The organism is Paenibacillus sp. TY11, from assembly GCF_059772165.1.
Map to the genome: position 1 here is coordinate 57,672 of NZ_JCBAIQ010000008.1, position 115,343 is coordinate 173,014.

General features: G+C 45.8%; 114 protein-coding genes, 1 tRNA gene and 1 pseudogene (1 of these 116 only partly in view). 89 read left to right on the forward strand and 27 right to left on the reverse strand.

The window, feature by feature from the left end; translation table 11 throughout:
• The 5 genes from AC6EJC_RS10680 to AC6EJC_RS10700 all read left to right on the forward strand — a co-directional run.
• On the forward strand, positions 1-517 hold the final stretch of the coding sequence (locus AC6EJC_RS10680; RefSeq protein WP_444953943.1) for a PTS transporter subunit EIIC. Its footprint begins 710 nt before the window's first position; the window shows 517 of its 1,227 coding nt (coding positions 711-1,227); its start codon lies off the left edge, out of view; the stop codon is at positions 515-517.
• Between the two features lie 215 nt (positions 518-732).
• A complete protein-coding gene (gene licT, locus AC6EJC_RS10685) occupies positions 733-1,566 on the forward strand; it encodes a BglG family transcription antiterminator LicT (protein ID WP_444953944.1) in 834 nt (277 codons plus the stop codon).
• A gap of 165 nt (positions 1,567-1,731) precedes the next feature.
• Positions 1,732-3,636 carry a beta-glucoside-specific PTS transporter subunit IIABC gene (locus tag AC6EJC_RS10690; protein ID WP_444953945.1) on the forward strand — a complete coding sequence of 635 codons (1,905 nt, stop codon included), beginning with the start codon at positions 1,732-1,734 and terminating at the stop codon, positions 3,634-3,636.
• 245 nt (positions 3,637-3,881) lie between these two features.
• Positions 3,882-5,279: an L-cystine transporter gene (locus AC6EJC_RS10695; protein ID WP_444953946.1), complete on the forward strand. Its 1,398-nt coding sequence runs from the start codon at positions 3,882-3,884 to the stop codon at positions 5,277-5,279.
• 249 nt (positions 5,280-5,528) lie between these two features.
• Entirely contained in the window at positions 5,529-6,227 is a 699-nt protein-coding gene (locus AC6EJC_RS10700) for a queuosine precursor transporter (RefSeq protein WP_444953947.1), read from the forward strand.
• A gap of 68 nt (positions 6,228-6,295) precedes the next feature.
• Here the strand turns inward: AC6EJC_RS10700 and AC6EJC_RS10705 are convergent, their stop codons facing one another.
• Positions 6,296-7,384, reverse strand: coding sequence for a M24 family metallopeptidase (locus tag AC6EJC_RS10705; protein WP_444953948.1), 1,089 nt, complete (start codon positions 7,382-7,384; stop codon positions 6,296-6,298).
• Between the two features lie 72 nt (positions 7,385-7,456).
• The gene (locus AC6EJC_RS10710; RefSeq protein ID WP_444953949.1) at positions 7,457-8,185 is read right to left on the reverse strand and encodes an MBL fold metallo-hydrolase; all 729 of its coding nucleotides are present in this window, start codon (positions 8,183-8,185) and stop codon (positions 7,457-7,459) included.
• 201 nt (positions 8,186-8,386) lie between these two features.
• On the opposite strand from AC6EJC_RS10710, the gene AC6EJC_RS10715 reads away from it, so the two are divergent.
• The gene (locus AC6EJC_RS10715) at positions 8,387-8,899 is read left to right on the forward strand and encodes a GNAT family N-acetyltransferase (RefSeq protein WP_444953950.1); all 513 of its coding nucleotides are present in this window, start codon (positions 8,387-8,389) and stop codon (positions 8,897-8,899) included.
• A 127-nt stretch (positions 8,900-9,026) separates the two neighbouring features.
• Here AC6EJC_RS10715 and AC6EJC_RS10720 read toward each other — a convergent pair whose 3' ends face one another.
• The 3 genes from AC6EJC_RS10720 to AC6EJC_RS10730 form a co-directional block, all read right to left on the reverse strand.
• Entirely contained in the window at positions 9,027-9,461 is a 435-nt protein-coding gene (locus tag AC6EJC_RS10720; RefSeq protein ID WP_444953951.1) for a threonine/serine exporter family protein, read from the reverse strand.
• A gap of 20 nt (positions 9,462-9,481) precedes the next feature.
• Positions 9,482-10,237, reverse strand: a complete 756-nt coding sequence (locus tag AC6EJC_RS10725) for a threonine/serine exporter family protein (protein ID WP_444953952.1) — start codon at positions 10,235-10,237, stop codon at positions 9,482-9,484.
• Between the two features lie 112 nt (positions 10,238-10,349).
• Positions 10,350-11,204 (reverse strand): hypothetical protein, encoded by an 855-nt coding sequence (locus AC6EJC_RS10730; RefSeq protein ID WP_444953953.1) that lies wholly within the window; start codon positions 11,202-11,204, stop codon positions 10,350-10,352.
• A gap of 357 nt (positions 11,205-11,561) precedes the next feature.
• On the opposite strand from AC6EJC_RS10730, the gene AC6EJC_RS10735 reads away from it, so the two are divergent.
• Both AC6EJC_RS10735 and AC6EJC_RS10740 read left to right on the forward strand, forming a co-directional pair.
• Positions 11,562-12,293, forward strand: a complete 732-nt coding sequence (locus AC6EJC_RS10735; RefSeq protein WP_444953954.1) for an HAD family hydrolase — start codon at positions 11,562-11,564, stop codon at positions 12,291-12,293.
• A 136-nt stretch (positions 12,294-12,429) separates the two neighbouring features.
• The gene (locus tag AC6EJC_RS10740) at positions 12,430-13,110 is read left to right on the forward strand and encodes a protein kinase family protein (RefSeq protein WP_444953955.1); all 681 of its coding nucleotides are present in this window, start codon (positions 12,430-12,432) and stop codon (positions 13,108-13,110) included.
• An 84-nt stretch (positions 13,111-13,194) separates the two neighbouring features.
• Here the strand turns inward: AC6EJC_RS10740 and AC6EJC_RS10745 are convergent, their stop codons facing one another.
• Both AC6EJC_RS10745 and speD read right to left on the reverse strand, forming a co-directional pair.
• Positions 13,195-14,613: an NAD-dependent malic enzyme gene (locus AC6EJC_RS10745; protein ID WP_444953956.1), complete on the reverse strand. Its 1,419-nt coding sequence runs from the start codon at positions 14,611-14,613 to the stop codon at positions 13,195-13,197.
• Between the two features lie 269 nt (positions 14,614-14,882).
• Positions 14,883-15,689 carry an adenosylmethionine decarboxylase gene (gene speD / locus AC6EJC_RS10750; RefSeq protein ID WP_444953957.1) on the reverse strand — a complete coding sequence of 269 codons (807 nt, stop codon included), beginning with the start codon at positions 15,687-15,689 and terminating at the stop codon, positions 14,883-14,885.
• A gap of 713 nt (positions 15,690-16,402) precedes the next feature.
• Between speD and AC6EJC_RS10755 the strand changes: the two genes are divergently transcribed.
• Positions 16,403-17,251: a hypothetical protein gene (locus AC6EJC_RS10755; protein WP_444953958.1), complete on the forward strand. Its 849-nt coding sequence runs from the start codon at positions 16,403-16,405 to the stop codon at positions 17,249-17,251.
• 84 nt (positions 17,252-17,335) lie between these two features.
• Here AC6EJC_RS10755 and AC6EJC_RS10760 read toward each other — a convergent pair whose 3' ends face one another.
• Positions 17,336-18,352 carry an RluA family pseudouridine synthase gene (locus AC6EJC_RS10760; RefSeq protein WP_444953959.1) on the reverse strand — a complete coding sequence of 339 codons (1,017 nt, stop codon included), beginning with the start codon at positions 18,350-18,352 and terminating at the stop codon, positions 17,336-17,338.
• Between the two features lie 219 nt (positions 18,353-18,571).
• Between AC6EJC_RS10760 and recQ the strand changes: the two genes are divergently transcribed.
• From recQ to AC6EJC_RS10775, 3 genes are all read left to right on the forward strand, one after another.
• Positions 18,572-20,470: a DNA helicase RecQ gene (recQ, locus tag AC6EJC_RS10765; RefSeq protein ID WP_444953960.1), complete on the forward strand. Its 1,899-nt coding sequence runs from the start codon at positions 18,572-18,574 to the stop codon at positions 20,468-20,470.
• A 47-nt stretch (positions 20,471-20,517) separates the two neighbouring features.
• Positions 20,518-22,386 (forward strand): B12-binding domain-containing radical SAM protein, encoded by a 1,869-nt coding sequence (locus AC6EJC_RS10770; RefSeq protein WP_444953961.1) that lies wholly within the window; start codon positions 20,518-20,520, stop codon positions 22,384-22,386.
• 181 nt (positions 22,387-22,567) lie between these two features.
• Positions 22,568-23,881 carry an alkaline phosphatase gene (locus AC6EJC_RS10775; RefSeq protein ID WP_444953962.1) on the forward strand — a complete coding sequence of 438 codons (1,314 nt, stop codon included), beginning with the start codon at positions 22,568-22,570 and terminating at the stop codon, positions 23,879-23,881.
• Between the two features lie 203 nt (positions 23,882-24,084).
• On the opposite strand, the gene AC6EJC_RS10780 is transcribed toward AC6EJC_RS10775, so the two are convergent.
• From AC6EJC_RS10780 to AC6EJC_RS10795, 4 genes are all read right to left on the reverse strand, one after another.
• The gene (locus AC6EJC_RS10780) at positions 24,085-24,174 is read right to left on the reverse strand and encodes a putative holin-like toxin (protein WP_444953963.1); all 90 of its coding nucleotides are present in this window, start codon (positions 24,172-24,174) and stop codon (positions 24,085-24,087) included.
• 174 nt (positions 24,175-24,348) lie between these two features.
• On the reverse strand, positions 24,349-24,639 hold the full coding sequence (locus tag AC6EJC_RS10785; protein WP_444953964.1) for a hypothetical protein: 291 nt from the start codon (positions 24,637-24,639) through the stop codon (positions 24,349-24,351).
• Positions 24,640-25,635: 996 nt separating this feature from the next.
• Complete coding sequence (locus tag AC6EJC_RS10790; protein ID WP_444953965.1) at positions 25,636-26,241, reverse strand: DedA family protein; 606 nt, start codon at positions 26,239-26,241, stop codon at positions 25,636-25,638.
• A gap of 15 nt (positions 26,242-26,256) precedes the next feature.
• Positions 26,257-26,832: a class I SAM-dependent methyltransferase gene (locus AC6EJC_RS10795; protein ID WP_444953966.1), complete on the reverse strand. Its 576-nt coding sequence runs from the start codon at positions 26,830-26,832 to the stop codon at positions 26,257-26,259.
• Positions 26,833-27,118: 286 nt separating this feature from the next.
• On the opposite strand from AC6EJC_RS10795, the gene AC6EJC_RS10800 reads away from it, so the two are divergent.
• The 29 genes from AC6EJC_RS10800 (at position 27,119) to AC6EJC_RS10940 (ending at position 59,897) form a co-directional block, all read left to right on the forward strand.
• Positions 27,119-27,934 carry a hypothetical protein gene (locus tag AC6EJC_RS10800; protein WP_444953967.1) on the forward strand — a complete coding sequence of 272 codons (816 nt, stop codon included), beginning with the start codon at positions 27,119-27,121 and terminating at the stop codon, positions 27,932-27,934.
• Positions 27,935-28,014: 80 nt separating this feature from the next.
• Positions 28,015-28,368 (forward strand): FlxA-like family protein, encoded by a 354-nt coding sequence (locus AC6EJC_RS10805; RefSeq protein WP_444953968.1) that lies wholly within the window; start codon positions 28,015-28,017, stop codon positions 28,366-28,368.
• Positions 28,369-28,668: 300 nt separating this feature from the next.
• On the forward strand, positions 28,669-29,505 hold the full coding sequence (licT, locus tag AC6EJC_RS10810; RefSeq protein WP_444953969.1) for a BglG family transcription antiterminator LicT: 837 nt from the start codon (positions 28,669-28,671) through the stop codon (positions 29,503-29,505).
• Between the two features lie 147 nt (positions 29,506-29,652).
• Positions 29,653-31,548 (forward strand): beta-glucoside-specific PTS transporter subunit IIABC, encoded by a 1,896-nt coding sequence (locus tag AC6EJC_RS10815; RefSeq protein WP_444953970.1) that lies wholly within the window; start codon positions 29,653-29,655, stop codon positions 31,546-31,548.
• Positions 31,549-32,037: 489 nt separating this feature from the next.
• Positions 32,038-32,466 (forward strand): GNAT family N-acetyltransferase, encoded by a 429-nt coding sequence (locus AC6EJC_RS10820; RefSeq protein ID WP_444953971.1) that lies wholly within the window; start codon positions 32,038-32,040, stop codon positions 32,464-32,466.
• Positions 32,467-32,477: 11 nt separating this feature from the next.
• On the forward strand, positions 32,478-32,939 hold the full coding sequence (locus AC6EJC_RS10825; RefSeq protein WP_444953972.1) for a hypothetical protein: 462 nt from the start codon (positions 32,478-32,480) through the stop codon (positions 32,937-32,939).
• 36 nt (positions 32,940-32,975) lie between these two features.
• Positions 32,976-33,647: an MmyB family transcriptional regulator gene (locus AC6EJC_RS10830; RefSeq protein ID WP_444953973.1), complete on the forward strand. Its 672-nt coding sequence runs from the start codon at positions 32,976-32,978 to the stop codon at positions 33,645-33,647.
• A 149-nt stretch (positions 33,648-33,796) separates the two neighbouring features.
• The gene (locus AC6EJC_RS10835) at positions 33,797-34,753 is read left to right on the forward strand and encodes an aldo/keto reductase (RefSeq protein WP_444953974.1); all 957 of its coding nucleotides are present in this window, start codon (positions 33,797-33,799) and stop codon (positions 34,751-34,753) included.
• A 268-nt stretch (positions 34,754-35,021) separates the two neighbouring features.
• Positions 35,022-35,513, forward strand: a complete 492-nt coding sequence (locus tag AC6EJC_RS10840; protein ID WP_444953975.1) for an 8-oxo-dGTP diphosphatase — start codon at positions 35,022-35,024, stop codon at positions 35,511-35,513.
• A 2-nt stretch (positions 35,514-35,515) separates the two neighbouring features.
• Positions 35,516-36,523, forward strand: coding sequence for a phosphotransferase family protein (locus tag AC6EJC_RS10845; RefSeq protein ID WP_444953976.1), 1,008 nt, complete (start codon positions 35,516-35,518; stop codon positions 36,521-36,523).
• A gap of 39 nt (positions 36,524-36,562) precedes the next feature.
• Entirely contained in the window at positions 36,563-37,084 is a 522-nt protein-coding gene (locus AC6EJC_RS10850; RefSeq protein ID WP_444953977.1) for a GNAT family N-acetyltransferase, read from the forward strand.
• A gap of 28 nt (positions 37,085-37,112) precedes the next feature.
• Complete coding sequence (locus AC6EJC_RS10855; RefSeq protein WP_444953978.1) at positions 37,113-37,562, forward strand: hypothetical protein; 450 nt, start codon at positions 37,113-37,115, stop codon at positions 37,560-37,562.
• A 16-nt stretch (positions 37,563-37,578) separates the two neighbouring features.
• Positions 37,579-38,082 carry a DinB family protein gene (locus tag AC6EJC_RS10860; RefSeq protein ID WP_444953979.1) on the forward strand — a complete coding sequence of 168 codons (504 nt, stop codon included), beginning with the start codon at positions 37,579-37,581 and terminating at the stop codon, positions 38,080-38,082.
• 153 nt (positions 38,083-38,235) lie between these two features.
• Complete coding sequence (locus tag AC6EJC_RS10865; protein WP_444953980.1) at positions 38,236-39,270, forward strand: NAD(P)/FAD-dependent oxidoreductase; 1,035 nt, start codon at positions 38,236-38,238, stop codon at positions 39,268-39,270.
• 149 nt (positions 39,271-39,419) lie between these two features.
• Positions 39,420-39,599, forward strand: a complete 180-nt coding sequence (locus AC6EJC_RS10870) for a LacI family transcriptional regulator (RefSeq protein WP_444953981.1) — start codon at positions 39,420-39,422, stop codon at positions 39,597-39,599.
• Positions 39,600-39,650: 51 nt separating this feature from the next.
• Positions 39,651-40,340 carry an HD domain-containing protein gene (locus tag AC6EJC_RS10875; protein ID WP_444953982.1) on the forward strand — a complete coding sequence of 230 codons (690 nt, stop codon included), beginning with the start codon at positions 39,651-39,653 and terminating at the stop codon, positions 40,338-40,340.
• 119 nt (positions 40,341-40,459) lie between these two features.
• The gene (locus tag AC6EJC_RS10880; RefSeq protein WP_444953983.1) at positions 40,460-41,440 is read left to right on the forward strand and encodes an ABC transporter substrate-binding protein; all 981 of its coding nucleotides are present in this window, start codon (positions 40,460-40,462) and stop codon (positions 41,438-41,440) included.
• Between the two features lie 10 nt (positions 41,441-41,450).
• Positions 41,451-42,458 (forward strand): FecCD family ABC transporter permease, encoded by a 1,008-nt coding sequence (locus AC6EJC_RS10885; protein ID WP_444953984.1) that lies wholly within the window; start codon positions 41,451-41,453, stop codon positions 42,456-42,458.
• On the forward strand, positions 42,451-43,473 hold the full coding sequence (locus tag AC6EJC_RS10890; RefSeq protein ID WP_444953985.1) for a FecCD family ABC transporter permease: 1,023 nt from the start codon (positions 42,451-42,453) through the stop codon (positions 43,471-43,473). Before AC6EJC_RS10885 ends, AC6EJC_RS10890 begins: the two co-directional genes overlap by 8 nt.
• 118 nt (positions 43,474-43,591) lie before the next feature.
• Positions 43,592-44,362 carry an alpha/beta hydrolase gene (locus tag AC6EJC_RS10895; protein ID WP_444954096.1) on the forward strand — a complete coding sequence of 257 codons (771 nt, stop codon included), beginning with the start codon at positions 43,592-43,594 and terminating at the stop codon, positions 44,360-44,362.
• Between the two features lie 317 nt (positions 44,363-44,679).
• Positions 44,680-45,465 carry a 2,3-dihydro-2,3-dihydroxybenzoate dehydrogenase gene (locus tag AC6EJC_RS10900; RefSeq protein WP_444953986.1) on the forward strand — a complete coding sequence of 262 codons (786 nt, stop codon included), beginning with the start codon at positions 44,680-44,682 and terminating at the stop codon, positions 45,463-45,465.
• Between the two features lie 84 nt (positions 45,466-45,549).
• Entirely contained in the window at positions 45,550-46,836 is a 1,287-nt protein-coding gene (gene dhbC, locus AC6EJC_RS10905) for an isochorismate synthase DhbC (RefSeq protein ID WP_444953987.1), read from the forward strand.
• A 33-nt stretch (positions 46,837-46,869) separates the two neighbouring features.
• Positions 46,870-48,495, forward strand: coding sequence for a (2,3-dihydroxybenzoyl)adenylate synthase (locus AC6EJC_RS10910; protein ID WP_444954097.1), 1,626 nt, complete (start codon positions 46,870-46,872; stop codon positions 48,493-48,495).
• 76 nt (positions 48,496-48,571) lie between these two features.
• Positions 48,572-49,621, forward strand: a complete 1,050-nt coding sequence (locus AC6EJC_RS10915; protein WP_444954098.1) for an isochorismatase family protein — start codon at positions 48,572-48,574, stop codon at positions 49,619-49,621.
• A gap of 14 nt (positions 49,622-49,635) precedes the next feature.
• On the forward strand, positions 49,636-57,066 hold the full coding sequence (locus AC6EJC_RS10920) for a non-ribosomal peptide synthetase (protein ID WP_444953988.1): 7,431 nt from the start codon (positions 49,636-49,638) through the stop codon (positions 57,064-57,066).
• A gap of 38 nt (positions 57,067-57,104) precedes the next feature.
• The gene (locus AC6EJC_RS10925) at positions 57,105-57,323 is read left to right on the forward strand and encodes an MbtH family protein (protein ID WP_444953989.1); all 219 of its coding nucleotides are present in this window, start codon (positions 57,105-57,107) and stop codon (positions 57,321-57,323) included.
• Between the two features lie 255 nt (positions 57,324-57,578).
• Positions 57,579-58,604 (forward strand): SPFH domain-containing protein, encoded by a 1,026-nt coding sequence (locus AC6EJC_RS10930; RefSeq protein WP_444953990.1) that lies wholly within the window; start codon positions 57,579-57,581, stop codon positions 58,602-58,604.
• 35 nt (positions 58,605-58,639) lie between these two features.
• The gene (locus AC6EJC_RS10935) at positions 58,640-59,641 is read left to right on the forward strand and encodes an NAD(+)/NADH kinase (RefSeq protein ID WP_444953991.1); all 1,002 of its coding nucleotides are present in this window, start codon (positions 58,640-58,642) and stop codon (positions 59,639-59,641) included.
• A gap of 76 nt (positions 59,642-59,717) precedes the next feature.
• On the forward strand, positions 59,718-59,897 hold the full coding sequence (locus AC6EJC_RS10940; RefSeq protein ID WP_061829096.1) for a hypothetical protein: 180 nt from the start codon (positions 59,718-59,720) through the stop codon (positions 59,895-59,897).
• 76 nt (positions 59,898-59,973) lie between these two features.
• Here AC6EJC_RS10940 and AC6EJC_RS10945 read toward each other — a convergent pair whose 3' ends face one another.
• Positions 59,974-61,065 carry a response regulator transcription factor gene (locus tag AC6EJC_RS10945; protein ID WP_444954099.1) on the reverse strand — a complete coding sequence of 364 codons (1,092 nt, stop codon included), beginning with the start codon at positions 61,063-61,065 and terminating at the stop codon, positions 59,974-59,976.
• Positions 61,066-61,239: 174 nt separating this feature from the next.
• Between AC6EJC_RS10945 and AC6EJC_RS10950 the strand changes: the two genes are divergently transcribed.
• The 11 genes from AC6EJC_RS10950 to AC6EJC_RS11000 all read left to right on the forward strand — a co-directional run bounded on the left by AC6EJC_RS10950 (position 61,240) and on the right by AC6EJC_RS11000 (position 69,936).
• Complete coding sequence (locus AC6EJC_RS10950; protein ID WP_444953992.1) at positions 61,240-62,007, forward strand: class I SAM-dependent methyltransferase; 768 nt, start codon at positions 61,240-61,242, stop codon at positions 62,005-62,007.
• Positions 61,994-63,079, forward strand: a complete 1,086-nt coding sequence (locus tag AC6EJC_RS10955; protein ID WP_444953993.1) for a saccharopine dehydrogenase family protein — start codon at positions 61,994-61,996, stop codon at positions 63,077-63,079. The genes AC6EJC_RS10950 and AC6EJC_RS10955 overlap by 14 nt, the downstream gene beginning before the upstream one ends.
• A gap of 156 nt (positions 63,080-63,235) precedes the next feature.
• Entirely contained in the window at positions 63,236-63,787 is a 552-nt protein-coding gene (locus AC6EJC_RS10960; RefSeq protein ID WP_444953994.1) for an SMI1/KNR4 family protein, read from the forward strand.
• A 52-nt stretch (positions 63,788-63,839) separates the two neighbouring features.
• Positions 63,840-64,010, forward strand: coding sequence for a hypothetical protein (locus tag AC6EJC_RS10965; RefSeq protein WP_444953995.1), 171 nt, complete (start codon positions 63,840-63,842; stop codon positions 64,008-64,010).
• 33 nt (positions 64,011-64,043) lie between these two features.
• Positions 64,044-64,757: an HAD family hydrolase gene (locus tag AC6EJC_RS10970; RefSeq protein ID WP_444953996.1), complete on the forward strand. Its 714-nt coding sequence runs from the start codon at positions 64,044-64,046 to the stop codon at positions 64,755-64,757.
• Positions 64,754-65,341, forward strand: coding sequence for a GNAT family N-acetyltransferase (locus AC6EJC_RS10975; RefSeq protein WP_444953997.1), 588 nt, complete (start codon positions 64,754-64,756; stop codon positions 65,339-65,341). Before AC6EJC_RS10970 ends, AC6EJC_RS10975 begins: the two co-directional genes overlap by 4 nt.
• Positions 65,342-65,657: 316 nt before the next feature.
• A complete protein-coding gene (locus AC6EJC_RS10980; RefSeq protein ID WP_444953998.1) occupies positions 65,658-66,149 on the forward strand; it encodes a ribosomal maturation YjgA family protein in 492 nt (163 codons plus the stop codon).
• Positions 66,150-66,209: 60 nt separating this feature from the next.
• Positions 66,210-67,421 (forward strand): rhamnogalacturonan acetylesterase, encoded by a 1,212-nt coding sequence (locus AC6EJC_RS10985; protein ID WP_444954100.1) that lies wholly within the window; start codon positions 66,210-66,212, stop codon positions 67,419-67,421.
• Positions 67,422-67,535: 114 nt separating this feature from the next.
• Entirely contained in the window at positions 67,536-68,480 is a 945-nt protein-coding gene (locus AC6EJC_RS10990; protein ID WP_444953999.1) for a class I SAM-dependent methyltransferase, read from the forward strand.
• 308 nt (positions 68,481-68,788) lie between these two features.
• Entirely contained in the window at positions 68,789-69,346 is a 558-nt protein-coding gene (locus tag AC6EJC_RS10995) for a hypothetical protein (RefSeq protein ID WP_444954000.1), read from the forward strand.
• A 29-nt stretch (positions 69,347-69,375) separates the two neighbouring features.
• Positions 69,376-69,936, forward strand: coding sequence for a GNAT family N-acetyltransferase (locus tag AC6EJC_RS11000; RefSeq protein WP_444954101.1), 561 nt, complete (start codon positions 69,376-69,378; stop codon positions 69,934-69,936).
• A gap of 2 nt (positions 69,937-69,938) precedes the next feature.
• On the opposite strand, the gene AC6EJC_RS11005 is transcribed toward AC6EJC_RS11000, so the two are convergent.
• Together AC6EJC_RS11005 and AC6EJC_RS11010 are read right to left on the reverse strand one after the other, a co-directional pair.
• Complete coding sequence (locus tag AC6EJC_RS11005; protein WP_444954001.1) at positions 69,939-70,280, reverse strand: GIY-YIG nuclease family protein; 342 nt, start codon at positions 70,278-70,280, stop codon at positions 69,939-69,941.
• Positions 70,281-70,313: 33 nt separating this feature from the next.
• On the reverse strand, positions 70,314-71,072 hold the full coding sequence (locus AC6EJC_RS11010) for a DUF2087 domain-containing protein (RefSeq protein WP_444954002.1): 759 nt from the start codon (positions 71,070-71,072) through the stop codon (positions 70,314-70,316).
• Positions 71,073-71,430: 358 nt separating this feature from the next.
• On the opposite strand from AC6EJC_RS11010, the gene AC6EJC_RS11015 reads away from it, so the two are divergent.
• The 6 genes from AC6EJC_RS11015 to AC6EJC_RS11040 all read left to right on the forward strand — a co-directional run bounded on the left by AC6EJC_RS11015 (position 71,431) and on the right by AC6EJC_RS11040 (position 82,678).
• Entirely contained in the window at positions 71,431-73,446 is a 2,016-nt protein-coding gene (locus tag AC6EJC_RS11015) for a fibronectin type III domain-containing protein (RefSeq protein ID WP_444954003.1), read from the forward strand.
• 84 nt (positions 73,447-73,530) lie between these two features.
• Complete coding sequence (locus tag AC6EJC_RS11020) at positions 73,531-79,329, forward strand: RHS repeat-associated core domain-containing protein (RefSeq protein ID WP_444954102.1); 5,799 nt, start codon at positions 73,531-73,533, stop codon at positions 79,327-79,329.
• 77 nt (positions 79,330-79,406) lie between these two features.
• The gene (locus AC6EJC_RS11025; protein WP_444954004.1) at positions 79,407-80,060 is read left to right on the forward strand and encodes a hypothetical protein; all 654 of its coding nucleotides are present in this window, start codon (positions 79,407-79,409) and stop codon (positions 80,058-80,060) included.
• 704 nt (positions 80,061-80,764) lie between these two features.
• A complete protein-coding gene (locus tag AC6EJC_RS11030) occupies positions 80,765-80,911 on the forward strand; it encodes a hypothetical protein (protein ID WP_444954005.1) in 147 nt (48 codons plus the stop codon).
• 226 nt (positions 80,912-81,137) lie between these two features.
• Complete coding sequence (locus tag AC6EJC_RS11035; protein WP_444954006.1) at positions 81,138-81,860, forward strand: hypothetical protein; 723 nt, start codon at positions 81,138-81,140, stop codon at positions 81,858-81,860.
• 116 nt (positions 81,861-81,976) lie between these two features.
• Entirely contained in the window at positions 81,977-82,678 is a 702-nt protein-coding gene (locus AC6EJC_RS11040) for a hypothetical protein (RefSeq protein ID WP_444954007.1), read from the forward strand.
• Positions 82,679-82,719: 41 nt separating this feature from the next.
• Here AC6EJC_RS11040 and AC6EJC_RS11045 read toward each other — a convergent pair whose 3' ends face one another.
• Both AC6EJC_RS11045 and AC6EJC_RS11050 read right to left on the reverse strand, forming a co-directional pair.
• A complete protein-coding gene (locus AC6EJC_RS11045) occupies positions 82,720-82,941 on the reverse strand; it encodes a helix-turn-helix domain-containing protein (protein ID WP_010349271.1) in 222 nt (73 codons plus the stop codon).
• 206 nt (positions 82,942-83,147) lie between these two features.
• On the reverse strand, positions 83,148-83,360 hold the full coding sequence (locus tag AC6EJC_RS11050; RefSeq protein WP_442435494.1) for a helix-turn-helix domain-containing protein: 213 nt from the start codon (positions 83,358-83,360) through the stop codon (positions 83,148-83,150).
• 270 nt (positions 83,361-83,630) lie between these two features.
• On the opposite strand from AC6EJC_RS11050, the pseudogene AC6EJC_RS11055 reads away from it, so the two are divergent.
• Positions 83,631-84,034: pseudogene (locus tag AC6EJC_RS11055) on the forward strand (hypothetical protein).
• Positions 84,035-84,075: 41 nt separating this feature from the next.
• On the opposite strand, the gene AC6EJC_RS11060 reads toward AC6EJC_RS11055, so the two are convergent.
• On the reverse strand, positions 84,076-84,381 hold the full coding sequence (locus AC6EJC_RS11060) for a hypothetical protein (RefSeq protein ID WP_444954008.1): 306 nt from the start codon (positions 84,379-84,381) through the stop codon (positions 84,076-84,078).
• Between the two features lie 358 nt (positions 84,382-84,739).
• Here AC6EJC_RS11060 and AC6EJC_RS11065 point away from each other — a divergent pair, with 358 nt between their 5' ends.
• From AC6EJC_RS11065 to AC6EJC_RS11075, 3 genes are all read left to right on the forward strand, one after another.
• Positions 84,740-85,771, forward strand: coding sequence for a tyrosine-type recombinase/integrase (locus tag AC6EJC_RS11065; RefSeq protein ID WP_444954009.1), 1,032 nt, complete (start codon positions 84,740-84,742; stop codon positions 85,769-85,771).
• Positions 85,772-86,253: 482 nt separating this feature from the next.
• A complete protein-coding gene (locus tag AC6EJC_RS11070) occupies positions 86,254-86,520 on the forward strand; it encodes a hypothetical protein (RefSeq protein WP_444954010.1) in 267 nt (88 codons plus the stop codon).
• A gap of 4 nt (positions 86,521-86,524) precedes the next feature.
• Positions 86,525-86,728 (forward strand): hypothetical protein, encoded by a 204-nt coding sequence (locus AC6EJC_RS11075; RefSeq protein ID WP_340858381.1) that lies wholly within the window; start codon positions 86,525-86,527, stop codon positions 86,726-86,728.
• Positions 86,729-86,872: 144 nt separating this feature from the next.
• Here the strand turns inward: AC6EJC_RS11075 and AC6EJC_RS11080 are convergent, their stop codons facing one another.
• Together AC6EJC_RS11080 and AC6EJC_RS11085 are read right to left on the reverse strand one after the other, a co-directional pair.
• On the reverse strand, positions 86,873-87,649 hold the full coding sequence (locus AC6EJC_RS11080) for a hypothetical protein (protein ID WP_444954011.1): 777 nt from the start codon (positions 87,647-87,649) through the stop codon (positions 86,873-86,875).
• A gap of 324 nt (positions 87,650-87,973) precedes the next feature.
• On the reverse strand, positions 87,974-88,210 hold the full coding sequence (locus AC6EJC_RS11085; RefSeq protein WP_340858384.1) for a helix-turn-helix domain-containing protein: 237 nt from the start codon (positions 88,208-88,210) through the stop codon (positions 87,974-87,976).
• A gap of 192 nt (positions 88,211-88,402) precedes the next feature.
• Between AC6EJC_RS11085 and AC6EJC_RS11090 the strand changes: the two genes are divergently transcribed.
• The 22 genes from AC6EJC_RS11090 to AC6EJC_RS11195 all read left to right on the forward strand — a co-directional run bounded on the left by AC6EJC_RS11090 (position 88,403) and on the right by AC6EJC_RS11195 (position 101,025).
• Positions 88,403-88,891 carry a hypothetical protein gene (locus tag AC6EJC_RS11090; protein ID WP_444954012.1) on the forward strand — a complete coding sequence of 163 codons (489 nt, stop codon included), beginning with the start codon at positions 88,403-88,405 and terminating at the stop codon, positions 88,889-88,891.
• Positions 88,857-88,985 (forward strand): hypothetical protein, encoded by a 129-nt coding sequence (locus AC6EJC_RS11095; protein WP_444954013.1) that lies wholly within the window; start codon positions 88,857-88,859, stop codon positions 88,983-88,985. Before AC6EJC_RS11090 ends, AC6EJC_RS11095 begins: the two co-directional genes overlap by 35 nt.
• On the forward strand, positions 88,985-89,188 hold the full coding sequence (locus AC6EJC_RS11100) for a hypothetical protein (RefSeq protein ID WP_444954014.1): 204 nt from the start codon (positions 88,985-88,987) through the stop codon (positions 89,186-89,188). Before AC6EJC_RS11095 ends, AC6EJC_RS11100 begins: the two co-directional genes overlap by 1 nt.
• A gap of 50 nt (positions 89,189-89,238) precedes the next feature.
• On the forward strand, positions 89,239-89,406 hold the full coding sequence (locus AC6EJC_RS11105) for a hypothetical protein (protein WP_444954015.1): 168 nt from the start codon (positions 89,239-89,241) through the stop codon (positions 89,404-89,406).
• A complete protein-coding gene (locus AC6EJC_RS11110) occupies positions 89,396-89,764 on the forward strand; it encodes a hypothetical protein (RefSeq protein ID WP_444954016.1) in 369 nt (122 codons plus the stop codon). Before AC6EJC_RS11105 ends, AC6EJC_RS11110 begins: the two co-directional genes overlap by 11 nt.
• Positions 89,765-90,246: 482 nt before the next feature.
• The gene (locus AC6EJC_RS11115) at positions 90,247-90,756 is read left to right on the forward strand and encodes a CGNR zinc finger domain-containing protein (RefSeq protein WP_340858387.1); all 510 of its coding nucleotides are present in this window, start codon (positions 90,247-90,249) and stop codon (positions 90,754-90,756) included.
• A gap of 596 nt (positions 90,757-91,352) precedes the next feature.
• On the forward strand, positions 91,353-91,589 hold the full coding sequence (locus tag AC6EJC_RS11120; protein WP_444954017.1) for a helix-turn-helix domain-containing protein: 237 nt from the start codon (positions 91,353-91,355) through the stop codon (positions 91,587-91,589).
• Positions 91,590-92,001: 412 nt separating this feature from the next.
• Positions 92,002-92,937, forward strand: coding sequence for a hypothetical protein (locus AC6EJC_RS11125; protein WP_444954018.1), 936 nt, complete (start codon positions 92,002-92,004; stop codon positions 92,935-92,937).
• Positions 92,938-93,005: 68 nt separating this feature from the next.
• Positions 93,006-93,218 (forward strand): hypothetical protein, encoded by a 213-nt coding sequence (locus AC6EJC_RS11130; protein ID WP_444954019.1) that lies wholly within the window; start codon positions 93,006-93,008, stop codon positions 93,216-93,218.
• Positions 93,219-93,370: 152 nt separating this feature from the next.
• A complete protein-coding gene (locus AC6EJC_RS11135; protein ID WP_444954020.1) occupies positions 93,371-93,535 on the forward strand; it encodes a hypothetical protein in 165 nt (54 codons plus the stop codon).
• A 5-nt stretch (positions 93,536-93,540) separates the two neighbouring features.
• On the forward strand, positions 93,541-93,690 hold the full coding sequence (locus AC6EJC_RS11140; RefSeq protein ID WP_444954021.1) for a hypothetical protein: 150 nt from the start codon (positions 93,541-93,543) through the stop codon (positions 93,688-93,690).
• A complete protein-coding gene (locus AC6EJC_RS11145; protein ID WP_444954022.1) occupies positions 93,687-93,965 on the forward strand; it encodes a hypothetical protein in 279 nt (92 codons plus the stop codon). Before AC6EJC_RS11140 ends, AC6EJC_RS11145 begins: the two co-directional genes overlap by 4 nt.
• A complete protein-coding gene (locus tag AC6EJC_RS11150; RefSeq protein ID WP_444954023.1) occupies positions 93,962-94,282 on the forward strand; it encodes a cold-shock protein in 321 nt (106 codons plus the stop codon). The genes AC6EJC_RS11145 and AC6EJC_RS11150 overlap by 4 nt, the downstream gene beginning before the upstream one ends.
• A gap of 19 nt (positions 94,283-94,301) precedes the next feature.
• Positions 94,302-95,183, forward strand: coding sequence for a hypothetical protein (locus AC6EJC_RS11155; protein ID WP_444954024.1), 882 nt, complete (start codon positions 94,302-94,304; stop codon positions 95,181-95,183).
• 59 nt (positions 95,184-95,242) lie between these two features.
• A complete protein-coding gene (locus tag AC6EJC_RS11160) occupies positions 95,243-95,443 on the forward strand; it encodes a phage scaffolding protein (RefSeq protein WP_264453569.1) in 201 nt (66 codons plus the stop codon).
• Between the two features lie 205 nt (positions 95,444-95,648).
• On the forward strand, positions 95,649-96,023 hold the full coding sequence (locus AC6EJC_RS11165; RefSeq protein ID WP_444954025.1) for a phage tail assembly chaperone: 375 nt from the start codon (positions 95,649-95,651) through the stop codon (positions 96,021-96,023).
• Between the two features lie 174 nt (positions 96,024-96,197).
• A complete protein-coding gene (locus AC6EJC_RS11170; protein WP_444954026.1) occupies positions 96,198-96,542 on the forward strand; it encodes a hypothetical protein in 345 nt (114 codons plus the stop codon).
• A 75-nt stretch (positions 96,543-96,617) separates the two neighbouring features.
• Complete coding sequence (locus tag AC6EJC_RS11175; RefSeq protein ID WP_444954027.1) at positions 96,618-98,621, forward strand: phage tail tape measure protein; 2,004 nt, start codon at positions 96,618-96,620, stop codon at positions 98,619-98,621.
• 18 nt (positions 98,622-98,639) lie between these two features.
• Positions 98,640-99,095 carry a DUF2577 domain-containing protein gene (locus AC6EJC_RS11180; protein WP_444954028.1) on the forward strand — a complete coding sequence of 152 codons (456 nt, stop codon included), beginning with the start codon at positions 98,640-98,642 and terminating at the stop codon, positions 99,093-99,095.
• Between the two features lie 52 nt (positions 99,096-99,147).
• Positions 99,148-99,651 carry a hypothetical protein gene (locus tag AC6EJC_RS11185; protein WP_444954029.1) on the forward strand — a complete coding sequence of 168 codons (504 nt, stop codon included), beginning with the start codon at positions 99,148-99,150 and terminating at the stop codon, positions 99,649-99,651.
• Positions 99,648-100,100, forward strand: a complete 453-nt coding sequence (locus AC6EJC_RS11190; RefSeq protein ID WP_444954030.1) for a phBC6A51 family helix-turn-helix protein — start codon at positions 99,648-99,650, stop codon at positions 100,098-100,100. Before AC6EJC_RS11185 ends, AC6EJC_RS11190 begins: the two co-directional genes overlap by 4 nt.
• Positions 100,101-100,951: 851 nt before the next feature.
• A tRNA-Pro gene (locus AC6EJC_RS11195) sits at positions 100,952-101,025 on the forward strand.
• A gap of 247 nt (positions 101,026-101,272) precedes the next feature.
• On the opposite strand, the gene AC6EJC_RS11200 is transcribed toward AC6EJC_RS11195, so the two are convergent.
• A complete protein-coding gene (locus AC6EJC_RS11200) occupies positions 101,273-102,544 on the reverse strand; it encodes an MFS transporter (RefSeq protein ID WP_444954031.1) in 1,272 nt (423 codons plus the stop codon).
• 713 nt (positions 102,545-103,257) lie between these two features.
• On the opposite strand from AC6EJC_RS11200, the gene AC6EJC_RS11205 reads away from it, so the two are divergent.
• From AC6EJC_RS11205 to AC6EJC_RS11215, 3 genes are all read left to right on the forward strand, one after another.
• On the forward strand, positions 103,258-106,149 hold the full coding sequence (locus AC6EJC_RS11205) for a 2-oxoglutarate dehydrogenase E1 component (RefSeq protein ID WP_444954032.1): 2,892 nt from the start codon (positions 103,258-103,260) through the stop codon (positions 106,147-106,149).
• Positions 106,150-106,154: 5 nt separating this feature from the next.
• Complete coding sequence (gene odhB, locus AC6EJC_RS11210; protein WP_444954033.1) at positions 106,155-107,453, forward strand: 2-oxoglutarate dehydrogenase complex dihydrolipoyllysine-residue succinyltransferase; 1,299 nt, start codon at positions 106,155-106,157, stop codon at positions 107,451-107,453.
• A 136-nt stretch (positions 107,454-107,589) separates the two neighbouring features.
• On the forward strand, positions 107,590-108,126 hold the full coding sequence (locus AC6EJC_RS11215) for a YfiT family bacillithiol transferase (RefSeq protein ID WP_444954034.1): 537 nt from the start codon (positions 107,590-107,592) through the stop codon (positions 108,124-108,126).
• Positions 108,127-108,223: 97 nt separating this feature from the next.
• Here AC6EJC_RS11215 and AC6EJC_RS11220 read toward each other — a convergent pair whose 3' ends face one another.
• The 4 genes from AC6EJC_RS11220 to mnmL form a co-directional block, all read right to left on the reverse strand.
• Positions 108,224-109,231, reverse strand: a complete 1,008-nt coding sequence (locus AC6EJC_RS11220; protein WP_444954035.1) for an alpha/beta fold hydrolase — start codon at positions 109,229-109,231, stop codon at positions 108,224-108,226.
• A gap of 25 nt (positions 109,232-109,256) precedes the next feature.
• Entirely contained in the window at positions 109,257-110,231 is a 975-nt protein-coding gene (locus AC6EJC_RS11225) for a type I phosphomannose isomerase catalytic subunit (RefSeq protein ID WP_444954036.1), read from the reverse strand.
• A 177-nt stretch (positions 110,232-110,408) separates the two neighbouring features.
• On the reverse strand, positions 110,409-110,990 hold the full coding sequence (gene mnmM, locus AC6EJC_RS11230; protein WP_444954037.1) for a tRNA 5-(aminomethyl)-2-thiouridylate-methyltransferase MnmM: 582 nt from the start codon (positions 110,988-110,990) through the stop codon (positions 110,409-110,411).
• Positions 110,991-111,944, reverse strand: coding sequence for a tRNA modification radical SAM protein MnmL/YtqA (mnmL, locus tag AC6EJC_RS11235; RefSeq protein WP_444954038.1), 954 nt, complete (start codon positions 111,942-111,944; stop codon positions 110,991-110,993).
• A gap of 307 nt (positions 111,945-112,251) precedes the next feature.
• Between mnmL and AC6EJC_RS11240 the strand changes: the two genes are divergently transcribed.
• Together AC6EJC_RS11240 and trmB are read left to right on the forward strand one after the other, a co-directional pair.
• Positions 112,252-112,449, forward strand: a complete 198-nt coding sequence (locus AC6EJC_RS11240) for a hypothetical protein (RefSeq protein WP_444954039.1) — start codon at positions 112,252-112,254, stop codon at positions 112,447-112,449.
• Between the two features lie 104 nt (positions 112,450-112,553).
• Positions 112,554-113,267, forward strand: a complete 714-nt coding sequence (trmB, locus tag AC6EJC_RS11245) for a tRNA (guanosine(46)-N7)-methyltransferase TrmB (protein WP_444954040.1) — start codon at positions 112,554-112,556, stop codon at positions 113,265-113,267.
• A gap of 49 nt (positions 113,268-113,316) precedes the next feature.
• Here trmB and AC6EJC_RS11250 read toward each other — a convergent pair whose 3' ends face one another.
• Together AC6EJC_RS11250 and AC6EJC_RS11255 are read right to left on the reverse strand one after the other, a co-directional pair.
• A complete protein-coding gene (locus AC6EJC_RS11250) occupies positions 113,317-114,450 on the reverse strand; it encodes an MGDG synthase family glycosyltransferase (RefSeq protein WP_444954041.1) in 1,134 nt (377 codons plus the stop codon).
• Between the two features lie 51 nt (positions 114,451-114,501).
• Positions 114,502-115,029: a phosphatase PAP2 family protein gene (locus tag AC6EJC_RS11255; protein WP_444954042.1), complete on the reverse strand. Its 528-nt coding sequence runs from the start codon at positions 115,027-115,029 to the stop codon at positions 114,502-114,504.
• Positions 115,030-115,343: the final 314 nt, after the last annotated feature.

The following is a 115,343-nucleotide window of genomic DNA, read 5'->3' on the forward strand; positions in this document are numbered from 1 at the left end:
AGGTATGCAATATATAATGCTACCGATTATGATCAGCTCGCTTACAACATTGGGTTACGATCATATTTTTCCAGTGGCAGTTGCAGCGGCTTTCGCTCAGGCTGGCGCAACATTTGGCGTATGTGTTAAATCCAAAAATGCCAAAGTCAAAACACTGGCTGCGTCCACAGGTTTGTTGGCCATGCTGGGAATCATTGAACCGGCCATGTATGGTGTCAATATCCGTTTCAAAAAACCGTTAATAGCAGTTATGATCGGTGGAGCCGTTGGTGGGGCTTGTATGTGTCTGTTTGAAACGGAGCTTACTGCTATTGGTGCCTCAGCTGGGTTGCTCAGCTTACCTTTATTTTCTGATACCACGCTTGTATACGCTATTGTGGGCATACTGATTTCGTTTGTTACGGCTGGCGTAATTACGTATTTTATGGGCTTTGTGGATGAAAAAGATGGGCATTCGCAAGTAGCATACGCATCCGGCATGAGTGTTTCCTCGGATTCAGTTGTGGAAAAGAACTAAGACAGCTAAGGTGTGCCAACGCCCAAAAGCCTCATGAAAGTGTTTACAAAAAAATCTTGTCAGCTCATTTCTTATATGATATTATGGTGGCAGTTATTCAAAACTGCACAATCGTGGATTGTTACTGAGCGTATCGGGCAAAACCATAAGCAGACACTGAGTGTCAGTTTTGGTTTTGCCTTTTTTTACTACTCCAAGCGGCTTAAGGTGATGGAATGAAGATAGCAAAGGTGCTGAATAATAACGTCGTAACGGTCATTGATGAACAGCAGAAAGAATTAGTCATTATGGGAAGAGGAATTGCTTTTAAGAAAAGTACAGGCGATGAGATTGAAGAGGGGAAAATCGAGAAAATTTTCAAGCTTGAAAGTACCGAGGTTTCCCGCAAACTGATGACCCTGATGTCTGATATCCCTATTGAATATGTTGAAATTTCTGATGAAATCATCCAATATGCCAAAACGATACTTGGTGTAGAGTTGCATGACAGCATCTATATTTCGCTGACGGATCATATCCATTTTGCCATAGAGCGTTATCGTTTGGGTATGGATATCAAAAATGCACTTTACTGGGAAATCAAACGAATGTACCGCAAGGAATTCGCGATTGGGACCAAAGCATTGCACATGATTCAGGACAAGCTGGGAGTTACACTTCCGGATGATGAAGGAGCGTTTATCGCCTTACATTTGGTGAATGCACAGCTTAACAGCGAAATGCGCGAAACGATAACCCTGACTAACATTGTCAAGGATATCATAAATATTGTAAGTCGCTTTTTTGTAATGGATCTGGATGAAGAGTCGTTAAGCTATTACCGCTTTATAACACATCTCAAATTTTTTGCTCAACGGGTAATGAACGGGACTCCTGTACAAAATACAGATAATTCCCTTCATGATATGGTTAAGGTTCAGTATAAGAATGCTTACGCCTGTGCGGAAAAAATAAGAGATTATACGACTAAAATCTATGGTCGAAGCTTGTCCCAGGATGAGATGTTGTATCTCACCATTCATATCGAGCGTATCATTAAAAATCAATGATTTCATGTAGGATCAGGGTTTTAGGATTGCTACTTCTAAACCAGAAGGCAAAACCTGAATGCTGAAAGAAGATTGGCTTTTTATAAAGCTGTCTGCTTTCTGTATTCAGGTTTTTTTATTGCCAATTTACGCGTTTTATACCTTTAAAGAAAAGAGGAATACCTCATGGATCGAAATCAATTATCCAAAGAAATACTTACATTGGTCGGTGGTGAAGAGAATGTTGAGCAGGTAGTTCACTGCATGACCCGTCTGCGCTTCAACCTTCATGATGATAAGAAAGCTCAGAAAGAGCAGCTGCAAAAAACGGATGGCGTCATGGGAGTTATGGAAAGTGGCGGCCAGTTTCAGGTTATTATCGGTAATGATGTAGCTAACGTGTACAAATCGTTGGTGAGCAACATGTCCAAGGCGCCACAAAGTGAAACAGGCGAAAGCAATGTATCCAAGAAAAAACAAAACCCAATCAGCAAACTGTTTGATTTTATTGCTGGTATGTTTACACCTATTTTGCCGGCGATCACCGGCGCAGGTATGATCAAAGGGATCATTGCTCTTTTAGTAGCAATGAACTGGATGTCTGATAAGAGCCAAACCTATACGATTTTAGCGGCAATTGGTGACGGCGCGTTCTACTTCCTGCCTATTATTCTGGCTGTGAGTGCTGCTAGAAAACTCGGCAGTAATATGTTTATCGCGGCGGCGATAGGAGCTTCCATTTTGCACCCGACGATTACAGCATTACTGGCATCTAATGTGAAGGTTAGCTTTATCGGTCTTCCGGTGACAGCGGCCACTTATTCTTCGACCGTTATTCCAATCGTTATCGCTGTCTGGCTGGCGTCCTATGTTGAAAAATTCATTGATAAGTATACACATGCATCACTGAAGTTGCTTGTTGTTCCGACACTGACTCTATTGATTATTGTACCTTTGACGTTGATTGCTGTAGGACCGTTGGGCTCCATTATTGGTAATGGCCTGTCAGGCGGTATCTCTTGGTTGTTTGAAAATACAGGTGCACTTGCAGGTCTGCTGCTAGGCGGTACCTTCTCCCTGATTATTATGACAGGTATGCACTACGCATTGGTTCCTATTATGATCGGTTCTATTGCAACGTTGGGCTTTGACTATATGATTCCGATTATGGGAGCAGCCAACCTGGCTCAGGCTGGTGCTGCACTCGGTGTATTCTTAAAATCCAAAAATGCCAAAGTCAAAACAGTGGCTTTCTCCACGAGCTTGACAGCTATTATGGGTGTAACCGAGCCTGCAATGTATGGTGTAAATATGAGGTTTAAAAAACCATTTACCGCAGCGCTCATCGGGGGAGCCGTCGGCGGGGGCTTCATGAGCTTGTTTGGTACAAAAGCGTATGTCATGGGTGGATTGGTTGGTTTGCCTGGTGTGGCGATGTTTATTGGACCGACTTTCTTGTACGCAATCCTGGGTCTCATTATTTCATTTGTGGTTGCTGCAATTGTTACTTATTTGATCGGCTTTACAGATGAAAAGAACGAAGAAGCACCACAAGCAACAACCAATGCTGCCGGAGACACCGTTACTGAGGAATTGGCACAATCTGCTGTGGCCGCACTGCCGAAAGGCGAGAAAATCCCTGTATACAGCCCGATTATGGGTGAAGTTAAGCCGCTCAGTGAAGTCAATGACCCTGCATTTTCTCAAGAAATCATGGGCAGAGGGTGGGCTATTGAACCATCCGAAGGTCGGGTTGTTTCCCCAGTTGAAGGTACGGTGTTCTCCATTTCCAAAAGTGGACATGCTGTAGGTTTGGTGAGTGATTCAGGACTTGAAATGCTCATTCACGTTGGGATGGATACGGTTAAGCTAAAAGGCCTTCATTTTACACCTCATGTTAAAGCGGGAGATCGTGTGGAGGTAGGCGACCTCATGCTGGAGTTTGATCTGGTGGAAATCCGTAAGGCTGGTTACGAAACGATTACACCTGTTATTGTTACGAATGTAGCTCAGTTTAGCGAGTTAGAGCCTGCTGGAAATCAGCATAAGGTAGTTAAGGAACAGGAGCTTTTATATACAGTGATCGTCTAACGACAACAAAAGATTATACGTAAAAGCTGAACATTAATCGTTGTGTTCAGGACAAAAAAACAGCAAGCCTTCGAAAGATGAAGGCTTGCTGTTTGACGTTTTTGATAAAATCCAAAGAACTGAAGCTGCTTAACTATTTTATGTTATAAAACCTACAAAAATAGTTGGTTTTGTGATATAGTAATCTTCGGATTGAAGGGCCACTTTATAAAACATATTAAGTTTAAGTTTGGAGGAAATGATATATGGATACCTTCTTTATTATTTTAAATGTAATCGTGCTGCTTGTGCTGCTCGGCCTGTTGGTCTGGATGCAGAAAAAGCACATCTCCTTTACGAAAAGGGTATTTGCCGGACTTGGCTTTGGGCTGGTCTACGGGGCTATTCTTCAATACGCCTATGGGGCGGGCTCAGAGGTCATTACAAAATCGGTCGATTGGTTCAACCTCGCAGGTAATGGCTATGTCCGTTTGCTGCAAATGGTCGTTATTCCGCTTATCATGGTGTCGATTATTTCGGCTATTATGAATTTGAAGGGAAGACAAAACCTTGGCAAAATAAGCGTGTCCATTATTGCAGTACTACTGATTACAACGGCAATTGCTGCTTCAGTTAGTATTGTAACTAGCCTTTCGTTTGATCTAAAATCGATTGAGATTCAAAGCGGGGAAAAGGAGCAGGCACAGGGCTTGAAGATGGAAGAGCGCCTTGGAACGGTTCAGGATATGACCATTCCACAGCAGGTGCTGGAATTTATTCCTTCAAATCCTTTTGAGGATATGACGGGGGCACGTCGTACGTCGACGCTGGCAGTGGTTATTTTCTCGGCCTTTATCGGGGTGGCTGTGCTCGGGTTGGATCGTAAAAAACCGGAACAGGCGCAAACCTTCCGCAAAGTAATCGACGCAGTGTACGCTGTGGTGATGCGGATTGTAACTCTGGTGTTGAGATTGACGCCTTACGGCATTTTGGCACTGATCACTAAAGTAGTAGCTACGACAAATCCGGATGAAATTCTGAAGCTAATCAAGTTTGTGCTTGCTTCGTATGTGGCTCTGTTGGTCATGTTTATCATTCATCTTATTTTGCTGGCCTTGTTCGGCTACAATCCGGTGACATATGTGAAAAAGGTATTGCCTACACTGGTTTTTGCTTTTACTTCTCGTTCCAGTGCGGCGACCATTCCGTTAAATGTTGAAACACAAACGAAAAAGCTTGGCGTGTCCGACGGCATCGCGAATCTGTCTGCGACCTTGGGGGCGACCATTGGACAAAACGGCTGTGCAGGTATTTATCCGGCCATGCTGGCGGTCATGATTGCTCCAACCGTGGGCATTGATCCAACGAGCTGGGATTTTATCCTCACGCTTATTCTGGTCGTTACGGTCAGCTCGTTCGGTGTAGCGGGTGTAGGCGGTGGTGCCACTTTCGCCTCCCTGATCGTGCTTTCCACCATGAACCTTCCAGTGGCTTTGGCTGGATTGCTCATCTCAGTCGAACCGTTGATTGATATGGGACGTACAGCGTTAAATGTCAATGATTCTATTACCGCAGGTCTCATTTCCGGCAAGGTGCTCAAGGAGAACGATCAAGACGTGTTCAACAATCATGGCATGGATTTGGATGCAACGGCACATTCCTAAGTAAACGATAAACGGATGGTGTACGATGCAGTCTCATATCGCGTCCATAGCAAATGTAACACGTACAGTGTGTACCTCCATACTCAGAGCCGACCATAAGGTCGGCTCTTGGTGTTGGGCTTATGGCAGTGTAAATTATAGCTGTTCACAAATCCTAATCTATGATACATTAAAATAATGTTTTTCCGGCTTGCTTCGGATGAACCGCGGTTCGCAACCATCCCGCGCTATCAAAACTAGGAGGATTTCATGTTTAATCTGTTATGGGGGGCAGCTTTTGTCCTCGTCAATTTTATGTTCTTTTTGTTATGTTATCGGTTGTTCGGTAAAAAAGGGCTGTACGCCTGGATTGGTGTTGCTACTGTACTGGCCAACATTCAGGTAACCAAAACGATTGATCTGCTCGGCATTACCACAACATTGGGAAATACGATGTATGTTTCTATGTACATGGCCAGCGACTTACTGAATGAAAAATATGGGCCTAAAGAGGCGCGTAAAGCTGTGTGGTTCGGCTTTTTCACTCTGATTATGACGACGATCACGATGCAGATGGTGCTGCTGTTCCAACCTACTGCAACGGATTTTGCCCAGACACCGATGCAACAGCTGTTCGGATTGTTGCCAAGGCTTGCACTTGCCAGCTTGACAGCGTATGCGGTCAGTCAATTGCTGGACGTGCGTCTGTACGCCTGGATTCGCAAGTTTTTCCCGGAGCGTCATCAGCTCTGGATTCGCGGCAATGGCAGCACGATGATCAGCTCGTTTATAGATACGCTCATTTTCTGTAGTATTGCCTTTTACGGTTATGCGTGGGGGATATGGCTCGAGATATTGTTCACCACCTACATCTTAAAATTTGTACTGACCGCGGCGGGTACACCGATTTTGTATATCGCACGCAACTTCCGCTTTGCAGAAGAGGAGGGGCTAACCCTCAAGCCATGATGGGCTTGGGGTTACCCCTCCTTTTTTTCATACTTTTTAACACACAAATATAATGAATAGCAATGGATTTATCCCAGCACTGTCAGTTCTTTCGGAAAAGAGGTCAGCACTTCAACACCTTCAGAGGTAACCAGGACGTCATCTTCAATCCGCACACCGCCGAGGCCTGGCACGTAGATGCCGGGTTCGATCGTGAACACGAAGCCTTCATGAAGCAGGTCGTTATTGCCTCCGTGTACAGACGGATATTCGTGAACACTCATGCCAAGGCCGTGTCCAACCCGATGGTTAAAGGCAGGGCCATATCCAGCGGCTTCAACAACAGCCCGTGCTGCCTGATCTACAGATGCGCAGGAAACTCCGGGGCGAATGGCGGCAATCCCGGCTTCGTTCGAGCGAAGAACCGTATTGTAAATCGTTTCCAGCTCAGCCGACAGCTTTCCAAAAGCAAAAGTACGCGTAATATCCGAAGCATAACCATCGGAATATACGCCCATATCAAACATGAGCAGATCGCCGTGTTGCAGCTTGCGGGTACCTGGAACACCATGAGGCAGGGCTGTTTTGGGTCCAGACAACACCGTAGTGTCAAAGGACGGACCATCTGCGCCGATTTTTTTCATCTGGTATTCGATTTCGGCCACCAGTTCGACTTCCGTCACCCCTTCATGCACATGGGTTAGGCCGTGACGAAGGGCATCTTCCACCAAACGAGCTGCATGTTTCAGACGTTGTACTTCCTCAGGAGTTTTTCTCACACGCATTTCTTGAAGCACAGGACCCAGGTCCACATATTGAGCCGCGCCAATGGCAGTATGTAGCTGTTCGTAACGGAGAACGGAGACGTGTTCCTTTTCCAGCGCGAATGTTTTCACTCCGGTACCTGTGCGTTGGCGTAGCAGATCATATGGATTGTCCGTATCGGTGTGGGTGGATATACGGGTCACAGAAGAAGCAGCTTGGGCCGCTTCTGCATCTAGGGCAGGTACGATCAGCTCAGGTTCTTGATCACGAAGCAGCACCAGACCAAGAAAACGCTCATGTGGCTCACTGGCAAAGCCCGTCAGGTAGTAAATATGTTTGGGATCGGTCACAAGCAGGCCGTCCCAAGACTGCGACTTCAGTTCATCATACAGTCGGGTTATTTTATCATTCATAGAGTCTCATTCCTTTCTGTCCATTTATTCATTATAGCTCTTATTACATAATTATTTATAGCTTTGAATGACTTATTCTCTTTCCTGACTTAATGTTTGCAGACGTGCCTGTACATTCTGATCATAGTAACCACCATGGTAGCAGAGTACCTTCTCAACATCCAATACAGTCAGTTTATCAAGGCTCTTCAGAGCCAGCGGCATATCCGGCGTAGCCGACTCAGCGGGACCGACCAGTTCACCCTCGACTACGAGCAGCTCATCTACTGCCAAAAGCAGCTTTTGTGCGGGCACATACAAGCTGATATGCCCGGGCGTGTGGCCGGGTGTATGTATAATCTGTATTCCTCCACCATAGGGTAGATGCTCACCGTCCTGAAGAATATGAGCAAAGCGTAAATCTGGCAGGCGGCGAATCATATCCTCTGCTTGCTGCTTGAGCGCAGGATCCAACTGATTGATCCGTTCCGGCGTCAGCTTCACAAACGGTCGCTCCCCTGTCATATAAGGAATGTCATCCTTATGGGCTAACAGGGCAGTATTCGGCAGCAAGTCCAGCAGTGCATGAACATTTCCGATATGGTCAATATCCTGATGTGTTAAAATAATTCGCTTCAGGCGGCTGATATCCTCACCCACATCTGTAATAGCCTTGCGTAATGGCTCCAATTGGCCGAGCATTCCCGTGTCAATCAGTGTAAGTCCATCCTCGTCCTTGAGCAGTACAGGATAAATGGTCGTTTTTCCAAAAAAAGATTCCATAGGGACTTTCAAAATCAAAAGTTGAGTTCCAATATTCATATTAAGCTGCTTCAGAATCCTTTGAACTCCGAAACATACCTCCCGTCTCATGTTGTTAAATCGGTTAACCCAGTTTTTGTTTTTCTTCAAGCTCTATTATAAAACCCTTTGTCACTAATCCGCAAAACAACTCGATATGGCTGTTCGGGCGCTTGTCTTGTACAATAAATAAATCACCACAACAGGAGGCGGATACGAACAATGAATAAGGACCAATCTTTTTCCATTGAATTTGCGTGCAGGGAAGATCTCCCCGATATTGTGGACATTTATAACTCTACGATTGCAGGACGAATGGTCACGGCAGACCTGGAACCGGTGACAGTGGAGAGCCGTATTCCTTGGTTTGAGGCTCATCAGGAAAACCATCGGCCTTTGTGGGTCTTGAAACAAAAGGGTACAATTGCCGGATGGGCCAGCCTTCAGTCCTTTTATGGGCGTCCAGCTTATAACGGTACGGCAGAAATTAGCATTTATGTCCATGAAGATTCTCGTGGAACGGGAACCGGAAGTCGTCTGGTACAACACTTGCTAAATGAATGTCCGAGACTGGGAATTACAACGTTGTTGGGGTTTGTGTTTGGTCACAATGAGCCAAGTATTGCGCTGCTGCGGAAGTTTGGTTTTGAGCAATGGGGGTACTATCCGCGCGTTGCCGTGCTGGACAGCATAGAGCGAGATTTAGCTATATTGGGTAAGCGAGTGGATGAATAATAGCTTATGACATATAAATATCCTTTGTAAAGTGGACAGAAAAAGGCTGTTTCCAAAATCGTCTCATACACTGCAAACGTATGTGATTTTGGGAGCAGCCTCTTTTATTTTGCTATTTTCATCGCTTTTAACGCTGAGGTCTAAAACGTATGTTGTGAAAAATTTGATTAAGCACCTCAGACAGCACCAAACCGACAGCAATAGCTCCTGCGATCATCAGTGTGCTCATAGCCAGTTCCAGTGCCTGAGGATAATGTTGTTGTACGAACTGGCGCATGGCATTATAGGCCATTCCCCCTGGAACGAGCGGAATCATGCCTGCCACGCTGAAAATAATCACAGGCATTTTGTACAGCCTTGCAAAGCCTTGACTGATGATGCCGATAAGGATCGTTGCCAAAAGGCTGGCGCTCACAGGTCCCATGCTGTCCGTAGTTGAATAATAGACGAGCCAGCCCAGCATACCGACAAAACCGCATTGCAGCAGCGAGCGCCGGGGCGCGTGGAAAAGTATGCCGAAAGCAGCAGTGGCAATAAAGCTTGTGAATAATTGTGCAAGCATAAGCTTGAATCTCCTCCGAATCACATATAAGAAATGATAACCGCAACGCCAGCTCCAATGCCAAAAGACGTCAGGCAAGCATCAGCACCCTTGGAAAGCCCCGAAACAAGGTGCCCGGACATTAAATCACGAATGGCATTTGTAATTAACAAGCCTGGCACCAGTGGCATGACGGAACCGATGATAATTTTATCCATCATCTGTCCCCATCCTACTATCGTTAACAGAGCCGCCAGCAAGCCGATTAGAAAAGATGCAGAAAACTCTGAGAAAAACTTAACCTTAACGAGCCTGTGAAAATATTGTACGGCTGCAAATCCGATACCTCCGCATAATACAGCTGCGGGGAAGTCTCGCCAGACTCCACCAAACATGATCATAAAGCAACCGCTGGCCAACGCAGCAGCCATCAGCTGTACACGGTTGGAATAGCGGAGGGGACCACGTTCAATCTCCGAAAGTTCCTTTACGGCAGCGCGGGGAGACAAAACACCTGTGCTGATTTTACGTGAAATGGAATTGACCTCTGTCACCTTGTGCAAATCGGTGGTCCGCTCTACGATGCGGATTAGCCTGGCAGTTTCCGAGTCATTAATGGCAAAAAAAATCCCAGTTGGTGTTACATAGCTATGGGACTGGGATATGCCATAGGCAGAAGCAATGCGGGACATCGTATCTTCAACACGATAGGTTTCGGCTCCATTTTGCATCATCAGTTTGCCGGCCAACAGACAAACCTCAATAATTTCAGGAGTAGGATAGGAATGATTATTCATGCTCGCTCTCTTTCATTCGTACCGGGCCGTTCGACCCTGTTGTTTTCATTTATTGTAGCACAAAAAGCCGCCTTTTTAGAGGCGGTTATGTTGGGGGAATCCAAGGAATTCGTCAAGATTCCATCATATCGGGAATAACGGTATAGTAGGACTCTTCCAGGTATGTGGCCGCCTCAGACAGACCCATCAGCTTAAGCTGTCCTGCTACAAAAGCACGAAGGGCAGAGTGGGTGAACAGATGCCGTGTCTGGGCATCCCGAATAAAGGCCAGTCTAGCTTCACGCGAACCGCTGCGGAACAACTCACGTACAGCTTCGCCTTGTTGTTCCCAAAGGAAGGGCTCCGTTACGGTCAAGAAGGCACTCTCAATAGAAGAGCTATGCTTCGCAGAAGAAGATATCTGAATGCCCAAGCCGTTCAGCGTAGGAGCAGCTTCATTTTGCTTCCGCTCTGTTCGCAAGCTGTCGATGTAGGCAGCCATATTCTGAATCGGCAAGATACCAAAGCGTTCCCGAAAGCATTCGCGTACAAACGCGGTGCGTTCATCTACAGCCTGAGGTGGTCGCTGCCCTGCATGTCCAGAATAGTCATCCCCACTGGCGTAGTATCGTTTTAATGAACTGTTCTCTGTATAAACAACGCTTAAAAAATCCTGCAAATGACGAGCAACCACCCATACGCCCGTCCAATCGACGGGAGAAACGCATACAATAGGGGCCTGTGAAAGGTCCTTTTCAAGACCAAAATCCGTTAAAAAGCCATAATGTATTCCGTCCACCCCTGCGTGGGCAAAGGGAATAACATCTGGCGGTGTAGCCATATATCGTGGCGCGCGGCCCTGCTCCATAATCAATCCCAAATCAAAACTCAGAGAATGCCGGTTCGCTTCAAGCTCCTTTTCAAATTCTATAAGTGCCTCAATTAAAGGTGTAGCTGATCCATAGGCTAGGTTAGAACCGGAATCCATCGTGTATGCCTCCCTTATCCAAATACATCCGTAAAGCGTTCATCCCTAAAAGGTACGTGATTTTACACGAAATGTAAACCTGTATGACGAATATTTTCAAAAATGTGACCTTTTACCCGTGTGTTGTCAAATAAAACGCTTTCGGGCAAAACAGGACAAGATACCTATATTAGCTCATTAGAGAAGTAAAGTAAGTTTGCGAAAATGCGGTCTTTTCAGTGTATGTTAGCCTCTGTGAAGTGTGAATGCGGGATACAGGGTATGAAGGGCAGGGTGCAACGTAACAGGCCAACGGGTATAATATCAGGACAAGGTAAGAGGAGCGTCTCCAAAGATTTAACAGAAAGAAGTGGGCATATGAACTTGCAAAAGAAGGCTGTTTTTTTTGATGTAGATGATACGATGTACGATCATTTGCACCCTACACGCGATGCGTTGCGTACAGTATTAGGATTGAGTGAGAGTTTTCCTTATGAGGAAGCCTACCATCGTATTCGCTATTACAGCGATATACTATCGGCTAGAGGAGGACTTTTGGAGGGGAAGGCGGGGCCGGATGAACTGGATGATATGAGGGAAGGTCGTTTCGTCCTGGCTTTACAAGAATTCGGGGTAGATATCACCCGTGAGCAGGCAGTACATGTTCAACAAGAATACTTGGATCGTCAGTACCGAATTGAGTCTTTTGAGGGAGCAATCTCGTTAATGGATGAATTGAGCTCGGCTGGCTATTTGGTTGGATTGATTACGAACGGTCTTGAAGAACACCAGATGAGCAAAATCAAGGCCATGGCACTGGAAAATCATGTTGCGGCAGAGCATATCTTTGTATCTGGGACCGTTGGCTTTGCCAAGCCTGATCCACGCATTTTCGAAGTAGTGAACGAGCGGACAGGAACGTTAGCAGAGCATTGCTGCTACATTGGGGATTCCTGGCGTAATGACGTGGCGGGAGCTATAGCTGCGAATTGGCAGGTGATCTGGTTCAATCACAGGAACGCTGCCCCGGAGTCTGACGTGCTGGGGGTCTATGAAACAGCGGCAAGCTATGCAGAGTTAAGAAGGTTGCTCCTGCCGGACGCGCGTTAGACACGGTACATACCGTATTTTCTAAAAGAATCCAACCTATACTGAAGCCATTCTAAAAGATGGCCCGTAATACTACTTATCCGTTATAGATCTAACTTCATTTGAAATGGTTTAGAACAGAGAAGGAGGGATCGCGATGGTAGAACAATGGAGACAGGCAGACGACATCATAAGTCAAGTGACCGTATACAGTACGGAGGATAATGATCCGGTAACCATTAAAACAGCCACCCAAGACGTCCGCTGTATTGGCATCGGGACAGATGCGGCCGTATTTACGCTCGATACGTTGCCAGGCTACGCATTCAAGGTGTACTCAGACATGGCGATCGAGAAGAAAGATGCGGAAGCCGACGTATATGAGCGTTTGCGGGGGTCTGAATTTTTTCCTCATTATTATGGAAAAGGCGACAAGTATATCGTTATTAGTTATGAATCCGGTATTACGCTGCTGGATTGTCTGCTGCAAGGGATTCCGGTGCCGGAGCAGGTCATTCTGGACGTGGAAAAGGCGAGGGAATTTGTTCGATCCAAGGGGCTGAATCCCCGTGATATTCACCTCAAGAATGTACTCATGCAAGACGGACGCGCCAAGGTATTGGACGTATCTGAATACGTGAAGGAAGGCGATGACAAGCGCTGGGAGCATTTGGTGTGGGCGTATCATACGTTTTATTCCGGTATCTCGGAGGTTAAGGTTCCCTCATGGATTTTGGATACGATCAAAAAATGGTACTACAAGCTGGACAACTCCAGCTTCAATCTGGAGGAGTTTGCCCAGCGTGTCAGTCAATTGTTCTCTAAATGGCGGTCATAACCGCTGTGAACATAACGGATATGCAGCCTGCTCTTACCATAACAAAAGGATTGCACCCGCATTTAGGGGAGCAATCCTTTTCTTTTATCTGAAATCCCGGGGCACTCTTCTGGCCGTACCGCTCGCAATCGCGGCTCGAATAACCTTTTCACGCACCCGTTGAACGGCGCTCTCGTTAAATACACCAGGGATAATATACAGCTTGTTCAATTCTTCAGGACGGATCGTGCCTGCGATGGCCTCTGCGGCTGCCAGCTTCATCTCCTCGTTAATTTCTCGGGCACGGCAATCGAGCGCCGCCCGGAATATGCCAGGGAAACAAAGCACATTGTTAATCTGGTTAGGATAGTCCGAACGTCCGGTGGCGATGACACCTGCAATGTCCTCGACGTCCTCTGGCGCAATTTCGGGAACCGGGTTGGCCATGGTGAACAGCACCGGGGCTTCGTTCATACGTTTCACGTCTTCTCGTTGCAGTAGTCCACCTGCCGACAGACCGATAAATACGTCAGCGTCCTTCAGAACCTCGGACAGCGTGCCGGACAGTCGTTCGGGGTTGGTATGCTGCGCATACCAGTTCCACATCGGATGCTCGTATGTTTCATCAGCTGTAAGAGCTCCGTGACGGTCTACGCCAATGATGTTGACTGCCCCTGCAGATAGCAAAATTTTGGTACAGGCCACACCCGCAGCCCCGATACCACAGACGACAATTTTGACGTCAGACAGGGCTTTGCCGACAACCTTGAGCGCATTGATCAGCCCTGCGTATAAAACGACAGCTGTGCCGTGCTGATCGTCATGAAAAACAGGTATGTCCAGCTCTTTACGTAACCGCTGTTCAATCTCGAAGCATCGTGGCGACGAAATATCCTCCAGATTAATACCGCCAAAAGCTGGGGCCATTTGCTTAATGGCCTTAATGATTTCTTCGGTGTCCTGCGTATCCAGACAGATTGGGAAGGCATCGACGGACCCGAGCTGCTTGAACAGCATGGCTTTGCCTTCCATAACCGGCATGGCTGCATAGGGACCGATGTTACCTAGGCCGAGGACAGCGCTTCCGTCAGAGACGACAGCGACCGTGTTGCGCTTGATCGTCAAACGGAAAGCTTTGTCCGGTTCCTCGTGAATCGCCATGCATACGCGTGCCACATCGGGGGTATATACCCGGGACAAGTCGTCGCGGTTTTGAATCGGGACCTTGGGCTGCATTTCAATTTTGCCCCCGAGGTGTAACAGGAAGGTGCGATCAGAGATGGACAATACCTTTACACCTTGCGCTTTTTTAATCCGGGCAATCATTCGGTCGATTTCTGCTGGATCGGCAATGGTAACTGTAATATCCCTCACAGTGACCTTCTCAGAGGTGCTAATGACGTCAATGGCAATCACATCTCCGCCATGTTCGTTTACCAGCGTAATCAATTGACCAAATTGGATGTGTTCGGTGGAAATTTCCAGTCGTAAAATGATATTTTTACCGCCAATACCGCCTCGCATACAAATTCCTCCTTTGTCTTCCATAACAAAATACGTGGGATCAATTGATTGCGCTTACAATCAGGAGCGAATCTAGAATCTATGCTGATATTTTAAATTAGTGGATTCTTCCCCTATCATAGTGAACAATCTCTCGCTTGTACAGATCTAGCTGAGTAATATCTATTATTTTGTATCAAAAAAAGGACGAAAGCCGGCTAAATTCCAGTCAAGCGATCGTCCTCTTTTTAAATGAAATGATCGATTTGATCTTCATGTAGTTTATCTTGTTACGTCATATTTTTACCGTAGTAAATTTCGTCCATTTCAATTTTGAGACGTGTTGATATATTCTGTTGCTCTTTTTCGCTCAGACTTTCCTTGGTGTAGCCGAACAGATAATTGTCCAGATCGAATTGTTTTAGCTTACATTTGGTATGGAAAATATTTTCCTGATACACATTCACGTCTATCATGTCATACTGACTGCGCACTTCGTCGGGAATATAGTTTTGAATGGAGGCGATGTCATGGTCGATGAAAAGCTTGTGTCCATTCGTATCACGTGTGAAGCCACGTACCCGGTAATCAATCGTCATAATGTCGGTGTCGAAAGAATGAGCCAAATAGTGGAGTGCCTTGAGCGGGGAGATTTCCCCACAGGTAGAGACATCAATATCTGCTCGAAACGTGCTGATCCCCTCGTCTGGATGATATTCCGGGTAGGTGTGGACCGTAATATGGCTTTTATCCAGCTGTATCACAACAGATTCAGGTAGAGGGCCTGGTGACTCGGCATAAGATTCAGTCGGTACCTCCACAATGGGCCCTTCTGATATAAGCACTGTCACGCTGGCTCCTTGAGGAACATAATCCTGCTGGGCTACATTGAGCACGTGGGCGCCGATAATGTCAGATACATTTTTTAAAATAGCTGTCAGTCGATCCGAGTTGTATTGTTCATCAATATATTCAATATACGCCTCGCGTTCTTCTTTGGTTTTGGTGTAACAAATATCGTACATGTTGAAGCTCAATGATTTGGTTAAGTTGTTAAATCCGTGCAGGGTAATCCGCTGTTCCGGTGTTATGGTCATAGGCTATTTCCCCTTATAGTCGCAGTATTCATACATAATATTCCCAACACGCTTCTTCATATACCGATTCATAAAATCAGTTCTGTAGCTGTTAGATTAAAGGCTTGAACAAGTATGTCTTACCCGTTTGGCATAATTAAAAACAGGCAGGGGAGCGGATTGCAGCTTGATTCTCAGTCTCTTAAGTTAGCTTACACTTCTTCGGAACGATTGAGGATGAGTTTTTTTGAAATACTCTAATTTTACATATTTTGAAATTAAATGTACATATACTTTATTTCTTATTCAGCATTTTTTAAGTAACAGGACTTATAATGTGGACTATGCATACGAGGAAGGCCTGCGAGTCTAAAATCTTTTGTCCGGGAAAGTAAGGAAAAATCATTTGCTTGAGGATTTGTTATTTCTGTTTTGGAACAGAATCGAAAGAGGACTCGTAGTAAAACAGAAGATCTGGGTTAGTGATTCATTAATTTAATGTGTGTCACCTTCACAATGCCGAAAGTTTAACCGAATATGATTATATACCCGAGAAAATAGTGACTTTGTACGTTGCGTAAAACGAGAAAGGCAACTTCAGCTAATAATATGCGTATAATGAAATACACATAAGAAGCTAAGAATTATGAAGTTAAATGAATTTTGATAGGCAAAATGAATTTTACAAACCTATCCCATGCTATTGTAAGAAAAACGGTGGAAGGAGTATCAAGATGCTGGCTTTGTCCGATCCGGCCTGGACTCTGCTCCAAGGCCCCTACGGTTCTTCTCAATACGTCCCGGAAATGTTGAAGCAGCTCCAAGCCGGATATGACGGCGAAATGGCTGACACCTTGTATTGGGAGGAACTGTATCACCAAAATACGTTGTATACTTGTACATTTGCGGCTGTACCTTACCTTGTAGACATTGCGTTAAAGAGTTCTGATATAGGGATTCGTGCGGATATATATAACATTTGTGGAATATTCGAAGCGAAGAATAACAATCCTTTACATACCAAAGTTCCATTGGAATTTACAAGGGATCAGGTGGAAGTGGATTCTAGTCTGGCTGAATATATTTATGCGCAATATCGGTGTGCTATTGTCCGACTTGCAGAATTGACTGAAGAAATGGTGCTCCATGCGAAGGAACACGAAGGAAATGTCGGCAAACGCTATGTTCTGGCTGCGGGTGCCGCCTTTCAGGGTTATCATTGCGTAGCTTATATGCTACAAAGCTTCGATACAGGTGACGAATATACGCTGGATTGTCCGCATTGCGGTACCCCGCTCTATATTTGGCCTGATGAACAAAGTGACACCCTGGTTGTCTATGATAAAGATCCTGTAAATTCAGACAACCTGGTCCCACATCCGATCCGCCCCCGTTCATTGGACCATAGAGGGGCTAATATACAGTGGTTACACGAATATGCTCAAAAAATTGAAGAGAATAAGCTTCTTGCCCAATTACCCTATTTAATCGGTTGGGTAGATTGTCCAGCGTGTAATACGCCCATATATATATGGGATGAGTTGATGAAAATGGCTGATGGTATACGGAAGTATACCGCTTAATCAATAAAAAAAGGGTGCTGTCTTCTACAGCCCCTCATTTCCTCTTATATTTTTCCATCTAATCTCTGTATGCTTTGCCCAATTCTACTCCCGAAACGGATTCAAAAAGGTTTTAGGAATGTCGGATTCAAAACGCAGCAATACTCCAGTGACGGGATGTATAAACGACAATACCCGCGCATGCAGACCAAGGCGGCCAATCGACTTGGATTTGGAACCGTATTTTTTATCTCCAACAATCGGATGACCAATATCCTCCATATGCACGCGAATTTGATTTTTGCGCCCGGTCTCCAAACGTACTTCCAGCAAGGAAAAATGCCGATTGGCTTGAAGCAGCTTGTAGTGAGTGACTGCGTGCTGTCCGTCATTCGGATAAGGACTGGAATACATTTTCAGCGTCTTGCTTTCTTTCAGCCATGAGGTGATCGTGCCCACAGCTTTTTTAACCTGTCCTTCTACAAGAGCAATGTATGTTCGTTCATACACAACTTCCTTCCACGCTTGTTGCATTTCCTGCTGTATGGCTTCGCTTTTTGCAAACATCATCACTCCCGATGTATCACGATCCAAACGATGCAGTACAAAAATACGATTGTACGGATGCTCTCGTCGCACATGGGCTGTAAGCTGGCGATATGCTGTTACTTCCTGCTCCTGCGCAGAAGCGACGGAAAGCAACCCGGCATCTTTATGGATAACGATAATGGCTTCGTCCTCATGCAAAATACGCAGCCCAGTCAGCGGCACCACGGGAGTGATTTTTTCCTTGGAGAGTACGACAGTCTGACCTTGCTCCAGCGGAAAATTGTGCACGGTACGAGGAATGCCGTTGACGGACACCTGCCCACGAGCCAATGCTGATTTAATGGAATTCCGACCCATGCCAGTCACATGCTCTACTAAAAAGTTCAACAGCTCGGCAGGCTCCTGGACGATGTATGTTTTGGCAGGGGCTTTATCAGCATGGGTTCTCCGTTGAGCTTCCGGTTTATGGGAGCCGGATTTTCCGGCGGGTTTGTGGCTGCGTTTGGAATGGCTTGTGTTTGACGTTGATTTTGATTTTGTATGATTTTTCCGTTGAGGTTTCCGATTATTCATGGATTCTTTCTCCTTCTTGGAACCGTGTCTCTTCATAATTATAGACAAATTTGCGGCACCGTGTTCACTATATCATGAGAAAACAGCGAATGCCATAAGAGACTAAAGCTGATTGACTTCCAGCGGTTGAACATTACCCTGAACCCCGGTAAACTAAGGGTAACGAAAGAAAAGCCGATATGCGTCGAGGACGCTAGAAATATGAGGAGTTTTGAAACTATGAGTGTACAAGCACCAACATTGGAACGGGCGCAGGACTTGCTGCAAAAATTTTATGGCTATCCCGATTTCCGGGAGGGACAAAAGAAAATTGTGGCCAGTATGCTGGAAGGCAACGATACGTTGGGCATCATGCCGACAGGTGGCGGAAAATCGATATGCTACCAGATTCCCGCGTTGTTGCATGAGGGGCTGACCATTGTTGTGTCACCACTGATCTCGCTGATGAAAGACCAGGTGGATGCGCTGACCACGATGGGGATTGCTGCTGCCTACATCAATAGTACGTTGAGTGGTCGAGAAGTGAATGACCGCATACGCGCTGCACGGAATGGCGATTTGAAGTTACTGTATGTTGCACCGGAACGACTGGAACTGGATTGGTTTCGTGATGAAATGGCTCAGTTGCCGATTTCATGCGTTGCGGTAGATGAGGCTCACTGTGTATCCCAGTGGGGCCATGATTTCCGCACCAGCTACCTGGCCGTGGCTCCATTCGTGGACGGGCTGTATGAACGCCCAATTGTAGCGGCGTTTACGGCAACGGCGACACCGCAGGTCATGGATGACATCGTGCGCCTGCTTCGTTTGCGCTCACCGGAGACGTTCGTTACGGGCCTTGGACGGCCAAATTTGGAGTTCAGTGTGCTGCGTGGGGAAGACAAGCGCAGTTTTTTGCTGAATTATACCCGTGAGCACGAGGGTGAATCAGGCATTATTTATGCGGCGACACGTAAGGATGTGGACGATTTGTACCAACGGCTGCGTGACGCAGGCATGGCAGCCGGACGCTATCATGCCGGGATGACAGATCAGGAACGCGCAGATAGCCAGGAAGGGTTTCTATACGACGATATCCGTGTCATTGTAGCAACCAATGCCTTCGGTATGGGGATTGATAAATCGAACGTACGCTACGTCATTCACTACAACATGCCTAAAAATATGGAGGCTTACGTACAAGAGGCGGGACGCGCCGGACGTGATGGCGACCCGAGTCAATGTATTTTACTGTTCGGACCGCAAGATATTGTGACGCAGAAGTTCCTGATTGAGCAAAACCCACAGGATGAAGACCGCAAGCGCAACGACTACCGCAAGCTCCAGCAGATGGTTGACTATTGCTACACCACTCGCTGCCTGCGTACGGCACAGCTTGAGTATTTCGGAGAAGCGGAGGAGCATGCAGCTTGCGGCATATGCAGTTCATGTACAGATGAACGGGAACTGGTTGATATGACCATAGATGCGCAAAAGATTTTTTCGTGCATTCATCGCATGCGGGAACGTTATGGGGTCTCGATGGTAGCCTCGGTGTTGAAAGGCTCGCGTAACAAAAAAGTGCTACAGTATGGTTTTGACAGCCTGCCGACCTATGGTGTGATGGGCAACCGGACGGAAAAAGAAATTGCCGAAATTATCAATGTTCTCGTTTCGGAAGGCTACCTGATGCTGTCCGAGGGGCAATATCCGGTCGTACGCTTGCAACAGCTTGCAGCTGAAGTGCTGAAAGGCCAGCGAGAAGTCATGCAGCGTGTGGTGCGACATGCCACGGCTTTTGCAGGTGGGGCAGGTTCACGCGGACGACAGGGACGTGATGCATACCCGGCTGCGGTCAACGAAACCGTGTTCGAGCAATTGCGCCTGATCCGCCGCGATCTGGCCGCTCAGGAGCATGTACCATCTTATATTATCTTCAATGATGCCACGCTGCGTGAGATGAGTGTAGCGAACCCGCAATCCGAGGCAGATATGCTGCGGATCAAGGGTGTCGGTGAAGTGAAGTTCCGCAAGTACGGTAAGTTGTTTCTTGATTTTTTTCAAAATCAGGGGAATATCGGGGGAACGGTTAATGAGGATGAGATTTATTCAGACGATGTGTACGAGGATTTTGAATAGCTATACTAACGATAAGAGTCCATGCAAACTATAGAAGGTTGTGACCTATGAAAGTCATTTTATCAACGTTAAATGCAAAATATATTCATACCTCGCTGGCAATCCGATGCCTCAAAGCCTACAGCGAAAAGGACTTTGATATCGAGCTGGCGGAGTATACGATTAAAGACCCGGTGATGAACATCGTATCCGATTTGTTTCAACGGGGGGCAGATGTCGTCGGCTTTTCCTGTTATATTTGGAACATTGAAGAGACGATTAAAGTCATTGATGTGTTGAAAAAGATAATGCCCGAGGTCAAAATTGTTCTGGGTGGTCCGGAGGTATCCTACGATACAGATCACTGGATGAAGCGCTTGGCGAATGTGGATTTTATCGTTGTTGGTGAGGGAGAGGAAACATTCCATCAACTGCTTCAGGAGTTGGAAGGGGATCGCAAGTTCCATTTTGTGTATGGACTGGCTTACCGTAAGGGAGAAGAGGTCATTCAGATGCCGGGTCGCCCGAAAGCGGACTTGAACGAGCTGCCGTCGCCCTATCGTTTTGCAGAGGATATACCGGAACTCGGGAAACGGGTTGTTTATTTTGAAACGAGCCGGGGCTGTCCGTTCAGCTGCCAGTTTTGTCTGTCCAGCATTGAGGTTGGGGTGCGTTATTACGATATCGAGCGCACAAAGTCGGATATTCTGTATCTGATCGACAACGGAGCCAATCTAATCAAGTTTGTGGATCGGACGTTTAATATTAAACGCGATTATGCACTGGAAATGTTCAAATTTTTGATTGAAAATCACCGTGGATGTGTCTTCCAGTTTGAGATTACGGCAGATATTATGCGTCCCGAGGTGTTGGATTATTTGGCGGAGAACGCGCCACCGGGCGTATTTCGTTTTGAAATCGGCGTCCAATCAACGAATGATCCCACCAATGAGCTGGTTAAGCGCCGCCAGAACTTTACCAAGCTTTCCCGTACCGTTACGAAGGTCAAACAAAGCGGTAAAATCGACCAGCATTTGGATCTGATCGCCGGATTACCTTTGGAGGACTACAACACATTCCGTAAAACGTTTAATGACGTTTTTGCGCTCGGCCCGGAAGAGCTTCAGCTTGGCTTCCTCAAAATGCTGCGTGGTACAGGGCTGCGCATCGACGCAGATAAGTATAACTATACGTATATGGATGTTGCTCCATATGAAATGTTGAGCAATGACGTCCTTTCCTTTGCCGATATCGTCCGGCTCAAACGCTTGGAAGATGTATTGGAAAAATATTGGAATTCCCATCGTATGGATCATACGGTGAACTATCTGATTGAGCGTGAATTCTCGTCCGCCTTTGATTTCTTTCAGGAATTCGGAGACTACTGGGAAGGACAGGGCTGGCAAAAAATCGGACATCAACTCGAAGACTTGTTCACGCGTCTCCAATCCTTTCTGGAATCGCGTGGAACAAAGCGAATGGATATGGTGCTTGGGCTGATGAAGCTTGATTATTTCCTAAACCATAAATACAAGCCGCGTAAAATCTGGTGGGAGCATACCTTGGAGAAGGACGATTGGTCCAGCTATATGAAAATGGTTCTCCAGCACCCGGATGCGCTGTTGTCACCTGCGGTTGCCGATTTTGTGGCAGATGCGAACAAGGAGAGTACCGATGGGACGGATGTGGGCAGTCAACAGCCGCAGCCATACCGCGAAATTATTCCAGTCTTTGCTTCCTTGAAGCTGGGTGAAAAGGAACTGCAAAAGCACGCTGTGCTGGATGTTCTGCCGTTCAGTCTGGATCATATCCTGAGTGGCGGTAGCCCATTGACTGCCGAAGGCCGCACACTGCTGCTTGTGGTCTATCAGCAAAATGAACAGCAAAAGCCGCTCTACTACACCATGCCGATCGGCAAAAATATCGCCGCGATTTAATATAAACACCAGAAGGCATCGACTTTGGCATACCAAGAGTCGGTGTCTTCTTTTGTCTTATAAAAACAAACGATCACTCCAATTTTACATTCGCGTAATCTATTGCTTGACGATGCTTTACAAAACAAATATATGATTAATTTATCATATATGAATATCAAATTTATTGGAGTGTGACCTTGTGAAAAAGCGTTCAATGAAAAAGAGTATTCTTGCTTTAGGTGCCATTACCGTTTTAAGTGCGCCATTGTTATCTGCTGATATCCCTAACGCTTTTGCAGCCTCATCTAATACCAAGTCCACTACCGCACAGGTATCCAAAGGACAGAAAACCTCGTCAGCAAAAGTCGATGCTCCTAAAAATGTCATTCTCTTTATCGGCGATGGTATGGGAGAAGCAAGTCGCAACGCGGTTCGCTTGGCGACGGTAGGGAAAAAGGGATTGCTTGAAATGGACAACATGCCTGTAACTGGTCTGGTTAGCACGAGTTCAGGGGATAACCTGGTTACGGATTCTGCCGCCGCTGCGACTGCAATTGCAACAGGTGTGAAAACGTATAACGGCGCTATCGGGATGGATTTGAATAAAAAACCAGTGACAACGATTATGGAGCTGGCCAAAAAAGCAGGTATGTCTACAGGTGTCGTGACGACAAGCCAAGTGACAGACGCAACGGGAGCCGCTTTTGGTGCGCATGTCGAAAAGCGCTCCGCTCAAAGCGAGATTGCCAAGCAGTATCTGGAGAAAAGCAAGTTGGATGTTATTCTGGGCGGTGGTGAGGATTTCTGGTACCCTGCAGGAACAGCAGGCAAACATCTAGATGCTCCGGCAGAAGATCCTGAGGAAGCTAGTAAGGGAACTCAAGGAAATTTGGTAGAACAAGCCAAGAAGTTGGGTTATAGCTATGTGACGGATCAGACGGAAATGAAAGCAGCTAAAGGTTCTAAGTTGCTAGGGCTGTTCGCCAATGAAGAGATGTTCCAAGCTCACAACAAGCTGGGTAACTCTTACAATCCAACGGTTTCTCTACCGGATATGACGGCAAAAGCGATTGATGTTCTTTCCAAAAACCAAAAAGGTTTTTTCCTGATGGTAGAGGAAGAAGGAACGGATGAGATGGCGCATGACAATGAAGGTGAATTAACGATAAAGGCTGGGCAGCAGCTCGACAAGGCCGTTAAAGTAGCCAAAGATTATGCCAAAGCGCATCCAGATACATTAGTATTAGTTACGGCAGATCATGAAACGGGCGGTTTGGCCATTGAAGGCGAAGATGCGGAGGATGAATCCGGTGAAGGCATCTCCAAAGAGGACGGTCCTTTTACTGTAAAAGGCTCTGATGAGAAGTTTTATATCGACTGGACCACGGGAGGACATACATCCGTTGATGTGGCGCTAACCGCGATGGGACCCGGCTCCTCTAAGTTTAGCGGGAATTATCCGAATACTGCTATTCATGACAAGCTGGTTAAGCTGCTTCAATTAAAAAAATAGCTCGGTGTGAAAGCGGCCACTTAAAAGGTTTTCCATATTGGCAATATGGTTTTTCCTGTGATAAACTAAAGCTAATAGGTATATACTAAAAAAGAGTAAGGATGCTACCAACATCCTCACTCTTTTACAACAGCCGCTTATAAGGGCGGTGGCTGTAGGGTTGGATTAGTGAAATAGACCGCTAACCTTTTCCAGAGGGCGGTCTATTTCTTTTTGTTGAAGGAAATAATCAAGATCACCAACGTTGCAAATTGAATCATCAACGTTAATGTATCTTTAACCTCCACAGGCATCACCTCCTTTGCAGGAGACTAGCCGACCGCCCATCTAAGCCATTCTGTTGTTAGTTTATAGTATATCATATGGATAGTATTGCTAAATAGGACAATTATGAAAACGCCTGTTTCTAGGTGTTTTTTGTTTTTTCAAAAGATATATTTTTAAAGTTGAAAATTATTATGTAGTTCTTAACCAGTATAGGTGTTACGTAACTCATCTAAAAATTGCATAGCATCTTTAAATCCCTGTAAATATATTTGGTTCTCCAGAATAGATTGCAGAGAGATTTGGGCATCTTCATATAAAAACAGGGTATGTTCGAGATGCTCGGGAACGGATTCACGGATTTGTTGAAAATACTGGTTGCATTCCGTGGAAAATTGGTTGTATTCTGGTATGGTTTTAGAAAGATTACTATACAATGTTTCTAATCGGTTTCTGATTATGGGTTCAATTAATATTTCTAAAGAATTAGACATGATTTGCAAACCTCCGGAGGGAAAATATTTTAATGTGGAATGACAAAATATCATGTAAATATTGTATCATTACATAGCGATTTGGTATACCGAAAGGTGACATCATAGTGACGTCAAATCAATAGGAAATTTCAATAAATATCGAATATTTTGTGAACATTCTTAATTTGACTTAAGATGATAAGTGAAAAAAAAGGAAATTATATCTTTTGCAGTCGGTCATTTAAGGATATAGCAAAAGATAAAATGATTGAGTTTACACAATTGTTTCCTTCTATTTCTATAAAATGATCTTGGATGTTGATGATTTATTCGTGGATGAAGAATACCGAAAACGAAGGATCTCCCAACTATTATTGAACGCAGCTCAGCAACATGGCAAACTAACAGGACCAAGGGAATTGGGTAACGGCAGGAAAGAATAATGTTTCAACGTAAAGAGTGTATGAAAGAAATCAATATATCAAGAATGGGGGATTTTACCATTATGAGCTGATCCTATAGCTCTGACCTGTCATGTGAGGAATAAAGTCTATATAAGCTGAACTGAAAAAATGTACATGGAAAACGGAGTAGACGGAATGATGCTGTACAAGCGAAACGGTCGCTTTAAAAGTTTTTCCGGAGGAAAGCTCGCTTCGAAAGCATCACCTTCCCGGATTTCTACCGATGAAAGATTTTATTTCAGAAATCCGGGGGCGGTGGCGATGGGAAGCACCATCTGTCTGCGTAGTGGCACTAAGGTAACTTTTAAATTCGCTTATATAATTATCCAAGCAATAAAAACACGCAATTACGTAATATCGGTTATAATGAGGTAAGAATAATTAAGGAGCCGTGCTCTAACACGGCTCCAGCATACAGCAACTGCATAAAGAGCAGTCGGCCGCATAAGATAAGGTCGAGAATAGATCGTTGACCTTTGGTTAGGGCGGTCTATTTCTTTTTCATGTAGGTAAGTAACGCCAAAATGAACATGCCGAATATACTCAACCTTTAATCCTCCGTTGTTTTCTTCCCCCATACATATTTCATTAATAAGAATATTATTATCAGCACGCAGAGAAGCATTGCGATCTGCAAGCCATAACGATGGATCAGTTCTCCTGCTGCTTGTACATGATCGCCAAAGATACGTCCGAGCAGAAAGAAGATTAGCGTCCAGATCAAGCCCGTTGAATAAGAGAAGAGGGCATAGCGCTTGAAGCTCATTTTATTGATTCCGACAATATAAGGGATAATGTGACGGACGATCGGCAGCAAATAACTGATGCAAATAGTGAAGTTTCCATACTTATGTACCAAATTTTCCGAATACTTAATGTACTTGTCCATTTTTTTCTTTCGGCGCAAACGATCTAGAATGGGTGTACCCAAGGTTCTCCCCAATATATAACCTAAGGACAAGCCTGATATAACCCCAAGATATACAATTAAAAAAGCGGGTAATGAATGAAGTATACCCATGCTTGTTACGGCCCCGCCAGTCATCACAATGACTTCGTCTGGAATGGGCAGCCCCACAATTCCGAGCCATAGAGAAAAGAATAGTGCTGCATAGCCGTATTGTTCGATGATGGAAATTAAATATTCAACGTCCATAGCTATACTCCTTTCTTATGCTTTCTTTCGGCATACATAGACGAATGCGGGTGGAACGTTCATAGGTACAAACTTGATTTCTTCAATATCAAACCATTCACCTAACTGCTGCTTCATCTGTTTAGAGTATTGAAAGGCGACAAACATTCCTCCATCCCTGAGTGATAGATGAATTTGTTCTACAATTTGATTTCGCATCACTTGTGGAAAGTTGAAAAATGGGAGCCCGCTGATTACGCAGTCAAGCTGTTCAATTTGGGCATTTTTCATAGCAAGCTGAAGCTCACGCGAGTCGGAATAGCACAGATAATTCGGGAATCTTCTTTTTAAACTCTGCTGCATGGTCTGGTCCTTCTCAAAGAGTAGAACCTTTGGTTGAAATTCAGCAGCAGACGGGATGTATTGGGTAATTGCCCCCGTGCCAGCACCAAGCTCGGCAACAGCATGAACTTCACTCCATGGAATGGATTCTATCATATTTTTAGCTAAAAATCTGGAACTTGGTGTTACACTACCCACATATGCAGGCGAGTACAAAAATTTGAATAGGAACATAAGTCTTTCGTGAACCAAATGACTGATACGGATCATACATCATTCCCCTACTTTCAATTATTAAAATACGTTCATTTATTCTTTGCTAAGAGTAACAAATTATCCCTTTACTTACTCCTGTCTCGAGTAGGGTTAATCCCCCCGTCCTGCGGAGGGGATTTTCCTTGACTATGGTCTAGGAAATAAGAAAAGGGTTATGGTATTTGTCAGTCTGCATTTATTCAGTTATCATTCAGCATACTTTCAGGTTACATTCAGTTTTGCTACCGATGAAAGGTAGGTGGGCAGCTAAAAACATATGTACACGGAGAGGGGATCAACTTTGTCACTATCCATTAACAGGCATCTAATCACGACTTCCTATGATCATTCGAATACGGTGAAGTCAAACAAGAATGGACTAAATAACACAGGTCATACTACACACAAGAAATCTAACGATTCACTCGAATTGAGCGCGGAATTTATGGAATACGCTGGGGGAATGCAAAACTACAGTAATGATTACAAGTACGACCAGGATACCCTTACACTGACTGCGGACGAACAAAAAACGCTGTTATCAGATCTAAAAAGTTACCTGACGTATTCAAGTGCTTTATCTGAAACGGATGAACTCACCAATAGCACGAAGAATCCGTTGGCTTCAGTCAGCGACTTATTATCCGGTGTGGATCTTTTGACGGTAACAGATGAGGAAGTATCAGATCTATTCGATAAGATAGCAAAAGCCATCCAAAATAATCGCCCTGCACCGCCACCTGAAGGGGACTCATTCCGGCCTGAGGTTGATAGCAGTGGTCTGCCTCCTATGATGCAGGCCATGGGCGGAATTATGCCTCCATTTGCATGGAATATCCAAGAGGCTTCCAATCAAGAGGATAACAGCACTACATCTGAAAAAGAGCTTACAGTAGATAAAAAACGATCTTTACTGAGTGATTTGCAAAGTTTCCTGAGCTCCCGTCTTATATCCGGGTCAACAGCTTCGGAAAAAGATCAGGAAACAGATCTGCTTTCTGCATTAAAAAACGCGTGGGGAAATACAGATGAATCGAATGCAACAGATGAAGAAATATCGGCTTTATTCGATAAAGTCACTAAGATTTTTGAACAATCTGTATCATCGTCGTCATAGTCATTAGAAAGCAATACCATGACTTAGAACTGGTTAGCCCACACTTGTAAACTCATACTTTTATAAAGGAGAAATCTCGTATGAACATTTCATCCACATCCAGCAGTTCAATATCTATTGCAAGCACTTCATCTTCATCCAGTACCAACGATACAGTTAGTCTGGAAAAGCAAAAAGCTCAACTTGAAGCGGAGTATAACAAGGTACAGCAAAGTAAGGATAATAAAGATACAAAAGAAACAAAAATGAAGCAGCTTCAGCAGCAAATTAAACAGATTGAAGCTCAAATTGCACAGCAAAGTTCGCAATCCAGCGGCACGTCAACTCCAAAAATGGAAAAGCCCGCTCCAAGTAACACGGAAACAAATCGTATCAACAGCGCTAACAGCAGTGATATTACGGGAGTTGGAAAATCACTGGATATTTCAATTTAATCATTCCATCTCTTCTCCTGTATGACAGAGGATGGATACAAAGGATAGCGGGCTCTCCGTTTCATCGGGGCCCGCTTCTGCTATGCAATTACTAAATTAAGCGACAGGTGTCAAAATCCAGATTTGAGATTATTTTTTGTTGAAAACGCTATCTCCATCCTATATAATAACTATATAATTAATATTAGGGTTGTTACTGCAATGCAGGCAAAGCCTAAACCAATCCGTACTAAATTATGTTTAGTTTTGGATTAGTTTAGGTTTTTTTTTGTTAGTAAAAAATACAAAGTGGGCGAACTCATGAGGATTAAAAAAGTATTCAACAATAATGTTGCATTGGTTGAAGGACCAAATCGATCCGAGATAATTGTTATTGGAAAGGGACTAGCCTATCAGAAAAATCCAGGTGAAAATATAGATCCATCCAGAATTGAGAAGACTTTCGTGATGGAGACTAAAGAATTATCTGAGCGGCTATCCACATTACTGAGTGAAATTCCTACAAAGCATCTAGAATTGACTGATCAAATTATCCGTTATGCAGTAAAGGATCTCAACACTTCCTTTAGCAATAATATCTACCTGGCTCTTACAGATCATATTAGTTATGCAATTACGCGTGCTGCACAGGGATTGAGTCTCAAGAATGCGCTGCTCTGGGAGATACAGAAGTTTTATCCGAAAGAATATCACACGGCAATGCACGCATTATACTTAATTGAAAAGGAAACAGGAATTAAATTACCTGTAGATGAAGCTGGCTTTATTGCAATGCATTTTGTGAATGGCCAGCAGGATGGTCAGGAAATGGAACAGACCTTAATGGTAACCCAGATGGTTCAAGAAATTCTTAATATAGTAACACTTCATTATGGGATTGAGCTAGATGAGAATTCGTTAAATTATAGCCGCTTTGTGACTCACTTAAAATATTTTTCTTATCGCACCATGCGTCATGAATCGATTCCTTTTGAGGATGATGAGCTCTACGAACAAGTCGTTGTTAAGTATCCTGAAGCTTTTGCCTGCAGTGAGAAGGTAAGAGCATATTTACGGGAAGAGTATCAAGTTGAGACAACCGAAGGTGAAATGGTCTATTTCATGCTCCATATCAGGCGTGTGACCAGCAGAGATTAGCCTATTACAATAAATAGCAGGGTTGTTACCATTAATTGGGCAAAGCCTGGATAAGTGATGAGTGTACTGGTTTTCAGTGTGCTTTATCACCTGTTCAGGTTTTTTTGTTTCATATTAAAAGAATGAGGTCTAAAGGAGCGAAAACAAATGAAGTACGAAAGATTAGCCAAAGATATCGTGCAGAACATTGGGGGAGAGGAGAATGTTACGAATCTTGTCCATTGTGCAACCCGGTTGAGATTTAATTTAAAAGACAATCATGTACCCGACAAAGAGAAGCTGAAAAGCTTAGAAGGAGTGCTAACGGTCGTAGAAAGTGGTGGTCAATTCCAAGTGGTTATCGGAAATGACGTTGCACACGTGTATCAAGAGATTATGAAAACCAGCAAACTAGGGGCGGGCAATACTGCATCCGAGGATGGAGATAAACCTAAAGAGAAGATCATGTCCAGAATTTTTGCGGTGATTTCTGGAAGTTTATCTCCCCTGTTGCCTGCTATGGCGGGGGCGGGGATACTTAAAGCTTTCTTAACCTTATTCACAACTTTTGAATGGATCTCTGCGGAAAGTGGAACTTACCTAATCCTGGCTGCAGCAGCAAATGCCGTTTTCTATTTCCTGCCTATATTCCTGGGCGTCTCTGCAGCGATCAAATTCGGCGCCAATCCTTATGTAGGTGGAGTTATCGGTGCAGCATTAATGGAGCCGAATTTTACGGGGTTATTGGCCAATGGAGATACTTCTTCATTTCTAGGCATTCCTGTAGTCCTAATGGATTATTCGTCAACCGTCTTTCCGGTGTTCGTAGCTATTTGGATATTCTCTTACGTGGAGAAATATCTAAAGAAAATCATCTATAAAGAGCTGCAGACGTTTTTGGTTCCGTTATTGTCCTTAGTCATCATTGTACCGCTCACTGTTATGATCTTTGGCCCATTTGGAGTATATATCGGAAACGCGATAGCAGATGCCATTAATTATCTCATGGGAGTAAGCGGGCTGTTGACAGGAGCTGTCATTGGCGGGTTAATCTTTTTCCTTGTTGTTTTTGGCCTTCATTGGGGCATTATTCCGATCGTTCTGGCAAATCTTACGAATGGAACCGATCCAATCCTTGCGATGTGGGCAGCCTCTAACTTCGCGATGGCCGGGGTGGCACTGGCTGTTTTCATTAAATCCAAAGAAAAGCCTTTGAAATCAATTGCTGGTTCCTCTACATTAAGTCTGTTGTTAGCAGGTGTCTCTGAGCCGACTGTCTACGGGATATTGCTGCGTTACAAGCGCACGATTCCCTATGTTATTATTGCTGGAGCTATCGGAGGGGCAATTAATGGCGGTTTTCATACGTATGCTACAGCATTTGTCTTCCAAAATATTTTTTCGATCGGTGCATTTGAACCTATTGGGCATTATTTAATAGGAATTGCAGCTGCCATGGGTATTGGTTTGATTCTGACGATTCTTTTCGGATACATGGATAAAAAAGCTGTAACAGTAACTGAGCCAATTGATGTAACTCCTACTGTAGAAACAAAGGCTATTCAGCCAGAAGCAAGTGTCAATGTTATTGATGGTTCGCCGAGCTTAAAGAAAGAGGTACTGATCAGCCCATTAACAGGTGATGTGAAATCCTTGATTGAAGTTCCCGATCCTGCCTTTGCAGAAGGTGCTATGGGGAAAGGTATTGCAATAATCCCGAGTGTTGGCCAAGCTTTCTCGCCAGTGAACGGTACGATTGGTACTGTACTTAAGTCAGGTCATGCTGTAATTATACTGTCCGAGAATAGCGCAGAAATATTGATTCACATTGGAATCAATACCGTTCAATTAAAAGGGCAATACTTCACGCCTCGAGTGAAGGCAGGAGATCAGGTCCGCAAAGGAGATCTATTAATTGATTTTGATCTTGAGAAGATTAAGGAAGCCGGATACAATCCGATCACGCCTGTTATAATCTCGAATACCAGCGATTATTTGGATGTTATTGAAACAACAAACTCATCGGTTTTGGCACAAGATAAGTTGCTGACGCTTGTTGTCTAAGCAAATCTGTCTTCATCGGAATGGGGCTGGCAGATTGATTCGGACCTAAAAGCAACCGGATCGGAAGCGGCTGTCATTGAAGGTAGAAACAGCATTACGGTTAATAACACCAGCTTGTCTGGGGATGTAGATCGTGGAGACGATCACCCTGTCTGGCGGCGGCAAGCTGACTCCAGTCAGTGCTTCATAAGCAGTAAGACGTTAGAAGTCACTTCAATTAAATCCATAGGAATAAAAACAGTTGCTGGTCTATTAAACCAGCAACTGTTTTTACGTTTACTTAAGTATTTTGCATGAAGCCAGGGAGCGACTTTCAATCAGCGCTATATAGAGCGAATAATTTTATCTGTTTAAATGATTCATGTGACTAAACATAGAAAAGTATATACAATATATAACAGTAGGAAGATGAAAGTATTTTAACCATATTATTTTATATATTTAAATCAGTAAGTGCTAGTATTCATTTTAAATTGGAGGATTTATGCCATGACGCTGGAACCTCAGATGAGTCGAAGTAGTAGGGATGAAGCGCGTTTAGTCAGAAACAAGTTGATTGAGTTTAATGCGAAATACGTCCCTACAGATATTCGAACCCGATACGAAGAGATTAATCTTACGCTCAAAAATGAAGACGGTCAGGTCATGGGCGGTCTTCTAAGTGTACTATGTTGGAACTGGGTGGAGGTTGATATTTTGTGGGTAGATCAGCGCTACAGAGGAAAGGGCTATGGTTCACAACTGCTTGGTGAAATCGAACAAATTGCTAAAGAAAAAGGATGTAATTTTATACAACTTAATACCTTTACTTTTCAAGCGCCCGAATTCTATGAAAAGCATGGGTATGAAGTAGTTGGTGTCATTGACGATGCTCCGAGAGGCTTTAAACACTATTATTATAAGAAAGATATCTACTGAGGACTCTATATATGCGCGTACAGATCAAGGAAATAAATAAAGATCATCACATCATCATTCGTAGTATTGGCGAGGAAAAAGTATACGGCTACTGGACATATTTTTGGCATGAACTGACTTCCGGATATGCATATGTTGTCCCGTATGAACAAAGCTTGGATAAGTTGATTCCTGGTTGTGTAATTTCGGTCGAGACTTCTCAATCCAGTATACAAGGATTCAGAAGGCTGAAGTCTACTGAAGAGACAGGGATTTTTCGACCTCAACCAAAGTTAGGCGACTATTGGATTCAAGGAACGATACATCAAGTGATGCAAGGCGAAGCAGGCGAGATAGAATGTCTGGAGATTGTAGTTGGAGATGCTATGTTTATTTTGGATTCTGACGATATGAATAGTGATATAAACGTTAAAGCGGGCGACGGCGTCGCCTTTGAAATCATAGGCCTGCAGTTGTTTGACGAGGGACTGTGACCGTTCTGTGGTGATTGATTCGAAAAGAGGTGACACATGTCTAATGATTATAGTAAATCCAAAACGTTGGGTGCTTTTCTGAAATCACGTAGAAATCGCCTTCAGCCGGAGCAGGCAGGTCTTAGACTTTCACAGGTTCAATTAACCTATGATGAGCGCGCACATCTCATTCAATTGTGGGATCCCAATGAGACAAACGCTGTGTCTTGCATCCATACAACACTGAATCCACAGGGGCAAAATATTATAGATCAGTTGTCCTATCCTTCCTTCATCAGCAATGAGAGAGCGGAAGTACTTGCTTGGAATAGTGCGGCGAATGAGGTCATTACTGATTTCTCTTCCTTGTCAGCTTCGGAACGCGTCATGATTCGTTTATTGTTCGTCGATCCCGAATTACGTAGCCGTATGGTTAATTGGGAAGAGTTTGCGTCGTATTCGGTCGCTGTTTTTAGAACCTATTATGACAAGTATTTAGGAGATCCTTGGTTTGAGGAGACGGTAGAACGGCTGCGTGTGGAAAGTATGGAGTTTGACACCATGTGGAAGCTGCACCAGATCCAACTTAAAAAAGTGAATCGGGTGTCCTTTCAAATTTCTGACGCTGTGGAGGCAGTTTCTTATGATATTAATTCCTTAGCGAGTATTGCTGACCATCCGGGTCTGCACATTTGTATCTACACGCCAGTTTTGGAAGAAAAAACGTGATCTGAATAAACAGCAATGACCATAAGACGATCTTCTGCCTGTTAATCTTGTTTCTAGTATAAACGTACTGTGGTTGCCTCCATACGGGTCCATTAGAATGAGTACATATTCATTCCATCCATTACCCAAAGAAAAGAGGGAACCATGATATGCTGAAAAGAAAACTGGGACGTGAAGGGCTGGAGGTATCAGCTCTGGGCCTTGGCACGATGATGATGCCGAACAACGAGGAGTCGGTGTGCACACTTCAGGGGGCGCTGGATCTTGGTGTAACGCTGTTTGACACAGCAGATCTTTATGGTGAGGAATACGCACAACAGAAGTTCGGCGGCAATGAGAAGCTGGTTGGACGTGCACTCAAGGGTCGACGGGATGAGGTAGTGATTGCGACTAAATTCGGGATCACGCACACTCAGGGACCCAAGGGAGATCCGGCATATATTAAAAAATCCGTGGATGCCAGTCTGTATCATCTGGGGATCGATTATATCGACTTGTATTATCAGCATCGGGTCGACCCCAATACTCCGATTGAAGAGACCGTTGGAACGATGTCCGATTTGGTCAAGGAAGGGAAAATCCGTTATATCGGCCTGTCGGAAGCGTCGGCTGAGCAGATCCGCCGCGCGCATGCGGTGCATCCGATCACCGCAGTAGAAACCGAATACTCCTTGTGGAGCAGAGAAGTGGAAGATGAAGTCCTTCCGCTTCTGAACGAATTGGGAATCGGCTTCGTACCTTACAGTCCACTGGGTCGAGGTTTCCTCACGGGTCAGATCAAGAAATTTGACGATCTGCCCGAGGATGATTACCGTCGACATTTCCCGCGATTCCAAGGCGAGAATTTCACCAAAAATCTGGAGGTTGTCTCTCTGATCGAACAACTGGCAGCGCAAAAAGGCTGTACTTCTGCTCAGTTGGGACTGGCATGGCTGCTGGCGCAGGGTGACCATATCGTCCCGATTCCAGGAACGAAGAGACTGGAAAGAGTGCGGGAAAACCTTGGCGCTCTACAGGTTTCCTTGTCGGAAGCAGAGCTTCAAGAGATCGAGCGTATTTCGCCCAAAGGCTTCGCAGCAGGTTCTCGTTATCCGGGTCGTGTCTAGGAACCTGAGTATTGGCATGATGATTAAGTTTATGATAAGACCGTTCCTTTCTGGAGTCGCTTGGTAGTACCAACGGCTCTACAGAAAGACGGTCTTTTTTTGCTAATTTTGACCGTCCTATGCATGAGTTCTCTGATCTAGCCTATGGTTAGAGTTATTGCACTCTACAAAATAACGCGTTAAAGTATGGAGAATACCATATTTAACCACAATATGTCGGTGAGAAAGTTAAAAGCTAGATCATAGAGAATCGTGAATAAAGAAAGGTATGATCAGATTGACAACAGAAGTGACACACAAAATATATACCATGTGCATGATTCAAGACGGAAGCAAGGTATTGCTTATGAATAGACCCAATCGAAAGGGGTTTCCAGGTTATATTGCTCCAGGAGGAAAAGTAGAGTTTCCAGAAAGCATTGTGAATGGAGCCATTCGTGAAGTAAAGGAAGAAACAGGCTTAACCGTTACGGAAATTGTATTTAAAGGAATTGACGAATATTGTGATCCAAGTCAAGGGCTGAGATATATGGTCTTTAACTATTTGGCTACAGCAACTGAAGGTGAACTATTAAAAAATCCCCCTGAGGGAGAACTGCTGTGGGTGGACATGAAGGAAGCGCTAAATCTGCCGATGCAGGACTGGTTTAAGCGGAGATTTCCATTGTTTTTTGAGCCGGGAACGTTTGAAGTTAGTTTCGTGTGGCTGGCGGATACGGATGAAACCCTGGAAGCAACAATGAAGAGCTATGGGGTGTAAAGATGACGACGACCATTTATTTTTCGTCTAATCGGCTAGGTGAGGTAACAAATGATCAAATGCAAAGGATGCTGAAACGTTTTGATTTGGGGCGTTTGCTGTCTTATGAAAAAACGGTAGAAGGTGTTTTAGGACAAACTCTCTATGTCTCATCAACGGCTGGGCAGTTTGTGCTGAAGGGAAACCCGCTTTTTCCGGGGCAATGGGTGGAAGAAAAGTTTATGATCGAGCAAATCCAGACACGGATTCCAATTCCCGTGCCAACACCGTATCTTGTCGATGATACGGAGGATATTTTTGGTTGGAGCTATGCTGTTATGCCCCGTCTATACGGTCAGCACATACATACACCTCAGTTGCAAGCAAAGCTGACCTCGCTGGATAAACAGCAAATGGCTGAAATGCTTGCTACGGTCCTGTTGGAGCTTCATAGCTGGAAGGTTAAGAACAGTGGAGAGCTGGATACAACAACTCTAACCATTCGTCCTTTTGAAGTTTCTTATCGAGTATGGTTGTATGGGCGAATTCGATATTGGCTAGAGGACGCCCCAAAATACTCGAACATTTCTGTACAGGATATGGAATGGGTAGAGGAAATCTTGGAAGGCTCCCGTCAAGCATTCGATCAGCTGGAAGCTGCCACCTTTGTGATGGGGGATTTTAAACCGCAAAATTTTCTTGTACAGAATGGGGATAAGGGTTGGAGAGTCAGTGGTCTTTTTGATTTTACGACAGCCTATTTTGGGGATGGGGTTGCAGACCTTCCGAAAATAACCACCATGTATCTGGAGAACGGCGAAGAAGAGTTGGCAAAAGGTTTTCTTACTGCTTACGCACAAGGGATGGAAGCTAAAGAAGGATTTACTGAGCGTTTCCGGGTGCATATGCTGCATCAGCAGGTTCTAAACTGGGGATGTGCCAAAGCGATGAAGCAAGTCACCTGGGATGATAAGCTCTCTTTTGCAGATTGGGCGCAAAAGTTCATAGATATTGAGGTATATGAGAAATAGCAGATGAATTGGGTGCTTAATGAGAGGACAGTGAGTGGAATGCAGACAGTCAGATTGGTAAAGCCGGATCGGGGCTGGAAGGATGCTTATCTTTCATTTTATGAGGAATGGAAACAGAGCCAGGAGCATATGGTGCCTTGGGTGATTTCTATAGAACCGTATGATTTTGAAGGTATGCTGACGTTTTTAAGTAATCAGGAAAATGGAATTAATCTGTCTGAGGGCTGGGTCAAAAGCTCAACATACTGGCTTATGGATGCGGATAATCAGGTCCTCGGAGCGGTGAATATCCGGCATAATCTTAACGAGCACCTATTAAATGCCAGGGGTCATATTGGTTACGGTATCCGTCCTTCTGCACGAGGGAACAGGTACGCTGTAACTATGTTGGCCTTGGCATTGGAAAAAGCAAAAGAACTGGGGATTTCCCGAGCTCTGGTCGTATGCGACTCTGATAATATCAGCTCCAAAAGAACGATCCTGCGAAACGGCGGAACGCCGGACAAGGATTACATAGAGGAAGACGGAAACCGTGTAAACCGGTTTTGGATCGAACTGTGAGTGAGAAAGAGGGGAACGCGAGAAGCTCATGAAATTATGGCCTGAATATGCGCAAAACATTATTGTTGGTGTTATTTTTGAAGGGAAATGGAACTGGTATGTGACGGAAAGAGAGTATTGGTTTCTGACTATCGAAATGGAGGAACGGTTCGGTATCGCTATTTTGGATGAAACCACAGCGGGAGCATTTTTGGATCACATCTGTGAATATAAGGTGGCTACTGGTGAACTAACTTCAATGCTACAGTTACTGGATGATGCTATCCAGCATAAGGATGAAGTGTTGGAGTTCTGTCCTGCTCTGTATGTTAACTTTGACGAGAAAGTTCTCTATTCGCTATTTCCAGAGCCAGCTTCGTTTGAACACTATGTCCCAGCGGGATGGAAAGGAGAATATCAAAACTTTTTGAACGAGGTACCTTCATCTGAACGGTATTGGATTATAAATGGAAACCATTTTTTTGAACGATTCATATGAGAGGAGCAGGGGGAATATGAATTCTTCCATGCATGAATTTAAAATCATCTCCAAGCACAGAATGTACGATCAATATTTGGTAAAGCTGCGGGCATGCATTGGGCTTTTGGATGAACAGGTGCTATGGCGTATTGGTGAGGCGGAAACGAACAGTATTGGTGGGACCATCAACCATATCATGGTGCATGTGCGTAGAAACGCAGCCAAGCTCATAGATCCGACGATTACATACAAGCAAGGAATGGAGGATAGCTTTATACCTTCCATGCAAAACAAGGAACAACTTATGGATGAAGTTGAAGAAGCTTTTTCATCCTTCTGTGCAGCATTGGACAATACGGGCGCGATAGATATGTATAACGTATACCATGTGGTGGAGCATACGGCTTATCATCTGGGGCAGATCATAGACCGAGTTCAGAGATTGGCAGATCATCGTTTTCAATTTGTACAGACAGGACTTAATGAAAAAGCATTGCATGCGATAGTGCAGCAATCCTTGCATAACATACGAGAATAACGAAAGTATCGGCCATATAAATCTATAAAATATAGTTCCAAGGTCACAAAAACCTCTGTTATCGTCATGTTTTTATTTCTTAATTGATATTGATAATTATTATCACTTATAATAGGGGCAGATATATCACGCTATGGTTGGGAGAGTTGCAGAGTGACAGAGTCCTTGGAATTATATGATGTAACGATCATCGGCGGCGGTCCTGCCGGTATGTATACCGCGTTTTACAGTGGAATGAGAGATATGAAAACCAAGCTGATCGAAGCCAAGCATGAGCTAGGCGGACGGATGCGCATATATCCGGAGAAGATGATATGGGATGTTGGAGGTGTCACGCCGATATTATGTGAAAAGCTGATCGATCAGCTAGAGCAGCAGGCGCGGACGTTCGAGCCTACGATTGTGCTGGGACAGCAGATCACAGGTTTGGATCGGCAAGAGGATGGAACCTTCCTGCTGACCTCTGCGACAGGGGAGCAGCATTGGACACGTACGGTGGTCCTGGCAGTAGGCTACGGCATTCTCAAAATGGCCAAGCTGGAGATTGAAGGAGCTGACCGCTATGAGGTCACAAACTTGCATTATACTGTGCAAGAATTGGAGCCGTTCCGAGGCAAGCATGTCCTGATTTCCGGTGGAGGCGACTCGGCTGTGGATTGGGCGAATGAACTGGAGTCTATTGCGGCGAGTGTGACAGTTGTACATCGTCGGGATCATTTTGGCGGACATGAGAAAAATGTAGCTCGTATGAAAGCATCTTCTGTCCGTGTTCTCACACCCTATGCGGTGAGTCAGCTACATAGCAACAACGGAGAGACGATTGAACAAGTGACGATCAGTCATGTGGATACGGGCGAAATACAGATGCTGAATGTTGATGCAGTCATCGTGAATCATGGTCTAAAATCCGATTTCGGCCCGCTTCGGGATTGGGGACTGGATATGGGAGAGTGGCATGCCCGAGTGAGCGAAAAGCTGGAAACGAATCTACCGGGGATTTTCGCCGCAGGCGATTTTGTCGAGTACGGAAGCAAGCTGTATCTGATTGCAGGTACGTTCACCGATGCCGCCCTTGCATTAAACAGCGCCAAGCTGTACATTGATCCGGCAGCTGACAAAGCCGCATATGTTTCTTCTCACAACAGCCGCTTCAAGGAAAAAAACCGCGAGCTTGGTGTCGTGGAGTAGCCAACGGAAACAGGCTGAATATGAATAAAATAAGCAGGGCATAAAGGAGCTTCCAGGACCATTAGATGTGGTTCTGGAAGTTTTTATGTACATTTTTCGAGTTCAGCCTATATAGTAGATGTGGAGCAGTAAGACAAGGAGAGTGAAAAATGTGCATACGAGAGGATATGTATGTGCAGGAACGTGCGTGTGTCCTTTTGGGGCATCATCGGTATGAGCCAGCGACAGAATCATTAAAAGAAGTGGTGGAGCACGGAATGCCGAATGGGAAGCCGGCTGCCCGTAAAGCGCTCTCGATGATTCGTAGTAGGCAACTGGACAAGCGTTAAAAAATTATATTAGCCTGCCATAGAATGTACGGCGGGATCGGAAGGTGACCTATGGAAAAACGAACAGAGCAACAGGCAACTGTTATGGCAGATATTATTCAAAAGGCAGAGTCCTTTGTACAGCAGCAGTTGGAGCATGACCACAGTGGTCACGATTGGTGGCATATTGACCGGGTGAGAAAGTTGTCTCTTGCAATTGCTGCCCAAGAGGGTGCAGATTTGTTTGTTTGTGAACTGGCAGCACTGCTGCATGATGTAGCAGATGAAAAATTAAATGATTCCAAACAAGCGGGGCTGGATAAAGTTGAGCAGTGGCTGCGTCTGCATGTAAGTGATTCTGGGGTCATCACGCACGTGATGACTATAATTGCGACGATGTCCTACAATGGTGGCCAAAATCCGCCTATGGAGACGCTGGAGGGTCAGGTTGTACAGGATGCAGACCGGTTGGATGCCCTTGGAGCGATCGGTATTGCAAGAACCTTTATGTATGCAGGCTCAAAAGGCACTATGATGCATCACCCGGATAAAGATTTTTCACAGCACGATTATCGTGCCGCAGGCAAAAGCGCCATCTACCATTTTTACGAAAAGCTGTTGAAGCTCAAGGATTTAATGAATACCGCTTATGCCAAACAACTGGCGATGACCCGGCATCAGTGGATGGAGAAGTACCTGGAGCAATTCTACAGGGAATGGAATGTGGATGATATCAAAAAGGGAGGAGAAAGCATTTTTTAATAAATTTTAGAAAAAATATTGCAATACAGTGATTTCTCTCCTACTATTGATAATAGTTATCATCGATAATGATAACTATTATCAATAATTTAAGTATTTAGAGGGGAGTCATTCAGGTTATGAAGAAGTTTGCAGTAGGGGTGTGTACCTTATTATCGGCAAGTTTGCTGTTGACGGCATGTGGTGGAAAGGGGCAGGAGGCGGATAGCTCGGTACAAGGTAAACCCAATGCATCGACGCAGACGTCCATTTCCGATCAAGAAAGTAGCAAGACTATTACATATATGGATAAAACGTACAAACTGACCAAGACGGATCATATTATTGTAGCTAGTCTGGAAGCGATGGAAGATGCGGCTGTCCTGGGAGTAAAGCCGATTGGGGCGGTCACTTCAGGAGGGAAATTCCCTAAATATATGGAAAAAGCGATGGAAGGAGCTGCAGATGTCGGTGACCGGATGCAGCCTAGCGCTGAAACGATCCTGAAACTGAGGGCAGATGTGATTCTTGGGAGTTCCAAATTTCGGCCTGCGGTGGCAGAACAGCTGGGTAAGGTCGCTACACTAATTCCAGTATCCCACATTTCAACGAACTGGGAAGCGAACCTCCTAATGTTGGGACAGCTTACGGGGAAAGAGGCCAAGGCGGAAGAGATACTGAACAAGTACAAGCAAGATGTGAAGGCGGCCCAACAAAAGCTCAAGCCATTATGGGAAAACAAAAAGGTGCTTATGGTACGGATTCGTACAGGCAATCTGTATGTATATCCTGCGGATGTATATTTCAATCCTTCGCTGTATGTTGATCTTGGAGCCAAGGTGCCAGAAGAGTTAAATGGAGTCAAAGCACAAGAGGCGGTTTCCCTGGAGAAATTAGCTGATATGAATCCGGATTATCTTTTCGTGCAATTTTCAGAAGGAGAAAACAAGGATCAGCCGCAGGCATTGGCGGATCTGGAGAAGAATCCGATTTGGAGCAGTATCAATGCCGTCAAGAATGGGAAAACCTTCGTCAACATTGTAGATCCCAATGCTCAGGGCGGTACCTCATGGAGCAAAATTGCCTTTTTGGAAGCGGTCGTAAACCGGCTTTCGCAATAAGGGAAGGAACATGGGAAAAAAGTTGATTTCTCCTTACCTTGTAATTTTAGCCTCTCCTTTGTTTATCGTTTTAACGTTGCTGCTTTCTGTGATGTACGGAACTAAAACGATAGGATGGGAGACGATAATTGCTGCCTTTTTCCATTTTGATGCCGGAAGTGTGGATCATCAGGTTGTTTTAAGCTCACGTCTGCCCAGAGCAGTCGGTTCTATATTGATTGGTGGCTTTCTCGCAATTTCAGGTGCCGTTATGCAAGGAATGACGCGAAACTTTCTGGCTTCGCCCTCTATTATGGGCGTGTCGGATGGGGCTGCGTTTGTGATTACGCTGATGATGATTTTGGCACCGAACTCCACTTCCATGAGCCTGATCGGCAGTTCTTTTGTGGGATCGGGCCTGGGAGTAGCTATTGTATTTGGTTTAGCCTGGATGATCCCCGGTGGCCTTGCTCCTGTTCGTATGGCTATTCTGGGAACGATCATCGGCACGTTTTTAAGTAGCCTATCGGCCATTCTTTCCATTTATTTTAATGTATCGCAAAATGTAAGCTTCTGGTTTAATGCCCGTCTGCACCAGATGGACCCTGGAATTATTCAACTGGCCATTCCTTTTGCCATTGTGGGAATTGTGGGAGCGATGCTGCTAGCAAAGCCCATTACACTGCTGTCGCTGGGCGATGAAGTCGCCACAGGCCTGGGACAACGGACACTGCCAATCAAGCTGGGGGCCATGCTCTGCGTTGCATTGCTGACGGGTGTTTCTGTAGCGCTGGCAGGAAAAATTGCTTTTGTGGGCTTATTGATTCCGCACATCACCCGATATCTAATCGGAGTAGATTACCGTTGGGTCATTCCATGCTCTGGTTTGATCGGTGGCGTTTTTTTGGGCATGTCGGATGTGTTGAGCCGTTTTCTTAATTATCCGTTTGAAACGCCCATTGGTGTGGTTACCTCGGTCATTGGCATCCCTTTCTTTCTGTATTTAATACGCAGAAAAGGAGGGGGAGAGCATGCGTAAAATCAGTGCGATGCAGCTAGGGCTCGTTCTGACAGGCGGAGCTGTGCTCATTTTAGCGGCCTCCTATATTAGTCTGACCCATGGAGAGTTCGACATGACCCTTCAGGAAGTGGTTCAGACACTGTTCCGTATCAACCCTACTCCGCAGATGGATTTGGTTATTTTTGATTTTCGGCTACCGCGTATTGTGATTGCGGCCTTGGTCGGTCTGGGGCTTGGGATTGCTGGAGCAGCGGTACAGGGGGTTACGCGGAACGGCTTGGCCGATCCCGGTATTTTAGGCATTAATGCAGGTGCGGGGGCGGCAATCGTTATATTCATGTTCTTTTACCAAGGACAAATGGAGACGACAGGCTGGACTACTGCGCTGGCTATGCCTTTTTTTGGCCTGATTGGAGGTTTGGTAGCTGCGCTGCTAATCTATTTATTTGCTTGGAAAGCAGGGCGTCTTGATCCGCAGCGTCTGCTGCTCGTGGGTATCGCGATTGGCTCCGGCTTCGGTTCCTTGACCTTATATCTGTCGCTGAAGATGAAAGCCTCGGATTTTGAAATGGCGACAGTATGGATGTCTGGAAGCATTTGGAGTGCTGATTGGAAGCTGGTTGCCGCCGTCATTCCTTGGCTGGTCATTTTAATCCCCGTCATTTGGCTAAAATCGTATGTTCTGGATCTATTTCAATTGCATGAAAATACGGCCAGAAGTCTCGGCGTTGCGACCGAAAAGGAAAAGTCTATTCTTTTGCTGTCCAGCATTGGACTGGTAAGTGCCTGTGTGTCTGTTTCGGGGGGGATTGGCTTTGTAGGTTTATTGTCCCCTCATATTGCCAGAAGGCTAGTTGGACTTCATCATCGTTTTGTTATTCCCGTATGCGGCATGGTCGGTATGGTGCTGGTGCTGTTGTCTGATTTTGTTGCCAAAACGGTGGTTGCGCCTGCGGAAATTCCTGTTGGACTGATAATTGCGGTGATCGGGGTCCCTTATTTTGTAGTCTTGCTCATGAAAAAAACGGCCTGATTTGATTAAAATTAAGGTTCCAAAGGAGGTTATCCCCATCAAAAACCAATTTATCCGAAGTCATGGTTCCAGCGATGCTGACGCACTTGTGTACATTCCCCGCAGTCAGCATCGAGTGATGCGCTCACGCATTGAAAACCGTGAATATCACATTTTTATATCCATCCCTACCGAGGAACCTCCTGTATCCGGTTATCCAATTATTTATGTGCTGGATGCCAATTCTGTTTTTGGAACCATGGTGGAAGCGGTGCGTGTTCAGGGCAGACGGCCTGATAAAACGGGCGTTGTTCCAGCTATCGTTGTCGGTATAGGTTACCCGACTGAGGCACCGTTCCATCCTTCACGATATTACGATCTTACACTGCCAGGGACGGCAGTAGAGCTTCCTGTGAGACCAAACGGAGAAGCATCTATTGAAAGCGGGGGAGCAGAGAGTTTCCTGTCATTTATTGAAGATGAGCTAAAGCCTGAGGTGGAGCGTGATTTTCACATCGACCGCAGCCGGCAGACGATCTTCGGTCATTCATTGGGGGGCCTGTTCGTATTACATACCCTGTTTACAAGACCCGACTCTTTTCAGGTCTATGTGGCGGGAAGTCCCTCTATTCACTGGGGCGGGAGGGCCATTATGGAGGAAGAAAAACACTTTTTAGCCTCCACAGCTCAGGAGCAGCGGAACAAAAGGCTATTGATTGCGGTGGGTGAGCTGGAAGCAGGACATTCAAGTGGTATGCAGGAGAAGGCCAAGGAGCTTGCCGAGCGTTTAACAAATGTGAATGATTCGGGCTTGCATGTAGAATTCCGTGAATTTGCAGATGAAGGCCATATATCCGTGTTGCCAGTACTGGTGAGCAGAGCCGTTCGTTTTGCTTCGGTTTGTTACTAAAACTATAAAAAGGATCAAAAAACGAAGATATTTAAAGGAATATAGAGTATAAAAAGGGATAAAATTCAAGAAACCTTCTCCGATGTTGCCAGGAGAGGGTTTTTTGAATTGATAATTTGCTTGAATGTATAAATATGGGCTAAAACAGACGATTTTCAACATTGACTGTAATTGATGGTTTAGTTATCATATTTTGTAACTTCTTATTGATAATGATTATCATTATTAATGTTTTGAATTTAAATTGAATGATGATTACAGCAGGAACTGGGCATTAAACTGCTTCTTTTGGTTTCGCTGGAAAGGATGGAATGAACATGAGTGATGACGGAATACAGGGGAAGGTAGCTCTGGTTACAGGTGCTGCCCAAGGTATCGGTGCTGCTGTAGCGCGTTCTCTGGCCGAATTAGGAGCAGTCATTGCCGCTGTAGACCAGAACGCAGAAGGTGTGAGCAGGCTTGTGGACGAGCTGGTGCGTGACGGCTATCGTGCAACGGCATGTCCCGTCGATGTCAGCCATCGTGCGGCTGTCGACGAGACGGTGGAACAGATTGAGCATCATCTCGGGCCAGTCGGCATTTTGGTGAATGTTGCGGGTGTGCTACGAATTGGGCAAGTAGACACGCTCCGTGACAGCGACTGGACGGAAACCTTTGCTGTAAACACAAACGGTGTCTTTTACATATCCCGGGCTGTGGTGAAGCATATGATTCCCCGGAAATCGGGTTCGATTGTCACGGTGGGTTCCAATGCGGGAGCTGTACCTCGTATGTATATGGCAGCTTATGCAGCTTCAAAGGCCGCTTCGGCGATGTTTACCAAATGTTTGGGATTGGAGGTTGCCTGCCATCACATTCGCTGTAATGTGGTGTCCCCAGGCTCTACGGAGACAGAAATGCAGCGGTCCCTGTGGTCTGATGAGAGTGGTGCACAAGCAGCTATTGACGGATCGCCGAACGCTTATAAGGTTGGCATTCCACTGCAAAGGCTGGCTGATCCGGCAGATATCGCGGCTGCTGTTGTTTTTCTTGCTTCGAACAAGTCACGTCATATAACGATGCATGATTTGCGAATTGATGGCGGCGCTACGTTAGGTGTCTGATTGGAATTGGAATGTAGCATTTTTGTATGGAAATAGATAATGGCAATTGTGACAGAAAACAATTGAAAAGGGGGCAATTAACGTATGAAATCCAATACTGCGCTTGAAGTGCAAGCGACTCAGTTGCTAAAAGATTACAAGCCAGGCTCTTCCTTCTTTTTTGCGTCACCTAGCCGGACCTTACTGGCTCAAGGTACGTTGGGAGCATTGCCGCATGGGGATGCAAGCGATACGGGGGGCGGATTGGCCGAGCGCGTAGCCACGCTGCTCGAGAGTGTGCGTCAGTCCTATGGTGGACACCCGATTGTGGTGGGCGCTATTCCCTTTGATGATTCACGGGCAGCACAGCTTCTGGTTCCGGCAGAGACTCGATGGGCGGGGCCGCTTCATTCTGACTCTACGAACTGGCACACCGAGAATTGGAAAGATGCCGGTTCAGCGAACGCTGCCAGCAGTGTGAACCCGACGAAGCTTGGGCAGGCACCGGACTACGGTATTCGTTCCGTGCCCGAACCGTCGGAGTTTGTACAGGGGGTGGAACAGGCCCTGAAATATATTGCGTCCGGGGAGCTGAGCAAAATCGTGCTGTCCAGAACACTACAGCTGGATACTTCGGAACAGGTTGATATTCCCGGTTATTTGCATAATTTAGCCAGACATAATACCAAGGGCTATACCTTCGCTGTTGATTTACCCGCTTTGGAGGCGAAAGAAGTAGATTCAGACAGAGATGTTGTTGGTGTGGAACGGCGAACGCTGATTGGAGCCAGCCCCGAGCTGCTCGTTTCCCGTGAAGGATTGCATCTGACGGTTAATCCGCTGGCTGGCTCTGCTCCTCGCAGTGATGATCCTGTCGAAGATAAGCTGCGGGCGGCGGCATTGCTGGAATCAGTCAAGGACCGGCATGAGCACGCGGTAGTCGTTGAAGCGGTGGCCTTGGCACTTAGACCGCTATGTCGGAGACTGGATGTGCCGCAGGAGCCTTCGCTGATACAAACAGAGACGATGTGGCATCTTTCGACTGAAATTACGGGGGAATTGGCGGATTTGGCGGTTTCATCTCTGGCCGTTGCCCTGGCGCTGCATCCTACGCCAGCCGTATGCGGTTCGCCTACAGAGCAGGCCAAAAAGGTTATCCGAGATATCGAATCGTTTGATCGGGGCTTTTACACGGGGATTGTTGGATGGTGTGATGCAGCCGGAGATGGAGAATGGGTGGTTACTATCCGTTGTGCAGAAGCTGAACAGCATTCCTTGCGTTTGTTTGCAGGGGCAGGCATTGTGGCGGCTTCAAAACCGGAAGACGAGCTGGCGGAAACAGCAGCCAAGTTTGGAACCATGCTTCAGGCATTGGGACTGAAGTATGAATAAAGAGAACGATACAGAAAAAGGAGGAATATCATGATGTTGCCCGGATGCCCTACATGGCCGCAGGAATTTGCCGAGCGTTACCGGAAGGCAGGCTACTGGGAGGGAATGACCTTTGGAGAAATGTTGCGGGAGCGTGCAGTATCGCAAGGTGACCGGACGGCAGTGACGGACGGTCAAAAAAGTACAAGCTACCGTGAATTGGACGAAAAAGTAAATCAGCTGGCAGCTGGATTTTACCAATTGGGAATTAGACAGGCGGATCGGGTCATCGTTCAGTTACCGAATATCGTGGAGTTTTTTGATGTATGTTTTGCGCTGTTCAGATTGGGGGCGTTACCCATATTCTCGCTTCCGGCTCATCGAAGTAGCGAGATTGCCTATTTCGGTGAATTTTCCGAGGCGGTCGCTTATATCATTCCAGATGTATATTCGGGCTTTGATTATCGTGGGCTGGCCAGAGAGGTACAAGCCAGAGTGGCAACTATGCGTCATGTCATTGTCGTGGGCAAGCCGCAGGAATTTACGGGTCTATCCGGATTGTATATCCAACCCGATCAGTCGTTACCCCAGGTGCTTTCGGGAAATATTGCCTTTCTCCAGCTTTCCGGTGGGAGTACAGGCTTGCCCAAGCTGATTCCAAGGACACACGATGATTATATTTACAGTCTGCGGGGCAGTGTTGAAATATGTGGTCTGGATGAAAATAGCGTGTATTTAGCCGCGCTCCCCATGGCTCACAATTACCCGCTCAGTTCCCCGGGTGTCTTCGGAACCTTGTATGCGGGAGGCAAAATTGTACTTGCGCCTACGCCGAGTCCAGATGACGCCTTTCCATTGATTGAACAGGAGCAGGTGACGATTACTGCTTTGGTCCCGCCGCTTGCGCTGGTATGGCTTGATAGTGCTTCGTCGAGAAGCTGTGATTTATCCAGTCTTCAGGTGCTTCAAGTAGGGGGAGCCAAATTCAGTGAGGAGGCTGCTCGGCGGATAAAGCCGGAACTGGGGTGTACCCTGCAACAGGTGTTTGGCATGGCGGAGGGGCTGGTCAATTATACCAGACTGGATGATCCAGAGGATATCATTGTAGCAACTCAGGGACGTCCCATTTCAATCGACGATGAAATTAAAATATTGGATGATGAGGACAAGGAAGTGGCACCGGGAGAGGTGGGCCATTTGCTTACACGCGGGCCTTACACAATTCGGGGTTATTATAAGGCGGATCAGCATAATGAAAGAGCATTTACGCGGGATGGATTTTATCGTACGGGCGATTTGGTGAGGTGGAGTCCCGATGGCAATTTGATTGTGGAAGGCCGAGCCAAGGATCAAATTAACCGGGGCGGGGAGAAGGTGGCGGCTGAGGAGATTGAAAATCATTTGCTGGCCCATCCCGGTGTGCATGATGCAGCGATTGTAGCCATGCCTGACGAATATTTGGGTGAACGCTCCTGCGCTTTTATTATCCCGTATGAGATGGTACCGACCGTGACGGAGTTGAAGAAATTTCTGCGTGAACGTGGTTTGGCGGCTTACAAAATTCCTGACAGAATTGAGTTTATATCAGCGTTTCCACAGACCAGTGTAGGCAAGGTTAGTAAAAAAGCATTGCGGGAAATGATTACACAGCAGATATCATCTGCACCTGAACTACATTGAGACATAACGATGAGCAAGAACACATAAAGCAAGAAAAATACGTGGAATGAATCGAAAAATGAAAGGAAGCGATATGATGGCTATTCCTCCAATTTCAGCTTATCCGATGCCCAATGCTTCGGATTTGCCCCAAAATAAAGTGGCATGGCGGCCTGATCCCAGACGTGCAGTGCTGTTGATTCATGATATGCAGCAATATTTTGTTACCGCTTTTGAGGCTGGACAATCTCCGGTCAAGGAGTTGATCGCTAACATCCAGCTGTTGAAAAGCCACTGCCAGCAGCTTGGGATACCTGTAATCTATTCGGCGCAGCCGGGAGGTCAGGCTCCAGAGAAAAGGGGGCTACAGCAGGACTTTTGGGGCAAGGGGATGGATGATGGACCTGTTCAAAAGGAGATTGTGAAGGAGCTTGCCCCTTCGGATCAGGATATTGTCTTGACGAAATGGAGGTATAGCGCATTTCAAAAAACCAATTTAGACGATATATTGCGGCAATATGATCGCGATCAGATCATGATTACCGGTATTTACGCACATATTGGTTGTCTAATGACCGCGACCGAGGCATTTATGAAGGATATACAGCCTTTTTTTGTAGCTGACGCCTTGGGGGACTTTTCACTGGAATACCACAAAATGGCCCTGACTTACGCTGCCGAGCGTTGCGCAGTTACGATGCTGACTGCCCCCTTGATTGACGAGTTGGAGACTACGAAGGGGTCAGCAACGGAAGGTGCTCAGGTGCAAAGTGGAAATATGGCTGTAGCTCAGACAGGCTTAGCTGACCAGAAGCCTGGTGAAAGAGAAAGCGAGGCAGAGACTTCAAAGTCAGCAATGGCTGAAAAGGAGGTGACTGCGGCTCCGCAGTTAACTGAACAATTGGTACGTGAGCAGGTCGCAGGATTGCTTCATGAATCGCCGGAAGGATTGGCTGCCCACGATAATCTAATGGATAGGGGACTGGATTCGATTCGTATGATGAGTCTTGTGGAAAAATGGCGTCGCTACGGGGCAAAGGTGACGTTCGTGGAGTTGGCTGAACGTCCGACACTTGCTGATTGGTGGAAGCTATTGTCTTCGCGAACTAGGGGGTCAATACCTAATTTAGACTATTTTTCCCTTTAAAGGAGGGTTTGTGTATGCTCAAGCATCAGGATATTCGTCTTCCTTTGTCGGGAGCGCAAGCGGGTATTTGGTTTGCCCAACAGATGGATTTGCAAAATCCGGCCTATAATACCGGTGAATACATTGAAATTCACGGGCCAGTCGATCCCATTTGCTTTAAGGAAGCACTTCGCCGCACGATGGCAGAGGCTGAATCACTGCATTTGCGGTTCGGAGAGGATGAGGATGGACCCTGGCAGGTGATTCAGCCTTCGGGGAAATGGACGCTGCACCAAATAGATGTGAGCGCAGCTCCTGATCCTCGTAAAGCTGCTGAAGTCTGGATGAGGGATGATTTGCTCAAGCCGATTGATCTTACCCAAGGGCCGCTGTTTACACAGGCATTGTTCCGGGCAGGTCATAATCAATTTTTCTGGTATCAGCGTGTTCATCATATTGCATTGGATGGCTTTGGCTTTTCGCTCATAGCGCAGCGGGTGGCTCAACTGTACACATCTTTAGCGGAAGGCCGCTTGGACGAAGAGAGCCGCTTTCCGCGGTTTAGTCAACTATTGGAGGAAGATTCGGTCTATCGCGCCTCGGAGAAGTTTGGGCAGGAGCGTGAATTTTGGATCAAACGCTTTGCCGATGGATTCGAGGTGGTCAGTCTGGGAGACCATGCGACGAGAAACTCTAAACATGTAACTTCGAAAGAAGTGATGGCTGGAGGTTTTGTACGCGATACAGCCTATGTCACCTCTGCGGAGCGTGAATGTCTTCGGATGGCTGCGGAACGTCTCAAGGTGAGCTGGCCGGATTTAATCTTGGCGGCAATGGCTATTTATATTCACAGGCTCACAGGTGCACAAGACGTTATACTTGGTTTGCCGATGATGAACCGATTAGGCTCAGCCTCGCTCCGTGTGCCGGGTATGGTGATGAATTTGCTGCCGCTGCGTTTGTCGATTCAGCCAGGAATGAAGGTAGCCACATTGCTCCGCAAATTGGTACAGGAGCTGGTTGAGATACGGCGTCATGCAAAATACAGGCATGAGGAGCTACGGCGTGATCTGCGCTTGCTTAGTGAAAACAGGAGATTGTTCGGTCCATTGGTCAATATTATGCCGTTTGACTATGAACTGAATTTTAACGGTTCTCGCGGAACTACACATAACTTGTCGGCAGGCCCGGTTGATGATCTGTCCTTGAATGTCTATGACAGGTCGGACGGATCTGGATTGCGCATAGATTGGGATGCCAACCCTGCTATGTATAGCAAACGGGAAATAGAAGAGCATCAACAGCGTTTCTTGCAGTTACTTACAAAGGTCGCAGCTTCGGAACCAGAACAGCCGATTGGACAAATCGACCTTCTGCTGCCTGCGGAGCGTCAGCTTATACTGGAGGGCTGGAATCGTTCTTCCAGTCCGATGCCAGTCGCTTCCTTACAGGAAATGCTCCAGCTACAGGCGGAACTTAGACCTGATGCTGTGGCTGTAGAATGTGGCAACGACATGGTACTTAGCTATAAGGAGCTGAATAAGCGGGCGAACCGATTGGCCCATTGGCTGATTGCTCATGGGACAGGACCTGAGCAGGCCGTTGCCCTGATGCTCCCACGCTCCGTCAACATGGTTATAGGGATGCTGGCTGTGCTTAAAACGGGTGCGGCTTATGTTCCACTGGACCCTGATTATCCGCAGGATCGTGTTGCTTATGTGCTGGAGCAAGCGTCTCCGGTCTGCATTTTAACCAATGCTCAGGTAGCGGATCGCATTCCGACAGACATTTCTGTGCCACGTATGCTTTTGGATGGAGGAAGCGCCAAAGAGGATTTGATAGCCGTTTTGAACGGACATAATCATGAATTATCCGCCTACCCTGATACGAATCCTACGGATCGTGAACGTGTTCAGCCTCTATCCACGGACCATCCTGCGTATATTATTTATACCTCTGGTTCAACGGGCAAGCCGAAGGGAGTTGTTATTACTTTCAAGAGCCTGACGAATTTTTTGCTCGCCATGCAGGATCAATTCACGTTGTGTGAGCAGGATCGACTGCTGGCGGTTACGACGATATCCTTTGATATCTCCGGGCTGGAAATCTATTTGCCCTTGCTGAATGGTGCGCAACTGATTATTGCCCGGAAAGAAACCGTTCAGGAGCCTTCTGCTTTGGCCGAGCTGATTAACTGTTCACAGCCTACCCTGATGCAGGCGACTCCTACGCTGTGGCATGTGCTGGCAACGGAACATGCAGAAGCTATTCGGGGTTTGCGGGTACTGGTTGGAGGCGAGGCTCTGCCAGAGGAATTGCTGCATACACTCCAACGTCTGGATTGCCGCATTACGAATCTGTATGGTCCCACCGAAACGACAATTTGGTCTACCGCAGCTTCCATCGAAAAAGGGGACACGGGAACACCAGCTATCGGCAGACCTATCCGCAATACGCAGGTGTATGTGCTTGACGGTAGTCTTCAGGCAGTTCCGACAGGGGTAACAGGGGACCTGTACATTGCCGGGGATGGGCTGGCACGGGGATATTACGGCCGTCCGGATTTGACAGCGGAGCGTTTTGTAGCCAATCCGTTTGGTCCTCCGGGGAGCCGCATGTATCGGACTGGAGATTTGGCCCGCTGGAGGTTGGACGGATCTCTTGAATACGGAGGGCGTGCGGACCACCAGATTAAAATTCGCGGCTTCCGCGTAGAACTGGGTGAAATTGAAGCTGTTTTGGCGCGGCATTCCGATGTAGCTCAGGTTTCTGTGATTGTCCGTGAGGACCGAGAGGGCGATCAGCGGCTGGTTGCCTATATCGTACCGATCGCTGCTACAACAACGTCGGTGCTAACCGGAGCCGAGACAGAGACTATTCAGCAGAAGCCGGGTAGGCCATCGGAACAAAGCGAGCAATCCGAACAAAAGGCACCTGCCGAACCTGTTGGATATCAAAGTATAAGAGAGGGCTTGGGCTCATCGCCTCATCGTTTGCATTCACTGGCGTTACGTGAATATGCCGCTGCGAGTCTGCCCGAATATATGATACCCTCAGCGTTTGTGATGCTGGAGGCCTTGCCGCTCATGCCCAATGGCAAGCTGGACCGTAAGGCATTGCCTGCTCCTGTTATGGATAAGGTTCTCCACGTTCGTACTCCCAGAACACCGCAGGAAGCCATGCTGTGTGACCTGTTCGCAGAAGTGCTGGCACTACCGCAAGTTGGCATTGATGACAGTTTCTTTGATCTGGGCGGTCACTCGCTGCTTGGCGCACGCTTGATGGCCCGAATCCGGGAGATATTCGGGGTAGAGCTGAATATGGGCAGCCTGTTTGAAACTCCTACGGTTGCCAGTTTTGCGGAACGACTGGATCAAGGGCAGAGCTTAAGGCCCTCATTGCTTCCGGCCGTACGTCCACAACGTATTCCCCTCTCCTTCGCCCAGAGCCGATTATGGTTCCTGCATCGGATGGAGGGACCAAGCCCTACATATAATATTCCACTCGTTATCCGTATGTCGGGGGATGTAAATGTGGAAGCACTTCAAGCCGCCTTGGGAGACGTCGTGGCCCGCCATGAGACGCTGCGTACGATTTTTCCAGATGTGCAAGGTGTATCGCAGCAGGTCATTTTGAAAACACAGCAAGCCGGGCCTCTACTGCGTGTGACGAAAATCTGTGAGGCAGATCTGCCACACTTACTTGCAGAAGGGTCCCGTTACTGCTTTGATCTTGCAGTGGAGCCGGCTTTGCGAACGGAGCTGTTCACGCTGTCTGCTGACCAGCATGTGCTGCTCGTGCTGCTGCACCATATTGCCGGAGATGGCTGGTCGCTAAATGCACTCACAAGTGATTTGGCTACAGCCTATGCTGCGCACATCGAGCATTATGCACATGCGGAACAATCCGGGCAGCCTGAAACTATAACACCGGTGTTGCCAAAGCTGCCTGTACAATATGCGGATTATGCGCTATGGCAGCAGGAGCTGCTTGGCAAGGAGAACGAAACTGGCAGTCTGATGAACAAGCAGCTTGCTTATTGGCACAATGCATTGAAAGGTCTGCCGGATCAAATAGACCTGCCTACAGACTATCCACGCCCTTCCGAGGCGAGCTACCGGGGGGATACCGTTGTATTACGCATCGCTCCCGAATTGCATGAGCAGTTACTGCGTTTGAGTCGTGAAAGTCGGGCCAGCCTGTTTATGGTGATGCAGGCCGGGTTGGCTGCATTGCTAACCCGATTGGGAGCAGGGACGGATATCCCGGTGGGTAGTCCGATAGCGGGACGAAATGCAGAGGGACTGGATCAACTCGTGGGCTTGTTTATCAATACGCTGGTGCTTCGTATCGATACATCGGACGACCCTACTTTCCGTGAGCTGTTGGAACGGGTCCGTCGTACTTGTCTGGATGCGTATGAACATCAGGATGTACCCTTCGAGCGGCTTGTAGAGATGTTGAACCCTACACGCTCCAGATCTAGACATCCATTGTTTCAGGTTATGCTTGCTTTACAAAACACCCCTGATCCTGAATTGCTATTGCCGGGTGTGGAGACTCAGCTGCAATTGGCCAGCGTGGGTGCAGCGAAATTTGATCTGACGGTGGAACTGCGCGAATGTCGGACCACAGACGGGCGGCCTGATGGAATCGAAGGATGGATCGAATACAATACCGATTTATTTAAAAGGGAAACGATAGAGGCTATGAAGGTACGGCTGGAGCGGCTATTGGTGGCTGCGGTGGCTAATACAGAACAACCGATAGGGGCCCTGGATATTTTGGGACCAGAGGAACGACACGAAATTCTCGTGAAGTGGAACGGTGACACGAACGCGAGCACTTGTCTTAACCAAGCGTCTACCTCGAGCTTGCCTGTTTTATTCGAGCAACAGGCTGCGCGTACCCCGGGGGCTGTTGCAGTTTCATACAAAGGTAACCAGCTAAGTTATGAGGAATTGAACGTGCGTGCCAATCGACTGGCGCATCTGCTAATAGCGCGTGGTGCAGGTCCAGATCGCATTGTGGCGCTGGCGCTTCCCCGGTCATTGGATATGATTATTGCGTTGCTGGCTGTGCTTAAATCGGGAGCCGCCTACTTGCCGCTAGATCCTGATTATCCGACAGACCGTCTCGCTTATATGCTGGAGGATGCTTCACCTGCTCTGATGATTACCAGCATTCACGTGACAATATCCTCAATTCCGTTCACAAGCACGGTGTTCCCGGTTGTATTGGAGGATCCTCAGATAAATAAGGAGCTGAAGTCATATCCCGATCGGAACCCGGTGGATGCAGACCGTCTGAAACCTTTGTTGCAGCTTCATCCTGCCTATATTATTTATACGTCCGGTTCTACCGGAAAACCAAAGGGTGTAGTTATTCCCCATCAAAATGTCGCGCGTTTGTTCGATTCGACGCAGCACTGGTTTCATTTTGGTCCGTCGGATGTATGGACTCTATTCCACTCCTATGCGTTTGATTTTTCAGTATGGGAAATTTGGGGACCGTTGCTTTATGGAGGTCGTCTTGTCATTGTGCCGTATACTGTCAGTCGTTCTCCGGAGCAATTCCTGCAATTGCTGGCGGACGAGGGCGTAACGGTGCTCAATCAGACACCTTCGGCTTTTTATCAATTGATGCAGGCTGATCTTGAACAGCCTGTCCTTTCGCAAAAGCTGGCGTTGCGCTATGTGGTATTTGGTGGCGAGGCCCTGGAGCTGGGTCGGCTGACTGCATGGTATGAGCGTCATGCAGACGATGCTCCTACCTTGGTGAATATGTATGGGATTACGGAGACGACTGTACATGTCAGCTACATCGCATTGGACCGTGATATGGTGGCTGTAAAAGCGAACAGTCTGATTGGGCGTCCCATCCCCGATCTACGAGTGTATGTGCTGGATCATCGATTTCAGCCTGTTCCGCCGGGTGTAACAGGTGATTTATATGTCGCCGGTGCTGGATTGGCACAAGGCTATTTGGGAAGACCCGCTTTGACGGCAGAGCGTTTTGTAGCCGATCCGTACGGTATACCGGGGAGCCGGATGTATCGGACAGGTGATTTGGCCCGCTGGCGGTCTGACGGCTCGCTGGAGTATGCCGGACGTGCTGACCAGCAGGTCAAAATACGTGGCTTTCGCATTGAGCCGGGAGAAATTGAGGCGGTGCTGGTTCGGCATGATGATGTGGCTCAGGCAGCGGTCATTGTCCGCGAAGATCAGCCGGGGGACAAACGACTCGTCGCCTATATTGTCCCTGCACCCGGTGGTGAACCGGAAGCGTCCAGACTCCGATTGCATGCAGGAGTCAGCTTGCCTGATTATATGATACCGTCAGCTTTTGTCGCGGTATCCAATCTCCCGCTTACACCTAACGGCAAGCTGGATCGTAAAGCATTACCTGCTCCCATGCAGATGGCTGCGGGTGGAGGAAGAGGACCGCGAACGCCACAGGAGGAAATCCTGTGTGATTTGTTTGCCGAGACGCTTGGCATGGAGCGAATCAGTATAGATGATGGCTTTTTTGATCTGGGCGGTCATTCATTGCTGGCTGTGAAGCTGATTAGTAGAATCCGCGAGGCCTTGGGTATCGAGTTGGGCATTGGCAACCTTTTTGGAACGCCAACAGTGGCTGGCCTAGCCGAGCAGTTGAACGTAGGTGCCAGTCAAGGGGCTTTGGACGTTTTGCTTCCTTTGCGGGCAAGCGGAGTGCAAGCTCCGTTGTTCTGTGTACACCCGGCAGGTGGATTAAGCTGGTGTTATGCGGGCTTGATCCAATCCATGGGCAAGGATTTTCCTATTTATGGATTACAGGCTCGCGGGATCGCCCGACAGGAGGAATTGCCGCAGACGCTGGATGATATGGCAGCCGATTATATTCGTCATATTCGTACTGTTCAGCCCAAAGGACCGTATCACCTGTTGGGATGGTCTTTGGGAGGGAATGTAGCTCATGCAATAGCGACACAGCTTCAATACGAAGGAGAGACGATTGCGATTCTGACGATGCTGGATTCCTACCCAAGCAACCATTTGCCGCTGCGGGGAGGACCAGATGAGGAGGAAGCGCTAATCGCTCTGCTGGCTCTGGGTGGTTATGACCCGGATAGTCTGAATGATGAGCCTTTGCGGCTTTCCACCGCCCTGCATATCTTGCGAAGCGATGGGAGCGCCTTGGCCAGCCTCAGCGAGGAGACGATTTTAAACCTCAAGGATACTTATGTAAATTCTGTGCGTATCTTGGGGGAGTATGTTCCAAGACGGTATAAAGGCGATATTTTATTTTTCCGCTCTACAATTATCCCGGATTGGTTTGAACCGATTGCTCCGGAGACCTGGCTTCCCTATATTGATGGACAGCTAGAGCAGCATGAACTGGATTGCCGCCATAAGGATCTGTGCCAGCCGGGACCTTTGGCTCATATTGGACAACTGCTTGCAGCAAAACTGCAGGCTTTCTAAGTCAAATTACATCACAATCGAAAGGAGGAAAACAAATCATGGTTAACCCTTTTGAGCAGAATGAAGGTGGTTATTTAGTGCTTATGAATGGAGAAGGACAATATTCACTCTGGCCTAATTTCCAGCATGTACCGGCTGGATGGGAGGTCGTTCACCAGACAGACAGCCGTGAGGCATGTATGGATTATATAAGCACACATTGGACAGATATGAGACCAGATTCCTTGCGTCCCAAGGCTGATGCAGTTCGTCGCTAATCCGGGGAGTTCATCATACTTTATACAACTACACAACTGTTGTTCATTATATGGCCCGTGAAATAATGCCCAATATAGGACAGGCAGTGAAACGAATCAGGCTGTTTCCTCTAACCGAGCGTATCGGAGGGGAAGCGGCCTCTTTTTTTTATAAATGTCATATTGATATTATCGAAAATGTGTGTTATTTTATTGTTAATAACAAAATGATAATAACAAAATATTATAAACTATAAGAAAAGCGAGGAAGCGACTATGTTTGGATTTAATTTTGTTAAATTTCAGCCCAGTGAATATGTGATGAAGGTGAAGAACGGTAAGGTGGTCCGTGAGGGTGTCGGGTTATCTTTTTATTATTACGCTCCAACCACCTCGGTCGTCGTCGTGCCTGTCTCTTCCATTGATGTACCGTTCATGTTTGAGGACATGACGAATGATTTTCAGGCGGTGACGGTGCAGGGGCAACTGACTTATCGGATTGTGGATTACCGCAGAACGACTCAAATTTTAAACTATACGTATGACCTGAAGGAACGCCGCTACATTTCGGATGATCCGGGCAAGCTGGCCCAACGGGTGATTAACATCGCAAAGGTACTTACCAAAAAGTATTTGGAACGTGTCCCACTCAAAGAAGCTGTTCAGTCCAGTGAACGTTTGGCGCAAAATATGACGAAGGATATTGCTCAGCATACGGAAATGGAAAAGCTCGGCATTGAGGTCATGGGGCTGTCGATTTTGGCGATTTTACCCAATAAGGAGACGATGAGAGCGTTGGAGGCTCAAGCAAGGGAAGAGATTCTTCGCAACGCGGATCACGCTTTGTATGAGCGTCGTAATTCATCTATTGAGCAGGAGCGGCGTGTGAAGGAAAACGAGCTGAACACCGAAATTGCAGTGGAGACAAAAAAGAAGCAAATTCGCGAAACTCAACTCGATGCCGAGCGTTCTGTGAAGCAAAAGCAAAGCGAGATGAAGGAGGAACAGTTGCGCTTTGACACGGCTTTGGAGGAGAAAAAACGCGAGCTGATTGAGCTGACCGTAACGAATAAAAAGGCGGAAGCCGATGCCAAAGCCTATGAGCTGACAGCAGTGATGAAATCGTTGCAGGATGTCGAGCCCAACGTACTTCAAGCTATGGCCAATATGGATATGAGCCCGGATAAGCTGATTGCGATTGCATTTCAGGAGCTTGCAGAAAATGCAGGGAAAATCGGCCAGCTGAATATTACGCCGGATCTGCTGCAGGGTCTCATGTCAGATACGGGAGCAAGCGGATAATCAGCAGGATCGAGAGGGTCTGGAGGAAGAACACGATGAGTAGCCGAATGACAGAGCAGAAGATCATTTTGGTGAAGCGTAAAACGCGACTGGAGGAACTGATTGTCCGATACAACACGGTGCAGCAGGCTCGCTTCTTTATGGAACGGTTGGGTGCGGATTTCAGTGATTATGTGCTGGAGGATGAGAATTACCGCAGGGCGGTGGCGACGGCAACGTCAGAGTTAACGGCCTTGGGTCGAGTTCAGATTGTGGAGCGGGAGCATGTGCCGAACTTTATTTTTGGTGAGCAGGATACGGTGGTGGTGCTGGGTCAGGATGGGCTGGTAGCCAACACGTTAAAATATTTGACCGAACAGCCGCTAATCGGCGTGAATCCGGACCCATTGCGCTGGGACGGAGTATTACTGCCGTTTACCGTATCTGACCTGCGCTGGGTGGTGCCGGATGTGTTCGTGCATAGACGGCCGATTAAGGAAGTTACGTTGGCTAAGGCCCAACTGAATGATGGCCAATCCTTATATGCTGTAAACGATTTGTTCATTGGGCGCAAAACTCATGTCTCCGCGAGATATGAGTTGAGGCTGGAGGATCAGGTAGAGCAGCAATCATCCAGCGGCATTATCGTTTCAACCGGACTGGGAGCGACGGGCTGGCTGACCAGCGTGCTTGCCGGAGCGGCCGGGATTGTCGGCAGTGCTACTCGGCATCCGATTTCGCTGACTCCAGACCACCTGATGCCCGGTACAGCCTTCAGTCAAGAAGTGGCGGCAGAAGGACTTAGCCATGATCATCGCGCAACTTGGAGTTCGCCATCACTTTATTTTACGGTGAGAGAACCGTTCCCCAGTCGGACCACCGCTGCGAACCTCGTGTTTGGTCAGGTAGCAGCCGAAAAACCGCTACGGATTGCATCGCAGATGCCGGAAAATGGAGTTATTTTCAGTGATGGAGTGGAAAGCGACTTTCTGGAGTTTAATGCTGGCATTGAGGCGACTATTGGACCGGCGGAGAAAAAAGGGCATCTGGTCGTGTAGAGGTTTGTACAGGACGGCAATGGGTAATTATGAGTAAGGTACAACCATCAGATGAAATTAAAAAGGAGGAGTCAACATGAGCGACCACACTCAAGACGAAGCGAAAATCCGCAACAAGAAGGACGAGGACGGAGATTCCTTGATGGAGAAAACGAAGCTGGAAAATGGCGTAGATATCGAGCCTGAGGCTGATGAATGGATTGCGAAGCCCTCACCAGTATCATACGATGATACGAAATCCTCTTCGAAGAAATAAGGCTCTTGCGTCCAAATAGAGCAGTTATGCAAAGACAGATGATCCTTAATCAGGTCATCTGTCTTTTTTACATATATTAATTGAATCTGGAATATACCTTCCATACTAGCTCACGGCGGCTGCTTACATCTGTTTTCAAGAAAATCGCCTTCAGATGATCCTGCACCGTGTAGGCAGAAATATGAAGTGTGCTTGCCAGCTCCTTTGTGGAAAAGCCTTGAACAATGAGCTGGACAATCTGTCTCTCTCGTTCGGACCATGAGTACACCTCGGCCATAAGCGGTAGCATGTCGGTTGCTTTAGCAGGCTCAAACCATACGGCCAGCTGCTTCTCGCCCGTATACTCCTGTCCGCCTTGCAGAATTGTGGCTCTGAGAGTTACCCACGGGGTTTCAGCGTCTGTGGCGGGGATACATAATCTGGCTGGTGAAGTGGCAGTGGATAGCGCTCGCAAGCATATTACCCGGACAGGAGCCGGTAGGCTGCATTCATGGATTCCCTCCTGCTGCCGAAGCAGCTTTAGCCACTGCTCTGCTACTGTATTCGACGAGATCGGTTCTAGTTTATCGGAAAGTATCAGAACCCCTGGCTCAAGTTCATTTTCCGTGATCATGGCGGGGGCTGGAGATAAACCGACACTGGCCTGACGTAGATGGTAGGCTATGGACGGCGCTAATGCTTCAAGCAGTTGTTGCTCTTCCGCGCTGAATACAGGCTTTCCATGATGACGGAACAATGTGAGAAATCCCCAACAGCTCCCTTTGTACATAAACGGAACACGCAGCTCGTCCCCGAATCCGGCAGGTTGCAAAACATCTCTAAATCGTGTGCTCCGATCCGGTTGGCCTTGTGTAGACCCGTGTAGCGTCGCTATGGACTGTCCTTCTCGCACTAACTGATCGTATTTCATCATATCGTCGTGCAAATATTCGTATTCTAGCAGTTTGCTATGAATGTCCTCCACACCCGACTCCGTAAATGCCCCCGTGGAAAGCAGCGTTCGCGGATCTACTGAGGTACAACACGCCGCATCGAAAGAAACCTGAGTACGCAAGCGGTCGATTAGCGTGTGCTTGTACGTTTGGATTGAGGAAGCTTTTTCTCCCAGTCCAATGATTTGCTGTCGAGTATCCTTAAACTGTGCATATTGCGTGTATTGTGCGTTCATCATTTACTCCTATCATGAAAGCTGGAGATTCTCAAAGCGCATTTAATTAAATCCCACATTTATGGGATGGTGGATATTCGTATTGTCTTTATAATTGAGAATGATTCTTAATTAAATCTACAATAAACGAATGGTCGGAGAAGATCAAGGCTAAATGTTTGGAGGGAAGCACATATGAAACACACCCATATTGGAAATACGGACTCAAACCAACCTATGAGCTGGAATCATCCGAATGTGCATAAGTACGCGGATACGATTGCTTTAAAAATACCGGGATATACTCATCTGTATGAGATGACAGACTGTTTGATAACTGCACAGCTTGAGGCACAAGCTCATATTCGGAATATAGATCCGAATGTGCTAATTGTCGGAGCTGGGGGCGGTCAGGAATTGATTACGCTCGGAGGGCGGCATGAAGCATGGTCCTTTACGGCAGTTGATCCATCTGAGCACATGCTGGATTTGGCACAGAGGCGTGTAGCGCAAGCGGGCATCGGTTCAGAAATATCGTTTGTTGCAGGTAAGTTGGAAGAGTTATCTAGAGAACCGGTTTATGACGCTGCTACCTGCCTGCTGGTGCTTCATTTTCTCCAAAGCTTGGAGAGTAAACAGGCATTGCTGCGCCAGACATCCGCTCGACTCAAGCCGGGTGCGCCTTTTTGTCTAGCTTCTATTAATGGGAACCCGCAGGAGTCTTCTTTTTCTATCCAAATGCAGGCGTGGAAAAATCATATGCTGAGTCAGGGCATTTCACTGGAGGATTGGGAACGATTCGCTGCTTCCATCGGTCGTGAGTCAAACCCAGTGTCCAATGTGGCAATACAGGAACTGTTGATAGATGCAGGCTTTACCCACATCACCCGGTATTATGGCGCTTTTTTAGTGAATGCATGGTTTGCAGTTAAAGAGGGAGAGATGGCCTATGACAAAGGATAACATCATCATCATTGGCGGATATGGTCATGTCGGGAAAATTTTATGCACAGAATTAAGTGAAATGTTTCCCGGCAAGGTGTTTGCGGCAGGTCGTAGTCTGGAGCGGGCCACTGAATTTAGCCAACAATCGAATGGTAAGATACGGCCATTGCAGCTTAATATTCATGAGCCAATGGACCCGTCGATATTAGAGCAAGCCAAAATGGTTATCATGTGTCTGGATCAGGACAATACAGCCTTGGTACGTGCCTGTCTTCAACATGGTGTGCATTACATGGATATTACCGCAAATGCAGCCTTTTTGAGTCAGGTGGAGCAGTGTCATCAGGAGGCCCGAGCTTATCAGGCCACAGCTCTGTTAAGTGTAGGATTAGCTCCGGGTCTGACCAATCTGTTGGCACTGCAAGCGACACAGCTCATGGATCAGACGGATGAGTTGAACATATCTTTGATGCTGGGCTTGGGAGATCGACACGGTCAAGCTGCCATTGAGTGGACAGTAGATCAGATTCATACCGATTTGGAGGTTATAGAACAGGGACGCCCGGTGACTCGAAAAAGCTTTACCGATGGCATAGTGGTAGACTTTGGTGCAGGAGTGGGTCGTCATCGGGCGTATCGGTTTCCTTTTTCAGATCAGCAGACACTTCCCCGTACGCTCGAAGTTCCTACGGTTAGCACACGCCTTTGCTTCGATTCGCGCTTGACCACCCGGCTTCTGGCAGGACTTCGGACGATAGGAGTGTCAGGTCTACTCCGACAGCAAACCGTGCGTGATGCAGTAGTTCGCAGCTTTGGCAAGGTGCATCTAGGAGGAAATGCTGTAGCGGTCAAGGTAGACGCACAAGGAACTCTCAATGGCAAAGAGACGAAGGTCGAATGCCGGCTAAGGGGGCATCATCAATCTGATTTAACCGCTAAGGCAGCCGTCTTTGCAGCGCTCGCCCTGTACCGTTCAGAACTTCCATATGGTGTATTTCACATGGAGCAGGTTTTTTCGTGGAATCGCATGCGGGCTTGGTTGGGGCAGCAAGTAGCCGTAGATATTCAGGTGAACGGACAGTATGTCTAGAAGTTATATATTCTAATAAAAAGATTTTTCAATTCATCCAAGCCTTATTCAGCATTGTATTGCGGATAGGTCTTGGATTTCTTTTCCTATTGGATTACACTAGAATGAAGTACATATTTTTGGGAAAGACCTGAGCCAGAGGTGAATCAATAACAGATGGATATCGCTTATATCATAGATCTATTACGTCAACACGATGTGACCCTGACCCCGGGCTTATCCATGCAGGAGGTTGCCGATGTCGAGAGCAGGTATGGTATTCGATTTCCGCCCGATTTGCGGGAGCTTCTCATGAGCGTTCTCCCCATTGGCAAAAGCTTTATCCCTTGGAGAGATACATCGCCGCAGCGTATGAATGTAATTCTGCAAAGGCTGAACTGGCCGCTGGAGGGCATGATTTTCGATGTCGAGCAGCACATATTTTGGCCTCCTGAATGGGGTGAAAGACCAGCAGATACAGCAGAAGCCGTGGACATATGTAAACGTGAATTCCTGCGTGTGCCCAAGCTAATCCCGATTTATGGACACAGATATATTCCCGAGCAGCCATGTGAAGCAGGAAATCCGGTATTTTCAGTGTATCAAACGGATATTATCGTGTATGGGGAATGTTTGCAGGAATATTTCAAGCTTGAGTTTGGGGAGAAGTCTTATGAACAGATTGATTTTGATTCCGTAAAAACAGTTCGTTTTTGGAGCAGCTTGTAGTGATTGAATGTCAGGAAGATGGAGACCGCAAAACGATGGAGGGTGAGTGCATGTGAAGGTGGAACAGGATTTGGAAGAAATTAAAGATAGATTGACCCAGATCGAGGCGAAGCTGGAGCGCGGGTCGACTTCCGGAAAAATTATGAAGTACATGCTTATTATTATTTTGTCTATTTTTTTTCTGTTTTTTCTAATAGGAATTATTCAATTTGTTTCAGCCTAATCGGTGTAAGAGGAAGAAGGAAGGGAGCTGCTTATGGCCATAGAAGCGATCATTTTTGATCTGGATAATACACTGATTCATCGCAAACAGGCGTTCGCGGCATATACAGAGCGCTTTGTAGAACGATTTATTGTGGCAGAAGAACCGGCGAGCCGCGCGGCTGTCGTTGAACGGATACGTCTGGCGGATCAGGACGGATATCGGGATAAGAGGGAACTGTATACCGAGCTGCATAAAGACTTGGAACTGAAAAATCCCGATACGACAGTACAAGAGATGCTGGGCTTTTGGTATGGTGAATTTCATAAATTTACGGTACTGATGGACGGGGCCAAGGAGGTGCTGTCCGAACTGCGGTCACGTGGTTTGAAGCTAGGGATTATCACCAACGGTTCACTCCGCACGCAGCAAGCAAAAATCGACCGGGTTATGCTGAGGGATTATGTGGATTCCATTATCGTATCGGGCGGTGTACACATCGAGAAGCCTAATCCTCGGATTTTCGAGTTGGCTCTAAATGAGCTGGAAATTGTCGAGCCCGGTCATGCCTGCTATGTAGGCGATCATCCGACAAATGATATTCGTGGTGCGCAAAGTGCAGGCTTGCATACCATCTGGCTGGAAGGTTTTATGCCGTGGGAGGAAAAGGGCATTGTACCGGACTATCAGATTGGGAGTTTGCGTGAAATCACAGGTTGGCTGGATCGTCTTAGTTATTCAACGAATATGGAGGAGGGAGCATCATGAGTATGGAGCAGCAACCGAACCCCATTCTCTTATCGTTCCCGGACCAATTCCAGACGGAGCGATTGACCATACGCGCTCCGCAGTGGGGGGATGGAGCGACGGTCAATGAGGCGATGCGAGAGAGTGCGAACGAACTGCGGCCTTGGCTTCCTTTTGCAAGAAATCTTCCTACGGCAGAGGAATCTGAAATCCGTTCACGCCAAGCCAGACTTAAATTTCTGGATCGGTCTGACATGATGCTGTATATATTTGATACGACTTCGGGAGAATTTGTAGCCAGCAGCGGCTTGCATCGTATCGATTGGGATACACGCAGATTTGAAATCGGGTATTGGCTCAGAACATCATGGACTGGGAAAGGCATTATAACAGAGGCAGTTCATGGTATTACGGATTTTGCTATACAGCATTTGGAGGCAAACCGACTGGAGATTCGTTGTGATTCCAGAAATACACGCAGCGCCAAGGTAGCGGAACGAGCAGGCTTTACATTGGAGGGTATTTTAAGGAACGTTGAATATGACGAAGAAGGAAAATGGGCACACGAGATGGTTTTTGCCAAGGTGCGTGGTATTGAATTTTAGTATCCCCACACGAACAGTTTGGAAGTCGCTTCCGCTTCCTACTCCGGTGGCTTAATGACAGACTGCTGGACAGGAATTGCAGAGGGGATACGTTATTGCTGCGCGAGGATCATCTGATTTACAAGCAACATTTGTACGATATTGCGGAGGCTCATTATGATTAATTATATTACGAAAAATACAGACAAGTTGGTGTGCATACAATATGACATCAGCATAAGGTTCAGCAATCTTGCAAGCGCTATCCCAAGAGGATACTTTACGAATTTCCAGCAGCTTGGCGGAGATTTTCCAGCGTTAGGACAGGTGATTTAGCATGAGGAGCGTTCGTAAGAGCGTCAGCAGGAAGGCCAATCGGGAAATAAAGGCGAAATTCCGCTGGAAGGCTCGCGCTGCGTACCTGATTGCCGTGCTGGTCACGATCTTGTTGGGTTTGGGAAGCCGGACCTTCTCCTCCCGGTTGCCTGAATTCGTTGCCAATCACTTTGGGGATGCCTTGTGGGCATGCATGATTTATTTTGGGCTGAGAATGTTGTGGGTGAATCGTCAGTTGTCTGTAGCCCTGTGGGGCAGCTTGCTGTTTTGCTTCGTCATTGAGTTCAGTCAGATGTACCAGGCTCCCTGGATTAACCACATTCGAGCGACGATGCTGGGCGGCTTGGTGCTCGGCAAAGGGTTCCTGACCGCGGATCTGATCAGGTATACGGTTGGTATTGCGGTATCCTGGGCGCTGGACCTAGGCTGCCAAAAGCTGGTGGGGATCAATACACGTATAGACGATGACAAACCACTCAAATCACTCAAATAACAAGAAAAGCGAGGGTTGCGCTTGAAACAAAAGGGAAAGCGTCACAGGTTGCTCGGTAAGATGATTGGATTATGCGCAGGATTCAGCTTGTTGTTTGCAACCATACTTATTCCAGGGCAGACACTGGCCGAAAAACAACTTGCGGCGCCTCTTCGTTTTGACTTTGGCCCGGGGAACGTAGCTGACGGATACACCCAGGTCACCGCCAAGGATGCTTACACGCCTGAGCGAGGCTATGGATTTATGGATCTCTCCAAGGTAAGCGAAGAGGATCGTGGTGGCAGTGATGCTATTCGCTCGGATTTTGTTCGTGTTCAAGGATCATCATTTGTCGTCAATTTACCACCTGCGGATTACACGCTTTCCCTGATTGCCGGAGATACTGCCGGAAACATAGACATTACTGTTAAAGCCGAGTCCATCGTAAAGGTAGAACCTACCGCCAAAACAGCAGGACAATTTGTCGAGGCTGGATTTGAACTTGCACTCATCGACGGTCAGCTCGAATTGTATTTCTCAGGAAATGAAGCGAAGATTAACGCTTTGGTTATCACCCCCAAGGAAGCTCGAACGGCTGGAGAACATCCTTCGGTATACCTTGCGGGAGATTCTACGGTTCAAACCTATAAATCCGCGATGAAGCCTCAGGCGGGCTGGGGGCAAATGATTGCTCCGTTCTTTACAGATGAAACTATTTTTGTGAACCGTTCTATTGGTGGACGAAGCACGAAGACCTTTCTGGTACAAGGGCGGTTAGATGATATTTTACGGAATATCCGTCCAGGAGATTATCTGCTCATACAGTTTGGTCATAATGATGCTGCGATCAACAACCAGGAGCGTTATGTTTCACCGGCGGATTACAAAGTTTACTTGAAAACCTACATTCAAGGAGCCACCCAACGAGGTGCGACACCTGTGCTAATTACTCCTGTTGGACGCCGGGATTATGATGCGGCAAGTGCTTCGTTTCGGATTAGTTTCCCGGAATATGTGCAGGCCATGAAGGAAACAGCATCGGAGACAGATGTTGCACTGGTCGATCTTAGTCGTTTGAGTGTAGCGTACTATGATACACTTGGCCTGGAAGGAACACTCCCGTTATTTTTACATTTGGAGCCAGGGGTGTATCCTGCATTTCCTGATGGAGTGAAGGATGATACACATTTTCAGGAGTACGGTGCGGAGCAAATAGCCCGGCTGGTAGCCCAGGGGATCCGTGAGCTGAACATTCCTTTATCCTCTTATGTACAGGCGAAGGATCCGCAATAAAACGCAATTTCCATACCCATGGTATACTTAGAAAATAAGCTGGCCCTACCCAAAGATAGCATTGTTTCGGCTTGGGTAGGGCCTTAACGTCTGGATCTTAAGGAGGAAGTGAGAATGACAGTCGCTCAACTTAATAGTCTTATTAACGGTCAACTCCTCTATAATCAGCATCGGAGTTTATTTTATTTGCGCGAGGGATCTGTCCTGTTAGGACCTTCAACGGAAATGACGTACTGGCTGACGCAGAGAAGCTCGGAACTGATCCTCATGCTTCAAAGCTTGAAGCGTCAGCATACGTATAACGCTTTTGTAGCAGATGTAGCTGCTAAAATACTGTACCAGTTTGTAAATACCAATCAGTATCTACATTTTCACACAGATCATGCGAGGGAGCTTACGGAGCTGTATGATCGACTCTTCACCCGGATTGAAAAGCTGTTCCAGAAGAAATCTATAGATAGAGCAAACCTGGACTTGCTGCTCCAGCAGCATTACGGACATTTGAGAGATTTTTTAACTCGTACCAACGGACGTGCAATGTTTGCTAAGTATGCAGAGTGTGAGTATACCTTTTGGATACCTTGTGAGGAATACACGCCTGAGTTGCAAGCCAATCTGTTGGGATTGGAGATTGCTCGTTTGCAAGAGCCTGTTCTAGATGTCGGCTGCGGATCAGAGGCACGGTTGGTTACTTATTTACGTGCCCTTGGAATTGAGGCTTACGGAACAGATCGGTTGGCTGAAACAGAAGGTTGTGTCACTCAAGGAGATTGGTTAGAGATCACCTTTGAGGAAAGTACATGGGGAACGATCGTTTCACATATGGCATTCTCCAATCATTTTATACATCATCATTTGAAGGCAGATGGTAATATTCATGAGTACGCCCGCAAATATATGGAATTGCTCAGAGCCATTCGGCCAGGAGGGAGTTTTATTTACAGTCCGTGCCTTCCATTTATGGAAGAGCTTTTGGATGCCCGAATGGGTTATCAAGTAGAGTATATCCAGTCATCTGAAGGTTACAAAGCCACGAAAATAACGCGTATACATTCATAAGCGCTAGTGGTAGGTCCATTCATTTGTCAGATTCATTCTTGGAATGGTAGTATAAGGATAGATATTACTCTATTTGGGATTCTGTTAATGATGAAGATTCTCATGACGCGATTTGACACCATTAGAGGATGATCATTAGCAGCATAGCTGCCCTGAATAATAATGATTAGCCTACGGATAACGGAATTTTTCAGGGAAGATTAAACCATATTTTCCTAAAAGCCGATATATGGGAATGAGGCGAGAACATACTGTTATTATACTCGCCCAAAATGGATGTATATAATTGGGTTAGGAGAGTAGAAGAAGTGTCAGATCTGTATACGAAAAAAGAAGTAGAAGATTATGTAACGAACGTGGTTTTCGAGCGACCTTTAGGTGTAAGCATTTCAGCCATTTTACTGATCTTTAATGGAGCACTTCTGTTGGTGACACAGCTATTGACGCTTAATGCGTTAAATGAGGCTTCTACGTTAGTAGGCATTTGCAGGGGCATGTTTCAAGGATTTATCGCGTTACTCGGTTTGGCAGGGACGACTGCCGGTGTCGGTATGTTATTTGGTAAGAAGTGGGCTTGGTGGCTGGCAGTATTTTATTTTACATATGAGACCATGCGTTATGCGTGTGCAATTCTGTTTATTCCGGATATCCCTCCAACGTTGGGGGGTGTACAGCTAAACCCTGCTCTATACTACGTAAAATATGGTATGCGTATTATTTGGAATTTGTTGTTTACGTTGTTCATGTGTCGTAGTACAGTGACCGGCTTTTTTCAAACAAGTGGAATCAACAAGTGGAGAGCATGTATTGTATTATTCTTCATAAATGGAGTGATGGTTGGGATTGGCTGGTGGTTGATAAAATAAGTTCTTTTATATGAAGGAGGAGATGGATGATGATAAAGGAAATATTTCCGGTGCTGGAAACCGAACGGCTTCGTTTAAGACAGCTTACATTAGGGGATGCGGAGGATGTGTTCGCCTATTTCTCCAGAGATGAAGTCACAAAATATTATGATTTGGAAAGCTTTACAGAGGTAGAGCAAGCAGAAAAATTTATTCGTTCCATGCTAACCAGATACGAGAAGCAAGAGGGCTTTCGTTGGGGGATTACGTTAAAAGAAGCTCCTGAGCGGATCGTGGGTACAATTGGATTTCATAACTGGCACAAGGAGCACTCCCGTATTGAAATCGGCTATGAGCTGGCACCGGAATATTGGCGGCAAGGCCTGATGACAGAGGCGGTGAAGGTGGTAGTGGATTATGGCTTTCATTTGCCTCAGGTTCACCGTATAGAAGCCTTCATTGATCCAGATAATGAAGGCTCCAGACGGCTGCTGCTCAAAAGTGGTTTTACTAAAGAGGGTCACTTGAGAGACTATTTTTATGAAAAAGGTCAATTTGTCGACGCTGTTATTTTTGGATACCTTCGGAAAGAGCATCCCGTAGATTCGTAAGTTTACAAATACCCTTTGTCCCCGTAAGGCTGGAGTCGATCAAGCCAGGTCTGCTCCAGCTTTGCCAGTGCATCTTTGACATCAAAGAACGCTGAGTCCTTTTTCTTCAAAACGTCCAGCACTTCAAATTCAAACGAATCTTCGCCATACTCATTCCATTCCTGTTGCAGTTGTTTATTCTTAAATCCACCCATGTTCAGCTCAAAACGCCGCCCATTCAGCGACTTTAAATTCGGCGTGGAAGAGACGAAAATTTTCCCATTACGTGTATTGCGAATGCAATAGATTCCTGCCTCCGTTTTAATCTCCATGTACTGCTGCACCAATTCTTTTCTTCGATTCATTGTCGAATCCTCCTATTGTATAAACGTTGAGCTTCAAGATTCCTTCAACCAATATTCACTGCCATCCGGCTTGCGATCCAATAGATTGTATTCAATCATATATCTTCGCACCGTGACATAATCGTCATACACTTCCTGTAAAATCGCATTGATATCCTTCTCATGATATATTTGTCCCTTCACAAAACGGCCCGCAATTTCACGCAGCACAATCAGCTTGTGCTTTTCTTGCATTTTAAAGGTTTTCAGGCGTCCGTCTGTACCATTCGGAAAATACTTCGTGAGTACCTTTTGTCTTTCGTCTTCCGTAATGTTGTAGCGTTCGTCCACCATCCGTGCTCCTATGGGTACTTCTACAATGGCGGGAGCGTGGCGGTCCTTCTCCTTTAGCAGCTCCATTAAAGTGAGAAATACCTTGGCCTGCCGTTCTTTTTCTTTGAGACCAAAGCGATGATTACGTATGGTGGATGCGCTACCGATTCCGGTTTCCTTTTGAATATCCGCATCGCCCATGCCTTGATAAAATAGCTGAAGCAACCGATTCTGATGATCCGTTAGCCCGGTTAATTTTTTGTCCAGGCCGATCAAATAGTCAAAGACAGAACCATACGTCCGCTCAATATGAAGTCGCATGTACCTCTCCGCGTCATAAAATACCCCTTGATCCTGATATATGATGCCTTGCTCAAATCGCTGTCCGTCCAACAGGCAAATTACCTGCTCTCCTTGGCGAATATACCCACGCTTCAGTTCTTCGATTCCAGCATTCCAGAACAGTTCGGAATGATCCATTTTAGCAAACACCTCAATTAAATGATGATTATTTTATAGACAATATAACATTTTGTTTACCTTAAATCAATGAGTGGGATGATTCTAAAAGTATACTGGATATTCAAATTCATATAATGTTTAAAAAAGGATGTTATTGTTTTAAACATAATTTATGGCAATTTAAAAATATTTATATATTTTTCTTTATTTCGACAATCTTCGCTATATACAAATTTAATACGACATTGTTATCATATGTAAATCAAAATACATTTTTCTGAAAGAGGGCGAAATATGATTGAATTATAAATTATTTTTAATTTTAGTATTCTTCTAACTAGGCATTACCACTATATGCAGGAGGATGATTTTAAAAATGAAATTTTTTTTGAACGAAATGAGGCAGCGAGGGAAAGGAAAGAATGCTAAACAACTCTTTTTAATCATGCTTTGCTTATTTGTTTCTTTATCTCCGTGGAGCGTAGCTGTGTTTCCTCAAGCAGTAGTGTCAGCAGCATTTACGGGTGGAATACCAGATCTGTATCCACCACCAGACAGAGGAGGATCAATTGGGCCTCCTGAAGAAAAGCCAACGCCTTCAGAACCATCGTCTACACATGAAACTGTAACGTTGTCGGATGGTTCGATTGTACATGTGCAGGCAAGTTCCCCTTATATCAATTTCATTCGAAACAATGTAGTCGTTTATTCCAAAAATCTTGGGGCTGCATTATCGGTTAAATTTTACAATGTCTCGGTATCTTCCAATGCTATAACGGTAAATTACTTTTATATAAATGAGTGGAATGGATCCAAATCCTCAGGAACTTTTACATACTCAGGAATTGTCTTAACCACTCCAGCCAGTCCACACATAAGTTCCAATATTACAGGGATGACGAATCAAAATGTTCTTATCCAATTGGATAGTGTACCTGCTAATTCTAAAAGCGAGTACAAAATCGGTGTGAACGGTACGTGGACTCCATACAGTAATCCATTTCAGGTGTCTGAAAACACTACTATTTTTGCTCGTTATACAGATAAATACGGAAACCTCAGCACTGAGAATTTATTGGTGATTAGCAACATTGATAAAACACCTCCTGCCCCACCGTCATTCAGTAATAGCCCTGCGAATGAAGTAGCAAATAATATCAGAGTGACAATCAACTATCCTACTGATGCAGCGACAAGGGAATACCGTGTCAATCAAAGCGAATGGAAGGTGTATAACTCTCCCATTGATGTCAATGAGTATGGAACGCGCATACAGGCACGGGCAACAGATGGTGCCGGAAATGTGTCGCAAGTTACGGAATCGGTAATAAATTTGATTAATAGAGCGCCAGTAACGATTAAGGGCATTCCAGCTATCACGATTGAAATGGATGAGGGAGCCTCAAATAAAGATTTATCCGAATATTTTACAGAACCTGACCAGCAGCAGCTTCAATATTCAGGTACAAATTCCAACTCAGCCGTAGTCACCCACCAATTGGTCAAGGACTCAAGGGGGAATACCTCACTACTGAATTTGCAGCCCCAAAGTTCGGGAGAATCGACGATAACCATAACAGCTACAGACCCGTTAGGTAAGTCTGTATCGCAGAATTTTGTTGTAAAAGTTTTGGATACCAAATATATAGAACAATTGGCCAAAGCTGAAGCAGCGGTGGCACAAGCAGAGACAACCCAATTACAGACGGATGTAAATACAGCTATAGAGTTAATAAACAAACTTCGTGATCAGGACAAGGGCAAGCTTGTTGAAAGGGTAGTAGTAATACAAAAAATCATTGATGCAAAAGCTGCTTATACTGAACAATTGACGACAGCTACGCAGGCAGTTGAAAAAGCAGAATCTTCAAAATTGCAAACGGAGATTAATATGGCCCGCACTTTACTAGTGCATCTCAATGATACAGACAAACAACAGCTTAATGATCGATTGGATCGTATACCGGCTATTGATGATTTGCCCAAGGATATAACAAGTCCTTCCAAACCTAAGAAGTTAGTAGGTTCCAGACCTACGCCTAACAGCATTATTCTAACCTGGGAAGCATCTACAGATGATGTTGGAGTCGTTGGCTACGATGTTTATCGTGATGGTCAAATGATAGGCAATACTAAGGAATTAACCTTTCAAGTGGACCAATTAGAACCTCAGAAAATATATATGTTTGCAGTTAAAGCTAAGGATGCGGCTGGTAACTATTCGGAATTTAGCAATAGTGTTAAAAGCGGCTTATCTAGAAAGTATAAATATATTTATGACGCTAATGGAAGGCTTGAGCATATTGAACAGGATGGTCAGGTTGTTTTCCAATATCAATATGACTCTAATGGTAACCTGATACAGATTATAAAAGTGAGCAACTCCCAATAAATGAGATATGTAACACAATTTAAATTCGGGAATGGAGAGAAGAACTTGCGGTATAGAACAACAAGACGTCATATAGCGATAATCATGATTATTACATTTATTTTTGGCACAATTAGCGGCCTTGTTCCTCCAAATGTATTCGGTGCAGGGAAGGACAATTCGCAATATTCGGCGGATCAAATGGCTGCCCGATTTGGAGTCACATCATCTTTTCTTTCGGAACAATTAAAGAAAGGTTATTCATTAAATCAAATTTATACAGCGTTATATATGGCTGAACAGGATCATATAAGCTACGATCAGGCAGTAGCTTCGTTATTTCCTTCAGAGGAAAACCAATCACAGACTGTAACAAGTGACGTATATAATAAGCTATCGGATGCTCCACTAGATAACCTGATTTCTCATAGTGTTACAGATGATGTTTATCCAACTGATGATCCTGTTCCTACGAACAAAGTCACTGAAGATGTATATAAGACGGATTTCCTGAAACTAAATCTCATGGCGAATGTGCCACAGCTTCCACCTATTAGAGAGGAAGCGCCCGTTTACAATAAATCTTCCTTTAATGAAGCACCTTATTCTGTTGGCGACGATAAAGAATCAATATCCACTTTATCAGGTAGCTTGTCGCTGCAAAACACAGATTTAACTCTGCCTGGACGAAACGGACTGGGCTTTTCTTTGACGCGTCAATATGATACAAATCGTGCTCAATTTTTTGACAAAGGCGCTGAAATTGTTGACAACAGTGCTGCTGTGCAAAATTATTATGTCTACTTTAAGGCGATGATGAAACCTGTTACCAAGTCGTACAAGGTAGCCTATCAGCAAAAAAGATGGGTGCAAGAGGACACAGACGGTGATGGGAATGTTGATGTGAATACCTATAATCTTCAGCCGGAAACCAAAGTTATAGGCACATACACAACCTATGAAGCTGCTAGTCAAGCAGCGGGACAAAAAATAACCTATACTACAGCTCCGGAGTCCAGAGTAGAAAAGGACTCTCAAACGGGAAAATGGGAGAAGGCTTTTCCTGATACAATAAAGTACAGCAAAGATGGATTTACAGGAACATTAAACAAAGATGGACAAGCCAGAGTCATCAAGGGATCATATACAGCTCCAAGTTTTAAAAATGTATTCGGGGAACAATGTAGTGTTATGAATACGTTCTTTTATGATAGCGCTGGAAATATAACACGGAATTATCCAAGTGGTTCGTCATGTGGAGACTCTAAATTACATTACGACAGGGATTCATATGAAGGGGATTTGTCCTTAACAGGTATGATTGTTCCTCAAAGATGCCCTAGCTTTTCTCCTGGTAGAATCATGTGTAGCGAGTACGGAACAGCGTATTATTCAGGAACAGTGTTCAATAAGGGAACTGCTGATACCCGAGAATGGAGGCAAGATTATAGCGGAACCGTTACTAAGCCCGGTTATACCAGTGATATTGGTTATAGCGAGTGGACAAGTAATGGAAAAGGTGGAAGGACAAGAACGGCCTTTACCATGGAGGGCTCACCGCAAATTGAAACGATTGTTTCAGAGGGGCTCGAAACAGCCGTTCGTCGGCAGACAGCCCTGTTCACAACGATTGCTGAGGCTGAGCTCTATAGGGATTTAATTAACAGTAATCCTCAGACTGAAATTCCGAGTGACGATGGGAATAAATATTATATTGCAGCAGATGCGGACGCTACCGTCTTTGCTGAGATTGTAGCCTATCAACCTTCATTTATTTTTCAAAACCGTACCTATCCTGCCTTAGAAGATCAATTGAGCCCTCTTGGCAAGGGGTGGTCCTGGAATTTACCTTATGTAGAAACCAAAGAGGGTAAGCAGTACATGCACTTGGGGGATGGTGGCAGCTATGAAATTGAGGGTGACCAGCTCAAAGGTTACGACTGGAAAGGACTGACCTTCACTCCCGATACTTCAGTAACAGTTAATGGAGAAAATTCAGCATATGTATTAACTTCTGTTGATGGAATGAAAAAACAATATTTTTCCAAAGACGGGCAGTTGCTGCAAATTGAAGATGCATATCATAACACGATAAAGTTCAATTATGAACTCAATGCTACTTATAAACGCAAATTGCTTAGTAAGGTAGAAGATGCGATCGGCAACTCGATTGATATTCAATATACGGCTACAGACGTTACTTTGTCTAAAGGAAACCGTGCAGTTGTCTATCATAAACATACAGAACAAGGTGTTGAATTGCTGGATTCAGTGACAGATGCCGCAGGCAGAAAAACGACATATTCCTATACATTGGCACCGGCCAAGTTTAATTTGAGCGCGTCACATCCAGAAAGACAAATCTCTAATCCATACGCTTTGTTAACCAAAGTATTTCATCCTACTGGAGCCTCTACTTTGTATACCTACGAAGACCAGCCAGTAAAACGATATATCGGCTCCAATTCGGTAAACGAGGCATATCGAGCGGTCTCACGTGTAGATCAAATCACATATCAAAATAATCAAACGGAAAACTATAATCAGGAAACGATTCATTATAATTCTGATATGGGCGAAAGCTATGTGAAAGATACTTCGTTTTCTACCGTAACAGATAATGGATTAGTTCGTTCAACATTCAATTATAATAAAAAGTTTATTAGTGCAGACACGCCACCACAGTATTACCTGGATCAATCTGTGGTTAAAGCAGGAGATTCTGAAAAGAGCACAGCTTATCAATACGGTAAGCAGGTGACAGGCAAAGCATATACCTTACCTGTTCCAACCCGTACCTCGTCCAGCAATAATCAAAATGGAGATGTTTTGACAACGACTGCTGAATATGATGATTACGGTAATATGACAAGCTCAGTGGATGAAAAAGGGTCACAAACTGCGTATACGTATGACGACAAGCTTAGGATTAAAACCATTACGGAACCGATTGATTCCAACAGCTCTGGAGTTACAGAGTACATTCGAAACCCGCAGGGGAAAGTAACGCAGGTCATCGTCGCCAAGGATCATTCCGGGGGAGAATTACTACAAAAAGTAAATTATTCGGGTATCGATGCTTACGGAAATACAACGGTACAAACGATTGCGAATGGTAACAAGTCCGTGACTACAACAACGGAATACAGCAGTGGCTACGATCATGCTTTTCCAACGAAACAAAGTGTGGAGGTTACAAATATTGATGGAGAAAAATCCACAGTAACCATTCAGACCGATTATGATAAGTCAACTGGTTTAATCACTTCCTCGCTGGATGGGAAAGGTCAGAAAACCGGGTATCAATACGATGCTCTTGACCGCGTAAAGGCTGTAGCCTATCCGGACGGTAAAAGTATCCGTGTAGCCTACGATGATCTCGAGAACACTGTAACGGTTACGAATGAGCTGGGGATACGAACAAAGTCACGTTACAATGCTTTAGGCTGGAATATCGAGTCGGGGCTGTATGAAGGTAACGATTACGTGATCAAGTCCAAATCAGCTTATGACGCAAACGGCAGATTAGTATCCAGTGAAGATGCGCTCGGTCACCTGACACGCTATAGCTATGACGTTTGGAGCCGTACAACGTCAACAGCCTATGCGGACGGTTCACAAGCAGTAGTTGAGTATAATGATGCTCTTCGTCAAGTAACTCAACGAGACGGTGAGCTTAATGAACAAATTCAAATCTACGATAAATGGAATCGTCTGGTGCAAAACAAAGAAAAATCAGCAATGGATGGTATTGAGAAAAAAACTTCCAAAGTAGAATATGATGCTGTAAACGACCAGATTTTAAAACAAACCGATGCCAATGGTAATGAGACTCAATTTTCATATAATGCCCTAGGTGATCCAACATCTGTGACAGAGCCAAACGGCGAAACGACGAAGTACACTTACGATATGCTGGGTAATCTCACTCAGATCACGTATCCGGATGGTCATGCCAAGGTTAAAGCGTATGATGAATTGGGTAGAGTGATTCAAACCAAGGATGAGAAAAACCAGGTTGAGAAGCGTTATTTCGATACCAACGGGAACTTATCCAAGAAAATAGACCGCAATGGGAATGTAACTTCTTTTGAATACGATAGCCTAAATCGGTTGAAGTCGCGTGTAGGTAAAGATGAGACAGTCAGCTACGTATATGATGCTGCGGGCAAACGCCTAAGTATGACAGATCAGACGGGTACAACATCCTATGCATATGATCCGTATACGGAGCAATTAGATACCTTGTCTTACCCGGATGGTTTAAAGCTCTCCAATCAGTATGATGCTAATGGGAATCGAACCGAAATGACAGGACCATTTGGCGAGCAAGTAAATTACACGTATGATCAATTGAACAGATTAAAGACCGTAGGTAGCACAAAAGATAAGCCTGTTTCGGAATATTCCTATACCAAAAATGGATTGTTGGACACAACCGTATCTGCAAATGGTTATCGCCAGCAAAACCAATATAACGGGATCGAATTAGTTGAATTAAAGCACACACGATCTGATGCGGAAACGAACAGCTTTCAATATAGCTATGATCCTGGTAAAAATATCACGAAACGTACTCAAAATGGTGTAGAGGATTCATTTACGTATGATAAGCTGAATCGGATTGCTACCTCCACCGAAAATCAGGATGCTTATTCGTATGATGCCAGAGGGAATCGTCTTACGATGGAAACGGAGAGAGCTCCTCATACGAAGCCGCGTGAGAACAGCTTTGACGATCAGGACCGATTGACTCAAGTCAAGATTGACGGAAAGCTCGTAAAGTACCAATACAACGGGGATGGATTACTGACAGAACGTATACAGGATGGCGTTCATACCCGATACTACTATGATGGAAACAGTGCCCAAATTATAGCAGAGGCTATGATTGAAAATGGAAAGCCTGTTTTAAAAGCTAATTATATTCGAGGTCTGAAATTAGAGGCTATAGCCTATGCGGATCAAACCAAAGCCTATCCCGTCTACAATGGTCACGGAGATATTATTGAAATCAGGGATTCCTCCGGAGCCTTGCTGAATCAATATCAATATGATATTTGGGGTAATGAAGAGGTCAAGGAAGAAAAAGTTCACAACCCATTCCGGTATTCAGGCGAATTATGGGATGATACAACGGAGTTACAATACCTGCGTGCGAGATGGTATGATCCTGATAGTGGAAGGTTTATTAATGAGGATGCGTATGAAGGGGAGATAAGCGATCCGCAAAGCTTGAACTGGTATGCGTATGCAAATAATAATCCGTTAAAGTATACTGATCCAAGTGGACATAAAGTTTGGTTAGTTCATGGTACTTTTTCTGATTCAAGTACATGGAATAATAGTAAAACGTATATTGAAAAAGAGCTTTTTCATGAGCCTACTGATACTTTGGATTGGAGCGGAGGGAATAATAATGGAGCACGGGTTGAAGGTGCAGAGATAGTAGCGAATAAGATTTATAACTATCACAAATCTCATCCTAAAGAACCTATACGGATCATGGGGCATAGCCACGGAGGCAATGTTTCAATCATGGCAACTAATGTTTTAGCTAAGCGTGGGGTGCACGTTGATACTCTTATCACTATAGCGACTCCAATAAGAGGTTATCGGTTAGAAGAAAAAGTAGGACAACATATCAATGTTTATAACCATAATGATATTGTTCAAGTTAACGGAGGATTCTGGGGTTTAGGAGAAGCAAAACGCAAATACCCTGGTGCTGAGAATGTTGAAGTGAAATTATCATCGTATTTTTTTAGGCATCCAATAGAAGCCCATTCTGTAATGCACAAAAATCCTAATATTCTAGATAAATATGTTAGACCGCTTTTGTTACAACATAATTTTTCTGAAGCTAGGTATAAAAATTTAATGAAGAATAGAGCAGCAAATTAAACGGTATTCGCTAATTTAGATATGATTAATGTAAATTGATATGTAAAAACTAATGAAACATAGACAGGAGGGAGTAAATGAGTAAAATGCCTGTTTGGTTCAAAATAATATGGATGGTACCTATTTTTGTAAACATAGCAGCCTTAATCTGGTTTGTTTTAGGGTCAACTGGAGGGTTTCAACGACAGCAAGATTTAATAGAGACAGTGATACTAATGGTATGCGGAATTCCATCCATTATCATTGTGTTGATATCTCTAACGTATATCTGGCAAGGATGGGCACCATTTAGCGGAACAAAATATATAGTATCAGTGCTACTGATGGTATCATTACTCTTTTTTTCTTATCATTTGGTCGGAGCTACTTCTACCCGAGGGTGGTTATATGATGATGTTAGAAGTGATCCTATGCGACTCACGTCAGATCAAAAATATGAATATCGCATTGATTTAATCAATCCTTTCCAAAGAAATAGTCGTGAACAATTGCACTTAAAGGATGTTTCGTCTGGGATGGAAATGAATATTCCTATAGTTATAAGAAAAAATAGAGAACCTTATTTAAGTGGAAGTGGTGATGATTGGGCATGGGCTATCCTTAAGCCAACTAAAGTACCTTATCAGTATAAACTGTCTACATTGGAACAAGATAATGTAGAAGATTATAATATGGATTCCAGAATTTATCTAATTGATGTAGAGGCGGGTACTGCGCAGATAGTAAAATAGGATTTTAAACCATTTAACCACAATGCGACATAGTTTCGTGTTGTGGTTTTCTTAAGATAATGAGTCCTTCATTGCGAGTAAGTTCTTTCTGGTACTTACTTAATGGGTTGTAAAGTGTGCGGCATGAAACACCGATTACACGTATGATTCAGTCTGCCGTCTGACCAAGGTGAGCGATGAAGGCAAAGAGGCAGAAATAGCACAACGGAGACGAGTTTCTGTATGAGCGTATAGAGGGTGGTAAAACGACCCGATATTTTTAAGACGAGAAGGCGAAGCTGAGGTCGAAGGTTTAGCGACGAAGATTATGTACATTTATGTGTATGACTTGTCCGGTTAGCTGTGGATCTGCAATTCAAGCAGACTCGGATGAGCTTGTGGCTAAATTCCTTAAAGGAAATGTTAACCCGGGATTGGAACGAACAATTTAACAAGATATATTAATTGCTTTAATGGAAATAAAAGTAATTAATGTTTTATATAAAGTTTACGGTAAATGAGGAGCTCAAATGAGAATAAAAAAATTGTATATCCAACTCCACTATCTCAAATAGCAGATATTGAGGATGATAAAATAGATATATTTATTGAACTTGAAGATGGGACAAATATTTCTGTGGTTGTATGTACCCCAAAAAATCTAATTAGTTATATGACCAAAGTGAATATTGATTTTATTCCTGCATCGCCACTCAGATATTATTGTGAAATTATTAACAGAAGAAATTATTGAACAAGCTATTGAAAATTATGCTCAAGAAGATGCTTTCTGGCTAAAGTTGTTTTTTGTAGTTGGCGTTGATAAAACAGTCATAGATTTAGACAGAATTGATTGTGCCTTAAAGAAATGAAAAGAATAAATCAGGAACTCTTGAACGATTAAAAATTAATAGTATAGTTATTTTGACCACATGGAGTATAAAACACTATGAGGTTTCTTTTTAGCTCCTCATTCTGGAAATATATAATTAGGAGACAACATGCTCTGACGTGATCATTTGCTCATTAAATTGGGAGTAGGAGGAATTTTTCCTGTTCCACGGATGCATGTCCCAATTATCTTGTAAGGAGAATTGTGTGAAAATATCAAATATTATCAGAAAAACCATAGGGAACAAATTGGCTGCTTTGAACTTTACTTATGAGCATTTAAACAATACTTGGTTTTTTACAAGAATAGTCAATGGGTTTAAGGAAACAATCCAAATCGATAAAAGTTATTGGACAGAGAATGCAATACGCATTACTTTTATGACTGAGTCCGAATCAGTTAATAGTTTTTTTTTCATTGATGGATCAAAGATGGAGAAATTTCATTACTATGAGGATGAAGAGTCATTACGAGATATATTTATCACCCTAGAAAAGATTATTGATCAGTTTGCTCTAAAATGGTTTGAAGAGAATGTGCCTAAAGATACGCTTCCTCCTGCTAACTTTTTAGATAAAGGATGGTTTGAGAAGCTACAGAAATTTGTCGAGGTAAATAATCTGAACTTTAAAGATGAAAATTCATTAAAAACCATCGAAGCTTTGCTAAGTTCAGAACCGACGGAGGAAAACGTTCTGTTATCAAGCTATTTCTTAGGAGAATTTTTTATCCATACGTTAGATGGTGAGTGGTACTACGATCAAAATTATGATCCTTCTATTAAAAATATAGGTGGAATTAGTAATTTTAATAGAGAGCCTTATCAAATCTCTAACAGTTTTGCTTCTAATCCTCAAAATAACTCAATTATTAATCACTATCAGGCCCTTGCTGGAACTGTAAAGAATCTTCAAGGTAATAGGAAATAATCAAGTTAGTTGAGAGCAAAAACATGTTCCGATTTTTTATTCGGTCCAAGATGATTCTTTAATAGTGAGTTTGCACTCCAACCACATGGATTAATTCTGTGTGGTTTTTCTTTTCTATGGGTTTAAGAGGAGTTGGGACACTGTATCTATTATATAAGTTTATACAGGATAAAAAAGGGTTAAATAGGGAAAAATATATAAATGAACTATGGATTTATGCAACCACCTTTCGATATGAAAGAAAATACTCTGAAATAAATAAAAATGAAGCGAAGGAACATTTTAATTGGTTTAAAAAACAAATACCTCCGCGTTTAGAACAACTTGGCGCATTTTCACAGATACATCTGGACTATAATCATCGCTCACTTATAGATATTTGGGAATGGCATCTAAGAAATGTACAGATTCAAAACAAAAGTACGTCAGATTTAGAACAGGAGTATTCAAGAACTTCTAAATGGATGAAAGCATTTATTAATGGCAAAAAGGTTAATACCCAATCCCAAGCTTTTACACTGGATATTGCCATTTATCTAGGAGAGGTTGTAAAAAGTAATCACAGTGGGTTGGACTGGGGAGTTATTTTTAAACCTAAGTCTTATGTTAGCGTTAATCGCCCAGTTATTATTGGATTCAGGAAAAAAGAAATGGATGTGATCAGGATTGTATCGAATAAAATGTACGCAATTTTAAAGGGACAACGTAACCCTAATGCATTATTTGATATTTTATCATACGTGGGCAGAGTTTATTTGAAATTGCTGATAGGAAGGGATTATGATCTCGAACCTAATTTGAGTGGGAAGATCGTTTAAAATTTGAATATTATATAAAGAACAGAGAGCCGTTAAGCATGTTAACGGCTCTCTTCGTCGTCTTCTGGCAAGTATTCGATCAGTTCACCAGGGAGTACGCCAAGGGTTCTACAAAGTGTGTTCAAGGTTGGAAAGTCAATTCGGGCGTTTGCGTTGGAGGCCAAAGCTTTAACCGTATTCCTATTAATTCCCGTAATAGAAACAATATCTTTCTGTTCGAGACCACGGTCCTTCATAATTTTATCAAGAGAAAATCTAATCACAACAATTCCTCCAAAAGTAATCAAGTAAACTAGTTGACGTGTATAGGATAGAAGTGTATATTTGTAAATAAGTAATCTAGTTAACAAGATTATAAGTAAACTAATTTAATGCCTTCATAGTATCAAAATGTTTTAAAATTAGCAACAGTTACTATTTTGATAATCCTAAACAAATGCGTGAGGAGAGGGAAATAAACGGAAGGGATCTAGTCTGCATCATCCTCTACATACTCGATAACATCTTGAACATGGCAGTCTAGAGCTTTACAGATTTTATCTAGCGTATCAAATTTCACACCGTCTGTTTCTTCGTTGTAAAGTTTGGTGATTCCGTTTCTATGTAATCCAGTCATGCGGGAAAGCTCGGCAATATTTATTCGTTTTTCGCCCATAATACGGGAAAGATGAATCTTTATCATATTTTCCTCCAGCTAAATCCATTCTATAGTGTTAAAAAACAACATCAAAGTATTGACGATGTATTCTGAAAGCAATAAAAATAACACTGTAATGTTCATTTAGTTTATTGAAATGTTATTTGTGAACGTCGTAGTAATATGCTTATCGTACCAAAACGTTTTACAATTAGCAATTAATTATCGTTCAACCACCTAGTTTGAAAAACTACCTGTAGAAGAAAGTATATTGGCAAATAAGAAACTTTGAACAAAGGAATGGAGCGAGGATATATGACAGAATCGGTAATGGGATTGGAACGGGTATCCATGGTTCAAGGGCCGTATATTTACCTCATATGTATGAGATATGCGAGGGGATTCTGTATGACCATCAATACTTCTTTTACCTCGAAAATGGCATACTGTGTCTGCGCCATGTGAAGAAGGTGGAGCAATCATATCATACGCATCTTTATCTGGATGGAGAGAGCGGAGGCTTGCAACTGGCAGGGGGTGTACAAGAGGAAGTTATGCAAGTTGTCACGGAGATCATCGAACGCTTACGCGCCAAGGATGGACTGACATTTTTATTCGATGAACTGCTGTGGCTGCATGGTAGGGGACCCATTGAATTAAACCTTTTCAATAAGAAGGATGAAGTGACCCTAAGTGGCAGACAACTTGCTACGAAATAAATGATTCTTATGCTCTATATCATGGAACTTGTAGAAAAAAATTATGATTTCAGTGAATGTACCAGTTGTTGACTGATGGAAATGAGCGGATACCGAATCAATATGGTCAATTCCACCACAACAGCATCAACAGAGGGAGTAAATCCAAAATCACCTCCGAATAATATGTTTTGCTGCTGCTTTGATGAAGGAGATTCCGGTTCATCCAAGCCATATTGTTCTTTGAATCTCTCTTTCGTTTCATGATCTATGACAAGGTTATCCTGTGCAAAGGTATAGCAGATAGGAACACTTAGCTGTATTAAAAGAAGTAATGCAACGGGTATAAGCACTTTTTTGCTTTGCATGGTTAGCTCCTATGATCTCGTTTTTGACCTCTTAACTTTTGTATCTACGATAATGAAAACAACTTAAAAATGCAACGGAACAATGAGAAAATAATCCCTTTACAGGATTTTATGACCAGAATATAATGGTAAATAACAGCATCGATCTACATACACTGGGTTATCGGGGTATAGCGCAGTCAGGTAGCGCGCACCCTTGGGGTCTGGAATTTCGGAATTGTACGGTAAAACCGCGCTGTATCAACGTTTGACGAGCGTTGGACGAGGCGGAAATAGGCGCATGTGTGCGCGCCTAGTCGAGCGAGGTGTCTGCGGCTAATCTATCGTGTAATTAACGATAGGGGAGGCGCTTTTTGGCTTGGATAACCGGACGGGAAAACGTTATAAAAACGATAGAAAGACGAAGGGAGCAGGGCGGTCGCTTGACGAACTGTTCGATATCTTCTGTAACGCAAAAGTTGCGGAGGGGAGATCACCGCGTACACTGGAAATGTATCGGGAAAGTTATCGTTATCTTTGCGATTACTTAGACGAAAACAGTATCGAACACTCAATAACGGCCGTGACGACGGAACTGTTACGTTCATACGTGGCGTACTTACTGCACAGTAAGCGGAAATTTGACGGCCATCCGCACAAACACGAGCGGAACATGACGGTGGGGTTATCGCCGGTTACGGTGAACACGAAAATAAAGTCGTTAAAAACGATGTTCCGATTCTTGGAGGACGAAGGCTACATAGACCGTGATCCATCGGCCAAGGTTCGGAAGGTGAAGGAGCCTGAAAAGAAGATACAGATTATGAGCGTTGAGGACATAAAGAGTCTCCTCTCGCAGCCTAATCAGAAGACTTACGCCGGCTTCCGTGATTACGTGATCATGAACGTACTTGTTGACTCGTTTATGCGTATCAATGAGGCGCTGTCACTCCGCCGGGAAAATCTCGATTTGGACGACGGACTGATCTACCTCAGCGAAGCCATAACGAAGTCTCGGCGGGGGCGGGCTGTTCCGATACAGCAGCGTACTGCCCGTTTGTTACGTGAACTACTTCGTGAATGTGAGGAGTTCGAGTCGGAATACGTGTTCCTTACAAACTATGGAGGACCGGTACGTGACGATCGCTTCCGTGACCGATTAAAAGGATATGTGAAGGCGGCGGGTCTCAATTTACGCGTTCATCCGCATTTATTTCGTCACACGAGCGCGACGATGTTTCTTGAGAACGGGGGCTCCGAGCGGTATCTTGCGGAGATTATGGGTCACTCGGACCTGCGTATGGTGTCGAAATACACGCATCTATCGACCAAGTCCGTAAAGGAAAAACACGAACAATTTACGCCCATGAATAACATAGTAGGCCCGTTGCAGAAGCCGCGCAAACGGTGAAGACAGGAAAAACGCTCATCTCTTCGGAGGTGGGCGTTTTATGAACAAAAAAGTGCTAGCGCTAGTTAGTAGTATGGTATACAATCAAGAGAGGTATGATAAGCAAAAATAAACCTACCTAGAAGGAGGTTGTTAAATGTATGCGAATTTATACGAGGTTTTGAGCCTCATGCTTCTAACTGCAATTTATGTTAAATTATCTACCAAAATTAAAAAGTAGAGGCAAAGGTCGCTATATTTCTGTAGCGATCTTTTGTTTTATTATACAATAAGAATTGACTATAGGCAATATATTATTATATTTGTTTATATGCGATAAAAAATTTCGTATAACAAGCAATTGATGTAATTATTTCGGATGGGCTGATGAAAGAATGGAATAATTACGGAATGTATATAGATGTGTTTTCGCTATCCGTAGTGACAGCGCCCTAGTCCGATGGTATTATTTAGGTAAACGTGAGATGACGGAGGGGATTCGGTTGATTAACGGTATCGTAAAGAACGACAAGCCAATGGAAGGGCAAGAACAACGGAAGGGAAGCGCGCTCGCGTTCCTCGGATGGACGTTTGTTGTACTCTCATTGTTGTGGCTTCCCGTGGTTACGTCTCCGATCGCGGTCATTCTCGGATTCCTTACGAAAAAAGTTGAAGGCCGCGATATACAAGGGCCGGTAATTATGATCGCGGCGATTGCTTGTGGCGTGCTCGGGGTGCTGGGCGGTCTTTATGCTATTACCAAGGGGTGATTAAGTGCTACAAGAAACTAATATGAAAGAAACCGAGTCAAAGAAAATAGTCGAAGAGGAAGACGATGACCCGAGCTTTTGGGACATGTTTCCGGTAGATAAACAAGTTGCGAGATTAATTTCCGGTTTGATAATCGGAGGCATCATCCTGTGGTTTCTGTACGGACTATTACGTTATGGGATCGTATTTAATGTAACGATAAACTAACTAGTTTTATCGTGTTTTTCATTGCGTATAATCGTTGTTCAAGCATCACGAATACATACATAAGAGTCACAAATAGAAAACCTAATTTTACGCGAAAATAGCGCAAATCCCAAACGGAGGGGCTTGCGCTATTTTCGCGTAAAATTATTCGGATTGTTGTGCCCATTTTTTATAGGACTCATTCTGAAGCTGATTAAAGTATGATGATAACTGGTTTAATTTTTCTTGTAAGGGCGAGATATCATAATTAATGAGGTGGGCATTTATATATGCAACTAACCCCGTCATTACAAATGAAATTGAGTTCTCTAGAGCGAAACAACTAAGACGAATAGAATGCTCACCTATCTCAGGACCAAATTCAGCGATAACATTACTTTCTTCAATAAGGAATCCGTGGTTCTTTTGTATTAATGGATTACTGTGCTTAGCCATGCAGAGTTGGTGATACTTGTGGTATTCTTGTCTTGCAATTTGCTCATAATCATCGACCTGCTTTTTAAGGGCCTCTTCGGTAAATTTTTTAATGCCGGTCGGCAAATTTCTGGGGTCAGTATGCTCGATCCACTGATTTGCTAATTCTTCATCACCAGCTATGTAAGCGAGCATGTAAGATGACTCATATAAAGAGGATGCAATAGTGGCAGTTTGAGTTGAGTAACCTTTGGCTGCTAAGATACGCATTGTTCGTAGATCGTTTACATTTTTTATAAGCAGAGAAGTGGTAGCTTTTAATGAACTGCTGACATCACGTAAATTCAATGTCGGCAGTATATTAATAGCTACGGATATTACTTCACAGGCCATTATATTACCAGTTATATAAGGTTTCAGGTGAGGTTCAAGTATTAGTTCGACCTGCTTTTCCCCTTCTTCTATAGTTGTTATTTTCGGTTCTTCATGTTCCTTGTTTTCTCCCATTTTTAACCCTCCTTTTCTAAATTCCGCACGAACACAGCCATCACACATAAGTTGCTGTTCCGCTCTCCTTCCGCAGTTTACTACTACACGACTCACCCTTTAGTGTCGACCCTACTAGACGTTTATCTTCGTCCGTGGAATGGCTGTCGCAAAAGGCGGGTATTCATTGTTAGCGGACGTATGTTATTCCCGTCTATATGCGCAACTCTTTAGCGTTGTTTTGCCGTGGAATTAGGCCGATATAGCACCAACGAATAGGTAAGGTTGGTCTAAGGTGAATGATGGTTATTGTACGGAAAAGGACCGTCAGTTATTGCGATCCTTTTATTTTTTATCGGTACTTTCTTTGGCATTCGTTATGTATTTAATTAAATCCCCTGGCTGACAGTCTAATACAGAACAGACTCTATCGAGAGTCTCGATAGTTATAGACTTTACGTCAACGCCCTCGTTTGTTACCCATTGGCTTATGGTGTTAGGACGAATCCCTGAACTTTTAGACAGTGCATACATACTCATTTCTCTTTTCTTGAGCATCTCTTCAAGTGTAAAACGAATCATTCGCGATCCTCCTTATTATTAATTTTATTTTATTATAAAAAGGGTTGACTATATTAACTCAAAGAGTTATTATCGTATCAGGTTATTAACGTTTTGAGTTAATATAAAGTTTCATCTTTATCCGAGCAACAACGTACTGTTCCGAAGCGTCAACGCAACTCATCCTATATATCCCGCTTGGAGGCGAATCATATGTCAATCACGTTAGGTTTCATCCGTAATCGTCGCGAAAGTAACGTCATCCTCACGGTCGGAAGTGGCCGCACTCGCCAAGAACTCCGCGTTACATCGGAATTATTCTTCACTATTATACCGCAAGCTAATCCGTTTCTCTACGGTGATAATGTCGAAGCTACTCCGGCACAACTCGTCGAACTCGGCTTTGAATTAGACGCAGAAATGAAACGCGAAGTCTTCCGTGTTGTTCGTCCGCTAGTTACGCCGGCTCAAGTCCGCTACGTACTCGATCCGATCACGGGTAACTACATAATTCGGTACGTCGGTACACGTCAGGAACTCGTAATACAGCCGCGAGCGTTTTGGAAATTAACGGGAGTCAGTCGTCGGTCGTCGCTCGGTAGCTTAACGTTGTCAATGGATGTAATGAAGGAACTCGGATTCATTGTCGGGAAGGGAGGCGTCCAGATTGAACGTTACAGTAAATTCGCCAGCTACGCGTAACATCGTATTATCACGTAAAAATCGCAAGCGTATCGTCGTAGTCCTAAAATTCATCTATGCTATCGTACTGATTGCGCGAGAGGTGTTGACGTAATGTCTTACTTGGAAATATTCACGGATTATCGGCTTGGTTCCGAAACGACGGGCGAGGCGTTAATGATCGCATTCCGTTTCTATATACTTGCGGTCGGCAACGTATTAGGGAGTCCGCACTTCACCGATGCCGAACGAATTGAGACGTTAAAAGAACTAGATACAGCGTTTAACAACGTATTTCCGAATGGAGGCGTTTCTTAATGGCGGCCGAGCACTGTTACAGATGCGTAGTCGATTTCGGCGACATCCGCATGACCTTTCCGGTGTATTCGCCGCGTCAGCTTACGAAGGATGAACTGCGGCCTCTTGCGATTGAGCAGGCGGTTCAAGACGCGAATGATACCGGCCACAACGTCACAGCCGCCGATATGAAACCGATCGGATTTAAATATGAAGGAGTCGATAAGTATGGAAACTAAGTCAACCGTATTGGAACGGGCGGCGCTTGCTTACGGACCTTACGACCTGCCGCATATGTATGAAGTCGTAGAGGGCGTTTTGTACGCGGATCACTACTTTCTCCACCTTGAGAACGGTACTTTATGGCTTCGTCACGTCCGCAAAGTCGACCATCCGGAGCACACGCACTTATTTATCGACGGTGACTCGGGCGGTCTTCAACTCGCGAATAACGTTCAGCGCGACTTATTGGAAGTAGTCATGGAAACGCTCGATCGACTCCGGGCAATTGACGGTTTGACGCTTCTAATCGACGAATTGCTATGGCTCGATGATCGTGGTGATCTCGGTCTCAATCTCGTTAAGAAGAAGGGATAACGCGCACTCCGATGAACCTAAACGCAAACGGTTCGACGCCAATCGTTCCGTCTACTTAAATGGGGAGGAGACGCGCGTGTATTATCCGGCTGCCCTTGCGCCAACATTGGCGGCTAAACGTTTCAAATCCGTACTTTCCGACGCCAATCGGAGGGAACAATCGCTGAGTAACGCCAATTGCTCGGTAAACTTCGGTCGGTAGTGAAAGGACGCGCCAACGTCCCAACTACCGGCCAGCTTCAATAATTCCTACGTCCGGATACGGCAATATCCGTCAGGCAGGCGTAGTTAATATAGATTTTTCATCCTCGGACGATCGGCTGGTAAATCCGGTTCAGGCACCGGTCGTCTGCTTGTTATATCAGATTAATACGCAGGACACGAACGTAGGTTCCATTTTTATTAAAAATTCTTTAGAAAGACTCGCTTGTATGTTCGAAAGCAGCTATTCTGGAAACATATTAATTAGGAGGGGGTTAACTGTGAAACTGACGCATCGGCAAAAAATCGAAGTATATATGCGTCTCCTGCGGCACTTTGAAGCTGAGGACTATCGCTGGAGAACGGAAGAGTTTCGCTTAATCCTAGAAGGGACAAGGCGTGAAGAATTGTCATACTTCCGCTCATTAATAACCGAGGCGGGCAAGCCTTTCGGCGCTACGTGGCGAGATATTCAGTTCAAACTACATAAAGTTAAAGAGTGCACGCATCCGGAATGCGGCCGTCCTTTTTACGACGTGTCGCGAAACGGGCGTATGTCCTACTGCCACTGGCACCCGTATACTCGGTATAACTATGCCGCTAATGAGCGTCGTTCCGATGAATACGAAGATGGGACCGTTAAATCAGTTTGCCAAATGAGGCACGACGCAGACCGTAAGCGGCGGGAATATAATAGGAAGATTCACAATCTCGATACTGACACTTATAGGTATAACGGATTCTATGAAGACTACGGTTATATACCTGGCGAAAGTTTTTTCGGCAATTAGCTGACTTTGAGTAGATAGTGACATAAACAAAGCGGAGAAAGCGCCTATATAGTATAGGCCGGAAAATATACGAAAATTCTTTTGTTTTTACCTATATTTTAGCAGCTTAGTTACCTGCGTATATGAAAGGGCACTGTAATTTCCTCCGTTTTAGGTTGTTTTTTACGTTGTTTTGCGGCTATACGTTATGAGGAAGTAGAACGTTGCGGGTACACTCCAGCACACCCTTACGTTATTTCTACGATAGTAGTATGGTTGTTTTTTACCTGCTCAGTTACCAACGTATATGAGAGGACTGCGTAACGTAATTTCCTTCGTTTTACCCTACATTTTTCGTGATTTTGTGGCTATACGTTATGAGGAAGATTTGAACATGTTTTTTACGTTCTATACCTGCATTTTGCCTGCTCAGTTACATACGTGTATGAGAGGACTGCGTAAATTCCTCCGTTTAGACCGTATATTTTGCCCGTTTAGTTATCTACATGTTATGAGGAAGTAGAATCGCTCTCGTGTCGATTGCCTGACGACATGACGGCGATCTTTTTATTTACGTAGCTAGTTCAAGAATCAGAACGCAAAGGGAGGTGTTTACAATGGCGGTCGTTAACGAAAGCAACATCGGTATTATCCGCGCAGTCTATCGACTCTCATACGAAGAATTAGGCGCGTTGATGGGCGTGAGCGGGCGTTTCGTGTCCTACGTCGAGAACGGAGCCCGTAACCTACCGAAAGTCAGGGCGGATATGCTCGAAAGAGAACTCAAACTTACGCCAGATAAATTAACGCGCCTAATCGAGATATACCGGGATACGTTACTACCGGGAAAGTAGACGCTACAACGGTAGATATGGCGTGTTCATACGCTTTACCTTCCGCGTCGCTACGCTCCTGCGGACATCCGCCCCTACCGGGACGTCTGTACATATTCTAAGCGCAAGAAAGATTATGGTAGAGATATATTTTCACCGTGCCATCTTTTGGGTGCGGTGAGGCAACGACCAAAGGGAGGCGGCAGCATGGTGTTATGGTATGTTCACATGTATTCTGCGCGTCCAAGAAGAAAAAAAGTATAAGACTTACTATAGGGATAGAATCTCCGAAAAGTCGATAAAAACTGAGGAAAGCCGCGCCAGACGTGGGGTTTTAGCCTCTACTCACCAAAAAGTTATGTAGTCGAAAAGCTGGGTATCTGGCCGATTTTGTAGTCGAAAAGCTGGGTATTTTTCACTAGGGAGGGGTAACATGAGCAATTCTGATAAAAGATCACGTGCCAATCGAGTTTGGAGAAACCTACCGCAAAAGACGAAGGGGGCTGCGATCGTAGCGCAGGAGCGTGCCGATAAACTGCTAGCAGAAGCTGGACTTTCCTCTACGATTGACACAGTCATCCGGACAACTGAGGCGCAGGCACGTGGGGCGCGCAACGTCACAGTACTCGGCCAATGGGCGGAGGAGCACGGCGGTTTTGTGTTCGCGCTCTTTAAAGGCTGCGAAACATTTGTCGAGCGGTTTCCGTTGCTTAGTCAATCCGATTATGCCCGTGTAATGTTCCTCGGGACTTATACGAGCTACGACGGCGGCAGGCTCCAGCACGACAACGGGCGGCCCATTAAACGCGCCGGCCTTGCCGATCTCCTCGGCATGCACCGTACTAGCTGCTCAGAATTGTATAGGAAGCTGGTCGCGGAATCAATCATCTCGGAGGACGAGGAAACCGGAGACTTATACATGAACCCGTCAATATTCTATCGCGGCGAGATCAAGAAAGAGAACACATACGATCTTTCCGAGTACCGCTATATCTGTATGTTCCGCAATACTGTACGCGGCTTGTATGAGACTTACGGAAAAGGCCGTGAAGTCAAACAATTAGCGATCCTCTACGCGGTGCTTCCGTTTATCAACTTCAATACAAACATCGTATGTTTTAATCCGGAAGAGACGCAGGAAGACCGGCTGCAACCGATGGACGTCGAGAGACTCGCGGCATTACTTGGGTATAAGGACGCGCAGAAACTTCGCAAAGCACTCGACGCGGTTAAGCTCAACGGCAAGAACGTTTTCCTGCTCGTGCCCGACGTCCATGATAAACGGAAGCGCCGGGTTATAGTTAATCCGCGAGTTGTCTTCGCAGGGTCAGCGGAAAAGCTGGCAGCGATTAAAGTTCTCTTCAATTAAAAAAGCATCACCAAGGCGGCCCGAATTTCGAGGCGGCTTATTTGTCGTACCCAAAAGGAGGGCCTTACGTGGGTAACAAGATATGGCGGATCGATTCGGACAACCTCGCAGCTTACACAGAGGATGCTACCGTTATGGCGAAGATCAAGCGTAGCTATACGGATTTTCACATCATGGCCGAGTATTTCCGATTCGGCAAGTTAATCGCGATTCAGTATCGTGTACCGGAAGCGCGGAAACGGTCAATCAAGCGGCTGTTAAATTGCCAAATCAGCGCATGACGGCGAGTACCCTATACGTTGAATTAGCGTGGTATTAGCGTATTAGACAAGCGGAGGAACTGTGACCCTCGGCTTATTTTTGCGCGTCTGAAATCAAGCGAAAACACGGAAATGAGTACGAATTATGCACGGTTTTAGCGGGAGGTGAGCTAGTGAGTGATCGAGAGGATGCGGCTACATATTGTCCGTATTACAAGCCGGATTCGAGCTGCGTATTGCTTCACGCGATGTCAAAAGCGGATAAGCGGTGTAAAGCCTGGCGCGGCGATGATTCCGTACAATGTCGGTATTTAAGTACACATGTAGCGAGGAGGTAGTAAACGTGAATCCGCAGTATTACACAGTTGTAACGTTCGCTGACGGGATAAATGTTACATTCGGTGACTCCGTATCCCGCGCGTGGATTCGATTCGCTGCGCCTATGATCGCGGAAGAGGAACGGAAACGTAGACGAAGGGGGAAACGGAAATGAGCGACCAATGTACGCAAGTTATCCATAAGCAAGAGGGCGGCCAGGATATCGTTAAAATTTACGACGCGTCCGGCATTGATACACTGACAGGGACTTGGCCTGTTGATGCAGAGAAGACGCCATTTGAAAGCGCCGTTGATGCGCTATGGTCCGGGTACTTCGAGGTACAAGACCGGCGTCACCTTTTCGGGAATTATCCGGTTGCCGTGGTGTCAAACGTCAATGGAGCGGTGGACCAGTTTGTTAAAGATTTTGAAGGGGAGGAATCAGCGTGAGCAAATTCATTAACTCAAAAACGTGGACAGGCGGCGGCGGTACCGGCGACGAGATCGCCAGCATCGGCCCGTCACTCGGTATCAGTCGGAAGGAGTCGGATAAGCCGACGAGAGTAAAGCGTAAATCCGGTGTAGTTTCGTACTTTAGCGATCGGGGTTACGGGTTCATCTCGTCCGGCGATAACCGTGTATTCTTCCACATAGCGGACTGCGAATCGTTTGATACGGCAGAGGTGCCGATCGGCTTGCGCGTGAGTTACGTGCTAACGGAGGGCAGAGAAGGCAAGCCTGCGGCGAAGGACGTACAAGCAAACTAAACTAAAAGGGGAAATGAAAATGAGTTACGCAAAAGCAAAGGCAAGTTTACAGAGAGCACGCGAAATTGAACAATCCTCAACTGGTATGATGCTGGAATATAAAAGGAAACTCTCCGCTGAAATTTCACAGATAGAATCGGACCGCCGCCTCACCGAAGAGGGCAAGCAGGAGGTCAAAGCCCAAGCTAAACAAAAGCATGCGATTGAATTCTTGCAAAAAACACACACGATGAGACAAAAGTACGTCGCAGACATCAAAAAGACAATCCAGGAAGCCGAAAAGGTGATTTACACGCCACCGAGAAAGCCGGATGCGACGAAACTCGGCCGATTTGAGGACGCTTTCCGGTCACTGAAAACGGAATTAATGTTCGCCACGTCGCAGAAGTCGGCGTTTGATAAGCTGCGCGGCTTCATCGAAAAGTTGGATGACCCGTACCTTGCGAAGCTTGTTCGGGACGACTTTGCGGAGCTCACAACGAAAGTCCTCGCTACTCCAGGGGACGGTAACTCCCAAAAAGGCACTGGCGCTGCGGCGGTAACGACTTCCGTCCGTAGAGAACTCGGCGAGATGTACGACGGTTTGATGAAGCCGTTTCAAAGCGAGGATTTTCGCGGGGCCAGTGAAGTCCTTGAGATTGCGCAAATGCTCGTTGAGGATTCACGCATTCACCGTAGCGTTATCGTAAACAGCGCGGCAGAAGAAACATTCGGGGCGGATTATGCGCGCTATATCAACGATACGGACTCATTTTTTGTTAAACATCCGGAACATATGCCGGAACCATTTGTAGATGAGGAAGGCGACCGTGTCCGTCAAACTGCGGAAGACCGAGCTTGGATTTATAAAGACGACGAGAACCCAACGTTAAGCGTTAGGACCGGAAAGGCGGCGGAGTAATGAGCGATGGTGTTTTAGAGACCGCAAATAAACGCCTTGTCCGGGCGGAGTTTCTGGTCGTGTCAAGAAATGCTGGCGTGCTTCCGGATGCACTCGACGCCGCGTACACACTGGCGGACTTGTCCGGCGTATCCATTGACGATAACGGCAAGGTGTGGGGAGTTGATGACGCGATTGAAACACTTAGGACTAGGAGTGGTTATTTATTTGCACCAGTAGAGCCAGTGAAGCCGAAAGCTATTGGCAGTTGGTACTTATAAGTAGGCAACCGGCGATACGATTACACAAAAAGACCTAGACGACGTAGAACGCCTCACACGCCAGAATAGTTCGATTGATAATCTCGCCCTTTACACGAGAATTAAACGTGCGTCAACGTCTTAACGCTTTATATCGATAACATGGAGGTCCTTCGGGAGCCTCTTTTTAATTTCCTTTAAAACAACACATATGGAGGCTGATTATATGACAAGCAGACTTGAAGCGTTACTCGGAGCCACTACAGACCTACAGGAAGGCGTGTATATTCCACGCTTGGGTACGGACTTCATCGTCAAGGCGCTGGATGAAGACACGCTCGAAAAGGCTCGCGCACAGGCAACCACGGGCAAGGACGGCAGTGTCGACGAGTCGCTATTCAACCGGTTGCTTATCGCAAAAGCCGTAGCTGACCCGGACCTTAACGATAAGGGGGTGAGAGATCACTACGAAGCATCTGACGCAGCCGATGTCGTTAAAAAGGCGTTGTTGCCCGGTGAGCAATCCCGCATCGTACAAGCGTTGCTGAGACTGTCCGGGTTCGTGGACGATGCGAAGCTGATTGACGAAGCAAAAAACTAATCAAGTCGGGCGGGGAGTCTGTATTGCTTCATGAAATCTTTCAGCGCCACGGCATCCCGCCCGACGAAGTTTACGCCAAGGAACGAAGGCATCGGATGTTTATGTACGCGTCGATGATGCTCCAGTTTGAACGGGAGGCAAAGGCGGCGCAACAAAGATAAAGGGGGAATACGAATGAGCAAGTCTAAACTACCGGACAGCGTTCTCGCAGATATGGAGCGCGTAACGCCCGTAATTCGGTTGATTGAATCGGTCTTAACGCACAAGCGTCCCGGTTCGTATGATTTCGCAGATAGCTTTCCTGAGCAGGTAGCGATATGGAACGAAGTGGCCGCAAAATTTGAAGCTTCAGACATGGCGCGTGTACAAGCGACGGGCTTCCGCATGAAGAAACTACTTCACGCGATCGACGACGTAGACGAAGCTGTCCGGATTGGAAAGAACGTAATAGAGCCGGCAATGGCCGTTTACAAGGCGTTGGAACTCCTGGTGCGTGCGATCGAAAGGACGGCGATTTAAATTTCATTCGATCTTATAGGACATTTACGTCTAGTCGATGATCTAAGCCGCCCGCTACGTAAGGCATTCGGTAATATGACGAAGTTTGGCGTAGCAGCAACGGGGATTGGTGTTGCGACTACGGGGATTGCGTTCGCGGCGGATTCCGTTAAAAAAGCGATGGATTTCGAGTCGCAAATGTCCACGATTCAGGCGTTAACCGGAGCAACGGACGCGCAAACGAAGGCCATGCAGCAGCTTGCGCTCCAACAAGGCGCTTTAACGAAATATAGTGCGCTCGAAGCTGCGCAAGGGATCGAGGAGCTTTTAAAGGCGGGCATGTCTACCGCGCAAGTCCAAGCGGGCGGTCTTAATGCAGCGCTCAACCTTGCGACGGCTGGCGGACTTGGCCTAGCGGAATCTGCGGAAATCATGTCGACTGCGCTTAACTCGTTTAAGAAAGACGGCTTAACTGCGGCGCAGGCTGCGGATATCTTGGCGGGTACTGCGAATGCGTCAGCTACGGACGTACACGATTTACGCTATTCCCTAGCTGAGGTTGGCTCCGTAGCTGACGGTGTTGGTATGTCGTTTAGAGATACGAATACGGCGCTCGGTTTGTTTGCGAATAACGGTCTGAAAGGGGCATCCGCAGGTACATCGCTGAAGACGATGCTATCGAACCTGACTCCCATGACTGATAAGGCATACGGCTTGTTCGAGGACTTCAACTTACTGACTGTTAATACTACGGATGCTCTGGCGTTTATGTCCAAAAAGGGAATCAAATCTACGGGAATGTCTGTACAGGCGGTTACGAAGGACATCGAGAAATACGTCGCAGCTCAGACGGGACTCAAGGTTGGGACGGCTAAGTCGGCAAAGGAAACGAAAAAGTTCCTGACAGCGAGCAACCTGATTCATTCCGCTTTCTACGATAATAAGGGCGAGATTAAAGACCTAGCGCAAGTAGCGGATTTGCTGAGAAATCGGTTCAGTAAATTAACCGCTGAACAACGTCAAACCTACATGTATGATATGTTCGGGTCCGATGCGATTCGTGCGGGTAACTATCTATTCAAAGAGGGCGCGGCCGGCGTTAAGAAATTCCAACAAGAGATGGCGAATGTCACCGCATTACAAGTCGCAACCAAGAAGATGGATAACGCAGCGGGTGCGGTCGAACAGTTCCAGGGCGCAATCGAAACGTTGCAGATTTCCGCGTTGCTTCCGACGATGCCGATTTTGAAGAAACTCGCGCAAGCTGCTGCGGATTTCGTCGTTAAGTACACACCGCGAATCACGGCGGCCATGCAGCGAGCGGTTGATACGTCTAAGGCGTACCTCAAGACGCATTTTATCAATAATCCGGAGTTCAACAAGCTTCCAGACATTAAAAGTAAAGTCGCGTTCGCCTTTGGAAAGATAGAAAAGGCGTTCTCCAATTGGTGGAATGGTGGGGGGCGAGACGCTGTAGAGAAATTGACAGCACAGGTCGTTCAGTTCATGGCATCGTCTCTCGAAGCAGCCGTACCAACGTTTGTGAGTGTCGGGCTAAAACTTGGGTCTGGATTAATTGACGGGATACAGAAAGCGATCGCTAATGACCCTATCGCTAGTGCGGTGCTTAACGGTGGTGGCGGGGCAATAGTCGGAGGTTTATTTGGTCCTGGTGGTGCACTCGCGGGGGCTGCAATAGGAGCAGGCGGCGGTGCATCTAATGTTTACATTGGTCAGGGAGCGAAGTCTCTTGGATCGAGCGACGCTGTGAATGGATTCTTTGACTGGACGAATAAGCACTTGCCTACATGGATGGGCGGTGTTCCAGACGACCAGTTGGCGGCACATAACGCGGAGCGGCGGAAAAAGCTTGGCAATAAGCACGCGGGCGGACTTGACCGGGTACCTATGAACGGTTATCCCGCTACACTTCACCGTGATGAGGCGGTCTTAACGAAGCATGAGGCGTCCGAATGGCGTGATCAACAACGCGGCAAAAGCGGTAACGCTCCATCGATCATCATACAGAACGTCACGATCACTAACGACATGGACGTTGAACGGTTCGCAAGTATGTTGGCGCGTCGTCTCGCTATCTAACGAAAGGAGAACAATTCAGTGATTAAATTAATCGAAGGTAGCGGCGTGTCACAGTTCCGCGACGTGATTAAACAGCTCGGACACAACGTAGAGGTCGATATCGAATACGCGACGATCATCGCCCCTCCGCCAGCTCTCCGCGTTCAAGTCGATAATATGAAGATCGAACTCGACGGAGACGATGTAATTGTTCCGGAGCACTTGCGTGAACACACCCGGAAGGTGTCCGTTAAAAGCTCCGCGGGGTCGCTGTCACCGACTACACTCGAACTCAACCGCTATACGCGCGTAACGAAGGAAACGGAATCGTCTGCGCCTGTTAATTCGAAAGCATTCAGCGACGTATTCAACTTCGGATCATTCACGTCCGGAGAGTTCGAGATTACGTTTCATGACACGCTGAAGGCGGGCGATCGCGTGGCCGTTGCGTCGTTTGGCGCGGGACAGCGTTATATCGTGTTGGATCGGATTTAATAACGGGCGGGCTGCGGCTCGCTCTTTTACTTACGAAAGGGAGACGATTGAATTGATTGACGTCGCACGTTTAACTGAGCGGTTACGCCAAATTCGCATTGATCAAGGACTAGACCCGTACCCGAAGCCTGTTCCTAAGTTCGTCAGCACTCCGCTGGCGCTCGCTATAATCGGTCGACTCAAACCGTTTACCGCGATCGTAGTTAAATATGCCCGAATACTGGCCGAGGGCGAGGTTTCACGTATTGATACGGATAGACTTTCCCAATACGTTGAGTATGCGAGGCTGCTGAAACACGCGGAGGAGAGGCTTTGTGGCGTACCGGGCTTGGGCGTTGAGCTATCTCTCGGAGTTATTAACCGCGTAAACAACGCAATAGACGAAGATAAGCTGGATACACTCGATGTTAACGCTCAAGTGCGGAGTCTTCATATTGCGCTTAAGTGGTTGACGAGTAGGGACACAATGAAAAAGGCGGGAGCATTTAGTGATGAGGAAACGTTTCAAGCCGCAATAGCTGATGTGAGGAAGCGTATAGAGGAGGAGTCCGAATGAGTTCACAGCGTATACGACTGGAGGAACAGCTTACACCGCAGCAGCAACGAGCCGCGCAATTACTCGTATCCAACGAGTGGGGCGAACTACTTTCCGACGTTGGAAAGAAGCGTACAATGCAGGAGCTTGCGGACGAACTCGGCATAGCGCGCTCAACACTATACGAGTGGAAAGCGCAGACGACGTTCGCTGCCTACGTTAACTACCTGGCCGAGCGCCAACTTGATTCGATGCGGTCGACCGTGTACACTCAGTTAATGAAAGCGATTATGGGCGGAAATAACGGTATGCCTTCCGTAAAGGCAATCGATTTGTTCATGCGTAGATACGGGCTGCTAACGGATCGGACGGAGGTTGTCGATATGCGTGAAGAGGTCGAGAACAAACGTAGATCGGACGAAGCTATCCGCAAAGACATCGAAGAGTTGGACCGAATGCTCGCGGGATAGTCCGACGATTCCGGACATATAGCCCGTTTTACCTACACGAAGCTCCCGACGCGTACCCGCCTTGTAACTCGGGGGTTGGCTGGCGCGAGGTTTCCGCAGTAGCGGATTTACGCTACACATTCCGGCTGCATACGCAGTGTATAACGGGCGTGGAAACCAGCGTATTTCACTGCATACGTTACCAGCGGGTAGGCAGCCGGATAGGGCGCAAAGCCGCGTAGCTACGGGATTTATACGGATTATACGCTGGTAATGTATATACAGTGCATAGGGTACATTTATGCAGCGTAGTATCAACCGCATAACGGCGCGGGTTCCGAGCGCAGACATATTCGCATAATATGGATTTTGTGCACATGTCCGTGAATATACGCTGCATAAAAAGCGGCCGGGTGGTACGTATGGTCGCGCGTGTCCGATCGAAAACAACGCTTATTTACGCTATCAAAAGCGAATGAATAAGCGTATTTTTGCGTAGAGATTGCGAGGGCCGTACCCCCAAGGGCCCTGCGCGACGGCCCGGAATCTGGTGTACGAAATTTCGGCGTATCAAAAATTAACTTCCGAAAATTATAAAGCGCTCGTCTACGGTAGTGATCCGTGGGCGGGCGCTTTTTCTTCGTTTATACGGTTAAATTTTAGCAAGTGTGCGCGGTGCCTCCTGTGTGATAAACCCGCGTAGCTATCGGATTTTACAATGCAGGTGTGCGCGCATAATTCTTGCAAGGGTGCGCGCCTATCCGCTATAATATGGATATATGCGGTAATTATCCGTAAGACGAACGCTGGACGACCGTACAAATAGTCCGTAAGAAACGCATAGTGGCGCGGGTTTTCGCGTTTTCAGTTATCGGGGTATAGCGCAGTCAGGTAGCGCGCACCCTTGGGGTGGGTGAGGTCGTGGGTTCGAATCCCGCTACTCCGATTTCAATCAAAATGTCCTGCTGATGCAGCTAATGCGTCTGCCGGGCGTTTTTTTTGAATATTACTTACCCTATCGGTCTTTGTCTCTACTGGGTTTTGAAGAGCTAGTCGTATGCAACTAATGTATGTACTTGTCGAGCATTTGAGGGGAGATACGATGAAGCCACTTCTGCACTGGATTCGGAGGCAGAAGTGGCAATTCAACAATCGCTGGCGGAATGGTCTGCTGTATGACTTTTTTAATTTGCCTATAAAGATTCCTGAAGGGCCTTAGAAGAAGTGCTGTAATTAGCATAACGGGGAAGCACAATAGTGTAGTATATTCCTACAATAACGGTACAGACCCCAACTAATAAAAACAAGACTTCAATTGAAATAAATGAAGGAAAGCTTACAGCAACGAAACCTAATGTAAGAGACTGGGACAGCATCATTAAAGGATTAATCAAACCTTGCACACGTCCCATCATTTGAGGATCTACAATACGAGGAAGCCATCCTCCTATGCCAATGTTAATGAACGGAAGTATCAGTGCAATGACAAAGTTGATAATCAGAAAAGCATAGAGGTGGTTAACAAATCCAAGTGTGCACATACCCATTCCGGCTACCAGAACTCCCGCTGCAATCATTTGGTGTAGCTTTAGCTTGGCGGAGATGAGAGAAGCGATTAGGGTACCAAGCAACACACCAGCTCCAAAAATAATACCTGTCCATACCATATACTGCTCATAGTTGCCTGGAGCTAGCTTATATTTAAGAATAAACATCGGTAAAACGCTAAAACCACCATTTAAGATACCGAACATAAAAAAGCCTGAAACCAGCCAAAGTAATAGTCTGTTGCGTAATATGTAAAGAAACCCTTGTTTAAAATCGATCATGACAAGTTTGAATTTTAATTGTTTGAATTGATGTGCCCCGTTCGGAAGGCGTACTTCCTTTGGAATTTTGCAGGAACGAATAAGCAGTGCAGACACAATAAAAGAAATAGCATCAATTAGGATGGCTCCAGTAATTCCAAAGTGCCAGTAAACGACGGCCCCCAGAGTTCCTCCAAATAACATGAAAAGACTCCCCATCATTTGATTGAGGCCTGCGGCAATGGTGTAATCATCTTCGCTTAATATCCCCTGTATAATGGCACTTTCGGCTGGGAAGAAAAATTTGGAGGCAGCACTACGGATGAAGAGGAGGGCAAATATCAAAGGAATCGAATCGACCCAAATAAAAATAAGCAAACATAAGGATAAAAAAGCGCTGATCCAGTCACAATTAACAGCAATTTTTTGTCTGTCCATCCGATCTGCCAGCACTCCAACCACGAGAAATACTACCAGCATTGGGAGCGAATACATTAACTCGGCAAGCGTTGCATAGTATGGCTGATTTGTAAACCGTTTCAACAAATAAAACATGAATGCAGTAACCCCGATAATTCCTCCCATTTGTGAGGCGAAGGTTGCCAGAAAAAACCTGACATAATTCTTGTTTCTGAGTACTTGTTTTAATCCAGTCACAGTTCCATCCCTTTCGCTTTCAAAGCGGTTTTTAGATGCCTGATTAAAATAATAGTGAAAAGTAGGAATATTGTACAGAAAAGTGACTTTAATGTCACTTTAAGTTTGAATTTGCATCGTATCGGACCATCTGCTTTTTAAATTCTGCTGTTAACGATAATCATAGTGGGGTGGACTGGGAAGTTGTTTCTAACTCGTTTGGCGTAGTATGAGGAGCAACATAAACTAAATAACCAGCCGTCGGTTGATATCCGACGGCTGGTTATTTAAGTTTCCAGATGTTTGATTCCTGACTCACAAATGGGTGTCAGTCTCCAATCTTAATTAAGCTAAATCCTCGCCATTTGTAGCGATTACTTTTTTATACCAGTCAAAGCTTTTCTTCTTTTTGTGGAATGGCTTCTTTTAATTGTCCGATATGTTGTCTGAAATAATCAATACGGTAATCGTCTATAATGAGGGTGTAAGAATTACAGAATAGCCCGATTCATCTCATTTACGCATGGATATGTTGAGAAAAAGGAAATGCTCATAGCCGGAAAAGTTTATACAATAGAAGAGGAATAAGAACTGTGAAATTCGACTTTTGATGAAGGATTTCATATAATGTGAGCATATTGTGAACTATTTAAAATTGAAAGTTTAACAAAAAAACAAAAATTAAAATGATTTCCGTCCAGCTATGAATTTCAAAATTTGACGGAGGGAACGAGATGACAATGGAAGAGAGCAGCAGACAGGTACCTTGGCAGGCGTATTACGGACCTAATCTAGGTTATGTGCAGGACCAGTATGAAAAGTATGTAGCGGACCCCGGAACGGTTGATCCGGCTTACCGCGAGCTGTTTGATCAATGGGGTGAGCCGCCACAATCCGAATACTCGGCTGCTTCCATGATAGACAACAAATTGCAAGGCCCCCCCTCAAGTGCTCTGGGGCACCTTGATTCGAACACATTACAGAAAGCGGTTACAGCGGGGAAAATGGTGTGGAACATCCGCGAATACGGACATTTGGCTGCCCAAATAGATCCGCTGGGACTGGATGCCGAGCAGGATACACGCTTGCTTGATCCAGCCTCTTACGGTTTAACTGAACAAGACTTAAAGGCTTTTCCAGCCTCTTTAATATGGGATAACGCTCCTGCGGGAACACTTAACGGATGGGAAGCCATTCAACGGTTACGTGTAGCGTACACAGGGCCGATTGCCTATGAATTTAGTCATATCCATAACGAGGAGGAACGCCGCTGGCTGAACAGCTATGCAGAATCCGGCTGGTCCTCCAAGCCACTCACAACACAGGAACGCAAGTCGTTGCTGGGCAGATTGGTAGAAGTAGAACAGTTCGAGGAGTTTTTGCACAAAACATTTGTCGGACAGAAACGTTTTTCCATCGAGGGTAATGATGTGCTTGTGCCTGTACTCGACGAAATTATTCGTCTGACCACAAATGCAGGAGCAAGTCATGTCCTGATGGGTATGGCGCATCGCGGCCGTTTGAATGTACTGGCTCATGTGCTGGGCAAGCCTTACAGCAAAATTTTCTCTGAATTTCATCATTCTCCGAATAAGGATTTGATCCCTTCGGAAGGTTCTACAGGAATTAACTACGGCTGGACTGGGGATGTGAAATATCATCTGGGTGCTGATCGTTTTGTAAAAGATGGGGAAGCGGTGCAGGCCCGTCTAACATTGGCGAATAACCCGAGTCACCTGGAATATGTGAATCCGGTGGTACAAGGATTTTCGCGTGCGGCACAGGAAGACCGCAGTCAGGCTGGTTATCCGAAGCTGGATGTCAGCAAGGCGGCTACAATTATTATGCACGGTGATGCGGCTTTCCCGGGTGAAGGTATCGTGGCAGAATCGCTCAATTTCACGAATTTGCGCGGCTTCCGCAATGGCGGCTCAGTCCATATTATTGTGAATAATCGTCTGGGTTTTACAACGGAAAGTGTCGATTCACGTTCGACCCGTTATGCCAGCGATTTGGCTAAAGGCTATGAAATTCCAATTGTACATGTGAACGCGGATAATCCCGAAGCTTGTATTGCAGCAGCTCGCATGGCTGGCGAATACCGCAATCGTTTCAAAAAGGATTTCCTGATTGATCTGATTGGTTACCGTCGTTATGGTCACAATGAATCTGATGACCCGGAAACAACCCAACCGCTGGTATATCGCAAGGTGAAGAATCATCCGACGGTGAGTAAATTGTATGCTCAAAAGCTGATGAAGCAGGGGATTGTGGATGAAGGGTTTAGTGCTGGCCTCATTGAAAAGGTCCAAAACCGACTGAAGGAAGCGCATGAGCATGTGAAGAATCACCCGGTAGAGGAACCTGAAATTTCTCCTGTGAAGGCGAAACAAAATCAGGCGTCAATTGTACGTACTGCTGTAGAATTGAAAAAACTGCGCCAAATCAATGAAAACTTGCTCAAATGGCCACAGGCTTTTCATGTATATCCGAAGCTGGATCGAATTTTACAACGTAGAAAAACAGCTCTGAACGAGGGTGAAAAGGTAGATTGGAGCTTGGCGGAGACGCTGGCTTTGGCCACCATTCTCGCAGACGGCAAGCCTATTCGTATGACAGGTCAGGATGCGGAGCGAGCTACTTTTGCTCACCGTAACCTCGTGCTGCATGAGCCTGAAACAGGCCGTACACATTGCCCGTTGCATACATTGCCGGAAGCACGTGCTTCGTTCAGTATTCATAACAGTCCATTGTCTGAGGCGTCTGTCCTCGGCTTTGAGTATGGTTATAACGTGTATTCTCCTGAAACCTTAGTAATTTGGGAAGCACAATTCGGCGATTTTGCCAACTGTGCGCAGGTTATTTTCGACCAATTCATTTCCGCGGGCCGTGCCAAATGGAGACAGAAATCCAGTCTGGTGATGCTGTTACCACATGGTAGCGAAGGACAAGGACCGGAGCATACGAGCGCACGTCTGGAGCGTTTCCTCCAGTTGTCCGCACAAAATAACTGGACTGTCGCCAATTTGAGCAGTGCCTCACAGTATTTCCATCTGTTGCGCCGTCAGGCTGCATTAAGCGAAAGTGAGGAAGCCCGCCCGCTTGTGATGATGTCGCCGAAGAGCCTGATTCGCAACAATCGTGTCGCTTCACCTGCTTCTGAATTCAGCGAGGGAACATTCCGTCCTGTTTTGGAACAACCTGGTCTGGGTGCACGTCCGGATCGTGTAGAGCGCATTGTACTGTGCAGTGGCAAGATTGCCATTGATTTGGAAGAAGCGTTGGAGAAGGATAAGAGTGAGGCAGAAGAGCGTCTGCACATTATTCGAGTGGAGCAGCTATATCCTTTCCCGGAAGAGGAAATTCGAAGTATTTTCAGCCGCTTCCCGCAGGTTAAGGAGTTCGTATGGGCTCAGGAAGAGCCTAAAAATATGGGGGCCTGGAGTTACATTGAGCCTCGTCTGCGGAATGTTGTACCACAGGGAGCGGAAATTCGTTACGCAGGCAGACCGGATCGTTCCAGCCCGGCCAGCGGTTATCAGCAAGTACACAGCCTAGAACAACAGCGAATTATTCAATCGGCGTTGAAACAGGATTCCAAAAACAATATTACACTGGGGAGGTAGCGGCTGTGAGCGATATTATAGTGCCAGCAATGGGAGAATCCATCACGGAAGGAACAATCTCCAAATGGCTTGTAAAGGAAGGGGACTCCGTAGGACAGGGAGATGTTCTACTGGAGCTGGAAACGGATAAGGTCAATCTGGAAATTAGTGCGGAAGAAGCAGGTGTGGTCCAGAAAATCCTTCGTCAGGAGGGGGATACTGTGGTCATCGGTGAAGCTGTTGGCTTGATCGGAAGCGGCAGTGGTAGCGCGGAACCAACCGGTGCCGGAGAAGCAGCAGCGACTCAAGCGCCTGATGCACCGTCCGTAGCGACGTCACCGTCTTCCGTAGAAAGCGGCGGTAAAGCAGTAGAAAAGGCCGCACAGCCTATTTCATCTAATGGTGACGGGAATGGCCAGACGGCATCACCATCCGCCCGGAAGCTGGCGCGTGAGCGCGGAATTGATCTAGAGCAGGTACAGGGAAAGGACCCGCTCGGACGTGTATTTCAGGAGGACGTTAAAACGCATAACAGCGCTGAAGTGTCGCGTGCAGCATCTGTACCTGCGTCTCCCGCTACTAGCAAGCCTGTACCTCCGTCTCCAGCTCAAACGGAGTACAGCAAGCCTGTGGAACGACAGCGGATGTCCCGTCGCAGAGCGACGATTGCCAAGCGTCTTGTTGAGGCACAGCAAACAGCTGCCATGCTCACCACTTTTAATGAAGTGGATATGACCGCCATTCTCGATGTGCGTAAACGCCGTAAAGATAAGTTTAAGGAAAAACACGATGTAGGCTTGGGCTTCATGTCCTTCTTTACGAAGGCAGTGGTTGGCGCGCTCAAGCGTTTCCCTACCGTGAATGCAGAAATTAACGGCGATGATATCGTACTGAAAAAATACTATGATATCGGGATTGCTGTATCTGCCAAGGAAGGTTTGGTTGTGCCAGTTGTACGGGATGCCGATCGTCTCGGCTTTGCTGAAATTGAGAAGAGCATTGCAGATTTGGCTGGCAAAGCACGCTCCAATTCGCTTTCTCTGGCAGACTTGCAAGGAGGAACTTTTACCATAACCAATGGAGGTATTTTCGGTTCCCTGCTGTCTACGCCAATTCTCAATACGCCGCAAGTGGGTATTTTGGGGATGCATAAAATCCAACTTCGTCCGATTGCCATTGACGAGGAACGTATGGAAAATCGTCCGATGATGTATATCGCGTTGTCCTACGATCACCGTATTATTGATGGTAGCGAGGCGGTTCGTTTCCTGGTAACGGTCAAAGAATTGTTGGAAGATCCGGAATCATTGTTGCTGGAAGGATAGAATAAATCGGTAGGGTATCCTCTCTTCATTGTGTGACAAAAGCAGACTCTTGCGGGTCTGCTTTTTTTCCTGCATAGTGATAACATAAGGATACTGACATTACAGGCACTAGATTCAGAGAAGGGCGGGAATTGCTTTGGACAAAGACTTAGACTTGCGTTACCCGATTGGACCATTCGTTATTCCAGATACCATTACAGAAGAACAGCTTATCGCATGGATCCACGACATTGCTGAATTGCCTGCGCAGCTGCGTCAGGCGGTCGAAGGACTGAATGAGCAGCAGCTAAATACGCCTTATCGCGAAGGGGGCTGGACGATTCGGCAGGTAGTTCATCATTTGGCAGACAGCCATATGAACAGCTATATCCGTTTTAAGCTGGCGCTGACAGAGGATACACCGACGATCAAGCCATATGATGAGGGGCGTTGGGCTGAAATACCAGACGCCAGGGAGCTTCCACTGGAACCTTCGTTGCAATTGCTGGAAGGTCTTCATGAACGGTGGGTGACCGTGTTGCGTTCATTGGGAGAAGAACAGCTACACCGAACGTTTATTCATCCTGAAACGGGCCAGACGATCCGTCTGGAACGAAACATCGGCATCTATGCCTGGCATGGCAAACATCACATAGCTCATATTACTTCCTTGAGAGAACGGAATGCATGGTAATTTTTAAAACTATCACCAAATGAAATATAAAGGAATAAAAAAAGAAACCTTTAATGCCACTTTAATCGTGGTTTTAAAGGTTTCCTTTCTTAATTCCTCACAAGGATGATGACTTGGGCGAAGCTGATGAACCGGATGCCTCGGAGGCTCCAGACAAAATGGAAACAGAGGTCGCCCCTGCGTTAACATGACGGTCCAGCCAGTCAACGATGTCACTCATTACCTCGTCGCGGTTTGTTTCATGCAGCATCTCATGGCGACCGTCAGGGTAGAGGCGATACTCCACGTCCTGAAGCTCCAGGCTTCGATACATATCCACTAGCGACAACACCCCTTTACCGAACAAACCCACCGGATCACGATCCCCGGCAAAAATATAAACTGGCAGTTTGGGATTGATGTTTTTCAGCGAGGAAGGCCAGTGGATTTCTTGCAATAGCCTGAAAAAATCCAGAAAAAAGCCTGTCGTGCAAATAGCTCCACATAATGGGTCGTGCACGAATTGATCTACTTCCTCAGGATCACGAGATAGCCAGTCGAACGCCGTACGCACCGGACGAAAGGCACGGTTAAAGCCGCCAAAGACCATAGCGTTGAGCAGCATGCTGCGATGATCCATTCCTTGCAGCTTGGCTTGCAGCAGGGCAACTTGCTCACCGAGTTTTAGCAGACCACGTCGTCCGTTTGTTCCAGATAAAATAAACCCGTGATACTTCTGCCTGTCATCATACATAATTTTCTGGGTTAAAAAGGACCCCATGCTGTGCCCCAGCAAAAAACGAGACTGATCAGGGAATTCCTTGGCCGCAATTTCGCCTAGCTCCAGCATGCCGTTTGCCATTCGATTAAACGCATTGGCTCCCGGCATACCGAGCTTATCAGGATCACCAGCCGTGCGCCCGTGGCCGATATGATCGTTGGCATACACACCGTAGCCGGAAGCAGTGAGCTTTTCGGCCAGACGGATATAGCGGTAGGACGTCTCGCACATGCCATGCGAAATTTGAACAATCCCCTTAATGGGCAAATTCTGATCGGGCAGCCATCGGTAGGCAAAAAGCTCTGTTCCGTCATTTTCAGCGATGGTGAAGGTGTATTCCCGCATGATTAGACATCACATCCTTTAAGCTTTAAGGAAGATAAGATCTAAGTACGGTCATTCCGTCATTCAGCGTGTAACCGCTCAGATTAGCGGGCAGCAGGAAGCAATCTCCAGCTTTACAGGAAAGAGACTCCGTATTATTGTCCCATGTTATGGTCCCACTGCCTTCGCAAATCACGAGAATAGTGAAGCTGTCTTCCGTTGTGGAAAGTGCCCAACTTCCATCTACGATACCCTTTTCCACAACAAAATACTCACAGGCTGCCAGCTGGAGCCATTCTCCAGGCTGTAAACCGTCCGTTTTCATCGTTGTTGCACCTGCACCTTCGTAGGAGGTTACATTGAGGGAATCCTCAATGTGCAGCTCACGAGGCTTTCCGTCCAGACCGGGGCGATTGTAGTCATACAAGCGATAGGTTGTATCCGAATTTTGCTGAATTTCAGCAACGACAACGCCTGCACATAGTGCATGTACGGTTCCGGCGGGGATGAAGAATGTATCGCCTGCTTCAACTGGAACCTGACGCAAACTGCCGAGGATGTCTCCGCTTTCAAGAGCCGTACGCAGACTGTCGCGGGTTACACCTTCGGTCAGACCATAAATAATCTTGGCATCCGGCTTGGCATCAAGCACGTACCACATTTCGGTTTTTCCTAATTCTCCGGCTGGAAGTCCCGCGTAATCATCAGTCGGATGCACCTGAACGGACAAGTCATCATTGCAATCCAGTAGTTTGATCAAAAGTGGAAATCGTCCGCCTTTTTCCGATACGCCCTTGGCCCCGAGCCAATCCTGACCGTAGGTCTCGCGGATTTCATCCAGCCCTTTCCCTGCCAGCTCGCCATTGATGACCGTTGTTGTTCCGTTCGGATGATCGGCAATCATCCATCCTTCGCCAATATGCCCTTCTGGTGGGGTCAGACCAAATTGTTCTAAGGCTCGTCCTCCCCAAACTCTCTCTTTGAACTCAGGTTGAAATTGCAGCGGGTATGGCTTTAGCATAATTTCTCTCCTCCATAATGAGTAATGAGTGCGACCTAACAGAATAAGGAAATCAAAAACGTGCCGCTGGGGCAATAAACTGGGATGAATAGTACCCAAACGAGCTTGAAAAAAGATATATGTAAGGCGGCTAAAAAGCCGCTCATAACCTGAATATGCGAATTTAACAATCCGACATTATTTCTTTTCAACCGCCACTACGTAAGGCGAAGCGGCTCGTTGTAATTGACGATAAATAATGCTTTGACCGCTGGAGATCGGGAGAGCAGAAGCCCATTGAAGGACGGCTTCCGCTTCTTCACTGCCTCCGGCGTGCCCTGGATATAATACGGCAGTCAGAATCCCGCGTGGCCGCAGCAATTGCAAGGCAGCTTCAAGAGCGGCAAGCGTGCTGTCCGTATGCGTGATGACAGTAGGATCCGCGCCTTCGGACGGCAAGTAGCCGAGGTTAAACATGACCGCAGCGACTTTGCCATGCAGCATGTCTGGAACGGCCTCCCGCATTTTCTCATGACCTTGCAGCAGTAGCGAAACTTCTGCTAATGAAGGAGAGGCGTTTTCTTCCAGCCGACGACGGGCGAAATGCAATGCTTCCTGCTGGATATCGAAGCCGTAGACGCGGCCCCGTTTGCCAGCGGCTTTAGCGAGAAACAACGTATCTGCTCCTGTACCGACGGTGGCGTCTATAGCAGTATCGCCTGGCTGCACCCGCGCAGCCACCAATTGATGAGCGTAACTCAGGACGGATAGGAAACCCATTTAAGGCTGCCTCCAGTATTTTCCCTGCCACGTTTCACGTGATTTCAGTTCATCATCAATGGCGTTAAGCACTTCCCATTTTTTAAGCGACCACATAGGTCCCACCAGCAAATCGCGTGGTGCATCTCCGGTCAGCCGATGAACGATCATTTCGGGAGGTAAAAACTCCAGCGTATCAACAATCAGCTTAACGTATTCGTCCTTTTCCAGAAAGCGTAGCAATCCCGCTTCATACTGCTTGACCATTGGCGTTTTGCGCATGAGATGTAGCAGATGGATTTTGATACCCTGCACATCCATAGCCGCTACTGCACGTCCCGTATCGAGCATCATTTCATGCGTCTCTTGTGGCAGACCGTAAATAATGTGGGCGCACACGCGGATATTCCGCTTGCGCAACTTTTCCACCGCATCCAGATAGCATTGAGTATCATGAGCGCGGTTAATCAGCTCCGAGGTCGATTCATGGACAGTCTGCAGACCCATTTCGACCCACAGGTACGTGCGTTCGTTCAGCTCGGCAAGGTAATCCACTACATCGTCAGGAAGGCAATCAGGACGTGTAGCGATGGACAGACCGACAACGCCGGGCTGCTCCAGAATAACCTCGAAGTATTCTCGCAGTTCCTCAACCGGGGCATACGTATTTGTGTAGGCTTGGAAATAGCCAATATATTTGGCGTTTGGCCATTTTAGATGCTGCCGATCCCGAATCGTATTGAATTGGGTGACCAGATCATCACGGCGACGCCCGGCAAAATCACCCGATCCGCGTGCGCTGCAAAAGGTGCAACCCCCTTTGGCAATGGAGCCATCACGATTTGGGCAAGTAAAACCCGCATCCAGCATGACTTTAAACACTTTATTTTGAAATTGCTCGCGCATTTCGTAATTCCAAGTATGGAACCGTTTATCTCCCCACAGGAGAGGAGCAGGCAACAAATCTGTTTTCATGGGTGTACTCCTTTTTTTACGATCACCCTATTGTAACAAAAATCAGTCTTAATTGGGAATCATTTGACCGACAAAGTCAATAAAAAGTGCGGATTTTAATGCTTTCCGGATTGAAAAAGGTTACACAGTATGTTATATTGTAAGCGGTACCAGACATACGATAAAAGGACTGTTTTCGATCCTGAAGATAAAAGTTATCCATCGGCTAATGATTATTCTTCAGGGAGGCAGCTATGCTGTTTCTATCGCCTGCTTTAGGGTAAGTGCACGTCGGTTCCATCACAAATAACCCGTGAGGTGATCTTTTATGAATACGCAGGATAAGACGCGTATGGATAAAGTTACTGTTGAGTTAACCTTTGATGAGGCGTTGGCATTGACTGGTGTCCGTTTTGGGCAGGATCGTCAGATTGGAACGTCCGCACGTCAAAAAATCAGAGCGGCTTGCCAAAAGACAATTGATTTTTCACCTGCTGATGGGGTAGACTATGAACAATTAAATTAGTTGGACCCCAATCCAAATATATTGAAAAAGGAATTTCATTTCCGTATCTTCAAGCGGGGGTGAAATTCCTTTTTCCTTGATAACAGAGTATATGGAGGAGTAACATGCGTTTACGCGGAAGAAAAGGAATACGGGAAAGTCTGGAAGAACAGCAGGACCTGGTCATCTTGGAACCATCACAGTATAAAGGAAAATGGCAGCAGCTTTTTGGTAATGATCGCCCCATTCATGTGGAATTCGGTATGGGTAAAGGGCAATTTATAAGCCAAATGAGCTTCCGGAATCCGGAGGTTAACTATATTGGCTTTGATATGTATGATGAGCTGGTACGCCGTGCAACAGAAAAGTCTCGTCTGGCCTGGAGTGATTCAGAGGTTGATACGCCGCCTAATATCAAATTGGCACTGGCAAACATCGAACAGATCGAGAATGTTTTTGAACCAGGAGAAATTGAACGCATTTATCTGAATTTTAGTGATCCCTGGCCTAAAGCCAAACATGCACGTCGTCGGTTGACGCATCCGCGTTTTTTGGACAAGTACCGTCAGCTTTTGAACAGCAAAGGACAAATTCATTTTAAGACGGATTCGGAGACACTGTTTGAGTTTTCTCTGAATTCATTTGCCGACAGCGGTCTGCAAATGACGAATATTTCGTTAAACCTTCATCGTGAGGGGATCAACGAGGAGCATGTCATGACGGAATATGAACAAAAGTTCATGGGTAAAGGTATGAATATTCATCGTGTCGAGGTGCTGATCGGCAAAGATGTTTTGGAAGAGTACGAAAAAATACGCCTTGAAAAGTACGGAAAGTAAAGTTGCTTCAGATCAAACGGATGAAATAAATAAGACAGGGTGCTTCCTTTTAGGAAAGCACCCTGTTCGGTTCCAGTATATCCAAAATACTCTGTGCGCTCTGAAGAGGATAATATCGCGCTACATTATGGACGTGCTCCTGTCGCTTGCGGACGATTTCTGGAAAATCGTGTAGCAGTCGGTTCATCCATTTAACGACAACATCCAGCGAAGTAATCGGTTCTCCGAAGCCTTGAGCCGTAAAGTATTGACAATTTTCCTCCTCCTGTCCAGGGAGAGGTTTGTGAAACAGCATCGGAATCCCTTTGGCCAATCCCTCGGTGCATGTCATTCCGCCGGGTTTGGTAATGAGCAGATTCGATACCTCCATTAATTTGTCGATTTCCCGTGTAAATCCGAAGATGTGAATATTTGGATGGTTGAACCGGGGATCCAGTTGCATTTTACGACGAATTTTATCATTATGCCCCAAACAAAAAATAAATTGAATGTTTTCTCTCCAATCGGTAAGCGAACGATGTATGACTTCGTCGTTCATAAGGCCCCAGCCGCCGCCCATGACGAGTACAGTCGGGATGGGTTTAAGTCCAAATTGTTCTCTAATTTCATCGTGCCCAGGATGTTCCCAAAAATTTGGATGAACCGGAATACCGGTCACCTGGATTTTCGACACGGATACTCCGCGCGCGCGGAGCTTACGCATGACTTCAGGCGTAGATACAAAGTACCGGTCAACCTCGGGACTAATCCATGTTCCATGTGCATCGTAGTCTGTAATGACGGTACAAAGCGGAACATGTAAGCCTAAGCGCTTCAAACGTGAAATTACCGCGCTTGGGATGGGGTGAGTACATACCACCAAATCGGGACGAAGCTGCCGGAGAATGTTTCGGGTCTGTGTGTAGAACAGACGGTGCAAAGCGAGCGTTGTAAGACGGTTTAATGATTTTTTGTACTGATGACGGTAAACCAATCCGACTAGGCGAGGCTGCGATACAACAGTCTTCTTGTATGCTGTAATAATAAGCGGGGCCATTCTCGGATTCAAAAAGCTCCCCAGCTCCAGCACTCTTGTCTGCACATTCGGAGAAAGCTTCCGCAAGCTGCTTGAGAGCGCATAGGCAGCTTGAGTATGTCCGGCACCGAAACCTTCCGATAATAATAACACTCGTTTTTTAGCCACTCTCATTTCACCTGTTCCTGCTGGGATGTTCTCAATCATACCATATCGGCTTTAAGGCCAGAATGCAACCGTTCCTATTGCTGCAGACGTTCCGATGACTGCTCCTGCAAGTACATCCGTGGGGTAGTGGAGACCCAGATAAATCCGAGAAAAACCTACGATTATCGCTACAGGCAACAGCAGCAGTGTTAGCATTGGTGACTGTAGCATAAAAGGAACGGTAGCTGAAAAAATAGCGGTCGTGTGCCCTGAGGGAAAAGAATGATCCGACAAGGGGTTGCGGAATGTATTTGTACCTGGTAGCGCCAAGTATGGGCGAATCCGCGGGTACAGCTTTTTAACGATAGCTACGGGTATGTGACTGATCCCGAGAGCGATAGCTCCCTTCATACCGGAATCTTTCCATGGATTCGGAGTGAGCCACCAAATAAGGAGCGTGGAGGCTATTGTAAAGGTAGCCCCGCCTAAATGTGTGAGATAATAAAGCCAGAAGTTCAAAAAACGGTTGTGTAAGCGTCCGTTGATCCATTTGAACAACTGCTGCTCCAGATTTACAAGTTTTACGACTAGACGTTGCATTTGGTTTCCTCCGGTTGCCGTTTCAGGTCGGTCGGCAAATATTTTGAATCACTTTGACAGAATCAGGCCATAAGTAATTATTCTCTTGCTCTCATCATATTTTTAAACGCACTTCATTTCAAGAATCACCAAAGAATCACCACTTACTTGGTTCAATTCTACACAAAAATGTTAATGGAATATAAGCCGTATTGTATAACTTTCTTTGCGTTCATCCGTCTAATAAGATAGAGTGTTTAGAAGTGGTTGCTAATTGGCCCACAAAAAGGAGGGACCAAAGAAATAAAAAGTTAGCAAATGGATGAAAATAAGAC

Bases quoted from the DNA above. Each gene is read 5' to 3' on its own strand.
- licT (WP_444953944.1), top strand. From the start codon at position 733: ATGAAGATAGCAAAGGTGCTGAATAATAACGTCGTAACGGTCATTGAT.
- AC6EJC_RS10690 (WP_444953945.1), top strand. From the start codon at position 1,732: ATGGATCGAAATCAATTATCCAAAGAAATACTTACATTGGTCGGTGGT.
- AC6EJC_RS10695 (WP_444953946.1), top strand. From the start codon at position 3,882: ATGGATACCTTCTTTATTATTTTAAATGTAATCGTGCTGCTTGTGCTG.
- AC6EJC_RS10700 (WP_444953947.1), top strand. From the start codon at position 5,529: ATGTTTAATCTGTTATGGGGGGCAGCTTTTGTCCTCGTCAATTTTATG.
- AC6EJC_RS10705 (WP_444953948.1), bottom strand. From the start codon at position 7,384: ATGAATGATAAAATAACCCGACTGTATGATGAACTGAAGTCGCAGTCT.
- AC6EJC_RS10710 (WP_444953949.1), bottom strand. From the start codon at position 8,185: ATGAATATTGGAACTCAACTTTTGATTTTGAAAGTCCCTATGGAATCT.
- AC6EJC_RS10715 (WP_444953950.1), top strand. From the start codon at position 8,387: ATGAATAAGGACCAATCTTTTTCCATTGAATTTGCGTGCAGGGAAGAT.
- AC6EJC_RS10720 (WP_444953951.1), bottom strand. From the start codon at position 9,461: ATGCTTGCACAATTATTCACAAGCTTTATTGCCACTGCTGCTTTCGGC.
- AC6EJC_RS10725 (WP_444953952.1), bottom strand. From the start codon at position 10,237: ATGAATAATCATTCCTATCCTACTCCTGAAATTATTGAGGTTTGTCTG.
- AC6EJC_RS10730 (WP_444953953.1), bottom strand. From the start codon at position 11,204: ATGGATTCCGGTTCTAACCTAGCCTATGGATCAGCTACACCTTTAATT.
- AC6EJC_RS10735 (WP_444953954.1), top strand. From the start codon at position 11,562: ATGAACTTGCAAAAGAAGGCTGTTTTTTTTGATGTAGATGATACGATG.
- AC6EJC_RS10740 (WP_444953955.1), top strand. From the start codon at position 12,430: ATGGTAGAACAATGGAGACAGGCAGACGACATCATAAGTCAAGTGACC.
- AC6EJC_RS10745 (WP_444953956.1), bottom strand. From the start codon at position 14,613: ATGCGAGGCGGTATTGGCGGTAAAAATATCATTTTACGACTGGAAATT.
- speD (WP_444953957.1), bottom strand. From the start codon at position 15,689: ATGACCATAACACCGGAACAGCGGATTACCCTGCACGGATTTAACAAC.
- AC6EJC_RS10755 (WP_444953958.1), top strand. From the start codon at position 16,403: ATGCTGGCTTTGTCCGATCCGGCCTGGACTCTGCTCCAAGGCCCCTAC.
- AC6EJC_RS10760 (WP_444953959.1), bottom strand. From the start codon at position 18,352: ATGAATAATCGGAAACCTCAACGGAAAAATCATACAAAATCAAAATCA.
- recQ (WP_444953960.1), top strand. From the start codon at position 18,572: ATGAGTGTACAAGCACCAACATTGGAACGGGCGCAGGACTTGCTGCAA.
- AC6EJC_RS10770 (WP_444953961.1), top strand. From the start codon at position 20,518: ATGAAAGTCATTTTATCAACGTTAAATGCAAAATATATTCATACCTCG.
- AC6EJC_RS10780 (WP_444953963.1), bottom strand. From the start codon at position 24,174: ATGCCTGTGGAGGTTAAAGATACATTAACGTTGATGATTCAATTTGCA.
- AC6EJC_RS10785 (WP_444953964.1), bottom strand. From the start codon at position 24,639: ATGTCTAATTCTTTAGAAATATTAATTGAACCCATAATCAGAAACCGA.
- AC6EJC_RS10790 (WP_444953965.1), bottom strand. From the start codon at position 26,241: ATGGACGTTGAATATTTAATTTCCATCATCGAACAATACGGCTATGCA.
- AC6EJC_RS10795 (WP_444953966.1), bottom strand. From the start codon at position 26,832: ATGATCCGTATCAGTCATTTGGTTCACGAAAGACTTATGTTCCTATTC.
- AC6EJC_RS10805 (WP_444953968.1), top strand. From the start codon at position 28,015: ATGAACATTTCATCCACATCCAGCAGTTCAATATCTATTGCAAGCACT.
- licT (WP_444953969.1), top strand. From the start codon at position 28,669: ATGAGGATTAAAAAAGTATTCAACAATAATGTTGCATTGGTTGAAGGA.
- AC6EJC_RS10815 (WP_444953970.1), top strand. From the start codon at position 29,653: ATGAAGTACGAAAGATTAGCCAAAGATATCGTGCAGAACATTGGGGGA.
- AC6EJC_RS10820 (WP_444953971.1), top strand. From the start codon at position 32,038: ATGACGCTGGAACCTCAGATGAGTCGAAGTAGTAGGGATGAAGCGCGT.
- AC6EJC_RS10825 (WP_444953972.1), top strand. From the start codon at position 32,478: ATGCGCGTACAGATCAAGGAAATAAATAAAGATCATCACATCATCATT.
- AC6EJC_RS10830 (WP_444953973.1), top strand. From the start codon at position 32,976: ATGTCTAATGATTATAGTAAATCCAAAACGTTGGGTGCTTTTCTGAAA.
- AC6EJC_RS10835 (WP_444953974.1), top strand. From the start codon at position 33,797: ATGCTGAAAAGAAAACTGGGACGTGAAGGGCTGGAGGTATCAGCTCTG.
- AC6EJC_RS10840 (WP_444953975.1), top strand. From the start codon at position 35,022: ATGATCAGATTGACAACAGAAGTGACACACAAAATATATACCATGTGC.
- AC6EJC_RS10845 (WP_444953976.1), top strand. From the start codon at position 35,516: ATGACGACGACCATTTATTTTTCGTCTAATCGGCTAGGTGAGGTAACA.
- AC6EJC_RS10850 (WP_444953977.1), top strand. From the start codon at position 36,563: ATGCAGACAGTCAGATTGGTAAAGCCGGATCGGGGCTGGAAGGATGCT.
- AC6EJC_RS10855 (WP_444953978.1), top strand. From the start codon at position 37,113: ATGAAATTATGGCCTGAATATGCGCAAAACATTATTGTTGGTGTTATT.
- AC6EJC_RS10860 (WP_444953979.1), top strand. From the start codon at position 37,579: ATGAATTCTTCCATGCATGAATTTAAAATCATCTCCAAGCACAGAATG.
- AC6EJC_RS10870 (WP_444953981.1), top strand. From the start codon at position 39,420: ATGTGCATACGAGAGGATATGTATGTGCAGGAACGTGCGTGTGTCCTT.
- AC6EJC_RS10875 (WP_444953982.1), top strand. From the start codon at position 39,651: ATGGAAAAACGAACAGAGCAACAGGCAACTGTTATGGCAGATATTATT.
- AC6EJC_RS10880 (WP_444953983.1), top strand. From the start codon at position 40,460: ATGAAGAAGTTTGCAGTAGGGGTGTGTACCTTATTATCGGCAAGTTTG.
- AC6EJC_RS10885 (WP_444953984.1), top strand. From the start codon at position 41,451: ATGGGAAAAAAGTTGATTTCTCCTTACCTTGTAATTTTAGCCTCTCCT.
- AC6EJC_RS10890 (WP_444953985.1), top strand. From the start codon at position 42,451: ATGCGTAAAATCAGTGCGATGCAGCTAGGGCTCGTTCTGACAGGCGGA.
- AC6EJC_RS10895 (WP_444954096.1), top strand. From the start codon at position 43,592: ATGCGCTCACGCATTGAAAACCGTGAATATCACATTTTTATATCCATC.
- AC6EJC_RS10900 (WP_444953986.1), top strand. From the start codon at position 44,680: ATGAGTGATGACGGAATACAGGGGAAGGTAGCTCTGGTTACAGGTGCT.
- dhbC (WP_444953987.1), top strand. From the start codon at position 45,550: ATGAAATCCAATACTGCGCTTGAAGTGCAAGCGACTCAGTTGCTAAAA.
- AC6EJC_RS10910 (WP_444954097.1), top strand. From the start codon at position 46,870: ATGTTGCCCGGATGCCCTACATGGCCGCAGGAATTTGCCGAGCGTTAC.
- AC6EJC_RS10915 (WP_444954098.1), top strand. From the start codon at position 48,572: ATGGCTATTCCTCCAATTTCAGCTTATCCGATGCCCAATGCTTCGGAT.
- AC6EJC_RS10920 (WP_444953988.1), top strand. From the start codon at position 49,636: ATGCTCAAGCATCAGGATATTCGTCTTCCTTTGTCGGGAGCGCAAGCG.
- AC6EJC_RS10925 (WP_444953989.1), top strand. From the start codon at position 57,105: ATGGTTAACCCTTTTGAGCAGAATGAAGGTGGTTATTTAGTGCTTATG.
- AC6EJC_RS10930 (WP_444953990.1), top strand. From the start codon at position 57,579: ATGTTTGGATTTAATTTTGTTAAATTTCAGCCCAGTGAATATGTGATG.
- AC6EJC_RS10935 (WP_444953991.1), top strand. From the start codon at position 58,640: ATGAGTAGCCGAATGACAGAGCAGAAGATCATTTTGGTGAAGCGTAAA.
- AC6EJC_RS10940 (WP_061829096.1), top strand. From the start codon at position 59,718: ATGAGCGACCACACTCAAGACGAAGCGAAAATCCGCAACAAGAAGGAC.
- AC6EJC_RS10945 (WP_444954099.1), bottom strand. From the start codon at position 61,065: ATGAACGCACAATACACGCAATATGCACAGTTTAAGGATACTCGACAG.
- AC6EJC_RS10950 (WP_444953992.1), top strand. From the start codon at position 61,240: ATGAAACACACCCATATTGGAAATACGGACTCAAACCAACCTATGAGC.
- AC6EJC_RS10955 (WP_444953993.1), top strand. From the start codon at position 61,994: ATGACAAAGGATAACATCATCATCATTGGCGGATATGGTCATGTCGGG.
- AC6EJC_RS10960 (WP_444953994.1), top strand. From the start codon at position 63,236: ATGGATATCGCTTATATCATAGATCTATTACGTCAACACGATGTGACC.
- AC6EJC_RS10970 (WP_444953996.1), top strand. From the start codon at position 64,044: ATGGCCATAGAAGCGATCATTTTTGATCTGGATAATACACTGATTCAT.
- AC6EJC_RS10975 (WP_444953997.1), top strand. From the start codon at position 64,754: ATGAGTATGGAGCAGCAACCGAACCCCATTCTCTTATCGTTCCCGGAC.
- AC6EJC_RS10980 (WP_444953998.1), top strand. From the start codon at position 65,658: ATGAGGAGCGTTCGTAAGAGCGTCAGCAGGAAGGCCAATCGGGAAATA.
- AC6EJC_RS10985 (WP_444954100.1), top strand. From the start codon at position 66,210: ATGATTGGATTATGCGCAGGATTCAGCTTGTTGTTTGCAACCATACTT.
- AC6EJC_RS10990 (WP_444953999.1), top strand. From the start codon at position 67,536: ATGACAGTCGCTCAACTTAATAGTCTTATTAACGGTCAACTCCTCTAT.
- AC6EJC_RS11000 (WP_444954101.1), top strand. From the start codon at position 69,376: ATGATAAAGGAAATATTTCCGGTGCTGGAAACCGAACGGCTTCGTTTA.
- AC6EJC_RS11005 (WP_444954001.1), bottom strand. From the start codon at position 70,280: ATGAATCGAAGAAAAGAATTGGTGCAGCAGTACATGGAGATTAAAACG.
- AC6EJC_RS11010 (WP_444954002.1), bottom strand. From the start codon at position 71,072: ATGGATCATTCCGAACTGTTCTGGAATGCTGGAATCGAAGAACTGAAG.
- AC6EJC_RS11015 (WP_444954003.1), top strand. From the start codon at position 71,431: ATGAAATTTTTTTTGAACGAAATGAGGCAGCGAGGGAAAGGAAAGAAT.
- AC6EJC_RS11020 (WP_444954102.1), top strand. From the start codon at position 73,531: ATGATTATTACATTTATTTTTGGCACAATTAGCGGCCTTGTTCCTCCA.
- AC6EJC_RS11025 (WP_444954004.1), top strand. From the start codon at position 79,407: ATGAGTAAAATGCCTGTTTGGTTCAAAATAATATGGATGGTACCTATT.
- AC6EJC_RS11040 (WP_444954007.1), top strand. From the start codon at position 81,977: ATGGGTTTAAGAGGAGTTGGGACACTGTATCTATTATATAAGTTTATA.
- AC6EJC_RS11050 (WP_442435494.1), bottom strand. From the start codon at position 83,360: ATGATAAAGATTCATCTTTCCCGTATTATGGGCGAAAAACGAATAAAT.
- AC6EJC_RS11060 (WP_444954008.1), bottom strand. From the start codon at position 84,381: ATGCAAAGCAAAAAAGTGCTTATACCCGTTGCATTACTTCTTTTAATA.
- AC6EJC_RS11080 (WP_444954011.1), bottom strand. From the start codon at position 87,649: ATGGGAGAAAACAAGGAACATGAAGAACCGAAAATAACAACTATAGAA.
- AC6EJC_RS11085 (WP_340858384.1), bottom strand. From the start codon at position 88,210: ATGATTCGTTTTACACTTGAAGAGATGCTCAAGAAAAGAGAAATGAGT.
- AC6EJC_RS11090 (WP_444954012.1), top strand. From the start codon at position 88,403: ATGTCAATCACGTTAGGTTTCATCCGTAATCGTCGCGAAAGTAACGTC.
- AC6EJC_RS11100 (WP_444954014.1), top strand. From the start codon at position 88,985: ATGTCTTACTTGGAAATATTCACGGATTATCGGCTTGGTTCCGAAACG.
- AC6EJC_RS11105 (WP_444954015.1), top strand. From the start codon at position 89,239: ATGACCTTTCCGGTGTATTCGCCGCGTCAGCTTACGAAGGATGAACTG.
- AC6EJC_RS11110 (WP_444954016.1), top strand. From the start codon at position 89,396: ATGGAAACTAAGTCAACCGTATTGGAACGGGCGGCGCTTGCTTACGGA.
- AC6EJC_RS11120 (WP_444954017.1), top strand. From the start codon at position 91,353: ATGGCGGTCGTTAACGAAAGCAACATCGGTATTATCCGCGCAGTCTAT.
- AC6EJC_RS11125 (WP_444954018.1), top strand. From the start codon at position 92,002: ATGAGCAATTCTGATAAAAGATCACGTGCCAATCGAGTTTGGAGAAAC.
- AC6EJC_RS11145 (WP_444954022.1), top strand. From the start codon at position 93,687: ATGAGCGACCAATGTACGCAAGTTATCCATAAGCAAGAGGGCGGCCAG.
- AC6EJC_RS11155 (WP_444954024.1), top strand. From the start codon at position 94,302: ATGAGTTACGCAAAAGCAAAGGCAAGTTTACAGAGAGCACGCGAAATT.
- AC6EJC_RS11165 (WP_444954025.1), top strand. From the start codon at position 95,649: ATGACAAGCAGACTTGAAGCGTTACTCGGAGCCACTACAGACCTACAG.
- AC6EJC_RS11170 (WP_444954026.1), top strand. From the start codon at position 96,198: ATGAGCAAGTCTAAACTACCGGACAGCGTTCTCGCAGATATGGAGCGC.
- AC6EJC_RS11175 (WP_444954027.1), top strand. From the start codon at position 96,618: ATGACGAAGTTTGGCGTAGCAGCAACGGGGATTGGTGTTGCGACTACG.
- AC6EJC_RS11190 (WP_444954030.1), top strand. From the start codon at position 99,648: ATGAGTTCACAGCGTATACGACTGGAGGAACAGCTTACACCGCAGCAG.
- AC6EJC_RS11205 (WP_444954032.1), top strand. From the start codon at position 103,258: ATGACAATGGAAGAGAGCAGCAGACAGGTACCTTGGCAGGCGTATTAC.
- AC6EJC_RS11220 (WP_444954035.1), bottom strand. From the start codon at position 109,231: ATGCGGGAATACACCTTCACCATCGCTGAAAATGACGGAACAGAGCTT.
- AC6EJC_RS11225 (WP_444954036.1), bottom strand. From the start codon at position 110,231: ATGCTAAAGCCATACCCGCTGCAATTTCAACCTGAGTTCAAAGAGAGA.
- mnmM (WP_444954037.1), bottom strand. From the start codon at position 110,990: ATGGGTTTCCTATCCGTCCTGAGTTACGCTCATCAATTGGTGGCTGCG.
- mnmL (WP_444954038.1), bottom strand. From the start codon at position 111,944: ATGAAAACAGATTTGTTGCCTGCTCCTCTCCTGTGGGGAGATAAACGG.
- AC6EJC_RS11240 (WP_444954039.1), top strand. From the start codon at position 112,252: ATGAATACGCAGGATAAGACGCGTATGGATAAAGTTACTGTTGAGTTA.
- trmB (WP_444954040.1), top strand. From the start codon at position 112,554: ATGCGTTTACGCGGAAGAAAAGGAATACGGGAAAGTCTGGAAGAACAG.
- AC6EJC_RS11255 (WP_444954042.1), bottom strand. From the start codon at position 115,029: ATGCAACGTCTAGTCGTAAAACTTGTAAATCTGGAGCAGCAGTTGTTC.